We start from the raw sequence: 115007 nt of genomic DNA on the forward strand, positions 1-115007 counted from the left end.
ACCGGCGCCCAAGGCCCGCAGGGCGACGCGGGTGCTCAAGGCTTTCAAGGCGCGACCGGCGCTCAAGGCGCCACCGGCGCCCAAGGTCCGCAAGGCGACGCAGGTGCTCAAGGCGCTCAAGGCTTCCAAGGCGCCACGGGCGCCCAAGGCCCGCAGGGCGACGCAGGAGTTCAAGGCGCCACCGGCACCACCGGCGCCCAGGGTTTCCAAGGCACCCAAGGTGCGCAGGGCGCCACGGGTGCCCAGGGCCCGCAGGGCGTGGCGGGCAACGGAATCGAGGCCGCCTACATTCAGGGCCCTCTGACCGTGATCGCAGACACCCCTGTCGATTTCGGCTGCCAGGCCGGAGATATTGCTGTCGGAACCGGATACCAACTTTCGGGAGCAGGCGTCAACCCGGTGCTCATCCAGCCACTGTCGACCAGCGGCTATCAGTTCACCTTCACCGGCGGAGGCGCTGACATCTGGGTCTCGTGCATTTCACTCGCCACACCGCTGGCATTGACGGCTCGGTCCAGCACGTCAGGCCGGGCACCGTCAAACAGCAGCGATGCCAACGGGCCGAACAGCAGGTCGAACCGCCCCGTCACCGTCGAGGAGGAGTAATGGACATGCGTCAGATATTCGGGTCGCTCGCCTGCGGTGCGGTCCTGCTTACCGGAGTCACGGCATGCAGCGACAAGCCTGCCGAGAAGCCGCAGACGAACAACGCCGGCAACACCGACAAGTCGAACGGCGGCACCGAAACTAAACCGGAGGATCTGCTCAAGCTCGGTGTCGAGCAGGGCCAGGCCGGCAACTTCGACGCGGCGAAGGTCACCTTTGAGAAGCTTGTGGACGCCGAGGCCGACAACAAGTTCGCCTGGTTCAACCTCGGCTACATCGCCCAGTCGCGCAACCAGGCCGACGAGGCGATCAACAACTACGACAAGGCACTGGCGGCCGACGCCAACTACAAGCCGGCCCTTTACAACAAGGCCATAGTGCTGGAAGGCAAGGCGCCGACGACGGCGATTGACATCTACCGCAAGGTCGTGTCGATCGACGACAAGTCATCCACCGCCTACCTCCGACTGGGCATGTTGCTGTCGCAGTCCGGTGAGGACGCGGCAGCGCGGGACGCCTTCAAGACGGCGATCCGTCTGGACAAGGGGCTCACCTCAGCCGTTCCCGCGAAGTACCGCACAACTCCTGCCGCTCGGTCTTCGACTTCGGCGGGTCGGTGACTGGATCAATGCGCACACCTCGCGTAACGGTCTTCACGGGCAGCAACCGCACCCGCTTCATCGACGAATGCTTCGAATCACTCGTCGCGCAGACCTTCACCGACTGGGAATGGGTGGTCATCCTCAATCAGGGGTCGCGTTGGCGGCCCGAGAGGCATGACGATCGGATCCGGCTCATTGTCCAGGACAACCTGAACGGCGTCGGCGCAGTGAAGGGGTACGCCTGCGCCGAGGCTACCGGTGACATCCTGGTCGAGCTTGACGACGACGACCTGCTCAGCAGTGACTGCCTGCAAGAGATCGTCGACGCCTTCGACGCCAACCCGGAGGTGGGGTTCGTCTACAGCGACACCGCGCAGATCCAGGAGGACGGCGGCCGTTCTGAAGACCGTTTCGCGAGTTCGTTCGGCTGGCGGCACTACGACGACAAGGTGGACGGCCGCGAAGTGCTGGTCTGCCGGGCGTTGCCGCCGACTCCACACAATGTGAGCTACATCTGGTACGCACCGAACCATGTGCGGGCGTTCCGCCGGGACATCTACGAGAAGGTCGGCGGGTACGACGAGTCACTCGACGTTGCGGACGACGCCGATCTCATGGCTCGGATGTACCAGGTGAGCGAGTTCCATCACATTCAGAAATGCCTGTACCTGCAACGCATGCACGCCAAGAACACGCAGCGCATTCCAGAAGTCAACGCTCGCATCCAGCAGCGCACGGTGGAGATCTACGACCGGAACATTCAACATAATGTGCTGGCCTGGTCACGTCGCCAAGGGCTCCTGGCGCTCGACCTGGGCGCCGCGCACAACAAGCCGGAAGGCTACCTCGGCCTCGATTACCACGACGGGTCCGGTGTGGACATCGTCTGCGACATCACGAAAGGTGTCGACCTGCCGGACAACAGCGTCGGGGTCATTCGGGCGGTGGATTTCCTGGAACACATCCCGGACAAGATCGCACTGTTCAACGAGCTGTACCGACTGCTCGCGCCGAACGGGATGTTGTTGTCGCTGACGCCCAGCACCGACGGACGAGGCGCCTACCAGGACCCGACGCATGTGGCGTTCTACAACGAAAACTCGTTCTGGTACTTCACGGACGCCAAGTATTCCCGGTTCGTACCTGAAATCACCTGCCGGTTCCAGGCGTCGCGGTTGGTCACGTACTTCCCGAGCGAGTGGCACCAGGCGCACAACATCCCGTACGTCTCAGCGAATCTCATCGCGATCAAGGATGAAGCCCTGCGCAACGGCGGCCTGCTGAACATGTAGCAGCGATCCGACGCGGACCGCAGCTACGTGCGGAGGAAGTGCGTGAGGTCGCCGGCAAGGCGGGTCATCTCTTCCCCTGCTTCGAGGACGAAGACCGATCTGGCGGACCAGGCGGTGTCGTCCCAGTCGGGGCCGGGAGCCCGAAGAGTCACACCTAACGACACGCGACCTCGACCGTCGTGCCGAGCGTCGAGCACAAGCTCGCGTTCCATGGATGTCCAGGTACGGGTGCCGCCCCAACCTTCCCAATCGGCAGCGAGCCTCTCCAGGAACCCGGGCAGCGTCGTACCCAGGGAGGCGTGGAGATCATCAACCTTGGCGACCGTCGACGCTGCCATGCCCAGCTCGTGCAACTCCGTCGCGATCGTGTAGACGAAACCGTCCCCGTACGGATCTTGCGGAGGATGAACAAGCCACAGTTGGTCGCCTTGCCCTTGTAGGACGAAGGGTTCGCTCATAGTGGCTCGCAGTATGCCCCTTCGGCCGCGGCCCGTCCGACGGCCGGGCCGTCCCGCGATCGCTGCCGGGTCGCTTGGCTGCTCGCCCTGGCGAGGGCAGGCAAAAGGCCCAGGTCATGATCGGCGATCAAGCCGGTGACCTGGGCCTTTCAGTGGAGCCGCCTGACGGAATCGAACCGTCGACCTACGCATTACGAGTGCGTCGCTCTAGCCGACTGAGCTAAGGCGGCAACGATCAGCAAGTGTACGGCACCCTGGCGGCACCGACCGAACGGGATACCCCCGTCGCCCCGGCCAGCGCCAACCGGACATCGGCCGCCATCTGGACGTTTACCGGACAGCAGATCATCGGGGCCGGGACTACGCTGCGGCGGGTGAGCGACGAACGCGACCACCCCGAACGTCAGGACGAGCCCGCCGAACGCCCTGACCGTGCGCCGGCCGGTGAACGCGCCGCCCACCGGCCGCGCAGCACCGACCCGCTGGAGTTGGGCTTCACGCCGCGCAAGCCGGTGCCGTGGCTGGCGCCGTTTCTGTTGATCAGCACCGGCATCCGGACACTGCTGGCGGTGCTCTTCGGGGCGTACCTCGACAAGCGCGAGTTGCAGAACGCGTTCGGCGACGGCGTCTTCCGCCAGGTCGGGCCGGACGGCGGGCTGTGGCTCGACTACGTGGCCGACCTCGGCGACGGCTTCAACGCCACCTACTCGGTGGCGTACCTGCTGGCGCAGCCCGAGCTGACCGTCGACGGGCACCGCCTGCCCCGGGCGCAGACCCTGGTGATGGGCGGCGACCAGGTGTACCCGTCAGCGGCCTACGCCGCCTACGAGGACCGGTGCAAGGGCCCCTACCAGGCCGCCCTGCCGGTGGCGCCGGCCGAGAAGCCGACGCTCTTCGCGGTGCCGGGCAACCACGACTGGTACGACGGCCTCACGGCGTTCCTGCGGTTGTTCGTCCGCTCCCGGGACCGCAACTTCGCGGGCTGGGGCACCGGGCAGTCCCGGTCGTACTTCGCTGTGGAGTTGCCGGCCGGCTGGTGGTTGCTCGGCGTCGACGACCAGTCCGGCTCGTACCTGGACGACCCGCAGCTGGCCTACTTCGACGAGGTGGCCCGGCGGCTCGGGCCGGAGTCCAAGGTGATCATCGCGGCGCCGGCGCCGACCTGGGTCAAGGCCGCCGACAACCCCACGGCGTACGACTCGATCGACTACTTCATCCGTACGATCATCGATCCCACCGGGGCGCGGGTGCGGCTTCTCCTCTCCGGGGACCTGCACCACTACGCCCGCTACTCCGGGCCGGACCGTGAGCTGATCACCTGCGGTGGGGGCGGCGCTTACCTCTACCCCACGCACAAGCTGCCGGAGCGCATCGAGGTGCCACCGCGGGACACGCTGGCCCGCAAGGCCAGCTCCGCCCAGCCGTACGACCTGGTGGCCCGTTACCCGGACGCCGCGCGGTCCCGCCGCTACGGCTGGGGCATCTTCCCCCGGCTGCCGTTCCGCAATCCCGGCTTCACCACGTTGCTCGGCACGTTGCACACCCTGCTGATGCTGGCCATGGCGGGTGCGACGGCGAACTGGGCCGACAGCACCAACCAGCGGCTGTTCAGCGTCCCGCTGGTGCTGATGGTGCTCGTGACGGTGATCGCGGCGGCCCTGTTCGCCAAGCCACCGAGCGCGAGCGGCAAACGCCACGCGCGGCACTGGATCCTCGGCGTCGGCCACGGCGTGGCGCAGGTGGCCCTGGCGGCGGCGGGCACCTGGGTCTGGTTGGCGCTGCCGTTCTACGACTGGCCGTGGCCGCTGCCGGCGGTCGCCGCGGCGGTGCTCTACGGCCCGGTGATCGGTCTGGTCGCCAGCCAGCTGGTGGCGGTGTACCTGCTGGTGGCGGGCTCGTTCGGCGTGAACGTCAACGAACTCTTCGCCGGCCAGGGCATCGAGGACTCGAAGTCGTTCCTGCGACTGCGCATCGACCCGGACGGCACGTTGACGATTTACCCGCTGGGGGTGGACCGGGTCTCCCGCGACTGGCAGGTCAACCCCGATCAGTCCCCCACGCAGAGCTGGCTGATCCCCAAGTCCCCCCTGACCCCCCACCTAACCGAACCCCCCACAGTCCTGCACTAACCCCACCCCACCAACCCCGGTTGATCATGAAGTTATTGCCCCGACACGCCGCTCGGGATGGCAATAACTTCATGATCAACGCAGGACGGGGTGGGGGTTAGGGGGTGTAGTGCTGGTCGTGGGCTTGGCGGGGGGCGCAGACGGAGGCTCGGGAGCAGGAGCAGCGGGAGCCGTCGGCGTCCAGGCGTACGGTCACCGCGTCGCGGGGGACGCTGTGGCCGACGACCCGGCCGTCACCCTCGGGGGTGGAGACCCGACTGCCGACCGCCGGGGCGGTCTCCTGAAAACGCTGGTACAGCGGGTGCTCGTACTTGAGGCAGCACATCAGCCGACCGCACGCACCGGAGATGCGCAGCGGGTTGAGCGGCAGGTCCTGGTCCTTCGCCATCCGGATGGTCACCGGCTCGAAGTCGGTGAGGAACGTGGCGCAGCACAGGTCCCGACCGCAGGAGCCGATGCCGCCCTGCACCCGCGCGGAGTCGCGTGCGGAGAGCTGGCGCAGCTCCACCCGACAGTGCAGGGTGGCGCCCAGGTCGCGGACCAGGGAGCGGAAGTCCACCCGGTGCGGGGCGGTGAAGTACACGGTGCTGCGCTCACCGCCGCTCTCGGCGGAGCCGAGCACATGGTCGACCGCCACCACCTTCATCGGCAGGCCGTGCGAGCGGATCAGCCGTTTCGCGGCCACCTTCGCCTCGGCCTTGCGCCGACGCAACGCCTCGTCCCGGCGGAGGTCGTCGTCGCCGGCCAGCCCGACCAGTCGGGGGAAGCCGTCGGTCTCCTCGGTCACCCACTGCGCGGCCCACACGCACTCCGCCACCTCGGGCCCGTCGTCGGTGGGCACCAGCACCCGGTCGCCCACCTGCGGACGCAACTCGCCCGGGTCGAGGTAGTAGAGCCGCCCGTACCGGTTGAAGCTGACCGCGCAGAGCATGCCCATCCCCCCACCTTACGACGGGTCACGCCGCGAAGCGCAGCGGCCGACCACGCCCGGCTGCCATTCATGACCGTCGACTTGACCTATTGCCGGGCGTCCCGTCGTGCCGTTGCTGCTCGCCCGGACGGTTGAATCCGGGGCCGGGCAGGAGACAAGACGTGCCTCGGCGGCGTTGAGTGGAGGCAGACCTGCGGGGGGTGCAGGGGGAAGACCACGGCGTCGCCGTGGGCGGCGGCTCAGGCCAGGCGCCCGCGAGCGACGCCGTGGCCTGTCCGAGGCGAAGCGGCCAGGGCCGAAGACCGAGATTCGGAAGGCGGCCACGGCCAGAGGACCGAGGTCCGGGGCGGCCCGGCCATGGCCGCAGGGCCAGGCTCGGTTACCAGCCGACCCGGGTGGGCTGGTCGTAGCGGGGGCGCCCGTCCGTTGGCGGACGCCACGCGGTCTCGGCCAGGCTCGGCGCCCACTGACGCAGCAGCGTCTCCGCACCGTCGTACGCGACGCAGAGCACCGCCAGCACCCGTGCGGCGATCTCGGCGGCGTCGGCCACACCGGGGCCGACCGGCCCGGGGCGCGTCGACGCACCGGTGGCGGCGACAACGGCGACCGCTTCGGCCGAGCGGAGCACGTCGGCCAACGTGCGGGCCAGCGCGAGACGGCTGCCCTCCACCCAGTCGGCGAGGGCGTCGGCGTAACCGGCGGTGGATTCGAGTCGGCCGACCAGGCTGTCCGGCCCCTCGTCGAGGTGGCGTAGCAGCGCCGCCCGCTGCTGCCCGTACGCGGTGGCGGCCGGACCGGACCAGAGCACCGAGTCGGTGAGCGCGGCAGAGACGTCGTCGTACCCCCGGACGAGCCGGCGCACCGCGTGGCCGGCGCTGGCGAGCGGCACCGGGTGCAGGTCGAGGAAGCTGCGAACCGCGTCGCCCGGCAGCACCTGCATGCGGCGCAGCAGCGGCCAGACCCGGTGCCCCTCGGGGACGCCGGCCGCGATCAGCGTGTCCACCCGGCGGAGCAGGTCGAGGCCGGGTTCGGCGAGCCGGTCCAGTGCGTCCATCACGGTTCCCCAGTGAGCCGGCGGCGGGCCACCCGGTCGACCTCGGCGTAGCGGTCGGCGGCCTCCCGCACCGCCGCTGCGGCGGCGGCCAGTCGACCGGCGGCGGCGCGGGCCTCCCGGGCCCGGTCGTCGGTGGCGGTGGTCCACTGCCGGTGCAGCGCCCGACCGATCTCCCCCGGGCGGCCCGGCGCGTCGGCGCCGAACGCGGTCTGGGCCGGATCGCTGGCGGTGACGGTGTGCGAAACGACTGTGAGCGTGGCGCTCGCCTCGTCCAGTCGGGCGGAGAGCGCGCGCAGCGTGTCCATCTCAGGCCCCCGCGAGCGGTCGGTAGGCGGCGAACGTCTCGTTGTGCAGCTTTTCCCGGGCCCATTCGGCGGCGTCGGCCGCCGCGGTGACAGCGGCCTGCACCGAGCCGGCCACGTCACGCGGGCTGCGGGTGTGCAGCGGCCCGAGGAACCGGACGTCGGTGATCCGTCCACCGGCGGTGACCACCACCTCGACCAGGCCGTCCGGCGAGCGGACGGTCACCTCGACGGTCGACACCGCCTGGTCGAACTCGGCCTGGAGGGACTCGATCCGGCGGTAGCGTCGCACCGCCTCCTCGATCCAGGCTTCGTCGATCTCCCCCCGCGGCATCGGCCGACTCCTCCCGGGTGATCCATCACTCAGTGTGGTGCCACCGTCACCACGGCACAGGGACCGTACCGCACCGCAATCGGGCCTGTCGATGCCTGTGGACAACGGCCGGGAAGCGCGGGTCAGCCCTTCCAGAGGGCGAGCATCATCGCCTCGACCGCGATCCGCGGCTTGACGTTCGCCTCGATCGCCGCGCGGCAGGCGAGCACGGCCTCCAGCCGGCGCAGCGACCCCTCGGCGTCCCACTTCTGCGCGCCGGCGCCGGCCAGCGCGGCCGTGTCGGTGTGCACAGGGGTGACGGGTGCGCGCAGCGCCATGGTGAGCGCGTCCCGGTAGAAGCCCGCGAGGTCGACCAGCGCCCGGTCCAGTGCGTCCCGCTGGGCCCGGGTGGCCCGGGATTTCTGCCGCTTCTCCAGCTCCTTGAGCTGCCCGGCAGCGCCTCGCATGGCGCCGGCCGCGCCCCGGCCGGTGCCGCCCGCGCCGAGCGCGGTCTCCAGCGCCGCCCGCTCGGTCGTGTCGGCCTCGGTGACCGACGCCTCGGCCTCCGCCTCGGCCGCCTCGATCAGCGCGGACGCCGCGTCGAACGCCGCGCCGACACCCGTCAACCGGCGGGGCACCGCGAGCACCGCCTCGCGTCGTTTGCGGGCCTCCGGGTCGCGGGCCAGCCGGCGGGCCCGCCCCACGTGACCCTGCGCGGCCGCCGCCGCCCACTGCGCCACGTCGGGGGCGATGCCGTCCCGACCAACCAGCACCTCGGCCACCGCGGTGGCCGGCGGCTGCCGCAGGGGTACGACCCGACAGCGCGACCGGATGGTCACCGAGATGTCGTCCGGGTGGGTGGACGGGGTGCAGAGCAGGAAGACCGTCCTCGGCGGGGGTTCCTCGATCGCCTTGAGCAGGGCGTTGCCGGCGGCCTCGGTGAGCCGGTCGGCGTCCTCGATGACCACCACCTGCCAGCGCCCGCCGGACGGGGTGCTGGCCGCGCGGAGCACCAGCGCGCGCATCTCGCCGACGCCGATGGAGAGCCCTTCCGGCACCACCATCCGCACGTCGGCGTTGGTGCCGCCCATTGTGGTGTGGCAGCCGGGGCACTCACCGCAGCCGGTGCCGTGCACGCACTGGAGTGCGGCGGCGAACGCCCGTGCGGCGACCGAGCGGCCGGAGCCGGGTGGCCCGGTGAAGATCCACGCGTGCGTCATCCCGGTGGACGGGTCCACGGTGCTGGTCACGGCGTCGTCGGCCGCTGACGCGTCACGGCTGACCGGGCCGGCGGCGACCAACGCGGCCGCGCCAGCACGCAGCACGGCGGCAGCCGCGGCTGCGGCGCGCCGCAGCTCGACCACCGCCTCGTCCTGACCGACCAGGTCGGCGAAGACGTCCGGCATCAGGTTTTGTGCTCCATCGTCACCAGCTCCGCGTCGGATAACTCAGGCTGCACCGAGGTGTCCGGGCCCTGCGCCGGGCGCGGGTGCACGATGCCGCCCGGCTTGCCGAGCATCTCCTCGACCCGCCGGACCACCAGCCTGGTGATCTCGTCGACCGGCCGGGACGCGTCGAGCACCAGGTAGCGCTTCGGGTCGGCGGCGGCGAGGTCGAGGAACGCGTACCGGACGCGCTCGTGGAAGGCGACCGACTCGGCCTCCAGCCGGTCGGTGCCGGTGTTGCGCGAGGCCACCCGGGACAGGCCGGTGCGCGGTTCGACGTCCAGCAGCACCACCAGGTCGGGCTTGAGCCCACCGGTGGCCCAGGAGGAGAGCCAGGAGACCTCGTCGACGGGCAGAGTCCGGCCGGCGCCCTGGTACGCCAGGGACGAGTCGACATACCGGTCGCTGATCACCACGCCGCCCCGGACCAGCGCGGGCCGGACGATGGTGGCCACGTGGTGCGCCCGGTCGGCGGCGTAGAGCAGCGCCTCGGCCCGGGGGGAGGGCGCGTCGTCGCCGGAGGTGTCCAGCACCAGCGACCGGATTCGCCGGCCGACGCCGGTGGCCCCCGGCTCGCGGGTGACCACCACCTCTCGGCCGTGACCGCGCAGCCGCTCGGAGAGCGCTGTGAGCTGGGTGGACTTCCCCGCGCCCTCGCCGCCCTCGAAGACCACGAAGAGCCCGGCGGAGACGAACGGCTCGGCGGGCATCAGCGGACGGCCCCGGATGGAGCCCCACAGGTCGGCGAGGACCGGGACGCCCTTCTTGTCGTCCATCTGGCCGAACGCGCTGATCCCGGCGAAGATGCCGGCGGCACCGGCGGCGAGTAGCAGCAGTCGGGTGGAGGAGACGGAGATGCCGAGGTCGGCGATTGTCAGTTTGCGGGAGCCGCCGACACCTACCAACACGCTGCTCAGGCCGATGGCCAGGATCAGCACCAGCCGGGTGCCGATCTGCACCACAGCGAAGACCCGGCCGCGCACCTCGTCGGCTACCTCGCCGCCCAGCAGCGTGGTGCCGGCCAGGAATGCCATCCCGGCACCGGCGCCGACCAGCACCGCGCCGACGATCGCCATGGACAGGTGGATGGCGAAGGCGAGGGTCATCACCGCGGCGCTGGCCAGCACGATGCTCATGCCGAACCAGCGGCGCCGGGACATCTCCTTGACGACCATCGGGCCGAGCCCGATGCCGAGCGCCAGGCCGACGAAGATGGCACCGAAGAGCAGTGAGAATGCCGCGTCGCCAGCGCCCAGCGAATTGGCGAAGAACTTGGCAGTGCCGACCACGATGCCGCCGCCGGCGAACGCGCCGAAGATGCCCAGCACCAAGCCGCGGACGAGCGGGGTCTGGCCGATGTACTTCCAGCCCTCGGAGAACTGCCGGAACATGCTCTGCTCGGCACGTTCGGCCTCACCGCGTTGCGCCTCGCTGATCTCCTTGATCCCGAAGGCCACCACCAGTGCGGTGGCGAGTCGGGAGAAGGAGTTGATCCAGAGCGCTAGCTGGGCCGGCTCGGCCCAGGAGGGCAGGTCGCCGCCGACGGCGCCACGGACGCCTCGGTCGAGCACGGCAAGGCCGATGGCGGCGGCGACCGGGGTGAGGCCGTACGTGGTGATCAGGGTGAGCTGGTTGGCCGCTTCCAGCCGGGCCCGCGGGATCAGGTTCGGGACCGCGGCCTCCTTGGCCGGGATCCAGAGCAGGGTGAGCGACTCGATCAGGAAGGTGGCGATCAGCGCCCAGCCGACCACCAGGCCGCCTGGGGCGCCGCTGAGGGCGTAGAGCGGAATGGAGGCGAAGAGCACGAAGCGCAGCAGGTCGCAGATGACCATCGTCCAGCGCCTGTCGAACCGGTCGGCGAAGACGCCGGCCACCGGGCCGAGCACCAGCGCGGGCAGCAGCCGGATCGCGGTGACCCCGCCGAACGCCGCGCCCTGGGCGGTGCTGCCCTGCACCTGCGAGGCGGCGAAGAGGGCGGTGGCCAGCAGGCCGAGCCAGTCACCGAAGGAGGCCGCGCCGAGCACGATCCACAGCCGGCGGAAGGGCCGGATGCGCAGCACGGACCGGATTGCGGCATAACCGGACGGATCAACCTGACCGCCGTTGGGTTGCTTGGCGGCGTTGTCCGACTGGTCACCCGAGCGCGACACGCCGGGCGACTCGCCGCTGTTCTGGCTTTCGATGGCCGTACCTCCACGTGCCGGCCCATCGCTGGGCACCTCCGGTGCAACACTCTAGACCCGGCGGGGGTCACCCCCCGGGCGACATTCTCCTGCTCGCTGAGCCTAGGCCGCCGGAGGTACCGGCCGCAGCCCGGACGTACGCGAGGGTATTTCGCATTCGCCGTCAGACAGTTAGCGTGCACACGTGGCCATCGAAAGCGACAAACTTCGCGAGCGCCTGGATCGGGCGACTGCCCACCTCGACCCCCCGTACGCGGTGGTCGACCTCACCGCCTTCGACGCCAATTCGGCCGCCCTGGCCGATCGCGCCGCCGGAAAACCGGTCCGCCTCGCCAGCAAGTCGGTCCGCAGCCGGGAGCTGATCAGTCGAGCCCTCGCCCGGCCCGGCTGGCAGGGCGTGATGGCGTTCACAGTGCCCGAGGCGATCTGGCTGGTCCGCGCCGGCGTCAGCGACGACGTGCTGGTCGCGTACCCGAGCGCTGACCGGGCCGCCCTCGCCGAGCTGGGGGCCGACCCCACGCTCGCCGCCGCGATCACCCTGATGATCGACAGCACCGGCCAACTCGACCTCATCGACGCCATCGAGCCCCCGGGGCAACGCGCCGAGCTACGGCTCTGCCTGGATCTGGACGCCTCGTGGCGACCGCTGCGCGGCCGGGTGCACGTCGGCGTCCGCCGCTCACCGGTGCACAGCGCTAGGGCAGCCGGCGCGCTCGCCGCCGCCGTCGCCGGTCGGCAGGGCTTCCGGCTGGTCGGGCTGATGTCGTACGAGGCACAGATCGCCGGCCTGGGCGACGCGCCGCCGGGCAAGACACTGCTGGCGGGCGCGATCAGGCTGGCCCAGCGCGGGTCGTACCGCGAGTTGCTGGCCCGCCGGGGCGCGGCGGTCGCCGCGGTACGCGAGCACGCCGACCTGGAGTTCGTCAACGGCGGCGGCACCGGCAGCGTGGCCGCGACCAGCGCCGATCCCGCGGTCACCGAGATAACCGCGGGATCGGGCCTGTACGGGCCGACGCTGTTCGACGCGTACCGCGCCTGGCGGCCCACCCCGGCGGCGTTCTTCGCCTGCGCGGTGGTCCGCCGACCGACGCCGGAGCTGGCGACGGTGCTCGGCGGTGGCTGGATCGCCTCCGGCCCGGCCGCCGACAGTCGACTGCCCCGGCCGTGGCTACCGGCGGGGCTGAAGCTGGTCGGCACCGAGGGCGCCGGCGAGGTGCAGACACCGCTGTCCGGAGCGGCGGCGGCCGAGCTGCGCGTCGGCGACCGGGTGTGGTTCCGGCACGCCAAGGCAGGTGAGCTGTGTGAACGGGTCAACGAGCTGCACCTGATCGAGGGGGACGCGATAGTGGCGACCGTCCCCACCTACCGGGGTGAGGGGCAGGCCTTCCTCTGAAACCGGACAGCCGCCCCCACCGCCGGCCGAGGCCCGCCCGCCGTGCCGACTCAGGCGGGTTGGGGCGCCTCGGCCTGCTTGCCGACTGGGGACCGGCCGTTGTCCGGGCCGTCGACCTGGCGGTGCAGGTACTCCCGGATCAGCGCCTTCGCCTCGAGCAGCACCCGCTCGTCGCCCTCGGGCTTCCGACGGAACGCGAGCTTGATCAGCGCATCCGCCGCCTCGACCGCGATCTCCAGCACGAAGCGCAGCTTGGGTACGTCGGTGAGCCCGAAACGCTCGGTGAGCACCCGGGCCAACTGGTCGGCGATCACGCCGTTGTTGTCCCGCTGCTCGTCGAGCAGGTGCAGGTCGACCACGTCGCCGAAGTGCAGGGTACGGAAGCCGGGGACGGTGCGGTGCATCGTGATGTACTCGTCGATGCCCGCGTCGACGCCGTCCCACCAGTGGGTCATCTCGTCGGAGGCGAACCGCTCGTCGAGGCGCTGGAGGTAGGACTCCATGGTCCGCAGGGTCAGCGCCTGCACGATCGCCCGCTTGTCCGGAAAGAACTGGTAGACCGACCCGATCGCCACCTCGGCCCGCTCGGCGAGCAGGGTGGTGGTCAGCCCCTCGTACCCCACCTCGTCGACGAGTTCGGCGCAGGCATCCAACATGCGCTGTACCCGCGCGACACTTCGACCTTGCACCGGTACGCGGCGCAGCGGCCCGGTCGTGGCGGCTGGTGTGGACACTCTGCGCCACCCCCCTTCGACGGATGAACATATCTCCACGTCACGAGTCCGTGACTACCGGTACAACGAGCGGATCGCAATTGCGGTATTTACCAGCTAGAACGTTCCTGATATGAAGTCAGTTCATATTCATGAATGAGGAGCGCGCATGGTCCGCACCGCACCGCTCGGGGCTGGATGGTCCAACTGGGCCGGGAACCAGCGTGGCAGCGCCAGCGCGATCCTGCGCCCCGGCTCGCCGACCGATGTCGCAGAAGCCGTCCGATCTGTCGCCGCCGAGGGCGGTCGGATCCGGGTGACGGGCAGCGGTCACTCGTTCACCGCCGTCGCGCTCGCCGACGACCGTCGGATGGACCTGTCCGACCTGGACACCATCGTCAGCGTGGACGTCGCACACCGACTGGTCACCGTACCGGCGGGAATGACCCTACACGCGCTCAACGGCCTGCTCGCCCGGCACGGCCTCGCGCTGCCCAACCTCGGCGACATCGACGCGCAGACCGTCGCCGGGGCGATCTCCACCGGCACCCACGGCACCGGAGCCGGCTACGGGTGCCTCTCCACCTTCGTCGAGGCGATCACACTGGTCACCGGCACCGGCGAGGTGCTGCGTTGCTCCGCCGACGAGCACCCCGACGTCCTCGCCGCCGCCCGGGTGTCGCTCGGCGCGCTCGGCGTCCTGGTCGAGGTGACCCTGCGCTGCGTGGACGCGTTCGTCCTGCGCGCCCACGAACGCCCGGCCGAGCTGGCGGACGTGCTCGGCGAACTGCCCGAGCTGATCGGCCGGCACGACCACGTCGAGTTCTACTGGTTCCCGTACACGTCCCGGGTCCAGGTCAAGGCCAACGACCGGGTGCCGGCCAACGACCAGCCGCTGTCCCGCTGGCGCGGCTGGATGGACGACGACTTCCTGCCCAACCGGGTCTTCGCCGGCGCCTGCCGACTCGGCCGGGCCGTGCCCGCGCTGGCCCCGGGCATCAGCGCGGTCTCCGCCCGTGCCCTCACCGAACGCCAGTACACCGGCCGCTCCGACCGGGTCTTCTGCACCCCGCGCCGGGTCCGTTTCGTGGAGATGGAGTACGGCCTGCCCCGCGAGGCGCTGCCCGAGGCGCTCGCCGCGCTCCAGCGGATCGTGGACGGCCTGCCGTTCAAGGTGCTCTTCCCGGTGGAGGTGCGGTTCACCGCCGCCGACGACATCTGGCTGTCGCACGGCTACGGCCGGGACAACGCCTACATCGCCGTGCACCAGTACGTCGGCATGCCGTACGAGCCGTACTTCCGGGCCTTCGAGCAGGTGGCCGCCGGGCTGGGCGGTCGCCCACACTGGGGCAAGCTGCACTACCGCGACGCCGCCTCGCTGGCCACTGCGTACCCCCGCTTCGCGGACTTCCAGGCCGTCCGCGACCGGCTCGACCCCGATCGCGTCTTCACCAACGCCCACCTGAACCACGTCCTCGGGGTCTGACGACTCCCGTCGCTCCGGCGTGCGGTTGATCGACTCGACTTCCTGAAAACCGGGGTGTCGCCGGCAGCAGGACGCCCCGGTTTCAAGGAAACCGTGATGATCACGCGAGCAGGGCGAGGGCTACTCCGTGCTGGTCGCGGCCTTGCGCGGGGCGGCCTTCTTCGCCGGAGCCTTCTTCGCCGCCGTCGCCTTGGCCGTGGTGGTCTTCTTCGCGGCAGTGGACTTGCTGGCAGCGGCCGTCTTCTTGGTGGCCGTGGCCTTCTTCGCGGGCGCCTTCTTCGCCGCCGCCTTCTTCCGCGGCGCCGGACCCTTCGCCCGCTTCTCGGCCAACATCTCGGACGCTTCCTCGATGGTCAGCGCCTCCGGCGTCTGCCCGCGCCGCAGCGAGGCGTTGAACTCCCCGTCGGTCACGTACGGGCCGAACCGGCCGTCCTTGATCACCATCGGCTTCTCGGTCGCCGGGTCCACGCCCATCTCGCGCAACGGCGGTGCCGCGGCTCGCCGTCCACGGGCCTTCGGGGCGGCCAGCAGAGCGAGCGCCTCGTCCAGCGTGACGGTGAACATCTGGTCCTCGGACTCCAGCGAGCGGAACTCCTCACCCTGCTTGACGTACGGGCCGTAGCGACCGTTGTTCGCGAAGACCTCGACGCCGTCCGGCGCGACACCGATCAGCCGGGGGAGGCTGAGCAGCTTGAGCGCCTCCTCCAGGGTCAGCGAGTCCGGGGTCTGCGTACGCAGCAGCGACGACTTGCGCTCGCCGCTGGACACGTACGGCCCGAAGCGGCCGGACTTGAGCACGATCGGCTCGCCGGTGCCGGGGTCGTCGCCCAGCTTGCGCTCGCCGCTGCCGCCGAGGAACAGCTCGTGCACCTTCTCCGGGGTCAGCTCGTCCGGGGCCAGGCCCTCGGGGATCGGCGCCCGGTCACCCTGGGTGCCACCCTCCTCGCCCTCGCCCGAGGGCGGTGCCGGCTGCTCGCCGCCGGGCAGCTCCCGTTGCAGGTACGGCCCGTATCGGCCGACCCGCACGACGACCTCGCGGCCGTCGTCGTCGGTGAAGAGCGGGATGGAGTTGACGCTGCGGGCGTCGATGTCGCTGAGGTTCTCGGTGACCAGTTTCTTGAGCCCGCCGGAACGGGCGATGTCCTGGTCGCCGGCACCGTTGGAGCTGCCGAAGTAGAACGCCGTGAGGAAGTCGACCGCCGCGTGGTCACCGCCGGCGATCTCGTCCAGCTCGTTCTCCATGGTGGCCGTGAAGTCGTAGTCGATCAGGCGGGGGTAGTGCTGCTCCATCAGCCCGATCACCGCGAAGGCCAGGAACGTCGGGATCATCGCCTGCCCGCGCTTGGTGACGTACCCCCGGTCCTGGATCGTCTGCATGATCGACGCATAGGTGGACGGGCGGCCGATGCCCAGCTCTTCCAGGGCCTTGACCAGCGACGCTTCGGTGTAGCGCGACGGCGGCTGGGTGTGGTGGCCCTGCGCGGCCAGCTGGTCGGCGGTCAGCGGCTGGTCCTTGACCAGGGTGGGCAGCCGGCGCTCGGCGTCCTCGGCCTCGGCGTTCTCGTCGTCGCTGGACTCGACGTAGGCGCGCAGGAAGCCCGGGTCGGTGATGGTCTTGCCGGTAGCGCCGAAGTCGGCTTCCTCCTGCGAGGTGGAGACCGCCCGGATGCGCACCGACACGCTGGAGCCGACCGCGTCGGTCATCTGCGAGGCGATGGTGCGCCGCCAGATCAGCTCGTAGAGCTTGAACTCCTCGGCGGACAGCTCCTTGGCCACCTCGCCCGGGGTACGGAAGTTGTCCCCCGCCGGGCGGATCGCCTCGTGCGCCTCCTGCGCGTTCTTCACCTTGCCGGTGTAGCGGCGCGGCTCCGGCGGAACGCTGCGCTCGCCGTACAGCTCGACGATCTGTCGGCGGGCCGCCGAGATGGCGGTCTCCGACAGGTTGACCGAGTCGGTACGCATATAGGTGATGTAGCCGTTCTCGTACAGGCGCTGCGCGGTGCGCATCGTCTGCTGCGAGGACAGGCGCAGCTTGCGGGCCGCCTCCTGCTGGAGGGTCGAGGTGATGAACGGCGCGTACGGGCGACGGCGGTAGGGCTTCTCCTCCACCCGGGTGACGGTGAACGGCCGCCCCTCCAGCCGGGCCGCGAGACCCCGGGCGCCACTCTCGTCGAGGTGCACGACACCAGCGCCGGCCCGGACACGACCGGTGGTCGGCTCGAAGTCCTTACCGGTGGCGATCCGATCGCCGTTCAGAGCGATCAGGGTGGCGTTGAACGCACGCGGGCCCTCACCGGCGTTGGCCACCGCGAGGGTGGCCAGGATGTCCCAGTATTCGGCGGTGCGGAAGGCCATCCGCTGCCGCTCCCGCTCGACCACGATGCGGGTCGCCACGGACTGCACCCGGCCTGCCGAGAGCCGCGGCATGACCTTCTTCCACAGCACCGGGGAGACCTCGTAGCCGTACAGGCGGTCGAGGATCCGGCGCGCCTCCTGGGCGTCGACCAGATCGCGGTCGATCTCCCGGGGGTTGGCCACCGCCGCCTGGATCGCCGGCTTGGTGATCTCGTGGAAGACCATCCGCTTGACCGGGACCTTGGGCTTGAGCGTCTCGACCAGGTGCCAGGCGATCGCCTCGCCCTCGCGGTCCTCATCCGTCGCCAGGAAGATCTCGTCGACCTCCTTGGCCAGCTTCACCAGCTTGCTGATCTGCTGCTTACGGTCGGCGGAGACCACGTAGAGCGCCTGGAAGCCGTTGTCGACGTCCACCCCGAGCCGGGCCCAGGGCTCCTTCTTGTACTTGGCCGGCACGTCGGCGGCGTTGCGCGGCAGGTCGCGGACGTGACCGAAGCTGGCCTCCACGACGTACCCCGGGCCAAGGTAGCCCGAGATCGTCTTGGCCTTCGCCGGTGACTCGACGATGACCAGACGGGTGGTTCCAGCGTTGCTCGGCACGTCTCTCCCCGACCTCACTCCTGCTCGTGGTCTGCCGGCGCCCGGACAGCGACCGCTTTCGACCCCGCCGTCGCACCGGCGGTCCGGATGTCCAACGTAACGCGCCGCCCGCGTTTCGGGTTTCGCGGGCCGCAAACCGCTTCAAGGCGGCGGTCGACGCCGCCCCGCCGCGCTCGGCACTGCCGGACGGCGCCACCGTACACCGTGTGTAGGGCTCGAAGCGGGTCACTGTGACGATGGCGGGCCCACTAGCGAGGCGCGACCCGCCCGTTTTCCGCCTGGATCGACCCGCCGGCTGTCCGGCACCGGACAGCCGGCCGCCCCATCCCCGGGCCGTCGCCCAACCTCGTCGATCATGGACTTGTGGTGGGCGTTTTAAGCCCGGACAGGCAATACGTCCCCCACCACAACTCCATGATCGACCCGGTGAGGGTGGGGTGGGGTGGGGTGGGTCAGGTTGGCCAGGCGTCGGTTGGGGCTGCGGTTGGCGGTCCGCCGACCAACTCGGCGAGCCGCGCCAACCGGCGGCGGCCGGTGATCCGGAACGCCGGGCCGCCCTCACCCGGGCCGAGCAACGTCCCGGCCAGCCCCGCCGAGGCGAGCGCCACGCCGATCGACTCCCAACACTCCTGGTCGTCGGCGCCCAGCCGCAACAGGAAGCAGTCCGGAGGCTCCGGCGTCCCGGCGGCGGCGAGCCACAACCGCAACCGCCGGCCGGTCAGGTGGAAGGCGGCCGGCGGGCGTTTCGTCGTACCGTGCAGCCAGGCGGCAGCGAGCGGCTTCAAGACCCGCGTGTACGACGTACGAACGGCGTGTCGCGCGCCCTCGGTCGGCTCCCAGCTCGCCGCCAGTCCGCGCGACGCCAGTTCGGCGACGAGCACGTGCACCCGCCAGGCGGCGTCCACCTGCACCGAGAGCCGGGCGGTGCCGCCCATCCGGACCACCTCACCCGGCCCGGCGAGCAGCCCGGCCAGGTCGGCGACTGTCGGTTCGGCCGCGTCCGCGCCGAAGAAGACAAGTTGTCGGCCCGCGTCGTCAGTCTGGGTCGGGCCGTTCTGAACCGAGCCGTCCTGCGACGGGCGGTTCTGTGACGAGCGGTTCTGTGACGCGCCGCCGCGGCGTCGCCCGGGAGTGGGCGTGTCGGACTCGGGCGCGGGAAACAGCGCCGGGGCCGGCTCTGCCTTCCCGGTGTCACCGAGCCCGCTCAGCGACACTCCGGCACCTCGTCGAATGCCTGTTTCAACTCCTCGGAGTTGAGCTTGCTGGTGTCCAGCGCGCTGGCGTCGTACTCCTTGTTGAGGGTCGCCACGGCGGCCCGCACGCCGTCGTAGAAGGCGGTCGGCTCGCCGGTGCCCAGGCCGTCGATGGTGTCCCGGGCGCGACCGTACGCGTCCCGCATCTTCCCGAGGGAGCTGCGGAAACCCACGGAGATGGCCTCGCCGTTGTCGGCCTCCGGGATGCCCGCCTTTTCCACCTTGCGGCGCGCGGCCTCACTGGCCTGCTCCGCCCCATCGAAGAGCCGCACCAGGTTCTCCTTGGCCTGCGCCGGCGTGGTCTGCGCGGTCATCTGCTCGTCAGTGCTGCTGGTCAGCTTGGTGATCTCGGAGCGCCACGGGGTGAGGGCGCCGCAGACCGAGGCCGCCCAGGCCCGTGGGCTGGGGCCTCCGCCGCAGCCGGCCAGGACGACGATCGTGGCCAGGACCACCGTGAACTTTCCGGCGGCAGACGCCCGGCACGTACGCATGCGTTGCAGCGTACGGCCTTTGGCCAGGTGTGGCATCGGGCCGTTCCTGGATCAGGCGTTGACCGTCTCCGGGCGGTGATCGGTGCTGCCCGCGCCGGTGTTGCCATCGGCGTCCGAGTCGGACATCGCGATGCCCTTGCGCTTGCTGAACACCACCGACGCCACGATGATCAGCGTCGCGACCAGCGCGATGCCGACCCGCAGGCCGACGTTGCGCTCGTCGCCGACGCTCCAGGCCACCACGGCGGGCGCGATCAGCAGCGAGACCAGGTTCATCACCTTGATCAGCGGGTTGATCGCCGGGCCGGCGGTGTCCTTGAACGGGTCGCCGACGGTGTCGCCGATGACAGTGGCGGCGTGCGACTCGGAGCCCTTGCCGCCGTACGCGCCATCCTCGACCAGCTTCTTGGCGTTGTCCCAGGCCCCACCGGAGTTGGACAGGAACACCGCCATCAGGGTGCCGGCACCGATCGCACCGGCCAGGTACGCCGCCAGCGCGCCGGGCCCGAGGCCGAAGCCGACAGCGATCGGCGCCAGGATGGCGAGCAGGCCGGGGGTCATCAGCTCGCGCTGCGCGTCCCGGGTGCAGATGTCGACGACCTTGCCGTACTCCGGGCGCTGGGTGCCGTCCATGATGCCGGGCAGCTCACGGAACTGCCGGCGGACCTCCATCACCACGGCACCGGCCGAGCGGGACACCGCGTTGATGGCCAGCCCGGAGAAGAGGAAGACGACCGCCGCGCCGATGATCAGGCCGACCAGGTTGCGCGGGTTCGCCACGTTCAACGCGTTGAGGATCTCGTTGCCGACGTCGCCCACGCCAGCGGTCGCGTACGCGCTGCTGAGCGTGTCGGTGTACGAGCCGAACAGCGCGGTCGCGGCGAGCACCGCAGTGGCGATCGCGATGCCCTTGGTGATCGCCTTGGTGGTGTTGCCGACCGCGTCCAGCTCGGTCAGCGTGCGAGCGCCGTGCTCGTCGATGTCGCCGGACATCTCGGCAATGCCCTGGGCGTTGTCGGAGATCGGCCCGAAGGTGTCCATCGCGACGATCACGCCGACGGTGGTGAGCAGGCCGGTGCCGGCCAGTGCCACAGCGAACAGTGACAGCGTGATGGAGCTGCCGCCGAGGAGGAAGGCGCCGAAGACACCGGCGCCGATCAGCAGCGCCGAGTAGACAGCCGACTCCAGACCGATGCTGATGCCGGCCAGGATCACTGTCGCCGCACCGGTCTGCGAGCTCTTGCCGATGTCCTGCACCGGTCGCCGTTTGGTCTCGGTGAAGTAGCCGGTCAGCGCCTGGATCGCGGCGGCCAGCACGATGCCGATCACGACAGCGCCGATGGCCACCAGCCGCGGGTTGCCGGTGGCGTCGGTGAGGCCACTGTCGAACTCGCCGAAGGTCGCCGGCAGGTACGCGTAGGCGGCGATCGCCACCAGCACCGCGGAGAGCACCGCCGACAGGTAGAAGGCCCTGTTGATAGCGGTCAGGGCGTTACGGTCGGACGCGCGCAGCCGGGTGATGAAGACGCCGACGATCGCGATCAGCACGCCGATGGTGGAGATGATCAGCGGGAAGACCAGCCCCTGCTCGCCGAACGCGGCGCGGCCGAGGATCAGCGCGGCGACAAGCGTCACGGCGTACGACTCGAACAGGTCGGCGGCCATGCCGGCGCAGTCACCGACGTTGTCGCCCACGTTGTCGGCGATGGTGGCGGCGTTGCGCGGGTCATCCTCGGGGATGCCCTGCTCGACCTTGCCGACCAGGTCGGCGCCGACGTCGGCGGCCTTGGTGAAGATGCCGCCGCCGACCCGCATGAACATCGCGAGCAGCGCGGCGCCGAAGCCGAAGCCCTCCAGCACTGTGGGCGCGTCACCCCGGTAGACGAGGACGACCAGCGCCGCACCGAAGAGGCCGAGGCCGACGGTGAAGAAGCCGACGACGCCGCCGGTCTGGAAGGCGATCTTCATGGCCGCCTCGCGGCCGCCTACTCGCTCCCGTGCGGCTGCGGCCACGCGCAGGTTGGCGCGGGTGGCCAGCCACATGCCGGCACCGCCGATGAACGCGCTGAACAGGGCGCCCACCACGAAGAAGAGCGAGCGGCCGATCTTCACAGCCAGCTCACTGCCATCGGTGTCATGCACCGGAAGCAGGAAGAGCAGCACGACGGCGACGACGACGAAGATCGCCAGGGTGCGGAATTGACGGAGCAGGTAGGCCGAGGCGCCCTCCTGGACCGCCCCCGAGATCTCCTGCATTTTCTCGGTGCCCTTACCAGCGGCCAGCACCGTTTTTGTCAGGGCGGCAGCGAAACCGAGTGCCACCAGCGCGACAACCGCGGCGATGACGACGTAGGTGACATTGCTTCCGGTAAGGGAAAGCCCGCCGCCGTCGGCGGCCAAGGTCTCGGACATCTGTGTCCTCCTGTTACCGAACAATCGCGCCGGTGAGTGGAGACGCACTGACCGACGCCTGGATGCGGACTCGCAAGCGCGCGCCAACCCACCAGCGGACCAGCGATGAACACCCATACCCGCTGGCTGCGGGATAGGTCACTTGCTGACAACCCGGGTACTGTAGCCCTCCGCAGTGTTGGAGGTCACACCCAGGTGGCACCGTGTCGCGATGATCTTCGTCGCTGTGTTATGAAACGAAATCTGATATAGGGCCCGATCCATACGAAGAAGGCCGCATCCCCAGCAGGGGACGCGGCCTACGCAGCGGAACTGGGTCAGCGGCCGACCGGCCACACCATCCGTACCTCGGTGCCGATGCCCTCGTCGACCGGGCGTACCTGGAGGTCCTCGACGAAACCGGCGAGCAGCGCGAAGCCGACGCCGGTGGTCAGCGCCTCATCGGTCAGCGACTCGTTGGCCAGCTCGTCCGGCGGCAGCGCGGTCAGACCGATACCCGCCTCGATCGGCGCCCGGTCCACCACCCGCACGGCGTACGAGCCACCGTCGGACATCTCCACCAGCACCGGGTCGGCAAGGCCGTACTGCCGGTGCAGGGCCACCGCGCGCGTGCACGCCTCACCGATGGCCAGGCGCACCTCGTCCAGCAGGTCCTCCCGCACGCCGGCCCGTCGGGCGACGGCGACGCCGACCAGGCGGGCGGTGCGCACGTGCACCGGGGCGGGCGAGAACGAGAGCTTGACTGTCGCCATCACGCGCCGGCGCCCGCCGAGTCGGCGCTGATCGCCGCGTCGACCGTCGGGTGCAGCGGAAACACCTGGTCCAGCGCGGTGATCCGGAAGATCTTGAGCAACGGCTCCTTGTCGCAGACCAGCGCGAACGAACCGCTCGCCGAGCGGAGCCGCTTGAGCGCGCCGACCAGCACGCCCAGCCCGGTGGAGTCGAGGAAATCCACCCGGCCGAGGTCGACCACCACGTGGCGGGCGCCACCGTCGATCAGTTCGAGGAGTCGTTCACGGAGCCGGGGCGCGGTGTAGACGTCCACCTCACCACCGACCTCGAGCACCGTGTGCTCGCCCACGGTGCGGGTCGCCAGTGACAGCTCCATCGGTCCTCCTCGCCAGAGCCGTAAACTCTCGTGGGCATCTAACCACTACCGCCGGGGCGGCCTGCGGACGCCAGCGGAGGCTTTCCCTTACCCCGGTGTCCGACTTTTCATCTCCGAACACCAGTGCGAGAGTGCAGGGCGTGACCTCCGACGACTTCAGCTCCGCGCGCCACACGCCGCGCCGCGACCTGGAGTCGTCGTCCGCGGCCACCGTATCCGCTGGTCCCGGCCCCGGGCCAGCGCCGGCCGACCTGCTGCGCCGACTACGCGCCCGGGGCGCCGCCGATCCGGTCACCCACGTCGAGCGGGTGCCGGCCCGCGCCGGGGTGCCCGCGCCGTGGCCGTCGTGGGCGTCGGCGGAGTTGCGCGCGGCGTTCAGCCGGCGTGGCGTGGTCGCGCCCTGGCAGCACCAGGCCGAGGCGGCCAACCTGGCGTACGAGGGCCAGCACGTGATCGTCGCCACCGGCACCGCGTCCGGCAAGTCACTGGCGTACCAGCTGCCCGCCCTGGCCACACTGCTCGCCGACCCCCGGGCCACAGTGCTCTACCTGGCGCCGACCAAGGCGCTCGCCGCGGACCAGTTGCGCGCCGTCGCCGCGCTGGAGCTGGAGGGGGTACGCCCCGCCTGCTACGACGGGGACACTCCGCGCACCGAGCGGGAGTGGATCCGCCGGCACTCCCGGTTCGTGCTGACCAACCCGGACATGCTGCACCACGGCATCCTGCCCGGCCACGCCCAGTGGTCCGGCTTCCTGCGCCGACTCGCGTACGTGGTGATCGACGAGTGCCACACCTACCGAGGCGTGTTCGGCTCGCACGTCGCGCACGTGCTGCGTCGGCTGCGTCGGCAGTGCGCCCGGTTCGGGGCCACCCCGGTGTTCGTGCTCGCCTCGGCCACCTCCGGCGACCCGGCCACCGCGGCCGGACGGCTGACCGGCCTGCCGGTGACAGCTGTCACCGAGGACGCCTCCCCCCGGGGCGGAGTGACCTTCGCGCTCTGGGAACCGCCGCTGCTGCCACCCGACTCCTCGGCCTCCTCCCCGGTGCCGCCGCAGGCGACCGGCGACCACGACGAACTTCACCAGGTTCGCCGGTCGGCGCTGCGCGAGACCGCGGACCTGCTCGCCGACACTGTCGCCGAGGGAGTACGCACCCTCGCGTTCGTCCGCTCCCGTAAGGGCGCCGAGGTGGTCGCTGCCAACGCGCGTCGAGCGCTCGACGACGCCGTTCCGGGGCTCGGCGACCGGGTGGCCGCCTACCGGGGCGGCTACCTGCGGGAGGAGCGGCGCGAGCTGGAACGGGCCCTGCTGCACGGTGACCTGCTCGGCCTGGCCTCCACCAACGCGCTGGAGCTGGGCGTGGACCTGGTCGGGCTCGACGCGGTGCTGATCTGCGGCTACCCGGGCACCCGGGCGTCGCTGTGGCAGCAGGCGGGCCGCGCCGGGCGTTCCGGGCAGGAAGCCCTCGCTGTGCTGGTGGCCCGGGACGACCCCCTGGACACCTACCTCGTGCACCACCCGGAGGCGATCTTCGGCGCGCCGGTGGAGGCGACTGTCCTCGACCCGGCCAACCCGTACGTGCTGGCACCGCAGCTCGCCTGCGCCGCTGTGGAGGCGCCGCTCACCCCGGCTGACCTGGCACTCTTCGGCGAGGGAGCGAAGGAGGCGGTCGACGAGCTGGTCGCGGCGGGGGCGCTGCGGCAGCGGCCCACCGGTTGGTACTGGCGGCACCGGGAGCGGCCCGAGGTGGACCTGCGCGGCGAGGGCGGCGCCCCGGTCGCAGTGGTGGAGTCCTCGACCGGCCGGCTGCTCGGCACCGTCGACGGCGGTTCCTCGCACTTCCTTCTGCACTCAGGTGCGGTCTATCTGCACCAGGGCGTCTCGTACGTGGTCGACCAGCTGGACCTGGCCGACGGTTGCGCGCTGGTACGCGCCGAGGAGCCGGACTGGTCCACCAACGCCCGTGACGTCACCGACCTGTCCGTGGTGTCGGTGCGCTCCTACGTGGACGCCGGGCCGGTCGGCATGTTCCTCGGCGAGGTGGACGTGACCAGCCAGGTGGTGTCGTACCAACGGCGGCGGATCGCCACCGGCGAGGTGATCGACACCCGGCCGCTCGACCTGCCCAGCCGGGAGCTGCGCACGGTGGCGGTCTGGTTCACCCTGTCACCGCAGTCGTTGGCCCTCGCCGGGGTCCAGCCGGCCGATGTGCCGGGTGCGCTGCACGCCGCCGAACACGCCGCGATCGGCCTGCTGCCGCTGATGGCCACCTGCGACAGGTGGGACATCGGCGGGCTCTCCACGGCGATGCACCCAGACACCGAGGCGCCGACCGTCTTCGTCTACGACGGGCATCCGGGTGGCGCCGGGTTCGCCGAGCGGGCGTACGGGACGGCCGCGGCGTGGCTGCGGGCCACCCGGGACGCGATCGCGGAGTGCGGTTGCGAGGCCGGCTGCCCGTCCTGCGTGCAGTCACCGAAATGCGGCAACGGCAACAACCCCCTCTCCAAGCCGGACGCGATCCGGGTGCTCGACGTGGTGCTGACGAACCTGCCGCACTGAGCGGCTTGCATGAATCGGCATGCCACGGGGCACAATGGTGTGGGAGCGCTTCCATCGATGTCTATATTGCCGATCGACACCCGTGCCCGAGGAGAAGCTGTGGCCGACACCATCGCCGAGACCGTCGACCTGCTCTACACCATCGACCAGGACAATCTCACCCTCGACCAGCAGATCGCGCTGGGGTCGGCACTGGCCGCCCTGGCCCAGGCGGAACGGCTGGAACAGATCAACGAACGGCTCCGTGGCATCCACCAGGTTTTGAACACCTGGGCGCTGCGGGCCGCGACCTCCGTCGACAGTCACTGAGGTCTCCCGGAGTGATCCTGCAAGGGCACCAGTGGTCACTCCGTGCTGGGTAGTCGTCCGGCGGCCTCGACGACTACCCAGCAGCAACTGATCATGGACAGCGGGGGGCGCGACGGTTGTCGGGCTGTGCGAGACTCCGGCGCACCAATCCCCGGAGGAGTTCACATGCAGCCCGACAACTTGCAGGGTCAGCACCAGTTCCACATCCGCCAGCGTTTGCGCATGATGGTCAACCAGTACGAGGTCCGGGCGGTCTCCCCGGACGGCACCGAGGGTGAGCTGCTGGCGTTCGCGCAGCAGAAGCGGCTCGCCTTCAAGGAGCAGGTGACCATCTACACGGATGACTCCAAGCAGCAACCTCTGCTCGGCTTCAAGGCCCGCCAGCGCATCGACCTCGGCGCCACGTACGACGTCACCGACGCGGCCGGCAACCCGATCGGCCTGTTCCGCAAGGACTTCGCCCAGTCGCTGCTGCGGTCCACCTGGCACGTCGAGCAGGGCGGCCTGCCGCAGGTGACGGGCCAGGAGCGGAGCATGCCGGTGGCACTGCTGCGTCGATTCGTCGACTCGCTGTCCTGGCTGCCGTACCACTTCGACTTCACCGCGGGCGGCCAGCCGGTCTTCACCGTGGTCAAGAAGTGGGGCCTGCGCGACAAGTACGTAGTCGAGGTGCAGAACCCCCAGATCGACCGCCGCCTCGTCATCGCGATGGCCGTCGCCCTCGACGCGCTCCAGGCCCGCTGACACACCCGGCCCGGACCAGGGCTGCGCGGCGACCCTCGGCGGTCGCCGTCGCGCCACCCAATCCTCGGCTGCCGGCCGGGACCTGGATCTCGACCAGTCCCGGCCGGCAGGCCGCAGGCGCCCCGACTTCCGGACGGCAGGCCGTCGGACCGCACGTTCGGGCGGCAGGCCGCCGGCCCTGTTTTCGAGCGGCAGGCCGTTGGACCGTCTGTGGGGGCGGCAGGCCGCTGGTGAGTCGGCCCCCAGACGGCGTCCGCTCCCCCTGTGGAGCTGATGTCGTAGACGCATCACGCTCGATGTCATAAACGATTCAGCTCCACAGCGCCCACCAATCCCACGAGGGCCTGGCTCGTTCAGCCACGCACCGGGCCGGCACGGGCGCTCGCCGCGGCCACCCGGCTCAGGCCGGGTAGTGGTGTGAACGCCACCTCGACCGTCACCAGCAGGTCCAGCCCGTCGAGGTGACAACCGACCAGCCGGCCATCGTTGCGACCGACGAGGTCCGCGGCGGACGCGCAGGCCACCACGTCGCCGTCGAGTGCCCGGGTTGCCCCGGCGAGCGCGCCGAGGTCTGCTGCTACCGCCGCCCGTTGGCTCGCCATCCAGGCGGCGACGATGGCGGCGCCGAACGTTCCGAACACCACGAAGACGAGCCCCATCGCCAGCAGCAGGACTGTCGCTCCACCTCGCTCCGGGCCCGGCTGACCGTCACACGACCCTCCAACAGCGGGTTCGCGACCGGAGCGGGGTGATGGATCTCCAGCTTGTCGCACTACCAACTCCCCTCGTGAGCGCCCGGCTCGACGGCGGCGACGGCGGTGGCGACCACTGTGATTCGCGGTAGCCGGCCGCCCAATGTCCGGACGGGTGCCCGTACCGTCGCCTGCACCCGGTCGCCGTCGACGGACACCGACACCTCTGCCCCCGGCGGCGCCGCGCGACCACCCTCCGCGCTGCCGTCGGCGCCCCGGGCGGCGGCGAGCGCCGCCTCCCGGGCCGCGTGCAGACAGGCCGCCTGTGCGCTGACGGCGTTGACAGCGGTCAGGCCGGCCAGCAGGAGCAGGAGCAGCGCCGGCAGGCCGGCCGCCAGTTCGGCGGTGAAGGACCCCCGGTCCCCGCCAACCGCCCGCGCGAGCCTGGCCCGGCCAACGGCCCGCGCGAGGACGCGAAGTCTCCGCCCGACGCGGGCCGCCGGCTCGGGAACGCTCGACCCTGAATCGCGGCCGACCTGCCGGCGCTCGATCACTTCAGTGCCCGGTCGATGACGGCGGTCAGCGCCGACTGGACGTTGCCGGAGGTCAGCACCTTCAGCAGGATGCCGGCGAAGGCGACCGCGGCGAGGGTGCCCACGGCGTACTCGGCCGTGTTCATTCCGGCATCGCCACGCAGGCGAGCGATGAGTTTGCGCATGACTGTTTCCCTTCTCGATGGGTCAGAGCACATCGCCGAGAACGGCGACGATCACCGGCACGAGTCCGGCGAGAATGAACGCCGGCAGGAAGCAGAGCCCCAGCGGCAGGACGATGAGCACACCCGCCCGGCGGGCCGATGCCTCAGCAGCGGTGGCCCGGTCGGCGCGCAGGTCGTCGGCGAGCCGGGTCAGTGCGCCGGCCAGGGCGGCCCCACTGTTGGCCGAGCGCAACGCCGCCGCGGCCAGCCGCTCGGCGCCGGGCACTCCGTGTAACGCGGACCAGGCCTCCGCTGGGCCACCACCTAGCAGCAGCGTGCGGCCGACCCTGGCCAACCGGCCGGCGAGCGGCCCGTCCAGCGCCTCGGCGACGGCCAACACCGAACGATCCACCGGGGCGCCCGCGCGCATCGCAGCGGCCAGCAGGTCGGCGGCGAGCGGCAGGTCGGCGGCCTCCTGCTGCCGCCGCTTACGCACAGCGGGCGACTCGATCCGCCGCAGGAGGACATCGAGCAGGAACGCGGCCGGAAGAGCCCCGAGCAGCCCGAGCCAGCCCCCGACGACGATCGCCACGGCAAGCCCACCCAGAACCGCCGCGAGCCGGATCGCGTCGGGCCGCCGGCGCCTGGGTGAGCTGGGCCGGCCGGCTGAGCTGCGTTGGCCGGCTGGGCTGCGATGGCCGGCGGCGCTGGGCTGGCCGGCGGCGCTGGGCTGGCCGGCGGCGCTGGGCTGGCCGGCTGAGCCCCGGGCCGTCATCCGGCCCGCCCCGGTGTCGCGCTCAGCCGTTCTGCCCAGAGGAGGCCGACGGTCTGAAGGGCGACCGCAGCGACAGCGCAGGCACCGCCGACAGTGCTGCGCAGGAGCACAGCCATGGGGTCGACGCCGATGCCGTACCCGAGCCCGATCCCGCCAATCGGCAGCGCCGCCAGGAGCCAGGCCGTGGCCCGGGCACCGGCCGCCTGGGCCGCCGCTGCGGCCAGACCCCGGTCGGTCGCCCGAGCGTCCGCTTCGATCCGCTCCACGAGCTCCGCCAGCGGCGCGCCGGTCCGGTCGGCCAACCGCACGGCCGCCGAGGTCAGCTGGCGTAGGCGGTTCGCCCCGTCACTCTCGACGGCCGTGACGTCGAGCGCGTGCGGGACGGGCAGGCCAGCCCGCAGATCCGCCGCGAGGCCGCAGAGCTGGTCAAGCCCACGTCGTCGGTCCCGCTCGGCGCTCCGGTTCACTCGCCACCGCAGCGCGGCGCGCACGGCCAGCGTGCCGTAACCGGCCATCGCGACCGCGGCCACCGGACCGCCGAGCACGGCACCCACACCGCCACCGAGCAGACCGACCACTGGCAGCACGAGGGCCGGCGATCGCTTGGTGCGCACAGACGGAGGCCTACCCGGCGTTCTGCCGGTCGAGCCGACGCCCCCGTGGTAACGGCAATCGGCGATCGTGCACCCGTCGGCAGGCGCCAGGGCGGACGCGTCGCCCCGACAGCCAGCGTCCAGGTCGCCGTGCCCATCGGCGGTTGCCGGGCCGGAGACGTCGTTGCGACCGGCCGTGTCCACGCTGCTGACACCGATCGTGATCGTGGCCGCCGATGTGCCCGGTCGTTGTTCGGCGTCGAGCAGGGTGGGGGCCACCTCCGGGCGGGCGGTGCCGGTCGGGCGTCGGGGATCCCGACGGGCCGGCGGGCGCGTCGGGCCCTCCGGACGCGTGAATCCACCCGCCACTCCCGGCCACCTCGGGCTACCTGTCACGTCCCGGTCGGGCCAACCGAGTGCCGTCCGCCTACCGCGGGGACCCGCTGTGGTCTCCGACTCGAATGCGATGCCGACCGGATGACCCGAGGTCGGGACAGCGCCGGTGCCGCCGACCGGCCCGTCCGGCGTGCGACCGAGTTCCCTGATCCACTGGACCAGGGCGTCATCCGGATCGGCACTGCCGCCCCTTCGTCCCGGAGCAAGCACGCGGCGTCGACGGGCCCGAATGCTCCGCACGGGCCACGCCACCAGGGCAGCGGCGACCAGGAGCAGCGCCGCCGCCACCATCGTCTCGGCGGTCATGCCGGACCCGCCGATCCGGGCCAGGGCTCGCTGAGGATGGGCGGCACCGCCACCCCACGTTCCCGCAGCAGCGCCCCGAGGGCGCGCGCGGCGAGCCCGAGCCCACTGCCGCGCACCCAGGCGGGCACCACTGTCACCATCCGTTCGGGCCCCTCGGGCAGCAGCAGGCAGACCGACTCCAGGACGCGACCCCGGTCGCTCCGTCGCACCTGGAACAGCACCTGCAACGCGGCGGCCACCTGGGCGTGCAGCGCGGCGCGAGGCAGCCCACCCAACATGCCCAGGGCCTCCAACCGGGCCGGCACGTCCGACGGTGTGTTGGCGTGCAGCGTGCCGGCGCCCCCGTCATGGCCGGTGTTGAGCGCGGCCAGCAGGTCGACCACCTCACCGCCCCGGCACTCCCCGACCACCAGCCGGTCCGGGCGCATCCGCAACGCCTGTCGGACCAGGTCCGCCAGGCTGACCACGCCCGTTCCCTCCACATTGGCCGTACGCGCCTGGAGCCCCACCACGTGTGGATGCCCCGGGCGCAGCTCGGCGGCGTCCTCCACCAGCACGATCCGTTCGGTGGCCGGCACCATCCCCAGCAGGGTGTTGAGCAGTGTCGTCTTGCCCGACCCGGTGCCCCCGGTCACCAGGTACGCCAGCCGGGCCGCGACGACTGCGGCGAGCAGTGGTGCCAGCGGGCGCGGCACGGTGCCGTGGCGCACCAACTCGTCGAGGGTGAACGGCCGGTGTCGGAAGGTCCGCAGGGACAGGTAGGGACCGTCGGTCGCCACCGGCGGCAGCACGGCGTGCAGTCGGGTGCCGTCGGGAAGCCGCGCGTCCGCGTACGGGGAGCCGTCGTCGAGCCGCCGCCCCGCGCTGGCGATCAGGCGCTGCGCCAGCCGGCGGACGTCCTCCACCGAACCCAGCGGCACGGCGACCTGGTGCAGCCCCGATCCGCGGTCGACCCAGACCCGCGCGCCGTTGACGAGAACGTCGGTGACCTCCGGATCGGCGAGCAGCGGCGCCAGTGGCCCGGCGCCGACGAGGTCGTCGCGCACCCGGTCGGCGATCCGCAGCATGGCCGTGTCACCGAGCACCGCGGCGGTGGGCTCGGCCCGTACCGCGGAGACGATCGCCGCCGCGGTGACCGGGGTGGTGGCGGCGGCGATCCGCTGGCGTACCCGGGCGGCGAGCGTGCCGTCCTCCGGCCCGGCGGTCATGCCGCACCCGTGGCCGGCACGCCGGTCAGGTCGGTGACGATCCGTTGGCAGAGCACGGCCAGTGGGCCCTTGCCCCCGGCGGCCGGCGCCTCGCCCCGCTCCAGCCCACGGCAGAGCCCCGGCTCGGGACGCAGTGTGCCGGCCAGCGGGAGGCCCAGCGCGCGTGCCACCTCGGTCGCCCGCAGCCGCCCCGGGGCGGGCCCGCGCACCACGACCGAGAGCGCTGCGCAGTGCGGGGCCGCTGCGGCCACCACCCGTGTGGCCGCCGCGGTGGCGCGCAACTCGGCCGGCACGACGACGAACGCCTGGTCGGCGGCTTGCAGCGCCACCACTGCCGCGTCGTCCAACTGTCGGGGCAGGTCGATCACCACGAAGTCCCGCCCACGCCGGGCCGCGTCGACGGTCGCCGCCATCGCCGTCGCTGGCAACGTCAGCATCTCGCCGCGGTCCCAGGAGAGCACCACGAGGTCACCCCGGCTTGGCAGGGCCTGCACCAGCGCCGGGGCGTCCACCCGCCCGTCGGCGCTGGTGAGCGACGGCCAGCGCAGGCCCTCCAGCTGCTCCCAGCCCAGCACGAGGTCGAGACCACCACCGAGCGGGTCGGCGTCGACCAGGAGGGTGCGCAGCCGGGCCCGGGCGGCGGTCACCGCAAGACCACCGGCGAGCACACTCGCGCCCGCGCCGCCCCGCCCACCAAGGACCGCGACGACGCGGGCGCCGACGCCGGCCGGACGGTCCGGGTCATGCTCGGCGAACCGATCCACCAACCACGGCTCCGCGGCCGGCAGCGTGGCGACGTGCTCGGCCCCGATCAGCTCGGCGATCTGCCAGCCCGGGTCGAGCTGACCGGCCCGGCCGAGCAGCACCAGCCGGGGCCGCTGCGGCAACCGGGCGCGCAGACACGCCTGCGCCTGATCGGCGCCGAGCAGCACCAGGGGCGCGGGAAGCCAACGGGTACGGGCAGCCGCTGGGTCGCGGGCAAGCTCCACCTCGGTCCCGCCAACGGCGGCGAGCCGAAGCACATCATCGAGCAGTTCGTCGTCGCCGGTGACGACCAGCGGGAGCCGGCGGATCGGCGGAACCGTGGTACGGGGTGGCATCGCGGCCTCCAGCGGTCGGGCTCTGGTATGCCGCCGACCCTGCTCGGAATCCGCCCCACGGGCCGCCCAGATGTCGTCGCCTGTGGACAACCTGGTGGCCTGTGGAAAATCCCCGCCGAGACAGTTGATCTGCTAGGGGCACGGGCAAATCCGCAGCTAGCGCCGCTGAGCCAAAAGCAGCGGGGCCGCTCCCGAAAGGAGCGGCCCCGCGAGTCGGTGGTCAGCCGGGCTGATTTGTCCAAGCGGCATCGAGGATCACCTTGTACGAGCTGATCCGCACTGGCGACAGCGTCAACAGCTCATCGGCGAGCAATTCGCCCGTCTTCGGATCGAAGATCAGAAGACATTGCTGGTCGTGTTCGCGGTCGTCGAAGGTGACGGCGACTCCATTGCGGCCGGCACGGTCCGTGACCTGCCCCCGCCAGCGGAAGCCGGGCACGTCGGCGAGAACCCGCAGGACCGCCGCTCGGGTCGCACGCGGCACGACGTACTGCGCGTAGAGCGTGCCGACCCACTTGCTCGCCGCCCCCGCGCCGTACTCGACCTTCAGCCGCTCCCGGAGCTCCGACGGGTCGGCCGACAGCGGCCTGAGATCCTCGGGCGACAGCGGCCTGACGCTCGGTGCGGGGGTGCCGGTGGCTGCTGGCCGCGCAGCGCTCTCGCGCTGCCAGTAGTCCCGGGACTCCTGGTCCGGGTACTGCGGCTCCAGTTGGATCCTGATCTGGTTACCGGTCCCGTCGAGGGCCTGCCAGATCTTCGTCTCGCTGGCAAAGGCCACGTGGTGGCGACCGTCGGCAGACGTCATCACCGGACTGCCCCACACCTTGGTGTGGTGATACATGTAGCGCCCGCTCTGGTGGTCGTACCCCGCGTCTTTGATCTTGTCGGCCAGCATGCGCAGCTGCGGACCGGCGGCCGGCGGATCCGCGTCGAACTGGTACGCGACCGGCACGAGCACCAACCCCGCTGCCGCCGGCGGCCCGACCGGCGTGTCCGGTGCGTCCTCGCCGAACGGCTGGAGCACCGCCACGGCACCGACCGCGACCGCCAGCGTCCCGGCCGTCAGGACCAGCCGGCGGGTCGGGCGTACGTGACGATGCTCGGCGACCGTGTCGGTAGCGCTGGCGCGTTCGATCAGCTCGCGCGCCGAGACCAGCGGCGGCCCGACAGCGGCGTTCCGGACCGGGTCGGCCGGGCCCAGAAGAGTACGGGTGCGCTCTGCTCCGAACATCACAGATCCTCTCGAATGGTCACCAACACCGGTCGACGCCGGGTCGGTGCGGGCCGGTCCGACATTGCTTCGGCAAGACGACGGCGGGCGCGATGCAGGCGCACTGCGGCGGTCGCCCCTGTGCAGCCGAGAACCTTGGCCGCCTCGGACACCGTCAGCTCCTCCCAGCCGACCAGCCGGAGGATTTCCTGGTCGAGGTCGTTGAGGGTGGCCAGAGCGGCCCAGATGTCAGCGACCCCGACTGTCGTGTCGGCACCCGACGATCCGGCCAGTCGCTCAAGGTCGACATCGGTGATCGAGAGGAGGTCCGGGGCGGCACGTCGCGACCGCCACTGGTTCGCCAGCAGGCGCCGAGCCACCCCGTACAGCCAGGGCAGGCTGCGGTCCGGCACCTCGGCGCGGCGACGCCAGGCGACGACGAAGACCTCCTGGGCAAGCTCCGCCGAGGCATCCCGGTCAGCGAGCCGGCGCAGGCCGTACCGGACCATGTGCTCGTACTCGGCGGCGTAGAGCCTGGTGAACCAGCCCTCGTCCCGCTTCTTCGGTGGACCCACCCGAACCCCCATTGCCTCGGCGACTCTCACAGTGGCTTGTGTCGCTGAGGGCCCCAGGATTACCGCGCGGGCGGGAAGCGAACGCTGCGCTCAGTCGTCGATTGCCTGGTAGACGGTGGTCCAGAAGTCGTGCCACATCGGCAGCCGCTGGTCGCCAGCGTGCGCCCGCTGCAGGAACACGATCGTCGTCAGGTCCTCGGCGGGGTCGTTGTACCAGGCGGTGCCGTAGAAGCCGGGCCATCCGTAACTGCCGACCGAGGGCCCGAGGTGCGTACGCCGGGTCCGGACCGACATTCCGAAACCCCAGCTGATGGCGTCGAAGTAGCCGGGCCAGAAGCCGGAGATGGCTCTCTGCGTCGGGGTCAGGTGGTCGCTCGTCATCAGCGTCACCGTCGGCCGCGACAGCACACGCTCGCCGCCGTGGGCGCCGCCCGCAAGTAGAGCCGACGCGAAAGCGAGGTAGTCCTGGGCGGTCGACACCAGCCCACCGCCACCGGACTGGAACAGCCGCGGTCGACTGAACCGCCCGTCGGGGGCGTCCTCGACGGCCGGCCCGCCGGTCGCGGCGTTGTCCTGCTCGTACGCCGTCGCGAACCGGCCGACGCTCTCGCTACCCACGCTGAAGCCGGTGTCGGTCATTCCCAGCGGCTTGCACACCCGCTCACGCACGACATCCCCGAAGGACATGCCGGTGGCTCGGGAGATCAGCACACCTGTCACGTTGGCGGCGGTGTCGTACATCCATCGCTCACCCGGCTGGTGGACGAGCGGAAGGTCACCGAGCTGGCGGATCCACTCATCCGGCGACGGATATTCGAGCGCGTTCAGCGCGTCGGCGATCGGCACCGTTCCCGGCTCCGCGGGGACCATGCCGGTGCCGAGGGTCCCGTCCAGGACATCCCGCAGCGTTATCGGGCGTTCCGCCGGGACACTGTCGTCCAGTGGACCTTGGGGATCGGCGAGCACTGTCATGTCCGCCAACTCCGGGAGGAGATCGTCGACCGGGTCGTCGAGGCGGAGAGTGCAGTCCTCGACGAGGGTCATCGCACACGCGGCGACGATCGGCTTCGACATCGAGCCCAGGCGACAGATCGAGTCGACCGCCATCGGCGTCTGCGACCCGGGACCCTCGAACGCGAGCTGACCCGTCGCCTCGACGTGCACCTCGCCGTGCCGGGCGAGGACGACCACCATGCCCGGGACGAAGCCGGACTCGACGTGGCGCTCCAGCAACCCTTGCAGCCGAGCCAGGCGTTTCGACGAGAAGCCACCAGCAGCCACCTGTTACCTCCTCAGCTCGCCCCGTTCGGCAAATTACACGGCAGGCGGCGGTCGCACCGTCCGCGACGAGGTGGGAAGGAAAACCCTCCGAGGAGTACGTGCCCCTCGATCGACCAGCTACTGGCACGGGGCAGGCTGGAGGCAAGACCAACTGGTAGCAGCGGTCTAGATCGCGATCCCGTGTTCCGCATACGCGGACATGCCGTTACTGCGCGCAGCGATCGCAGTGCGGATCCTGCGGGCGAGCCGGGGTGGGCCGTACTGCTCCAAGGACTCTGCGCTCACGTAGCGCCACTCGGTCAGTTCACCATCTGCGAAGCGGATGTCGCTCTCCTGTTCTGGGCTGAGTGTTCCGCCGTCGAAGATGAAGAGGAGCTTGTCGCCCTCGTGTTCGGCCGGCGCCCAGTCCACGACGAGCATCGGCCCGAGCGCCGGGGTCAGATCAAGCTCTTCTTGAATCTCGCGCCTACACGCAGCGCGTGGCGATTCGCCGGGTTCGACGTAGCCGCCGGGGATGTCCCAGTGCGTCTTGTAGCTGGGGCGTACGAGGAGCACGCGACCTTGGTCGTCGAAGAAGAGGGCGCCGGCGGCGACGCGTGGGGTCGCCACGGGTGGCATCTCGTGGGCCGTCACCAGGGCAGCCTAGTTGGACTGGGTTCAGCCGAGCGAACCTTGAGCCACCGGGCCAGTCCGACCAGTTCGGCTGAAGGCTTGCCGCGCTGTCGGCGTATCCAGGTCAGGGCGATTGGCGGCTGAGGAAGTGGTGGCGACCTGCTCGGGTGCCATCTGTTCGGCGTCGAGGAGGACGGCTTCGGCGTCGTCGACGCGGTTCCATGAGCTGTAGGCGCGGGCGACTTCGAGGGCGTGCCGCACTCGGCGCTCCATCGGTAGCCCGGCGGTGTCGACGCGCGGTCCGAGATCGATGGCGACTTGCATCACCGGCCGGAAGCGCTCCCGGGGAAAGGGACGACCCCCGTCGGGGGGAGACGGGGGTCGTCGTAGGTTCGGCTCCGGGGGGGTCGAGCCGAACCACTCAGCGGTCACGGGGGGTGCAACCGCTGAGGGTCTGCCTGTTTCGAGGATGTGAAAGCTCGTCGTACGGACAAGTCTGCCTGAGCGGGCCCGTCACGTCGAGTGGTGCCGCCTCCACTCACTGCGAAAATCTCCTCGCAGAGTGTGAGCGTGATCACGCGGAGCGGAGATGGTGCTGCCAGCCCGCAGGTCTGAGGGGTGGCATGACCCCGGGCACCCGCCGACGATAGACCATCCGGCTAGACTTTCGCGCCGTGGGCCGAAGTGCCGCTTTCTTCGATCTGGACAAGACCGTCATCGCCAAGTCGAGCGCCCTGGCGTTCGGTCGGCCGTTCTACCGGGATGGGCTGATCACCCGGCGTGACGTGGTCAAGTCGGCGTACGCGCAGCTGATGTTCCGGCTGGGCGGCACCGACGAGCAGACCATGGCCCGAACACGGGACTACCTGGCTGCGCTCTGCAAGGGCTGGCAGGTGGAGCAGGTCCGCCAGATCGTCGCGGAGACGCTGCACGAGCTGATCAACCCCTACGTGTACGCCGAAGCCGCCGCCCTGATCGAGGAGCACCAGGCGGCCGGGCGGGACGTGGTGCTGGTGTCGGCGTCCGGCGAGGAGATGGTCCGGCCGATCGGCGAGTTGCTCGGGGTGACCGACGTGATCGCCACCCGGATGACTGTGCGGGACGGCCGGTACAGCGGCGAGGTCGAGTTCTACGCGGCTGGCCCGAGCAAGGTCGAGGCGGTCAGCGAGTTGGCCGCTGCCCGGGACTACGACCTGGCTGATTCGTACGCCTACTCCGACTCGTACAGCGATCGTCCGCTTCTGGAGTGCGTGGGCCACCCGAGTGTGGTCAACCCGGACCGGCAGCTGCGCAAGCTGGCTTCGGAGAACGCGTGGCCGGTGTTGGAGTTCCGGCACCCGATCCCGCTGGGCCGGCGCCTGCGGGAACGGCCCGCGGTTCCGGTGGCCGCGGCGGCCCTGGGGGTCGGGGTGGGCGTGGCCATCGGCATCGCCTGGTACGGCCGGCACCGCCGCACCCGAGCCGCCACCACCACCGCCTAACCACCCACCCCGCGCCGCCCCGGCCTGAGTCAGGTCGGGTCGATCATGGAGTTGTGGTGGGCGCCTTAAATCGGTTAGCGGCTTTTGCGGGGCACCACAACTGCATGATCGACGCCGCGAAGCCCGGGGCGGGCAGGGGCTCGCTCAGGCGGCGGCGAGGATCTCGTCTCCGATGGCGGTGAGCTGGTCGGCGCCGACCTCGACGGCGGCCATGTAGTGGCGTAGCCAGGACCGCAGCCCGTCCGGGGTGCCGGTGGCGAAGGCACCGGCTGCGCCGACGTACTCGGGCTCCCGCTCGCGGTGCCCGACATCGACGGCGAGCAGGCCACGCGGGTCGAGGCCGCTGGCGAGCAGCACCAGCCGGGCGGCACCGCGGGCCACCACGCCGGACGGCCCGGCGAACGGGCGCAGGTTCAGCAACTCCCCGTGTACGACAGCGGCGAGCACCAGCGGCGAGACCTTCGTGCCGCCGGCGACGAGGCCGGCCAGCCCGTCCAGTCGGGTGGCGACGACGGGGTCGGGGACCGGGCGGCCCAGCTCGGCTTCCGACACCATGTCCCGGGCGGCGAGCACGTGCAGTTTCGCGAGCGCCTGGCGGGGCGCCTTCGGCCACAGCTCACTCAGGCCGGGTAGCGCTCCGGCGACCCGCAGCGCCCCCTGGAGCACCGGGTCGGTGACGGTGCCGGCCCGGACCGCCTCACGCTCGTGTCCGGCCCCCTCAAGGGCCGCGCTGGCCACCGCGGAGCGGAGGCTGACCTCGGCGGCGACCTGTCCACCGTGCCGGCGCAGCGCCCGGTGCCCGAGTGCCTGGTCGAACCGCTCGCGGGCCTGCTCGACGGCGGCGGCGATGTCGGCGAGCGCGAGCAGTGGGGCGAGCGGGTCGGTGGTCACCCCGCCACGCTAACGACCCGACCCGACGCGGCGGGCCGCACCCGCCCGCAACGCGACCCGGACCACCCGACCCGACCCGGCACGGGCAAGGTCAACACGGGTTCAGTGACGTCGGGGTGTCCGCCTGGCCTGGACACCGCGATTTTCATGAACCCGTGTCGATCAAGGCACTTCGCGCGGCGACCCCGACGGGGACGGGCCGCCGGGCGCGCGGCGGGGGCCACTCGGCGCGACGCAGTGGGCAGCCGTGGCCGGTCGCAGGCCCCGCGACTACCCTCGTGCCATCGAGACCCAGGTCACCCCGAGGATGAGGAGTCACGGCATGAGCGAGGCATTGGCCAATCTGCTGAACGAGACGCGCCAGTTCCCCCCGCCGGCCGAACTCGCCGCGCACGCCAACGTCACAGTCGACGCGTACGCCGAGGCTGAGGCCGACCGGCTGGCCTTCTGGGCGAAGCAGGCCGACCGGCTGGCCTGGTCGAAGAAGTGGGATGAGGTGCTCGACTGGTCGAACCCGCCGTTCGCGAAGTGGTTCGTGGGTGGGCAGCTCAACGTCGCGTACAACTGCCTGGACCGGCACGTCGAGGCGGGCCGGGGCGACAAGGTGGCGATCCACTGGGAGGGCGAGCCGGGTGACACCCGCACCATCACGTACGCGGACCTGCACGAGCTGACCTGCCGGGCGGCGAACGCGCTCACCGACCTGGGGGTGACCGCCGGCGACCGGGTGGCGATCTACCTGCCGATGATCCCGGAGGCGGCGGTGGCCATGTTGGCGTGCGCCCGGATCGGCGCCGCGCATAGTGTGGTCTTCGGTGGCTTCTCCGCGGACTCGTTGAGCAACCGGATCCAGGACGCCAGCGCCAAGGTGGTGATCACCGCGGATGGTGGTTACCGGCGAGGCAAGCCCTCGGCGTTGAAGCCCACTGTGGACGAGGCGGTGGCGAACTCCCCGTCGGTGGAGCACGTGCTCGTGGTCCGCCGCACCGGCGAGGACGTGGCGTGGACGGAGAAGGACCACTGGTGGCACGAGACGGTGGAGACCGCGTCGGCCGAGCACACCGCGCAGCCGTTCGACGCCGAGCACCCGCTGTTCATCCTGTACACCAGTGGCACCACGGCCCGCCCGAAGGGCATCCTGCACACCACCGGCGGTTACCTCACCCAGGCGTCGTACACGACGCACGCGGTGTTCGACCTGAAGCCGGAGACGGACGTCTACTGGTGCACTGCCGACATCGGCTGGGTCACCGGGCACTCCTACATCGTGTACGGCCCGCTCTCCAACGGCGCCACCCAGGTGATGTACGAGGGCACCCCCGACACGCCGAACAAGGGCCGGTTCTGGGAGATCATCGACAGGTACGGGGTGAGCATCCTGTACACCGCTCCCACCCTGATCCGGACGATGATGAAGTGGGGCGACGACATTCCGGCCGGCTTCGACCTGTCCTCGCTGCGCCTGCTCGGCAGCGTCGGTGAGCCGATCAACCCGGAAGCCTGGATGTGGTACCGGAAGCACATCGGCCGGGGCGAGCTGCCGGTGGTGGACACCTGGTGGCAGACCGAGACGGGCGCCATCATGATCTCGCCGTTGCCTGGCGTGACCGCTGCCAAGCCGGGTTCGGCGATGACGCCGCTGCCGGGCATCGTGGCCGACGTGGTGGACGACCAGGGCCAGTCGGTGCCGAACGGCGGTGGCGGCTACCTGGTGCTGCGCGAGCCGTGGCCGTCGATGCTGCGCACCATCTGGGGTGACGACGACCGGTTCATCGACACGTACTGGTCGCGTTTCCAGGGCATGTACTTCGCCGGCGACGGTGCGAAGAAGGACGACGACGGGCACATCTGGCTGCTCGGCCGGGTGGACGACGTGATGCTGGTGTCCGGGCACAACATCTCGACGACCGAGGTGGAGTCGGCGTTGGTGTCGCACCCGTCGGTGGCCGAGGCCGCGGTGGTCGGCGCGACCGACCCGACCACCGGTCAGGCGATCGTCGCGTTCGCCATTCCGCGGGGCAGCACTGACATCGCGGGTGAGGCGGGCGAGCAGCTCATCGCCGACCTGCGCAACCACGTGTCGAAGACGCTCGGCCCGATCGCCAAGCCGCGGCAGATCATGCTGGTGCCGGAGCTGCCGAAGACCCGCTCCGGCAAGATCATGCGCCGGTTGCTGCGGGACGTGGCGGAGAACCGGTCGCTGGGCGACGTGACCACGTTGCAGGACTCCTCGGTGATGGACCTGATCTCCTCGGGGATGAGCGGTACGAAGTCCGACGAGGACTGACGGTAGGCGTACCCATTGGAGGGTGGCGGTCCGTGCGGACCGCCACCCTCCGTCATGTCTTACGGCTTTGGTGCGCGCCGCAACGCCACTGTCACATCGGTCGGTCGGGGGAGTCAGGAGAAGCTGAACGGGCACAGGCGTAGATCACCTCTGTCCTTTCGGCCGGTTGTGCTTTAGGTTCACGCAGGTTGGAAGAGTTCGACACACATCACATCGATGGTCGGCCACGCCAACGTCCTCCTCCCCATGCCCGAGAAACGGAGCGGCATGAACCACAAACCGCAGTCCAGGGCGCGGCGACGACTACTCGTCGCGCTGCCCGCCATCGCCCTCGCGGCCACGTCACTGACCGTGAGTGGCAGCGCGGCGGCCCAGTCGCCGTCCGGCACCCCTCTGGCGGTGATCGGGGCCGACGAGCACTACATCAACTACGCCGAGCCCGAGGTGCAGCCGGACACCACCGGCCGTGAGGTGAAGGGCAAGGGTGGCATCTACACCCCTGCCGCGGAGTCCGCGCGCGCGTTCGACCAGAAGCACGCCCGGGGCAACCCGGTGACCGCTCGGCAGCTGGCCAAGGACGAGGCCAAGTCGCTGAAGACCGGCCAGAACCCCCGCAAGTTCAAGAAGGCGCCGACCACCCAGACGGCGAAGCTGCTGACGCTGCTGGTGGAGTTCAACGACAAGGCCAACGACGACTTCACCGGCGTGATGGTCCCCAAGACCGTGTTCGAGGACCGCACCTGCGTCCCCGGCACGGTCCAGAACGGCCCGAAGCACAACAAGATCCCCGACCCGGCGCGGCTGCCCCACGAGGACAACAACTCGATGTGGGTGCCGAACTTCTCGCCGCAGCACTACAACAAGATGCTCTACAGCAAGAAGGGCATCACCGAGCGGGTCCGCACGGACCTGAAGGGCCCGGACGGCAAGAAGGGCATCGACCTGTCCGGTCGCACCATGCACAACATGTACCTGGAGATGTCCAAGAACGCGTACACGGTGGACGGGCAGTCCAGCCCGTGGATCACAGTGCCGCACTCGGAGGGCTGGTACGCGGCCAACCGCTGCTTCCAGGACGAGACCGGCGCGTGGGTTCCCGGCCGTGAGCAGTCGATGAACGGCCACCCGGACAACCCGGCCGGCGCGGGTCGCCTCGCTACCGACGCGATCGACGCGCTCGTCGCGAAGGACCCGACCTTCCCGTGGGCCGACTACGACATCGAGGACCAGGCCGACCGCGACGGTGACGGCAACGTCTTCGAGCCGGACGGCGTGATCGACCACCTCGTGCTGGTGCACGCCGGCCAGGGCAAGTCCCGCGGCGGCGGCGCCGAGGGCGTGTACGCCGTGTGGGCGCACTCCTCCACGGTCGCCGGTGGCTACACCATCCCGGGCACCAACCTGAAGGCGTCGAACTACATCGTGCAGCCGGAGGACGCCGGGGTCGGCGTGTTCGCGCACGAGTTCGGCCACGACCTGGGCCTGCCGGACCTCTACGACACGTCCGGCAACGCCGACTCCGATGTGGACTTCTGGGACCTGATGGCCTCGGGCTCGCACTCGGGTGAGATCTTCCAGGCGCTGCCGACGCACATGGGCATCTGGGACAAGTGGGTGCTCGGTTGGGCTGACCCGCTGACCATCCGCCCCGGGTCGAACCCGCGCGAGGTGAAGCTCGGCCAGACGTCACGCACCCCGATCGACTCCGAGGACGGCATCAAGGTCGACCTGCCGGACAAGGTGACGACGCTGGCCACCCCGCACAGCGGCACCAAGATGTGGCACAGCAACAACGACCAGGAGTGGGCCGACGTCAAGCTGAGCCGCTCGGTCGACGTGCCGGCGGCCGCCGACTCGAAGTTCTGGATGTGGAACAACTACATCATCGAGGAGGACTGGGACTACGGCTTCGTCGAGCTCTCCACCGACGGCGGTACGACCTGGACCGAGCAGAAGGTGTACGACGAGGGCGGCACGGTGGTCACCACGCCGGACGGCTACCCGGACCCGAACGGCCGCATGAACGACTTCGGCGGCAAGAAGTACGGCCTGACCGGCAGCACCGACGGCTGGCGGCACGACTACGTCGACCTGTCGGCGTACGCCGGGACGACGGTGCAGCTGCGGTTGCGTCAGGCCACCGACGAGGCGTTCGAGGAGCGCAACTGGTTCGTCGACGACTTCTCGGTCACCGGCGGCGGCGCCACCACGTGGAGTGACGACGTCGAGGGCGGCGCCAACGGCTGGACGGCCACCGGCGGCACCTTCGTCGACACCACCGGTGGAGGCTGGAAGGTCTCCAGCGGCACCGAGGTGCACGCCCAGTTCTACCTGGCGGAGTGGCGCAACTTCGACGGCTTCGACAAGGGCCTGAAGTACGCCTACGACACCATCTACTCGCACGAGGCGTGGAAGGTCGACCGGATCTCCTACAACGCCCCGGGCATGCTGGTCTGGTACCGGGACACCGCGCTCGGCGACGTCAACCACGTCACCGGGCAGATGACCGCGCTGCCCAGCTACGGCGCGAAGGGCGGGCTGCTCATCGTCGACTCGCACTTCGACCCGCTCCGTCGCACTGGCGAGGCGGCAGTGAAGGACCCGTCGGTGACGGACAACCTGCCGAGCCGCCCGCAGTCCTCGAACGCGGCCTTCACGTTGAACCGGACGTACCCGTTCACGGAGTGCCTGGAGGCAGCGGACGAGCCGTACAGCGCCTACTGCACGAAGTTCAAGGGGCAGGCGCCGGTGAAGGCGTTCACCGACGCCAAGGGCTGGTACCCGGGCATCGAGATGCGCGATGGTGCTGCCTACGCTCGGGACAACGACGCGTCGGTGGTCCTGCCGTCGCGTGACAACGCGCCGTACACCACCCGGGTCACCCACCCGGACGGTAGCCCGGCGCCGGAGTTCTACGGCGTGACCCTGGGCGGTGGCGCGATCGTGCTGGGCACCGGAAACCCCGGCGACCAGGGCGTGAACTACGGCGTCTCGCTGACGATCAAGAAGGCTGCCGGGGACAACTCGTCGGCCATGATCTACGTGACGCCGGCGAAGAAGTAACGGTTTCAGGGATCGAGAACTGATGGTGGGGCCGGTGGCGGAGACGCTGCCGGCCCCACTGTCGTAAGTGCGATCAGATTGATCGAAAAATGTCGTTGTATACGTTCGCGTCCGGGTCCGGGCTGGTCAGCGTGGCTGATGAACCGGCGGGGTGTGACGGTGAAAAGCATTCCCAACAAAATCTTGCAACAAATCGACGCGTTCGTCTTCCCACCTGTCCCGCCAGTAACTATGTTCACCAATGGTCCCACTAGTGGGATCGATCTCCCACCGGCCCGTACCCCCGTTGGGCCGGTTCCCTCACACCGGAGGTACCACGTGCGCAAAGTCGCAGTGGGTCTGCTCGGGCTCTCACTGACGGCGACAGGCCTGGCTTTCGGCCCGTCCGCCTCGGCGGCGCCTCAGCCCAAACTGCCGGCCGCAGCACCGGCCGCTGCCGAACCACAGGCGCTGAAGGATGAACTCCCCGACAAGCTCGAGGAGAAGCGCCGCGCACTGCGTGAGCAGGGGCTCAGCGACGTGCTGAGCGGTCGGAGCAAGCCGATCGAGCGCAACGGAAGCACTGTCGTCAAGGTCGGCGAGGTCGGCAAGGCGGCCGGAGCGGGCGCCAACGCCCGCAGCACCGCTGGCGCGAAGCAGACCAAGGACCAGTACGTCGAGCTCAAGCGCGAGCGGACCGACAAGATCTTCGTGATCCTGGCCGAGTTCGGGGACGAGCGGCACCCGTCCTACCCGGACAAGGACATGAACCCGGACATCGCCGGACCGACGACGTTCCAGGGTCCGCTGCACAACAAGATCCCCGAGCCCAACCGGGCCGTGGACAACTCCACCATCTGGCAGCCGGACTTCAGCCCGGAGCACTTCCGCCAGATCTACTTCGGCACCAACCCGGGCGACGAGTCGCTCAAGCAGTACTACGAGGCCCAGTCCTCCGGTCGCTACACCGTCGACGGTGAGGTAACCGACTGGGTCAAGGTCCGGTACAACGAGGCCCGTTACGGCCGCTCCGACGACCCGATCCCGGACCCGGAGCCCGGCCAGCCTGCGGACCCGCGCGATGACCGGGCCGTCTGCGCCGACAACGTCTGCCCGAACACCTGGAACCTGATCGCCGACGCCGCCAACCAGTGGGTCGCCGACCAGAAGGCCAAGGGTCGGACGGACGCCCAGATCGCCACCGAGATGAAGTCCTTCGACCAGTGGGACCGGTTCGACTTCGACGGTGACGGCGACTTCAACGAGTCGGACGGCTACATCGACCACTTCCAGATCGTCCACTCCGGCGGTGACCAGGCCGACGGTGACCCGCAGCAGGGTGAGGACGCGATCTGGAGCCACCGCTGGTCGGCCTTCAACAGCTCGCCCGTCGGCCCGCCGAACTTCCCGATCGGCGGCACCCAGATCGGCAACACCGGCGTCTGGATCCGCGACTACACGATCCAGCCGGAAAACGGCGGTCGCAGCGTCTTCTACCACGAGTACGGCCACGACCTGGGCCTGCCGGACGACTACGGCCCGGCGGACAACAACAACGAGCACTGGACCCTGATGGCCCAGAGCCGGCTCGGCGCCAAGAACGACGCCGGCATCGGCGACCGCGGCGGCGACCTCGGCGCGTGGAACAAGCTCCAGCTCGGTTGGCTCGACTACGAGGTGATCGTGGCCGGGCAGAAGCGCTCCCTGGAGCTCGGTCCGCAGGAGTACAACTCGGACAAGGCGCAGGCCGCAGTGGTCGTGCTTCCGCAGCGGGAGTACACCTTCAACTACGGTGCGCCGTTCGAGGGTGCCAAGCAGTACTTCTCCGGTAACGAGGACAACCTCGACAGCAAGATGACGAGGACGTTCGACCTCACCGGCAAGTCCGCGGCGGCGCTGTCGCTCAAGGGCAAGTACAGCATCGAAGCCGGTTACGACTACCTCTACTTCGAGGCGTCCACTGACGGCGGCAAGACCTGGACCGACCTGGACGGCACGGCAAACGGCACGCCGATCGGCGTCGACGGCGCGGGGCGTCCGGCCCTCTCCGGCACCAGCAAGGGCGCCTGGGCGGACATCAACATCCCGCTGACCTCGGTCGCCGGGAAGGTGGCGCAGGTTCGCCTGCACTACGTCACCGACGGTGGGGTCTCCGACGGCGGCTTCTTCGGTGACGCGATCACCGTGACCGCCGACGGTCAGACCGTGTTCAGCGACGGCGCCGAGACCGACGCCGGCTGGGCGTTGGAGAAGTTCCAGGTGGTCGGGGCGACCTACACCCGGCTGTTCGACAACTTCTACATCGCCGGCAACCGGTCGTACGTCTCGTACGACAAGTACCTGAAGACCGGCCCGTACTTCTTCGGCTACGCGAACACCCGCCCGGACTGGGTGGACCACTACGCGTACCAGGAGGGCCTGCTCATCTCGTACTGGAACACCCGCTGGTCGGACAACAACACCGCCCCGGCGTCGGCGTCCAACCCGGGTGGTCACCCGGGTGAGGGCCGCAACCTGTACATCGACGCGCACCCGCGCCCGATCTACAACCTGACCGGCGCTCCGTGGCGGGCCCGCGTCCAGGTGTACGACGCACCGTTCAGCCTGAACAAGGCGGACTCGTTCACCCTGCACCTCAACAGCCAGCCGCAGTACATCCGTGGCCAGGCCGCTGAGCCGCTGTTCGACGACACCAAGAAGTACTTCTACGAGGAGCTGCCGAACCACGGCGTCAAGCTCCCCGCAGCCGGTGTCAAGATCAAGGTTCTGGAGCAGGACGGCACCTCGATGAAGATCCGGGTCAGCTGACCACTGATCCCGCACCAACCAGCGACGCCCGGGCAGGTCATCTGCCCGGGCGTCGCCCTTTGTCGCACCCGGGTGTCCCCGGTCCCGGTCCGGGACAACCCGGGGCTTTCCCCTGTTCAACGCGACCACCAGGGTCGCCTGCGGCAACCGGGTCCTAGGCTGTCTGCCATGACCGACCAGCGCGGCGGGGCCGTCGACGAGTCCTGTGTCCTCACCGAGGGGCCATGGACGCACCGTTTCGTCGGCGCCAACGGCAGCCGGTTCCACGTGGTCGAGGCCGGCACCGGGCCGATGGTGCTCTTCCTGCACGGCTTCCCGGAGCACTGGTGGGCCTGGCACCAGATGCTGCCGGCGATCGCCGACGCCGGCTTCCGGGCGGTCGCCGTCGACCTGCGCGGCTACGGCGCCAGCGACAAACCACCCCGGGGGTACGACGGCTACACCCTCGCCGCCGACGTCGCCGGGCTGATCCGCGCGCTCGGCGAACGATCCACGACGATCGTCGGCAGCGGCCTCGGTGGCATGGTGGCCTGGACGGTCGCCTCGTTCCACCCGTCCCTGGTCCGCCGCCTCGTCGTGCTCGGGGCACCGCACCCGCTGCGACTGCGCGCTGCCATCTTCGCCGACCCGCGCGGGCAGTTCACCGCCTCCACTCCGGCGCTGAAGTTCCAGCTCCCCCGCTACGAGCACGTGCTGACCCGCGACGGCGCGGCGGCCGTCGGCGAGATCATGCGCCGCTGGGGCGGCCCACAGTGGGTGGCCGGGCCGGACTTCGAGGCGTACGCCGAGCGGTGCCGCGAGGCGATGTGCATCCCGCAGGCCGCGTTCTGCGCGCTGGAGGGTTACCGCTGGGCGTTCCGCTCGCTGCTGCGGCTGCACGGCTACCGGTTCGTCCGCCTGATGCAGAAGCCGCTGTCCACCCCGACGCTGCAACTGCACGGTGCCCTGGACACCGCCTCCCTGCCCCGCACCGCGCTGGGTTCCGGCCGGTACGTCGTCGCCCCGTACGAGTGGCGACTACTGGACGGGGTGGGGCACTTCCCGCACCTGGAGGCACCGGAGCTGGTGCTCGGCGAAATCCTGCGGTGGGCGAAGACCTGACCGGTCAGACCCGCTGCTCCCGCAGGTCGGTGACCTCGGCGGCCGGCGCCCAACCCTGGTAGACACCGAAGTCGAAGACCTCCAACCGCATCGCCTCGGCGACCGGCCAGCGACCACCGGTGTACTCCACCCGCAGCCAGGCGTCGTGCTTGCCGAGCACGATGAACGGCTGCCCCTGCCAGGTGCAGGTGGTCCGCACGTACGCCAGATCCTCGATCTCGCTCGCCGGCAGCACCCGGACGTAGCGGCCCGCGCGGACCTCGTCGAAGCCCTCGCCCGGCTCGGGCTGGTAGAGGCGGATGTCGTCGCCGTCCGGGCTGGCCTGGTATTCCCGGCCCTGCCAGCGGGCCACGTAGCCGTCGCGCATCACGCCTCCCCGACCCGTCGCCAGGTGACCGAGTCGGTGTCCAGTTCCGCGACCACCCGCTCGCTGCCGTCCGCGCCGATGCGCCAGAGTTGGGCGCCGTGCGGCAGCCGTGCGCTGTCCACCTTGAACTCGGCGACCACGTCGCTGCTCTCGCCCGGGGCGAAGCCGTTGCCCCGGAACGGCGGGCGTTCGATGACCCAGCCCTCCATGGCTCGCATCGCCGGCTCGTTCTGACCGCCGTAGGGGATGCGGTAGAGGCTCGGCCGGTGGGCCGGCCAGCGCAGCACGTAGATCTCCTCGGCGTCCGGGGCGAAGGGCGAGCCGGGGTAGCTGAGGCCCAGCGCCTCGTGCAGCTGGGTCGGCGTGGTCAGGTGGGACAGCTCACCGGCGCGGTGCACGAACCCGGACACCCGGTCGTACCCACGATCCAGGTAGTAGGCGAGTTGGCTGGGCGCTATCGCCTTCTGCATGACCGTCGGCCGGGTCGGGTCGACGGCAGCGGGGGCGTACCGGGGGCGGGCGGCTGGTTCGGCCACGGCCGGCGCTTCCACCTGGTCCACTTCCAGGTCGTCCCCGAGCCCCACCTCGGCGGCCCAGTTGGCCAACGCGACGATCTGCTCGCCGGGCAACTTGGCGCCGACGGGCGTGCCCGGGTTGACGGCGAAGGACCAGTCCTCGTCGGGCCAGCGCCGGATCAGTTGGGCGAACTTCACCCGGACCGTGTCGACGTCCCCCTCGACATGGTCGGCGAGGCGCTCCGGCGACGTGTAGACCACCACGTACGTCTCGCCGTCCAGCTGCCCGGTACGCCAGATGAAACCGGGATCCCCGGGGCGGCTTCCGCGCACCGAGTCCGGTGCCGCCGGCAGTAACACCCGGGCCAGCAGCAGGGTGGACAGGAACGTGTCGGTGCTGCCGGAGCCTGCGGCGTTGAGCAGGTCCTCCTCGACCGTGTTGGCCGGCTCGAACTCGACCGGCGCAGGCTCGTTGGCCGGTGGGTGCGGAACCTCGCCCGCGATCGTGCTCTCGCCGCCGAGCGGGGCCGTACCGGCCGGGCCGGCCGGGCCGGCCGACGAACCAGCACTGTCGGTGCTGTCGACAACCGGGTCGCCCAGGCCGGCGCCGGCCTCTGCCGGAGTTACCGGGTGCGGGACGGACGGACTCGCAGCGGGCTGAACGGGGCTGAACGACGCGGGCCCGGATGGGTTGGGACTGAAGGACGACGGACCGAACAGGCCCGGGTCGGAGGGCGTCGAGCCGAACGGCGGAGGGGCGGACTCGGCGGAGCTGGGCCGCCGGGGAGTTTCGACCGGCGCGCTGCTCTCGACCGGGTCGGTGAGGTCGCGGGACTCGATGATGGTGCCCTCGATGACGATGGGCGTGAAGCCGCGGCGCGGCGCGGGCGGCCCGGAGACCGGTTCCGCGACGGACGCCGGCAGGTCCTCCGCCGGCTCGAACCGGCCCAGCCGGTCCTGGGGAATCGCCTGCGTCTCCTCCGCCGACGGCCGTCCAGGCGCACCGGCCAGGGGAGGCTCACCGGTCAGCCGGAACGCGCGGGTGGGCTCCTCGGCCAGCGGGTTGTGCCGGCGCGGCGGCAACGGCTGGGTGATCTCCTCGCCGGATGGTGGTGCGCCCATCCCTCGGGACGCGCCGAGGCCGCTTCCCTCCGGCCGTCGTATCGGCTGGGTGGCTGCCGGGTCCGCCGCCATCGGAAAAGCCCGCGTCGCGGTCTCGTCGACCGGCGCCTCGGCTGGGCGGCGGCGAGGAAAGGGCTGGCTGCCTCGCCCGAACCGGGTCGGCGGGGCCGCCCGGTCACCGGGGCGTCCCCCGCTCGGGGCCGGGTCGCGGGCCGGGCTCGGGTCGAAGAAGGAGCGCCGAGGCGCGCCCTGGGGGCCACCGTTGCCGTTGTTCGGGGCCGGGCCGTCGACGTCGCCCGGCCGGGTCGCTGCCGGCCAGCCCACGCTCGGCCCGGGCTGATCGGTGGTGGGGCCGGCGGTCGCCAACGGGGTGAACCGGGACGGCCGCCCGGTGCGGGGCAGGGCTCCGTTGCCGGGCAGGGCTCCGTTGCCCGGCGCGGGCCGGGGCGGTTCGCTGGGGTGCCGCTGACCGGCCGCGGGCAGGTCATCCTCGCCGGGTCGGCGCGGCGGCTCGGCGGGGACGGGTGGTCGCGGCGTCGGACCCGGCACCGGCGGGGCACCCACCCGAGGAGCCGCGCTCCGCGCGGGCCTACGCGGCGCGAGCGGAACAGCCGCGGGCCCGGACGAAGCCGCCCCCGTTGCCGGAGGCGATCCAGCGGCTGGCGCGGCGTCCTGCGGTGGCGCGCCGGGCCGGGTGCGGGCCAACGTCTCCGCCCGCTCCAGTCGAGCGCGGGCACCCATGGCACGGCCGGGCAGTCGCACGTCGCCTCGGGACAGCTGCGATACGAACCAGGCCGGCAGGTAACCCTCGACCGGCAGACCCGGATTGACGGCGAGCCACCACTCGTGGTTGGGCCAGCTGGCCGCGAGGTCGGCGAAGGGGATGCGTCGGTTGCTGCCGGCGTGATCGCCGAGGCAGGCCCGCAGGGCGGCGGCGGAGGTGAAGGCCAGGACGTGGGTCCGGCCGCCGGTGGTCCAGGTGCCCCATCCGGCGGGTGGCTGGCCGGGCTGCGTCGGCGCGGAGACCGGCAGCAGCACATCGGTGCGGGACAGGAGCCGGAAATAGAGCTCCTGGTCGTTGGCGCGCAGCGCGTCGCGCATCGCCACCTCGGCCTCCGTGGCCGGCTCCCATGCGGTCACGGCCACCTCCCCTTCCGAGAACAGGCCACAGGTATCGCGTACAACCTACAAGGTGGTACCAAGATCACAATGGCTGGCCGGCGGGGGCCTGCCAGGGCTCGGAGGAGGGGATAACATCCCGTTCCGGAGCCGACACGATACGGAGGGTGTCGATGTCCCGATCGATCACGCGCCCGGTCCTCGCAGGTCTGGCAGCCAGCCTGTTGACCGTACCGGCCCTTCCGACCGTCGCCGCCACCGCCGGGCTCCGGGCGGCACCGGCCTGCGCGACCCCGCTCGCCCCCGTCCGGCCGGTAGCGGCCAGACCCTGGCCACAGCAACGGTACGACCCGGCGCGGCTCGCGCCGCTGGCCACCGGCGCCGGGGTGACCGTCGCGGTGGTCGACTCCGGGGTGGACCGGGTGCACCCGCAGTTGGCTGGCCGGGTGCTGGCCGGCGCCGACCTGCTCGACCCGGGCGGGGACGGTGGTCGGGACTGCGCCGGGCACGGCACCGGTGTGGCGAGCATCATCGCCGCGGCACCCCGCCCCGACGTCGCCTTCCGCGGTCTGGCCCCGGGTGCCCGAATCCTGCCGGTACGGGTGAGTGAGCAGCAGGTGGTGCAGGGGCGGGAGTCGGGGCGTACGGTCAGCGCCGACGAGTTCGCCCAGGCCATCCGGTGGGCCGTCGACCATGACGCCGACGTGGTGAACCTGTCCGTGGTGCTGTACGCGGACGACCCGGAGGTCCGTTCGGCAGTGCGGTACGCGGTCGACCGGGACGTGGTGCTGGTGGCCGCCGCCGGCAACCTGCACGACAGCGGGGACCCCCGACCGTTCCCCGCCGGCTACGACGGGGTGCTCGGCGTGGGCGCGATCGGGGCGGACGGCGGGCGGGCGACGTTCTCGCAGACCGGCCCGTACGTCGACCTGGTGGCGCCGGGCAGTGAGGTGCTGACCGCCGCACCCGGTGCCGGCCACCATCGGGTCGAAGGCACCAGTTACGCGGCGCCCTTCGTGGCCGCCACCGCCGCGTTGCTGCGCGAATACCGGCCGGAGCTGACCGCCGCCCAGGTGGCGGAGCGGATCATCGCCACCGCCGATCCAGCTCCGGGCGCGGGCCGGGGCGGCGGGTACGGCGCCGGCGTGTTGAACCCCTACCGGGCGGTCACCGAGACCAGCGGCGGCCGGGCTGCCGGCGCACTGCCGGTCGCCGCGCTCGCCGACGATCGGACCGACCCGGCGCAGCTCGCCCGCCAGGCCCGCCGGGCCGCCGCACGGGACCGGGCCCTGCTGGTCGGCGCGGTGGCCGGCATCACGGCGGTCACCGTGGCGCTGCTCGCCCTGGTGGTGCCCCGGGGCGCCCGTCGACGCTGGCGCCCGGCCGGCCCGGCCTGAGCCCGCCCACCCACGGTCTGAGCCCGGCCACACACGGCCTGAGCCCGCCCGTGCGCCGCCCTGGTCGCCGACCGGCTGCGGGCGGGGCGCTGACCCGGACACGGTCAGCGCTCCCGGCCCACATCGCTCACTGGAACAGCCCGGTGTTCTTCTTTTCGGTGTCCAGGTAGTCGGTGGCGGAGTCGTTCACCGCCAACCTGATGTCACGCAGCATCCCCTGGAGGTCCTGCGAGGCCGAGCGCCACTTCGCCTGCCGCTGCTCGTAGGCCTGCCGCGCCTCGCCCGTCCAGGTCTCCACCAGCGGGGCGGCGTCGCGTTCGAGTTGGCCGAGTTGCGCGTCGAGGGTGTTCAACGCCTTCTGAATGTCAGCGCCGGCCTGCTGCAGCGCGGCGAAGTTGACGACCAGCACACCATGGTCCATCGGATTCCCTCCCCAGCGGGATCAGAGCGGCAGTTGGATGCCGCCGCGGTTGGTGCCGGCCACCCGGCTGGCCACCTCGTCGTCGGACGCGTGGTAGTGCCGACCTGCGGTGCGGATCGCACCGGCCGTCTCGCGTAGCGCGCGGTGCAGCGCCGTCTGGTCCTGAGACCACTGCTGCTTGACCTGCTCGAACGACCGGCCACCAGCGCCACGCCAGGCCTGCTGCAAAACCTCCAGCTCGGCCAGCAGGCCGGTCAGCATGGACTGCAACGACTGGTCCACCTGCTCGAACTTCGCGGCGGTCTGCTGCATCACCGCTGCTTCTGCCTTGGTTTGGGACATCCGGACGTCACCTCGTCTCTCGGATCGCACCTGGCCGTCGACGCGCCCACAGTGGCCGACGCGTCGTCGCTTGGCCCGGTCGTCGAGCACTGAGACACGGGTCAGCGAAGGACTTCGTGGCTGACGGTAGCGACCTCGTAGCGGTTCTGCTACCCCACCGGCTTCCCCTGTGGACAACCGAGGCGGCCATCGGTCGCTTACGATGTGCCGCAGCCACGTCGCGGCGCGTGACGGGCCGCCGGAGGGCGGCCGGCCGCCCGACCCGGTCCCCACTGGTCGAGGAGGCACGGTGCCGGCGATCACCACCGGAGGGCCGCACCCGCCGACCCCGGTCGAGTCCGAGGCAGGTGCCTCCCCACGGGTGGGCGGGCCGGGCCGACCCACCGACAGTGGCCCTCTGTCGGTGGGTCAGCGCACCCCCCGCCGCCGGTCGCCCGTGGCCCGGTGGGTCGCGCTCGGCCGTCGGGTGGGCGCCGGAACGCGAGCCGGCCAACTGGTCACCGCACAGGTCGCGGCGGCGCTCGTCCTCGTCACCCTCGGCCGACCCGCACCGGTCGTCGCGGCGGCCGTACTGGTGGCCGTGCTGCTGGTGGCCGCCGCCTGGGTGCCGGTACGGGGGCGGTGGCTCTTCGAGTGGCTGGGCACCGCCATCGGGCACCTCACCCGCCGGCGGGCGTTGACCGGGCCGGCCGACGCGGCCGAACTGCTCGACCTGGTCGCCCCGGGCACCGTGGTCCGCTCGACCGAGTTGACCGGCGGGCCGGCAGCCGTCCTGGAGGACACCACCGGCATGGTCGCGCTCCTGGAGCTGGGCGACCCCGGCGACCTGCTGGGCGACGTGTCCCAGGCGATCCCCGCCCCGGCCGCGTTGCTCCCCCCGACCGGCCCGGACCAGCCCCCGCTGCTGGTCCAACTGCTGCTCGCCGGCGCACCGGCGCCGGTGCCGAGCGCCGGCGGCACTGTCGGCACGTCGTACCGGCAGCTCACCGACGGACGGCTCGCCGGGCGCGAACGGGCGGTGGTGGCGGTCCGGGTGCTGCGGGTGAACGGTTGGTCCGAGGAGGACCTGCGCCGGGTTCTCGCTGGCACGGTCCGCCGGATCGTCCGCCGGCTCGGGCCGTTGGCCGCGCGGCCGCTCGGGGTGCCGGCGGCGCTGCGCGTCCTGGGCGAGCTGGCCCACCACGACGGCGAACCGGTCCGGGAGTCCTGGCCGGCGATCCGGTCCGGCACCCTGGTCCAGGCCACCTTCCGACTGGTCCAATGGCCCGACGGGGGCGCTGTGGCTGGACGCCGGCTGGTGCCCCGCCTGCTCGCGCTGCCGGCGACGGCCACGACGGTGTCGATCTGCTCAGGCCCGTCGCCGACGTCAATGCCGTCGGGTCCACCGGCTGCCGGCGGAGTGCCGACCGAGCTGACCGTACGCCTGGCCGCCGCGACGGCGACCGAGTTGGCGGCGGCCACCGAGGCACTGGTCCGACTGGTGACCGACCTGGGGGGAAAGCTGCGACGGCTCGACGGCGCCCACCTGAGCGGGCTGGCCGCCACGCTGCCGTTGGCGCTGACGGCACCCGGGGCGCAGCCCCGCCCACCGGCGCCCGGGGCGCGACAGGGCCCAACCGTGGACGACTGGGAGCTGTCAGTGGGCGACGCGGGATTGATGGTCGGCACCAACCGGCACGGCCGAGCCGTCACCGTGCGACTGTTCCGGCCGGAGAGCACCCGCGTGCTGCTGGTCGGCGGGGTGCGGGCAGCCCAGCTGGTGGCCCTGCGCGCCCTGGCACTCGGTGCCCTGGTGGTGGTGCAGACCGCCCGGCCACGCGCCTGGGAGCCGTTCATCCGAGGGGTTGGCGCGCCGGGCGGCACGATCCCGTTGCTCCCGCCCGGTCGGGCGGTCGCCGACGGGGTGGGCACCGCGCTGCGTCCGTTGCTCCTGATCGTCGACGCCGTGGCGGCCGAGGCCGCGCCGGGCCCGCCGTGGCGGGCCACCCTGGTGGTACGCGACGAGCTGACCCCGGCCGATGTGGACGCGTTGAGCCGCGCCGACCTGGCGTTGCTCCAGCCGCTGACCCCGACCGAGGCCACCCTGGCCGGCGCCGCGCTGGGGCTGGGCGGCTCGGCCGAGTGGCTGACCCGGATCCGGGAGGACATGGTGGCCGTGGTCAACCGTCGGGCGCTGCGCTGGGCGCTGCTCTCCCCCACTCCGATCGAGGCGCAACTGATCGGGCCACCGACGCGCGGCTGAATCCACCGGGGCGGCCGGCTGCCGGGTTACGCCGGTGCGGTGTCCGTGGCACGATCCCCGCCATGGGTTTTCTGAAAGGTCTGCTGATTCGGCTGGCCAGCACAGCTCTGGCTTTCTGGCTGGCCACGCTCCTCATTCCAGGCATCTCCCTGGACTCGAACTCGGCCACCGAGACGGTGACCACGCTGCTCCTGGTGGCGGTGATCTTCGGTGTGGTCAACGCCGTTCTCCAGCCGATCATCAAGACCGTCGGCTGTGGCTTCTACCTGCTGACCCTGGGTCTCATCGCCCTGGTGGTGAACGGGCTGCTCTTCCTGTTCACCAGTTGGATCGCGGACCAGGCCGGGCTGCCGTTCTCGGTGGACGGTTTCTGGCCGGCGGCCGTGCTCGGCGCCCTCTTCGTGAGCATCGTGACCTGGATCCTCGGCGCCGTCCTCGACCGGGACTGACCGGCGACCAGCCAGCACCGACCCGGTTCGCCGGGGCTCCGACCTCGGTTGGGGCTCCGGCGGGCCGATGACCAGAGTTCGGGAATTGGCCGGCCGGAGTGCCCTTCTCGACGGTTAGCGTCGCGGCATGTTCTCGCTGACCTACCCCGACGGGCACCTGCTCAGCACCGATCCGGCGCGGATCGATCTGGACCTGGTGCACCACTGGTTGTCCACCGACGCGTACTGGGCTCTCGGACGAGACCGGGAGACCACCGAGCGGTCGTTCGCCGGCTCGCTGCCGTTCGGCATCTACCGGCCGGAGGACGGCCGCCAGGTGGCGGTGGCCCGGGTCGTCACGGACCGCGTCACCTTCGCCTGGCTCTGCGACGTGTACGTCGACCGGGCCGCCCGGGGTCGCGGGCTGGGCGGGTGGCTGGCCGGCGCGGTCCGCGACCACCTGGCCGAGCTGGGCGTACGCCGGATCCTGCTCTGCACCAGCGACGCGCACCAGGTGTACGAGCGGGTGGGCTTCACCCCGCTGGACGTGCCGCAACGCTGGATGCAGCTCGACCGACGGCCCCCGGTGACCCCGATCACCGGAAAGGAACAAAGCAGCGCTACGCCCCTTACGGTTGAGGCGTGACGCCACTCCGTCTGGGATACCTCTACGGCCTCGGCGCGTACCTGCTCTGGGGTTTCTTTCCGCTCTACCTGAAGCTGCTGCGGCCCGCCGGCCCGCTGGAGATCCTGGCCCACCGGATCGTCTGGTCGGTGGTCTTCGTGGCCCTGCTGCTGGGGGCGCTGCGCAACGTCGGCTTCCTGCGGGCGCTGCTGCGCCGCCCGTGGGCGGTGGCGGGGATCGTCGTCGCCGCCGCGCTGATCGCTGTCAACTGGGGCACCTACATCTACGGGGTCAACTCCGACCGGGTGGTGGAGACCGCGCTCGGCTACTTCATCAACCCGCTGGTAGTGGTGCTGCTCGGGGTGACGGTGCTGCGGGAGCGGCTACGCCCGGCGCAGTGGGTGGCGCTGGGGATCGGCGCGTCGGCGGTAGCGGTGCTGACAGTGGACTACGGCCGGCTGCCCTGGCTGGCGTTGACCCTGGCGTTCAGCTTCGCCGGCTACGGCCTGGTCAAGAAGCGGCTCGGGCTGCCGGCGGCCGAGGGGCTCTTCGTCGAGTCGGCCGTGCTGGCGTTGCCGGCGCTGGGCTACCTGGCCTGGCTGACGGCGAAGGCCGACCTGACCTTCGGGCACGTCTCGGCCGGGCACACCGCGCTGCTGGTGCTGGCCGGCGCGGCCACGGCGATCCCGCTGCTGTTGTTCGCCGGGGCGGCCAACCGCCTGCCCCTGAGCAGCCTCGGCATGGTCCAGTATCTGGCGCCGATCCTTCAGCTCGGTTGCGGGGTGCTGATCTTCCACGAGCCGATGCCGCCGGCCCGGCTGGCCGGCTTCGCGTTGGTCTGGCTGGCCCTGATCGTCTTCACCATCGACGCCGTCCGAACCTCCCGCCGCACCCGCCAGTCCCGCCAACCGACCCCCGTCCCCACCCCCGTTCCCACCCCTTGACCCCGCGATCTTGCGGTTTCGGTCGTCGATATGCCCTCGATGTCCCCTATGGGAGGGCAGAAAGTGCAAGATCGCGGAGGACGAAGGGGTTAGGGGACGGCGTAGGTCAGGAGGGGTGTTCCGTCGGCTTTTTGTAGCTCCACGCTGACCAGCTCGGCGTCGGTGAACCTCGTCGCGCCGGTGAAGCTGAGGTCGTCGCCGGGAGCCGCCAACCAGGAGCCGATCTGCTCGGTGGCGCCATTCGGACCACGCGCCACCAACCGGAACGGGTACGCCTTGCCGTAGCTCGTCCGCGCGTCGTACCCGCACCGCATTGTCACCTCGGTGCCCCACTTGGTGCCGGTGAGCCCGAGGTCGGCGTGCACCGGCCCGGCGGCCACCGGTCGCATGGCCACCATCGACACCTGCGGGGCCGGCTTGCCCTGCGGCACGGACGGGTCGACCGGTCGAGGCAGCGCCACTGCGGTGCCCACACCGACCACCAGCGCCAGCCCGGCCGCGGCCAGTGTGGTCAGTGCGTACCGTCGCCGGTCCGCGGCGCGTTCCCGACGACGGCGCTGGCGGGCCTCGTCGAGCAGCGCGGGCACCCGGGGCGGGGCCGGCGGCGGCAGGATCTGCTCCAACCCCGCCGGGTCGAGGCGCCCGAGCAACCCGGGCAGGACGGCGATCTCGGCGACCGCCTCCCGACACGAGGCGCAGCCGCCGAGGTGCCGCTCGTAGGCCGCCCGTTCGGCGGGGGCCAGGGCGCCCAGCACGTACGCGCCGTCGTCGTACGCGAACTCGCACCGGGTCATCCCGTCACCCCCATCTCGGCCAGGACCAACCGTAGAGACCGCAGCGCGTAGTGGGTGCGGGATTTCACGGTCCCTGGCGGTACGCCTAGGCGGGACGCCGCCTCGGCCACCGACCGCCCCTGGTAGAAGCACTCGACCAGCACTTCCCGGTGGGTCGGGCTGAGCCTGTTCAGCGCCTCGGCGACGGTCCACGCCTCCACCGCCCGTTCGGCCTCGTCGATCACCTCGGGCGGTTCGGGCAGATCGTCGGTGAACACCTCGCCGACCCGGGTGGATCGCCGCCGCCAGGCGTCGATGGCCAGGTTGCGGGCGGTGGTGAACAGCCAGGACCGCACCGATCCCCGCCTCGGGTCGAGTGACTCCGGATGTCGCCAGGCCCGCAGCAGCGTCTCCTGCACCAGGTCCTCGGCCCGCTGCCGGTCCCCGTTGACCAGCCGCAGGGCATGGGCGTACAGCGCCTCCGCGTGCTCGTCGTGCAGCGCGCGCAGCAGTTGGGCGTCGTGGTCGCTGATGGCGGTCTCCTCGCTTCCGGCGCGCGTCCGGCGGTGCGTTCGCTCGGGAATACGTGCTGTCACGCCGATCGGTTCAGCCCGAGGTCAGACCGGTCGCGTGGTGGTTGCCGCCGACGAAGGTGTTCATGCCCGGTTCACATCGCGGCTGACGTGCGCTCACCACGTCCTCCTAGCGTCCGGCTGGTACGCCGCCTGTCGCGTCACCGACTTCTCTGGAGGCTTCCCCCATGAGCGACCGTCCCCGGCTGCTCCCCCTGTTGAACGGCACCCGCCATGGCACCCGTGATGCCATGACCTGTCTGTACCGGTGCGGAAACGCGTGTGACCACCCGGTCCCGAACACCTCCGACAACGCGTACTTCGGTGACGTGGTGAACGCCGAGGTGTCGCGGCGTGGCGTGGTCCGGGCCGGCGCGGTCGGCGCGCTGGTGCTCGGTTTCGGCGGCGCGGCAGCCGGAGCGCTCGCCGGGGCGGCCCCGGCCATGGCGGCCCCGACCGCCGCCCCGGACGTGCCGGAGAACTTCGGGTTCGGTCGTCCGGGCACCGGGGTCGGCAGCGGCGCGCTGACCTTCAAGCCGATCCCACCGAACAAGCTGGACACCCTTGTCGTGCCGAACGGCTACGACCACGCCGTGGTGATCAAGTGGGGTGACCCGGTGCTGCCGGGCGCGCCGGATTTCAACCTTCACCACCAGACCGCCGCAGCGCAGTCCAAGCAGTTCGGTTACAACAACGACTTCGTGGGCGTGCTGCCCCTGGACAAGCAGGGCAAGCGAGCGCTGCTCGTGGTCAACCACGAGTACACGAACGAGGACCTGATGTTCCCGGGCTTTCCCGGCCTGGACGGGCTCTCCGTGGAGCAGCTGCGCACCGCCATGGCCGCACACGGTATGTCAGTGGTGGAGCTTGAGCGGGTAGCGGGCACCGGGCAGTGGCAGCCGGTCGGCAAGGGCCCGCGGCCGTACAACCGGCGGGTCACCGCCCTGAGCACCAAGTTCGACCTGACCGGCCCGGCCGCAGGCTCGGCCTGGCTGAAGACCGCCGCCGACCCCAGGGGCCGCACCGTCGTCGGCACGCTGAACAACTGCGCCGGTGGCGTGACCCCGTGGGGCACAGTGCTCTCCGGCGAGGAGAACTTCAACCAGTACTTCGTGGGCGCCGACGCCGCCCCGGCCGAGCTGAAGCCGAAGCTGGACCGCTACGGCATCAGCACCGCCAGCCGTTACCCCAGCGGCAGCCGCAAGTGGGAGCGCGCGGACGAGCGCTTCGACCTGGCGAAGCACCCCAACGAGGCACACCGGTTCGGCTGGGTCGTCGAGATCGACCCGTTCGACCCGGAGAGCCGCCCGCGCAAGCACACAGCGATGGGCCGGTTCAAGCACGAGGGCGCCAACGTGATCGTCGCGAAGGACGGCCACGTGGTCGCGTACATGGGCGACGACGAGCGGTTCGACTACCTCTACAAGTTCGTCTCGGACAAGAAGTTCATGAAGGGCAACTCCTGGGCTGCCCGCAAGCACAACCTGACGCTGCTGGAAACCGGCACGCTCTACGTGGCGAAGCTCGACCAGACCAGCGCCGCCGAGATCGACGGCTCGGGCAAGCTCCCCACCGACGGCGCGTTCAACGGTCGGGGTCGCTGGATCAAGCTGGTCAGCGGCAACCGGTCGTTCGTCGACGGGATGACCGCCGCGGACGTGCTCACCTTCACCCGGCTCGCCGGTGACAAGGTCGGCGCGACCAAGATGGACCGCCCCGAGGACGTCGAGCCGAGCCTGCTCACCGGCAAGGTGTACGTGGCGCTGACCAACAACACCAACCGGGGCGTCGGCAGCAACCCGAAGGCGGACGAGGCCAACCCGCGCAACGCCAACAAGCACGGGCAGATCCTGGAGCTGGTCGAGGACCGCAACGACAACACCTCGGAGACCTTCGCCTGGTCGCTGCCGATCGTCTGCGGCGACCCAACCGACCCGTCGACCTTCTTCGCCGGGTACGACAAGACCAAGGTCTCCCCGATCTCCTGCCCGGACAACGTCGCCTTCGACGCCACCGGCAACCTCTGGATCTCCACCGACGGCAACGCGCTGGGCAGCAACGACGGCCTGTTCGCCACCGCCGTGGAGGGCCCGGAGCGGGGTCACCTCAAGCAGTTCCTGACAGTGCCGCTCGGAGCGGAGACCTGCGGCCCGTTCATCACCGGCGACAACCGCTCGGTCTTCGTCGCCGTGCAGCACCCGGGTGAGATCACCGGGGCCTCGGTGGAGAACCCGGCCTCGAACTGGCCGGACGGTGACTACGCCAAGCCGGGCGTGGTGGTCACCTGGCGCCTCGACGGCGGCCCGGTGGGCAGCTGACGTCGTACCCACGGCCGAGCGGCCGCTGACGTTGCTCCGGCGGTCCGGCGCTGGACCGCCCCGAGAGGCCCTCTCCCAGCCCGGGAGAGGGCCTCTCGGCGGTCAGTTGTCGGAGGCGATGCCGTCGGCCACGCTGCGGGCCACTGTGAGCAGCTTGGCGCGTACCACCCGGGCGGAGGTCATCATCTCGCTGGCCGGCAACGCGCAGGCCAACACGACGCGGCGCTCCATGTCCTTGTCCGGCGCGACGAGCACCGCGGCGCACGCCACGCCCTGCCGGAACTGCCCCATCTCCAGTTGCATGCCGCGCCGGTCGCCTGCGGCGAGGTCGGCCTCGAAGGTCTCGGTGGTGGTCAGCGTGGCGGTGGTGAACGGGCGCATGCCGTACTCGCGCAGATAGCGGTAGCGCTGGTCGGTCGTGAGGGTGGCGAGCAGCGACTTGCCGAGAGCTGTCGCGTGCGCCCCCTCGTCGAAGCCGGGGACCAGATCCTCCAGGTAGGGCGAGCGGTGCCCCTCGGCGACCGCCGTGAGGGCCACCTGACCGCCGACGAACCGGCCGAGGTAGTGGCTGTAGCCGGTGTCCAGGGCGGCCCGCCGCAGCGTCTCACCGACCGCCGGCGGGCCCCGGAACGCCGTCACCAGCTCCCGGTACCGGTCGGCCACCTCCAACCCCACGATGTACGTGCCGTCCTCGCGACGGATCACGTAGCCCTCGTAGGCGAGGGTGCGAACCAGGTGGTACGTGGTGGCCACTGTCAGCTCGCAGCGCCGGGCGATCTGCTTGACGGTCAGGCCCTTCGGGGCGCGACCGACCGACTCCAGCACCCGTAGCGCTCGGGACACGCTGCGAATCAGGTCCGAAGGTTCTGCCAAGGGGTCGCGCACAACCACCTCCGCCGCCGGGGACTTACACCATATGAAAAACAGGCCCGGTGCGAAATGCCTGTTCGGGTCGAGGATGCCAGATCGTCATCCACAGCTTGTGCCCCGCCAGTCACCAGGAGTGCTGTGAGCGGGGCTCGCGTAGGTTTGCCGAACGATGACCGACACCTCCAATACCCCCGATCCGGCCGCTGCCCAACGCCACCCGGTCCGGGCCAGCGCCGGCGCAGTCGTCACCACAGTGGCCTGCGTGCTCCCCGTCTTCCTGCTCGGCGGGCTCGCCGTGCAGATGGGCACCGACCTCGGCTTCTCGCCGGCCGGGCTGGGCCTGGCCGTCTCCGTCTACTTCGGGGTCAGCGCGCTGGCCTCGGTGCCCTCCGGGCGGTTGGTCGAGCGGTACGGGCCGGCAGTGGTGGCCCGCTGCGGCATCCTGCTGGCCGCCGGGTCGATGCTGGCAGTGGCCGCCTTCGCCCGGTCGTACCCGGTGCTGGTCGGCCTGCTGGCACTCAGCGCCGCCGCTAACGCGCTCGGCCAGTTGGCCAGCAACACCGCGCTGGCCCAGCACGTGCCGGCCCGGCGGCAGGGGCTGTCGTTCGGTGTCAAGCAGGCCGCCATCCCGGTCTCCACACTGCTCGCCGGGGTGGCGGTGCCCACCATCGCGCTCACCGCCGGCTGGCGCTGGGCGTTCGTGGCCGCTGCCGTGGCCGCGCTGACGACGCTGGCCGCCGTTCCCCGGCAGTTGCCCGGCCTGGCCCGGCGGGCCGGGGCCGCGCGCGCCGGTCGGGCGACGGCGGCGCTGGTGGTGATCGGCGCGGCGGCGACGTTGGCCTCGGGCGCGGCCAACTCGCTGGGCACCTTCCTGGTGGACTCCGCCGCCGCCCGGGGTCTGTCGCCGGGCCTCGCCGGCCTCACCCTGACCCTGGGCAGCGCGGTCTGCGTGGTGTCCCGGGTGGGCGCCGGCTGGCTGGCCGATCGCCGCGAGACCGGTCACGTCGCCCTCATCGCCGCGATGCTGCTCGTCGGCGCGGCCGGGTTGGGCCTGCTCGCGTTGACCGGGTCGGTGCCGTTGGTGGTCGGCGTGGTGCTCGGCTTCGGCCTGGGCTGGGCCTGGCCCGGCCTGATGAACTTCGCTGTGGTCCGGCTCCACCCACAGTCACCGGCCGCCGCCACCTCGATCACCCAGACCGGGGTGTACGCGGGTGGCTGTCTCGGCCCGCTGAGCCTGGGCCCGTTCGCCGCCCACCTCGGCTACCCGGCCATGTGGAGCATCGCGGCCGTGGCGATGCTGCTCGCCGCCGCCCTCATGCTCGTCGGTAGCCGGCTGTTGACCCGCGCCGCCGCAGCGGCCCGGGGCGTGGATCAGCTGGTGCGGTCGGCGATGTAGTCGCAGAGCGACTCGAGCGCGCTGCGGGACGGGCCGTGCGGCAGCGGGGCGAGCTGCGCGCGGGCCTCCTCGGCGTAGCTGCGCACGGTCTCCCGGGCCCGCTTGAGCGCCGGGCTCTCCCGGAGCAGCCCCAACGCCTCGGCGTGCAGCGCGTCGTCTGTCAACGGGCCGGTCGCCAGGATCTCCCGCAGCCGCACCGACGACGCGTCGGAGTCGTCCGCCTCGCGGGCGTAGAGCACCGGCAGTGTGGGGACACCCTCACGCAGGTCAGTGCCGGGGGTCTTGCCCGACTGCACCGACTCGGAGGCGATGTCCAGCAGGTCGTCGGAGAGCTGGAAGGCGACACCGATCGTCTCGCCGTATCCGGCGAGGGCCTCCACGTGCTCCGGGGCGGCACCACCGAACATCCCGCCGAAGCGGGCGGACGTGGCGATCAGCGAGCCGGTCTTCTCGGCGATCACGTTCAGGTAGTGGGCCACCGGGTCGTCGTCGGCGCGCGGCCCCACGGTCTCCGCGATCTGGCCGTGCACCAGCCGGGCGAAGGTGCGCGCCTGCAACCGGACCGCCTCGGGGCCCAGGTCGGCGGCGATGTCCGCCGCGCGGGCGAAGAGGTAGTCACCGACCAGGATGGCGACCGAGTTGGTCCACCGGGAGTTCGCGCTCGGCGCGCCCCGACGGACGGCAGCCTCGTCCATCACGTCGTCGTGGTAGAGGGTGGCGAGGTGAGTGAGCTCCATCACCACGGCGGCCGGGACCACCTGCGCACCGGTCGGATCACCGAACTGGGCGCCGAGCGCCACCAGCAACGGCCGGAACCGCTTCCCGCCGGCCTCGACGAGGTGCCGCGCCGCCTCGGTGACGAACGGGTCGGCACTGGCCACGCTGGCCCGCAACTCGACCTCGACCGTGTCCAGCAGACCCAGCACGGACGCCTCGACACGGGGATCGGACAGATTGAGGCCAAGCGCGCCGAACTGACTCGTGCTCGCCCGACCCCGTCGACCGCCGGAGCCGGAGGCACCTGAACGCTCGCCCGCCGGTTTCACCACGCTATCAACCATGCCACACCCGTTCGACCTGCTCCGGCCCGGGGATACGCACCGGGGGCCGGCACGTGAACACGCGCCGACCCCCGGTGATCGATCCTTCGGTCATCGAACGAATTCGGCGGCTCCGGTAGCCAGGTCGAGCAGCGGCGCCGGGGCGACGCCCAACACCAGGGTCGCCAGCACACCGATCGTCAGCGCGGCGGCGGTGAGCCCACCGGGCACTGTGACGGTCGGGGTGGACTCGCCCGGCTCGGAGAGCCACATCATCACCACGACCCGCAGGTACGGGAACGCGAGCACCATGCTGGTCAGCACACCGGCGATCACCAGCCAGGCCTGGCCACCCTCCAGCGCCGGCCCGAAGATGGCGAACTTGCTGGTGAAGCCGCTGGTCAGCGGGATACCGGCGAAGGCCAGCAGGATGAACGTGAACAGCGCGGCGAAGAACGGCGACCGCCGGCCCAGCCCGGCCCAGCGGGACAGGTGGGTGGCCTCGCCGTCCTCGTCGCGGACCAGCGTCACCACGGCGAACGCGGCCAGCACCGAGAAGCCGTACGCGACCAGGTAGAACATCGTGCCGGCGAGCCCGTCACGGCTCGGCGCCAACACACCGACCAGCAGGTAGCCGGCGTTGGCGATCGAGGAGTACGCGAGCAGCCGCTTGATGTCGGTCTGGGTGACCGCGAGCACCGCGCCCACCAGCATGGTCAGCACCGCCACCGCGCCGAGGACCGGGGTGAAGTCCCAGTTGGCGTCGGCGAACGCGACCTGGAAGACGCGCAGCAGGGCACCGAACGCGGCGACCTTCGTGCAGGCCGCCATGAAACCGGTGACCGGGGTCGGAGCGCCCTGGTAGACGTCCGGGGTCCAGACGTGGAACGGGGCCGCCGCGGCCTTGAAGAGCAGACCGATGGCGAGCAGCGCCATGCCGGCGAAGAGCAGCACCGGGCTGGCCGGCGACTCGCCCACCGCCGCGTGGATGGTGGCGAAGTCGACGCCGGCCGTCCGGCCCGGGATGCCGGAGGTGAAGCCGTAGATCAGGGCCACGCCGAACAGGAAGAACGCCGAGGCGTACGCGCCGAGCAGGAAGTACTTCATCGCCGCCTCCTGGCTCAGCAGACGCCGGCGACGGGCCAGCGCGCAGAGCAGGTAGAGCGGCAGGGAGAAGACCTCCAGCGCGATGAACATGGTCAGCAGGTCGTTCGCCGCCACGAAGATCAGCATGCCGCCGATCGCGAACGTGGTCAGCGGGTAGACCTCGGTCAGACCGTTGCGCCCCTCGGCCTGCCGCCGGTCGTCGGCCGACTCGGCGGTCACCGCGGCCTGGGCGACGAAGGCCCCGCCCCGCTCGACCGAGCGGTCACCGATCAGCAGCAGCGCCATCGCGGCCAGCACCAGGATCGCGCCCTGGAGGAAGAGCGTCGGCCCGTCGATCGCGAGGGCCTGGCCGGCGGTGATGATCCGCTCGTCGGCGCTGAGGACCACCATGGTCAACGCCGCGAGCACCGCGAGCAGCGCCAGCGTCAACTGCACCACGTGCCGCCAGCGACGAGGCACCAGCGCCTCGACCAGCACGCCGAGCAACGCCGTGCCCAGCATGATCAGGATCGGAGAGATCGCCGCGTAGTCGATCGACGGCAGCTTCAACTCGGTCACTTTGCCGCCTCCTGGACGGTGCCGCCCACGGACGGCGCCGGGTCGGTTCTGCCGATGTCGTCCATGGTCGCCTGGACGGCGGGGTTGATCACGTCAGTGACCGGCTTGGGGAAGAAGCCGAGCAGCACGATCAGCGCGATCAGCGGGGCGACCACTACCTTCTCGCGCAGGTTGAGGTCCCGGCGCATGCCGTCGACCTCGCTCAGCGCCGGGTTGAGGGTGCCCTGGGTGGTGCGCTGCACCATCCACAGCACGTACGCGGCGGCCAGGATGATGCCGAGCGTGGCGATGACAGCGACCGGCTTGTTCACGGTGAAGGTCCCGATCAGCACCAGGAACTCGGAGATGAACGGCGCCGTGCCGGGCAGCGCGAGCGAGGCGAGACCGGCGAAGAAGAGCACCCCGGCGAGCACCGGGACGAGCTTGCCGGCGCCACCGAAGTCGCTGATCAGTGACGAACCACGCCGGGAGATCAACATGCCCACCACCAGGAAGAGCAGGCCGGTGGCCAGCCCGTGGTTGAGCATGTAGAGCACCGCGCCGGTGCCGGCCTGGGTGGTGAAGGCGAAGATGCCCACCCCGATGAAGCCGAAGTGCGCGATCGAGGTGTACGACACCAGCCGCTTGAGGTCGTTCTGGCCGACCGCCAGCAGCGCGGCGTAGACGATGCCGATCACGCCCAGGGCCAGCGCCCACGGCGCGAACCACTTCGACGCCTCGGGGAACAGCGGCAGGCAGTAGCGCAGGATGCCGAAGGTGCCGACCTTGTCCAGCACGCCGACGAGCAGCGCCGCCGCGCCCGCCGGGGCGGCGCCACCGGCATCGGGCAGCCAGGTGTGGAACGGGAAGAACGGCGCCTTGATGGCGAACGCGAGGAAGAAGCCGAGGAACAGCCACCGCTCGGTGCCGGTGCTGATGTCGACCTGCGAGAGCGCCTGCCAGTCGAAGGTCTTCCCGCCGACCACCCAGAGGCCGATCACCGCGGCCAGCATGAACAGACCGCCGACGAGCGAGTAGAGGAAGAACTTCACCGCCGCGTACTGCCGCTGGTGGCCGCCGTAGCTGCCGATGAGGAAGTACATCGGCACCAGCATGACCTCGAAGAACACGTAGAACAGGAAGACGTCGGCGGCCGCGAAGACGCCGATCATCGTGCATTCGAGGACCAGCAGCAGCGCGAAATAGACGGGCACCGACCGCTTCGACGACTCGGCGTCGTGCCAGGACGCCAGGATCACCAACGGCACCAGCACCGCGATCAGCATCAGCATCACCAGCGCGATGCCGTCGGCGGCGAACGTGAAGCTGACCCCCCAGTTCGGAATCCACGAGTACGACTCGCGGAACTGGAACCGGTCACCACCGGCGTTGAAGCTGACCCACATCACCACCGACAGCACCAGCACGAGCAGCGACCAGGCGAACGCCACCTGCTTGGCCAGCTCCGGGCGGTGGCGCGGCAGGAAGGCCACCACCAGGGCGCCCACCAGCGGCGCCACGGTGAGCACCGAGAGGAACGGGAAGTTGGACATTATGCGGCCTTACCTCCGTCGTGGATGCGTGGTCCGCCGGCGGGGGCGGGCGTATTGAGGTCGATCACGCCAACCACCCCGCCTGCACCGCCAGGAACGCCGCCATCACCAGCAGCGCACCTGCCAGGATCGAGGTGGCGTACGAGCGGACAAAGCCGGTCTGCATCCGGCGGAGGCGACCCGAGCCCCCGCCGACAGCGGCGGCGAGCCCGTTGACGAGCCCGTCGATGCCCCGGTTGTCGAGGTACACCAGCGCCCGGGTGAGGAAGATGCCCGGCTTCTCGAAGACCGCCTCGTTGACCGTGTCGGTGTAGAGGTTGCGCCGGGCGGCGGTGACCAGCACCCCGGCCGGCTGCGGCGCGGTGGCCGTGCCGGCCCGGAACAGGAACCAGGCGAGCCCGGCGCCGAGCACCGTGACCAACAGCGACAGGATGGTGATCACGGTGTGCGAGAGGACCGCCGCGTGCTCCGCGTGCTCGCCGCCCAGCCCGGCGGTCTCCGTGAGCCAGTCCGGAACGGACGTGGCGAGCAGGAAGCCGGCGCCGACCGACCCGACCGCCAGGAGGATCAGCGGGATGGTCATCAGCTTCGGCGACTCGTGCGGGTGCTCGATGTCCTCGGTCCACCGCTTCGGACCGTGGAAGGTGAGCACGAACAGCCGCGTCATGTAGAACGCGGTCAGCCCGGCGCCGAGCAGCGCCGCACCACCGAAGAGCCAGGCGGTCCAGTCCTCCCGCTCGAAGGCGGCCACGATGATCGGCTCCTTGGAGAAGAAGCCGGAGAACGGGAACATGCCGATGATGGCCAGCCAGCCCATCATGAAGGTCAGCCAGGTGATCTTCATGTACTTGGACAGCCCACCGAAGCGGCGGATGTCGACCTGGTCCTTCATTCCGTGCATGACCGAGCCGGCGCCCAGGAACATGTTGGCCTTGAAGAAGCCGTGCGCCAGCAGGTGCACGATGGCCAGCGCGTACGCCGCGCCGCCGAGGCCCACACCGAGGAACATGTAGCCGATCTGGCTCACCGTCGACCAGGCGAGGACCCGCTTGATGTCGTCCTTGGCGGCACCGATGATGCAGCCGATCAGCAGGGTGAGCGCGCCGACGCTGACCACCACGAGTTGCAGCGTCGAGTTGGCGGAGAAGATCGGGTTGGACCGGGCGATCAGGTAGACGCCCGCGGTGACCATTGTGGCGGCGTGGATGAGCGCCGACACCGGCGTCGGGCCCTCCATCGCGTCGGGCAACCACGCCTGGAGCGGGAACTGGCCGGACTTACCGGCGGCGCCGAGGAGCAGCAACAGGCCGAGGACCAGCACCGTGGTGCCGGTCAGCGCGCCGACACCGTTGAACACCTCGTCGTACTGGGTGGTGCCCAGTGTGGCGAACATGATGAAGATGCCGATGGCCAGGCCGGCGTCGCCGACCCGGTTCATCAGGAACGCCTTCTTGCCGGCGGTGGCCGCGCTCGGCCGCTCGGTCCAGAAGGAGATCAGCAGGTACGACGCCAGACCGACGCCCTCCCAGCCGAAGTACAGCATCACGTAGTTGTTGCCGAGCACCAGCAGCAGCATCGCCGCGACGAACAGGTTGAAGTACGCGAAGAACCGACGACGGCCCGCGTCGTGCGACATGTACTCCACCGCGTACAGGTGGATCAGGAAACCCACCCCGGTGATCAGCAGTACGAAGACCGCGGCCAGCGGGTCGAAGAGCAGGCCGAAGTCGACGCGCAGGTCACCGACAGCGATGAAGTCCCAGAGGCTCAGCTCGACCGACTTGTTCTCCAGGCCCCGCAGCTGGAAGAAGAAGCTCAGGCCGAGCACGAACGCGGCGCCGATGGCGGCGACGCCCAACCAGTGCCCCCAGCGGTCGGCCCGGCGGCCGAGCAGCAGCAGGATGGCCGCGCTGACCAGCGGGATCGCCACCAGCAGCCAGACGCCCCCAAGCAGCCCCGTGGCCTGGGCGTATTCGACAGTCTCTTCCACCGGTGGACCCCTCTAGTACTTGAGCAGGTTGGCGTCGTCGACACTCGCCGAGCGTCGCGTCCGGAAGATGGACATGATGATCGCGAGCCCGACCACGACCTCGGCCGCCGCCACCACCATCACGAAGAACGCCATGATCTGGCCGTTGAGGTCACCGTTGATCCGGCTGAAGGTGACCAGCGTCAGGTTGGCGGCGTTGAGCATCAGCTCCACGCACATGAACAGCACGATCGCGTTGCGCCGGATCAGCACCCCGGCGGCGCCGATGGTGAACAGCACCGCGGCGAGGACGAGGTAGTAGGTCGGCTCGACCGAGAAGAACGTTCCCATTACTTGGTTTGCCTTCCGTTCGCGACTGCGAGGCTCCGCTTCGCTGCACTCCTCGCGCTCACCGGTCCGTACCCTTCAGGGCCGTCTCCTCGGCGGTCAGCTCGCGCTGCGGAAGGATCGCCGGGGTGCTGCGGTCGGTCAGGCGGCCGTCGGGCAGCCGGGCCGGGGTGGCCACCGAGGAGGAGGTCGCGAAGACGCCGGGGCCCGGCTTCGGGCCGGGGTAGTTGCCCGGGGCGAAGCGCGCCTTCATTGTCGACACCTGATCGACCTTGTCCTGCTTCCGTCGCTCGACGTGGGCCAGCACCATGGCACCGACCGCTGCGGTGATCAGCAGCGCCGAGGTCAGCTCGAACGCGAAGACGTACTTGGTGAACAGCAGCCGGGCGATGCCCTGCACGTTCCCCTCGGCGTTGACCTGCTCCAGACCGGCAGTGGTGGTCCGGTCCAGTGCCTGGTAGAGGCCGGTGCCGACCAGGCCGGCGAAGCCCAGGCCGAGCACGATCGCAGCGACCCGCTGGCCGCGCAGCGTCTCGATCAGCGAGTCGGTGGAGTCCCGACCGACCAGCATCAGCACGAAGAGGAAGAGCATCATGATCGCGCCGGTGTAGACGATGATCTGCACCATGCCGATGAACGGACCGGCCTGGAGCACGTAGAACACGCCCAGGCAGAGCATGGTGAGCACCAGCCACAGCGCCGAGTGCACGGCGTTGCGAGCGGCCACCATCCCGATCCCGCCGATCAGCGCGAGCGGGGCGAGGATCCAGAAGGTGACCGCCTCGCCGGTGGAGACCGAATTCGCCGCGGCGAGCACCGTAGACGTGGTCATGCTTCCTCTCCCTTGCCGGCCGCCACGCGCTGGGCGGCCTGCTCGGCGCCCGGGAACGTCACGCCGGGGTGCTCCTCGACCTGGTAGCGGCCGGGGCCCATCGGGGACGTCTCCGCACCGGCGGAGGTGCCCGGGTTGTCCAGCGCGCCGACGTAGTAGTCCTTCTCGCTGTCACCCAGCCGCATCGGGTGCGGAGGCTGCTCCATGCCCTCCAGCAACGGCGCGAGCAACTGCTCCTTGGTGAAGATCAGGTCCTGCCGGTTGTCCCGGGCCAGCTCGTACTCGTTGCTCATGGTGAGCGACCGGGTCGGGCAGGCCTCGATGCACAGCCCGCAGAAGATGCAGCGGGCGTAGTTGATCTGGTAGACGCTGGCGTACCGCTCACCCGGCGAGAAGCGCTGCTCGTCGGTGTTGTCGCCACCCTCGACGTAGATCGCGTCCGCCGGGCAGGCCCAGGCGCACAGCTCGCAGCCGATGCACTTCTCCAGGCCGTCCGGGTGCCGGTTGAGGATGTGCCGCCCGTGGTAGCGCGGCGCCGACACCGGCGGCTTGAACGGGTAGTCGGTGGTGACGACCTTCCTGAACATGTGCGAGAAGGTGACACCGAATCCCTTGAACGTTCCGGTGATCGCGCCCACGTCACACCTCCCTGGAGTCCGAGCCGGCAACGATGTTGGCCGGCTCCCGCTCGGCGACCACGCGCGTGATACGCGGGCTCGGTGGTACCTGAAGATCCATCGGTGGCAGCGGGAAGCTCCCGTGCGGCCGGTTGTCGACCTGTTCCTGCGTCGTCGGCGTCGGCTTCGGCTTCCGGCTGGGCCAGAAGATCGTGGCGATCAGCAGGATGCCGGCCGGAATGCCGACGGCGATCACCTTGCCGCGGGTGTCCCAGTCCTCGATGGAGCGCAGGCCCGACAGGACCAGGATCCAGACCAGGTTGATAGGCAGCAGCACCTTCCAGCCGAGCCGCATGAACTGGTCGTACCGCAGCCGGGGCAGCGTGCCACGCAGCCACACGAAGACGAAGACCAGCGCGATCACCTTGCCGAAGAACCAGAGCATCGGCCACCAACCGGAGTTGGCGCCCTCCCAGATGGTGATCGGCCAGGGTGCTCGCCAACCGCCCAGGAACAGCGTGGTGGTGACCGCGGACATGGTCACCATCGCGACGTACTCGCTGAGCATGAAGAGCGCGAACTTCAGCGAGCTGTACTCGGTCATGAAGCCGGCGACCAGCTCGGACTCGGCCTCGGGCAGGTCGAACGGCGCCCGGTTGGTCTCACCCACAGTGGCGATGAAGAAGATGATGAAGCTCGGCAGCAGCAGGATCGCGTACCATCCCGGCGCCGGGATGGTCTGGCCCCAGATGGTCAGCTGGGTGCCGTCGCCCTGAGCGGCGACGATCCCGCTGGTGCTCATCGTGCCGGCGGTCATGAAGACCGCCACGATGCTGAGCCCCATGGCGACCTCGTAGGAGATCATCTGGGCGCTCGACCGGAGACCGCCCAGCAGCGGGTACGTCGAGCCGGAGGCCCAGCCACCCAGCACGATGCCGTAGACGCCCATCGAAGAGCAGGCGAGCAGCAGCAGCACCGCCACCGGCACATCGGTGACCTGCAACGGCGTGTGGTGACCGAAGATGCTCACCATCGGGCCGAAGGGCACCACCGACAGGGCGGTGACCGCGCAGATCACCGAGATGGTCGGGGCGAAGAAGTAGACGACCTTGTCGGCAGCCTTCGGGAGGATGTCCTCCTTGAAGGCCATCTTCAGGCCGTCGGCGAGGGTCTGCAGCAGGCCGAACGGGCCGACCTGGTTGGGGCCGGGCCGCACCTGCATGTAACCGACCACGCGCCGTTCGAACCAGACGCCGAGCAGGGTGGCCAGCAGACCGAAGGCGAACGCGAAGACAACCTTGCCGAGAACCAGCCACCACGGATCCCGGCCGAAGTCGGCCAGCGTCGGATCCTGGGCGAGGAAGGACGGACTCACTGTGCCCACCTTTCGTTCGCGACTGCGAGGCTCACTGGTTACCCCCGGAGTTGAGGAGCGGACCCGGGAGACCGGTCTCGTCGGCCGCCACGCGTCCGGCCGGGATGGCCGTACTCGGTGCGGGGACGGATATCCGGACGACAGCGCCGGACGTCGCCCCGAGGCTGCGCCGCACTGTCGAGCCGGGTGAGTTGGTCGGCAGCCAGACCACGCCGTCCGGCATCTCGGTGAGTTCCGCCGGCAGGGTCAGCGCCCCCCGGTCGGTGCCGACAGTGACCGCGTCACCGTCGACCACACCGAGCGCCTCGGCGGTGCCCTTGCCCAGCCGGACCACCGGCGGGCGGGCGGTCCCGGCGAGGTTCTCGTCGCCCTCGGTCAGGGTGCCGAGGTCCACCAGCTGGTGCCAGGTGGCCAGCACGGCCTCACCGGCGTTCGGCTGCGGCACCCGGCCCGGTGCGACCGACGGCGCGGCCGGCCGGGACATCCGCGTCGCCGGCAGCATGCCCAGCTCGCGACGCACGCTCGGCACGTCGGCAGTGCCGAGTTGCACGTCGAGCAGCGCGGCCAGCGCGTCGAGCACCCGGCCGTCGGTCATCGCGGCGGTGTTCAGCACCGCCTCGAACGGGCGAAGCCGACCCTCCCAGTCCAGGAAGCTGCCGGCCTTCTCGGCCACCGGGGCAACCGGCAGCACCACGTTCGCCCGCCGGGTCACCGCGCTGGCGCGCAGCTCAAGGCTGACCAGGAACGGCACCGCGTCCAGCGCGGACTCGGCCAGTCGCGGGTCGGCCAGGTCGGCCGGGTCGACACCGCCGACGACCAGCGCGCCGAGCTGCCCGTTGGCGGCGGCGGTCAGGATGCCGTCGGTGTCCCGACCGGCCTGGCTCGGGATCACTCCGGCCGGAATGTCCCACGCCTCACCCAGCTCGGCCCGGGCAGCCGGCTCGGTGACCAGGCGTCCACCGGGGAGCAGGTTGGGCAGGCAGCCCGCGTCGACAGCGCCGCGGTCACCCGCGCGCCGCGGCACCCAGGCCAGCTTCGCGCCGGTACGCCGGGCCACGTCCGCTGCGGCGGAAAGCCCACCCGGCACGCTGGCCAGACGCTCACCGACGATCAGGATCGCGCCCGGTGCGCTCAGCGCCTCGCTGACAGTGGCGTGCTCGGCGAGCACGCTGGCCTCCTCGCCCGGCACGACCCGGGCCAGCTTGGCACCGAGCTTCTCCAGGCCGCGGGTGGCGAAGGGCGCCAGCGCGTACACCGTCAGGGTCTTCTTCAGGTACGCCTTGCGCAGCCGCAGGAAGAGGATCGGGCACTCCTCCTCAGGCTCCAGGCCGACCAGCACCACCGCCGGCGCGTTCTCCACGTCGGTGTAGGTGACGTCGGTGACCCCGGCGACCGAGCTGGCCAGGAAGTCGGCCTCCTCGCGGGAGACCGGGCGGGCCCGGAAGTCGATGTCGTTGGTGTTCAACGCGACCCGGGCGAACTTGGCGTACGCGTACGCGTCCTCGACGGTCAGCCGGCCGCCGGTGAGCACCGCGGTGCCCTGCCCGCTCTCCCGGGCGATGTGCAGCCCCTCGGCGGCGACGGTGAGCGCCTCGCTCCAGGACGCCTCGCGCAGCTCACCGGTGTGCTCGTCGCGGACCAGCGGAGTGGTCAGCCGGTCGGCGGCCCGGGTGTACTGGAAGCCCCAGCGACCCTTGTCGCAGTTCCACTCCTCGTTGACCTGCGGCTCGTCGCCGGCCAGCCGGCGCAGCACCTTGCCGCGCCGCCAGTCGGTGCGCTGCCCGCAGCCGGCCGAGCAGTGCTCGCAGACGCTCGGGCTGGAGACCAGGTCGAACGGGCGGGCGCGGAAGCGGTACTGGGCACCGGTCAGCGCGCCCACCGGGCAGATCTGCACCGTGTTGCCGGAGAAGTAGGAGTTGAACGGGACGTCCCCGGCGTCGCCCTCCTCGCCGTACGCGTCGTCCCGGTAGATGTTGATCTCCTCGGCGGACGACCGGCCCATCAGGTCGATGAACTTGTCGCCGGCGATCTCCTCGGAGAACCGGGTACAGCGCTGGCAGAGCACGCACCGCTCGCGATCCAGCAGCACCTGGCTGCTGATCGCCATCGGCTTCTCGTACTCCCGCTTGTGCTCGTGGAAGCGCGAGTCGGTGCGGCCGGTGGACATCGCCTGGTTCTGGAGCGGGCACTCGCCGCCCTTGTCACACATCGGGCAGTCCAGCGGGTGGTTGAGCAGCAGCAGCTCCATCACCCCCTCCTGCGCCTTCTTGGCCACCGGGGAGGTGATCTGCGTACGCACGACCATGCCGTCGGCGACGGCCTGGGTGCAGGAGGCGACCGGCTTGCGCTGCCCCTCCACCTCGACCAGGCACTGCCGGCACGCGCCGGCCGGAGCCAGCAGCGGGTGGTCGCAGAACCGGGGGATCTCGGTGCCCATCTGCTCGGCGACCCGGATCAGCAGCGTCCCCTTGGGAGCGGTGACCTCGACGCCGTCGATGGTGAGGGTGACGGTCTCGGTCTGCTTGGCTACGTCGGTCATCAGTGCGCCCCTACCAGGGTCTTCTCCGACAGCTTGGGTGCGGTCCGACCCTCGATGTAGTCGAGGTAGTCCTGCTTGAAGTACTGCAGCGAGGAGGTCACCGAGCTGGTCGCGCCGTCACCCAGACCGCAGAACGAGCGGCCGAGGATGTTGTCGCAGGTGTCCAGCAGGGTGTCCAGGTCTTCGTGGGTGCCCTGACCGGCGAGGATCCGCCGGTAGACCCGGACCATCCAGTAGTTGCCCTCACGGCACGGGGTGCACTTGCCGCACGACTCGTGGTGGTAGAACTCCAGCCACCGGTACGTCGCATAGACCGGGCAGTCCTGGTCGGAGAAGATCTGGGTGGCAGTGGTGCCCAGGATCGAGCCGGCCGCCGCCACCCCCTCGAAGTCCAGTGGCACGTCCAGGTGCTCGGCGGCGAGCAGCGGGGTGGACGAGCCGCCCGGGGTCCAGAACCGCAGGTTGTGGCCGGGCTGCATGCCACCGGCCAGCTCCAGCAACTCGCGCAGCGTGACACCCATCGAGCACTCGTACTGGCCCGGGTTGACGACCCGACCGGAGAGCGAATAGATCATCGGCCCGGAGGACTTCTCGGTGCCCATGCTCTTCCACCAGTCGGCCCCACCGAGCACGATCGGCGGCACGCTGGCGATGGTGCCGACGTTGTTCACCACCGTCGGGCTCGCGTACAGGCCGTGGGTGGCCGGGAACGGCGGGCGCAGCCGGGGCTGACCCCGGAACCCCTCCAGCGAGTCCAGCAGCGCCGTCTCCTCGCCGCAGATGTACGCCCCGGCGCCGGAGTGCACCACCAACTCCAGGTCGTAGCCGCTGCGCAGGATGTTCCGGCCCAGGTAACCCTTGTCGTACGCCTCCTGGACGGCGTTGCGCAGCCGACGCGCGGCGTGCACCGCCTCGCCCCGGATGTAGATGTAGGCGCGGGCGGCCCGGATCGCGTACGACGCGATGATGACGCCCTCGACCAGCGCGTGCGGGTCGTGGGTCATCAGCGGCAGGTCCTTGCAGGTGCCCGGCTCGCCCTCGTCGGCGTTGACCACCAGGTAGTGCGGCTTACCGTCGCCCTGCGGAATGAAGCCCCACTTGAGGCCGGTGGGGAAGCCGGCGCCGCCCCGACCGCGCAGCCCGGAGTCCTTGATCAGCTGGATCAGGTCGTCCGGGTGGGCCTTGAGCGCCTTGCGCAGTGCGGCGTAGCCGTCCAGCTGCTCGTACGTGCCGATGCGCCAGGCGTCCGGCGACAGCCAGCGCTTGGTCAGCACCGGCGTCAGCTTGGCCAGCGTCTCCGGGCGGGGAGTGGTCACTTCTGGGCCCCCGTTTCGTTCGCGTCCGCCGGTCCGGCGCCGTCGGCGTCCGTGCCAGCCTTCGCTTCGGTGAGGTTGCGCTCCTGCGCCCCGGCTTCGTCGCCGGCGGGCTTGCCGTCGCCGGCCGGCGCGTTGGCCGCCACACCGGCGGCCTCGGCCGCCCGTGCGTCGCCAGCTTCGGGCGCGGTGCCGGTGCCGTCCGTGGGGACCTTGGTGCCGGGGGCATCCGGCACCGCGGTGCCCGCGTCCGGCTGCCGGGTCTCGGCGGTACGCACCTGCGGCGACTTGTCGTCCGGTGCCTTGACGTCCCGCGTGGTGCTGCCACTCGCGTCTGCCGGCTTCGCCGTCTCGGTGGCAGTTGCCGGCTTCGCCGTCTCGGCGACCCCGGCCGCACCCGTCGGGGCGGACGCCCCGTCGCCACCCTTGACCGGCGCCGCGCTGGCCTCGACGGGCGCCGGCCTGGCGGCCTCCGCCTTCGCCTTCGCCTCGGCGGCGGCCTTGTCGGCCTCGGCCTTGCTGCGGATCGGGGTGTTCGGGTCGAAGCCCGGCACCGAGACGCCGTGCTGCTGGGCCAGCCGCAGCCCGCGCAGGGTGGGCTCGCCCGGCCCGCCGTCGGCGACCGCACCGTCGCGCTCGTCGGCGAAACCGGCGAGCTGCACCGCCATTTCCTTGAGGGTGCAGAGCCGGGCGCCCCGGGTCGGCATCGGCCGACCGCCGGAGCGCAGCTCGTCGACGACACCGACAGCTGTGGAGGCGTCCACGCCGTCGAAGAAGTCGTAGTTGACGGTCATCACCGGGCCGTAGTCGCACGCCGCCAGGCACTCGGCGTGCTCCAGCGTGATCGTGCCGTCCGCTGTGGTCTCGTCGTGCCCGACGCCCAGGTGCTCGGCGAGGGTGTCGTAGACCTCCTGGCCACCGAGCACATTGCACATGGTGTTGGTGCAGACGCTGACCAGGAAGTCACCGGTCGGCTTGCGCTTGTACATCGTGTAGAAGGTGGCCACCGCGCCGACCTGGGCCTTGTTCAGCCCCAGCACCTCGGCGCAGAACGTGACCCCGGCCGGGGAGACGTACCCCTCTTCGGCCTGGACCAGGTGCAGCAGCGGCAGCAACGCCGAGCGGGACCGGTCCGCCGGGTAACGGGCGATGATCTCGCGCGCCCGCTCCCGGGTCTCGTCAGTGAAAACAGTCATCGGTCACAACCACCCATCACCGGGTCCAACGAGGCGCCGCCGGCGATCACGTCGGCGATCAGACCGCCCTCGGCCATCGCCGGGAGGGCCTGGAGGTTGACGAAGCTCGGCTCCCGGTAGTGCACCCGGTAGGGCCGGGTGCCACCGTCGGAGACCGCGTGGACGCCCAGCTCGCCGCGGGGCGCCTCGATGGCGACGTACACCTGGCCGGGCGGAACCCGGAAGCCCTCGGTCACCAGCTTGAAGTGGTGGATCAGCGACTCCATCGACTGACCCATGATCTTCGCGACGTGCTCCAGCGAGTTGCCCATGCCGTCCACGCCGATGGCCAGTTGCGCCGGCCAGGCGATCTTGCGGTCGGCGACCATCACCGGGCCCGGACGGAGCCGGTCCAGCGCCTGCTCGACCAGCTTCATCGACTCTCGGATCTCGGCGAGCCGGACCTGGTAGCGACCCCACACGTCACCGTCGGGGTGGGTCGGCACGTCGAACTCGTACGTCTCGTAGCCGCAGTACGGCATGGTCTTGCGCAGGTCCCAGGCGAGGCCGGCGGAGCGCAGCACCGGGCCGGTGATGCCGAGCGCCACGCAGCCGGTGACGTCCAGCACCGCGACGTTCTTCGTCCGCTCGGTCCAGATCGGCTGGCCGGAGAGAAGGTCCTCGTACTCCTTGAGCTTCTTCGGCATCATCTTGAGGAACTCGCGGATCTTGACGATCGCGTCGTCCGGCACGTCCTGCGCCACACCGCCCGGCCGCACGTACGCGTGGTTCATCCGCAGGCCGGTGATGGTCTCGAAGATGTCGAGGATGTACTCCCGCTCACGGAAGCCGTACAGCATGATCGAGATCGCGCCCAGCTCCATGCCGGTGGTGGCCAGCCAGACCAGGTGCGACGAGATCCGGTTGAGCTCCATCATCAGCACGCGGATAGTGGTGGCCCGCTCGGTGATGTCGTCGGTGATGCCGAGCAGCTTCTCGACGGCGAGGGCGTACGCCGTCTCGTTGAAGATCGGGGCGAGGTAGTCCATCCGGGTCACGAACGTCGAGCCCTGAACCCAGTTGCGGTATTCGAGGTTCTTCTCGATGCCGGTGTGCAGGTAGCCGATGACCGAGCGGGCCTCGCGGACCGTCTCGCCCTCCAGCTCCAGGATCAGCCGCAGCACCCCGTGCGTGGACGGGTGCTGCGGACCCATGTTGACCACGATCCGCTCATCGTTGATCGGGTCGGTGCCCGCGACGATCGTGTCCCAGTCCCCACCGGTGACGGTGAAGACCCGGCCCTCGTCGGTCTCGCGCTCGCTGGCGTAGTTCGACGTCGTCACTGGTACGACCTCCGCTCGTTCGGCGGTTGGATCTCCGCGCCCTTGTACTCGACGGGGACGCCGCCGAGCGGGTAGTCCTTGCGCTGCGGGTGGCCCTCCCAGTCGTCCGGCATGAGGATCCGGGTCAGGCTCGGGTGGCCGTCGAAGACGATGCCGAACATGTCGTACGCCTCGCGCTCCTGCCAGTCCGCCGTCGGGTAGATGGCGGTCACGCTGGGCAGGTGCGGGGCTTCGACGGAGACGGCGGCCTCCAGCCGGACCCGCCGCCGGTACGTCATCGAGGTGAGCAGGTAGATCACGTGCAGCCGGCGTTCGTCGGCGCCCAGGTAGTCCGCACCGGACACCGAGGAGCACAGCTCGAACCGCAGCGCCAGGTCGTCCCGCATCACCTGGCAGACCTCGGCGATCCGCTCCGGGCGTACGTGCAGGGTCAGCTCACCCCGGTCGACGACCACCTTCTCGATCGCGTCGTTGAAGGCCGGGTACGCCTCTTCCAGCGCGTCGCGGACCTCGTCGAAGTAGCCCCCGTACGGCCGGGACGCCTCCTCGATGGGCTGGCGCTGGCGGACCAGACCGCCGTAGCCGGACACGTCGCCGCTGCCCTGGTTGCCGAACATCCCGCGACCCGCCGGGCTGGCCGGCGGGAACTCGGCGGGGGCACCACTGGTGGCGCCGGCCGGCACCACCGGCAGCGGCACGCCGCCGTCGTTTGGCTTGTCCGTGGGTGACGTCATTTCGGGCCTGCCTGCGGGTGGAGGTGGTTCTGAGCGTTCATCCAGTTCTCGATGCGCAGCTGCTCCTCGCGGCCCTCACGGACCGCCCGGGTCCACTCGGCGCGCCGGGCCTTGTCGCTGCGGTACGAGGAGGGCATCGAGCCGTAGGGCACTACCGGGACGTCGCCGCGCTCCTGGCGGGCCGCGAGCATCTTGCGACCGTTCGGGCCGAGCGGCTCATACATGATCTTCTCGCGGAGCTTGAGGATCGCGTCGATGAGCATCTCTGGCCGGGGCGGGCAGCCGGGCAGGTACATGTCGACCGGCACCACGTGGTCGACGCCCTGCACGATGGCGTAGTTGTTGAACATGCCGCCGCTGCTGGCGCAGACGCCCATCGAGAGCACCCAGCGTGGCTCGGCCATCTGGTCGTAGATCTGGCGCAGCACCGGGGCCATCTTCTGACTCACCCGGCCGGCCACGATCATCAGGTCGGCCTGCCGGGGCGACGCCCGGAAGACCTCCATGCCCCAGCGGCCCATGTCGTAGTGCGGACCACCGGCGGCCATCATCTCGATGGCGCAGCAGGCCAGGCCGAAGGTGGCGCCCCACACGGACGACTTCCGAGACCAGTTGACCAGCTTCTCCACCGAGGTGAGCAGGACGCCGGCGGGAAGCTTCTCCTCGATGCCCATCTGACGTTCCTTCCTCAGTCCCAGTCCAGGCCGCCGCGCCGCCACACGTAGGCGTACGCAACGAAGACCGCGACGATGAACAGGACCATCTCCACGAAGCCGAAGATCGGCAGAGCGTCGAACGAGACCGCCCAGGGGTAGAGGAAGATGATCTCGATGTCGAAGACGATGAAGAGCATCGCCGTCAGGTAGAACTTGATCGGGAACCGCCCGCCGCCGACCGGCTGCGGGCTGGGCTCGATGCCGCACTCGTAAGCCTCGAGTTTGGCCTTGTTGTAGCGACGGGGACCGGCGAAGCGGGCGGCGCCAACGGAAAACAGCGAGAACGCCGCGGCGAGGGCGAACAGCCCGATGATCGGTGCGTAAGGCGAGAGCGACATCGTTTTCTCCTGCTCGTCCTTCCCTGCCCTCGGTGCTTGACGAAAATCACACTATTCACGTCCCTCGCAGTGGCAGTCGGCGGGGGTCGATCTTTGTCAGCGTCGGGGCTGTGACCAGCGCCGATGCCGTCCTACTTATACGGCTGGGGCGGCCTTCGTCATCGCGTTGATGACCCGATCCATCGCGTCCCCGCCACGCGGGTCGGTCAGGTTGGCCAACAGCTTGAGCACGAAACGCATCAGCGTCGGGTGCGGCATGCCGTGTTTGGTGGCGATCCGCATGATCTCGGGGCGACCGATGAGTTTCACGAAGATGCCGCCCAACCGGTAGTAACCACCGAGCCGGGCCTTCAGTTCGTTCGGGTACGCCAGCAGAGCGCGCTCCCGTTCCGGGCCGGCCGGCCGGGCGAGTGCCTGGACCATGACCTCGGCGGCCAGTTCGCCGGACTCCATCGCGTACGCGATGCCCTCACCGTTGAACGGGTTGACCATGCCGCCCGAGTCGCCGACCAGGAGCACGCCCCGGGTGTAGTGGGGCACCCGGTTGAAGCCCATCGGCAGCGCGGCGCCGAGGATCGGGCCGTCGGCGTTGGTCTCGTCGGTCATTCCCCAGTCTTCCGGGGTGTTGGCGAGCCAGTCGGTGAGCAGCCGGCGGTAGTTGGTCTTGCCGAACGCCGAGGACGAGTTGAGCACGCCGAGCCCGACGTTGACCCGTCCGTCACCGAGGCCGAAGATCCAGCCGTACCCGGGCAGCAGGTTGTCGCCGCTGTCCTTGCTGCGTAGCTCCAGCCAGGACTCCAGGTAGTTGTCCTCGTGCTTGGCCGGCGAGTTGTAGTAGCGGCGGACGGCCACACCGATCGGCCGGTCCTCCCGCTTGGCCAGCCCGAGCGCGAGCGGGAACCGGCCGGAGACGCCGTCCGCCGCGACGACCAGCGGGGCGTGGAAGGTGGTGGGCTCCTTGCCCGGCCCGACCTCCGCCTCGACTCCGGTGACGCGGCCATCGCCGTCGAGCACCGGGCCCAGCACGTTGACGCTGGTCCGCAGCTTCGCGCCGGCGGCCACCGCCCGCTGGGCGAGCAGGTCGTCGAAGTCCAGACGCGTACGCACCAGACCGTAGTTCGGGAAGCTGGCCAGCTCCGGCCAGTCCAGTTCGAGGCGCACCCCGCCGCCGATGACCCGCAGGCCGCGGTTGTGCAGCCAGCCGGCCTCGGGCGAGGTGTCCACACCCATCCGGATGAGCTGGCGCACCGCGCGCGGGGTCAACCCGTCGCCGCAGACCTTCTCCCGGGGGAACTCGGTCTTCTCCAACAACAGCACCCGTACGCCGTGCCGGGCCAGGTGGTACGCAGTCGCTGATCCACCGGGACCGGCGCCCACGACAATGACGTCGGCGTCATGTTCCACCGCGGTCATTCGCGCCTCCTCCCGCACGCTCGTGAAATGCTTCACAAGCCAGACGGGACGAGTGTATGACCGGCGTCATACCAGCGCAGGATCAGGGGTACCTAACTCGCCGATGTGACAGCTCATCACCGTCCACAGCAGTCAGGTGTCAGGCCGAGCTGGCGGCGTCCAGGCCCGCGTCGACCCGAATTGTCTCCGGTAGATGCTCGCGGAGCGCCCCGCCCGCCGCCCGGTCCAGTGCCGCCAACACCTCGGCGACCACCTGCCGGACCTCCACCGGGTCGGCCCCGGCCAACTCGCGCAACTGGGCGATGAGTTCGGCCGCGTCGTCGTCGGTGGCGGCCACCGGGTCCGCCGGGTCTGCTCCGGTCATGCGATCGAGCGTACCGGGCAAAGTGGACTAAAGCCTGATATTAACGGAACCTGAATAATGTCCGTACCGGCTGGGCGTGGCCCGTCCGCTACTCGCGGATCCCCCGGTGCAGGGCCACCACACCACCGGTCAGGTTGCGCCATGCCACGCGCCCCCACCCGGCCGCGGCCACCCGGCCGGCCAGCGCGGACTGCGCCGGCCAGGCCCGGACCGACTCGGCGAGATAGACGTACGCCTCGGGGTTGCTCGACACCGTGCGGGCCACCACCGGCAACGACCGCATCAGGTACGACAGGTAGACAGTCCGGAAGACCGGGTTGACCGGGGTGCTGAACTCGCAGACCACCAGCCGGCCACCCGGCCGGGTCACCCGCGCCAGCTCACGCAGCGCCGCGTCGGTGTCGTTGACGTTGCGCAGCGCGAAGGAGATGGTGACCGCGTCGAAGCTGGCGTCGGCGAACGGCAACCGCAGCGCGTCCCCGGCCAGCAGCGGCACCTCGGGCCGGGCCCGCTTGCCGGTGTGCAGCATGCCCAGCGACAGGTCCACCCCGACCGCGTACGCCCCGGACTGGGCCAGCTCGCGCGTCGAGACGCCGGTGCCCGCCCCCACGTCCAGCACCCGCTCGCCCGGCCGCAGCCCGAGCGCCGCCCGGGTGGCCCGCCGCCAGGAGCGGTCCTGGCCCAGCGAGATCACCGTGTTGGTCAGGTCGTAACGCTCTGCCACGCCGTCGAACATCGCGGCGACCTCGTGCGGCTGCTTGTCCAGACTGGCGCGCTGGCCCTGCGGGGTACGGCTCACCCCTCCACTCTGCCAGCCGCCCGCCAACCGACGCGCGCTGGGTGGGGCGGCACGCACCCCGTACGCGAAGGGGCGGGGTGGTCGCCCACCCCGCCCTCGCGTCGTGCCCGCGTCCATGACACCTCGGTCAGGACGCCTGTCGCATCGCACCCGTCACGGTCGCGCCGCTCGTGCGCACCGCTGGTCAGGACACCGGTGTCAGTCGGTCGACTTCTCGTCGGTCGGCGAGACCAGGACCACCTTGCGACGACGCGTGAGCACCAACAGCGCCCCGCCCACCAGCAGGATGATGACACCAATGCCGCCGATCAGGCCGACCTGCACACCGGTCACCGGCAGGCCGCCACCACCCGAGCCGCCACCGGTGGAGCCACCACCGGCACCCGGCGAGACGGTCGTGCCCGGCGTCGTCGTACCGCTCGGGATCGGCGTCGGAGTGGCCGTGGCGGTCGGCGTGACAGTCGCGGTCGGCGTGACAGTCGGCGTCGCGGTCGCGGTCGGCGTCGCCGTCGGGGTGACCGTCGGCGCCTGCGTCGGAGTGACCGTCGGCGTCGGAGTCGTCGACTCGGTCGGAGTGACCGTCGGCGTCGGGGTCGGCGTCTCCGTCGGCGTCGGGGTCGGCGTCTCCGTCGGGGTAACCGTCGGCGTCGGGGTCGGCGTCTCCGTCGGCGTCGGGGTCGGCGTCTCCGTCGGGGTAACCGTCGGCGTCGGGGTCGGCGTCTCCGTCGGGGTGACCGTCGGCGTCGGGGTCGGCGTCTCCGTCGGAGTGACCGTCGGCGTCGGGGTCGGCGTCTCCGTCGGGCTCGGCGTCTCCGTCGGAGTGACCGTCGGCGTCGGCGTCGGCGATTCCGTCGGGGTGACCGTCGGCGTGGGCGTCGGCGTCGGGTCGTCGGCCAGGTCGACGAAGACGTCGAAGATCGCCTGGTTGTCACCCTCGTCGATCTCGGTGAAGGCCTTCCGCTGAGCGGCGCTGGCCCGCCGCGGCTGCTCCTCGGGCTTTCCGGCTGCCGCGTCCAGACCGTGTGCCACCAGCTCGCCGACCCGCAGCACCGGCTCGGTGACGTCGGTGCCGACGGTCACCTTGATGTCCGCCGTGTAGTAGTCACCGGGCCGGATGACAGCGCCGTCGTCCTGACAGAGCGCCTGAGTGACGCCGAAGGTCTGCGTGGTGCACGTGTCCGGCAGGGTGTCGAAGGTGACGCCCGCCGGGAGGGTGAGCACGTAGGCGAGGCCGGTGGCCTTGCGGCTGCCGTCGTTGTAGACAGCCCAGTCGACCGGCACCGTCTCGCCCGGCCGCACCGGCCGAAGGTCGGGGTCGTCGCCGTTGACACCGTTCACCACGACGTTCGCGTTGACGTCCTGCACCCAACTGGTCAGGTCGTACCCGGGCTCGGTGACGGTGATGTCGTGCTCGACCTTGTTGTCTTCCTCGTTGGGGTCCTCGGTCGCCGAGCGGAGGGTGACCACCAGGGTGCCGGCGGCGCCCCTACCACCGGTGGAGAAGATCGGGATACCGAAGTCCTCGCTGGTGCCGGCGGCCAGGTCGCCGAGACGGCAGGTGAACTTCTTGCCGTTCACCCGGCAGCCGTCGGGCACCACGACCCGGACCTTGTTCGTCTTCAGCTTGCTGGTGTCCACCGTGTAACTGACACCCTTGGCGTCTTCCTTGCTCCGGGTGTTGTCGACCGAGAACTTGAACGGCTTGCTCTTGGCCTCCGTGACACCCTTGGCCAGGTTGTAGCTGAGTGGCACCAGGGCCAGGTCGGCCTCCTCGGCCGCCAGCACTGGGGCGGCCACGGCGGCGATGCCGCCGGCCGCGAGCAGCGCCACGACACTGGCGCGCACCAGCGTCGAGCGGTGGAACGCTGTCATCAGTCCCCCGGGGGTAGGGAAGAAAGAATGGTTGCGGAACGAGCGGACGCTATCGGAGGCTGATCTTCCCCGCCAGCAGGCGGAGCCGTTTTTCATCCGTCCGGTCCGAGCTGGGCAGACAGTACGGGCGGGATGGTCACCCATCCCGCCCGTACTGCCGTGCGTTATATGAACGACCCGCAGCGGGCCGATGGAGGACAGCCCCGTCGGTCGACGGTGGTGACGGATATGAGCCGGGACGCTAGCCGCCGACGATCATCTCCACCAGCCCCGCACCGGACAGGCTGACGCTGCGGCGGCGGGGACCACCCGTACCGCCGGGGGGTGATCCGGCGGGAGCATGAGCGTCGATCAGCCGAACGGCCGGGTGTCGACAGTCAGCTGACGTCCACCAGGGGCAGGGTACGGGCGGGATGGTCACCCATCCCGCCCGTACCGCCGTGCATCTATGTGAACGACCCTCGCGGGTCGCTGGAGGACATCTCTCAGGCCGTTGGCGTCTCGTCGCCCGGCGCCACCAGGACGACCCGCCGTCGCCGCGCTACCAGGAACATCAGACCACCGGCGAGCAGCACCGCGGCGCCGATCCCGCCGATGAGGCCCGCCTTGGCGCCGGTCACCGGGAGGCCGCCGCCGTCGCCACCGCCGTCGCCACCGTCTTCGCCACCGCCGCCAGAGCCGCCCTTGGCTGCCACGACAACCGCGTACGCGTCGGTGTTGTCTGTGTCGTCGATGTCGCGCACCTCGGCGGCCTGCTCCGTCGTAGCGGCCTTGAGGAACGACGGGAGAGCCGTCTTCCTGGCGGCGAGGTTGGCGTTGGTGGCCGGCAGTTGGCCGAGCGCGGCAACGGTGCCGCTGCCGCCCTGAAGGGTGACCGGCGCCTTGACGTCCGCGGCGACCTTCACCGGGAAGACGCCCGCGAGAATTTCTTCCGGCGCTACCTGCAGCAGAGGTGTGGGGCAGTCGGCGATCCGCCGGTCCTGCGAGTAGGTGCACTCCCGCACCTGCTCGGTGAAGGTCACGCCCTTCGGCAGGGCGAGGTTGAGTTTGATGCCGTCGGCGATCACGTCGCCCTGGTTGATGATCTCGACAATCACCTGGGTCTCGGTGCCGGGCATCAGCAGCGGCGGCTGCTCCGACGGCGAGACCTGGAACTTGACGTCCGGTACGACGATGCCCATGTCGACGCCGCTCTCGTCGGTCAGCGTCAGATCGGCGGACGCGGTGTTGTTGTTCGGCGTGCTGTCATCCTCGGATTCGAGCGAGAACCTGAGCGGAGCCGTGTAGGGCAGCTCAACGCCCTCCTCCGCCTTCATCACGACGATCGGAACCTCGATGGTCTCACCGGGACCGGGAACCTCGTCGTCCTGGACGCGGCAGGTGACATTCTCCGGCCGCTCGAGGCCGTCGAGTGTGCACGGCGTGGGGGTCACCGGCGCCACCTCGACGCGGTCGAAATCGACCTTCGAGATGTCGAGCTTGATCAGGAAGTTGGTCGGAGTGCCGGGTCCGTTGTTCTTGATCTTGGCGAACGCCACCTTGGCCTCGGCGCCCGCCGCGACCCTGGTGCCTGCCATCTCGACTGACAGGTCGGTGGGGGTGCCGGTGGCGTGCGCCGGGGCGCCGAAGGCGGCGAGGGCGCCGGAGGCGAGGAGCGCCACCGCGCCGAGCCGCGCCAGCGGCCGGTTACGGAAGATCATGAAAGGGTCCCCCCGCAGGGTAGAGGAAAGGTACGGGCGGGGACGTTAGCCGGCCTCGATCACTCCCGCAGCCCGGAACTGGGCCAAGTCGGCAGTGACGCCACGAGTGACCCGAGGATTGTCCGGATTGATGGCGGTTGTTGTGCCGAATCGACGATGGCCGTCGGCACAAGATTCACCGTATCGACACCCGTGGGTGACCGTTCACCTGGTGGACCGCCCGACGTCGCGGGGTCGAGCGGTCAGCTGACGTCCACCAGGGGCAGGGACTTCCCCGCGCCACCGCCGGGCAGCGCGATCGAGGAGAAGTGCGAGACCACCCGCTCGTCGGTAGGGTCGTCGGCCGGCGTGTGGTGCACGGCGAGCCGGTTGTAGAGGGTGTCGCGCTGCGCGGGGATCCGGTCCGCCGAGCGGATCATGCCGATCAGCTCGTGCAGGTTGGAACGGTGCCGGGCACCGGCGGAGGAGATGACGTTCTCCTCCAGCATGATCGAGCCGAGGTCGTCCACGCCCATGTGCAACGAGAGCTGCCCGACGTCCTTGCCGGTGGTCAACCAGGACGCCTGGAGGTGCGGCACCGTCTCGAAGAAGAGGCGGGCCACCGCGACCAGACGCAGGTATTCCAAGGTGGTCGCCTGGGTGCGGCCCTTCAGGTGGTTGTTCTCCGGCTGGTACGTCCACGGGATGAACGACCGGAAACCGCGGGTGCGGTCCTGCACGTCGCGGATCATGCGCAGGTGCTCGATCCGCTCGGCGTGCGTCTCGCCGGTGCCCATCATCATGGTGGCGGTCGACTCGATGCCCTGCCGGTGGGCCAGCTCCATGACCTCCAGCCAGCGCTCGCCCGACTCCTTCAGGGGCGCGATGGCCTTGCGGGGCCGCTCGGGAAGCATCTCCGCGCCGGCGCCGGCGATCGAGTCCAGGCCGGCGGTCTTGATCCGGGCAATGGCCTCGTCCAGGCTCACCCCGGAGACCTTGGCCATGTGCAGGATCTCGCTGGGGCCGATCGAGTGGATGACCAACTGCGGGTACGCCTGCTTGACCGAGGAGAACAGCTCCTCGTAGTACTCCACGCCGTAGTCCGGGTGGTGCCCGCCCTGGAGCATCACCTGGGTGGCGCCCAGCTCGACCGCCTCGCCGCACCGGCGAAGGATCTCCTCGGTCGGGTGGGTCCACCCTTCCTTGTGCTTGGGCGCCCGGTAGAACGCGCAGAACTTGCACGCCGTCACGCAGACGTTCGTGTAGTTGATGTTGCGATCGATCAGGTAGGTGACGACGTTGTCCGGGTAGCGTCGCCGACGCACCGCGTCCGCCGCCTCGCCCAACGCGTGGAAGGGCGCCTCGGTGTAGAGCAGCAGCGCCTCCTCGGGCGTGATCCGCCCGCCGTCCGCGCCGCGCTGCAGGATGTCGTCGATCTCCCGGCTCACCGTCACACCCCGAGCCTACGCCGGCCACCCGCCTTGCCCCTGAGGGGTGCTTGAGGCTGTGATTCGCTCCGCACAGGGCCGGATCGCGCTGGAGGCAGCACCGAAACGGGGCCACCCCCATACCCCTCCGCGATCTTGCATTTACTGTCGCGACACACGGGGCATTCCGTGCATATCGGCGACCGAAACTGCAAGATCGCGGAAAGGTATTGGCGGACGGTCAGGCGTCGTAGTCGACAGTGAGCTTGTCGGTGGTCGGGCTGGACTGGCAGGTCAGCACGTAGCCGGCCGCCAACTCGTCGGGCTCCAGCGCGTAGTTGCGAGCCATCGTGACGGCGCCGTCGACGACCTTCGCCTTGCAGGTCGAACAGACGCCACCCTTGCAGGCGTACGGCAGCTCGCCCCGCACCTTCAGCGCGGCGTCCAGCACCCGTTCCTCGCGACCCATCGTGAAGCTCGACGACCGGCCGTCCAGCACGATTGTCACCTCGGCCCCGATGCCCACCTGGTCGACGGGTCGGCGCACCGGCTCCGGCGGGGTGTCGACGTGGAACAGCTCGGTGTGCACCGCCGACTCGGGCAGCCCGCGCGCGGTCAGCACGTCCCGGACGTCGACCACCATGCCGTACGGGCCGCAGAGGAACCACTCCTCGATCAGGTCGCCCGGCACGATGGTGCCCAGCAACCGGCCCAGCCGCTCGGCGTCGATCCGACCGGAGAGCAGCGGCGACTCGCCCTGCTCCCGGGAGAGGACGTGCACCAGGTGCAGCCGGGTGGGGTACCTGTCCTTCAGGTCGGCCAACTCCTCGGCGAACATCACAGTGTTCGCCGTGCGGTTGCCGTACACCAGTGTGAAGGTGCTGGCCGGCTCGACGGCCAGGGCGGTCGCGACCAGCCCGAGCACCGGGGTGATGCCGGAGCCGGCGACGACCGCGCCGTAGTGCCGCACCCGGTTCGGGGCGAAAGCCGTCGTGAAGGTGCCCAGCGGCGGCAGCACCTCGACGGTGTCGCCACCGCGCAGCGCCCCACAGGCGAACGCCGAGAAGGCGCCGCCGGGGATCTCCCGCACCCCGATCCGCAACCGGCCGTGCCGCGCCAGGTCGTCGGGGGTGGAGCAGATCGAGTACGACCGGCGCACGTCCGCGCCGTCCTCGGCGACTCGCCGGACCGTGAGGTGCTGACCGGCGCGGAACGCGAAGGTCTCCCGCAGTTCCTCGGGTACGGCGAAGGTCACCGCCACGGAGTCGTCGGTGAGCCGGTCGACGGCGGCGACGGACAACGGGTGGAAGACCGGCCGGCGGCGAACCGGGCGGGTGATGGTGACAGTCACAGCGCCTTCAGGTGGTCGAAGGGTTCGGAGCAGGAACGGCACCGCCACAACGCCTTGCACGCGGTGGAGCCGAACCGGCTGACCTGCTCGGTCTCCGGCGAGCCGCACTGCGGGCAGCGGACCGCGAGCGTCAGCGACACGACGCCGGCGGCGGGCACCGGGGCCGGCGGGGCGATCCCGGCGGCGGCGAGCTTGACCCGCCCACCCTCGGAGATCCAGTCGGTGCTCCACGGTGGGCTGTAGACGGTCTGGACGTCTGCGTCCGGGTGGCCGGCGGCGGTGAGCGCGCTGCGGATGTCGGCCCGGATCACGTCCATCGCCGGGCAGCCGGTGTAGGTCGGGGTGATGGTGACTGTGACCCGGCCGCTGGCCGGATCCTCCTCGACCGCCCGCAGGATGCCCAGCTCGTCGATGGTGATGACCCGGATCTCCGGGTCCACGACGCTGGCCGCGGCCGTCCTCGCGTCTGTCACCAGGCCGTCTTCGTTCGCGACTGCGGGGCTCCGCTGCGCTGCACTCCTCGCGCTCACCACTTCGCTCCGGGGTGGGCGCGGTGCAGCACCTGCATCTCGGCGAGCAGGAAGGCCAGGTGCTCGGTGTGCACACCGGCCCGCCCACCGGCGGGGGCCCAGGCGCTGTCCGGCTGGGTGAGCGTCGCCTCGGCCAGCACCGGGCCGACGACCTCGTCGAACGCCGTCCGCACCGTGGCCGGGTCGACCGGCGCCGCCGGGTCCGCGGCGAACAGCTCGTGGGTGTACGGCCACACCTGGTCGACGGCCGCCTGCATCCGGCGGTGCGACTCCTCGGTGCCGTCACCGAGCCGCTTCACCCACAGCGCGCCATGGTCCAGGTGGTACGCCGACTCCTTGCGCGCCTTCGCGCCGATCGCGGCCAACCGCTCGTCCGCGCAGCCGGCCAGCGCCGAGTACAGCGGCAGTTGGTACGCCGCCAGGAAGAACAGCTTCGCCATCGTCACCGCGAAGTCGTCGTTGGGCAGCTCGACCAGTAGCGCGTTGCGGAACTCGCGGTCGTCGCGCAGGTATGCCAGTGCGTCCTCGTCGCGGCCGGCGCTCTCCAGTTCGCCCGCGTACGACAGCAGCAGGCGGGCCGCGCCGAGCTGGTCGAGGGCGATGTTGGCCAGCGCGATGTCCTCCTCCATCTCCGGCGCGCGGGTGGTCCACTCGGCCAGCCGCTGGGCCGCGATCAACGCGTCGTCGCCGAGAGCGAGTGTGAAGTCGAAGGGGCCGTTCACGCCGTCACCTCGCTGCGCTCGGCGGCGGCGCGAAGCGCCCCGCTGCTGTGCTGGCTGGTTCGCTCGCTCCGCTCGCTTCCCGCCACCACCTCGCTGCGCTCGGCGGCGGCGCGAAGCGCCCCGCTGCTGTGCTGGCTGGTTCGCTCGCTCCGCTCGCTCACAGGTGGGCCACCCCGTCCGGCACCTCGTAGAAGGTGGGGTGGCGGTAGACCTTGTCGGCGGCCGGGTCGAAGAAGGAGTCCTTCTCGTCCGGGCTGGACGCGGTGATCGCGCCGGCCGGCACCACCCAGATCGACACGCCCTCCTGGCGGCGGGTGTAGAGGTCGCGGGCGTTGCGCAGGGCAAGCTCGGCGTCGGGGGCGTGCAGGCTGCCGACGTGGGTGTGCGACAGCCCGCGCCGGGCCCGCACGAAGACCTCCCACAAAGGCGAATGACTCGTCATGCCAGGTTGCTCGGCTTGCTCGCTACGCTCGCTCACGCGGCCACCGTCTCCTTCTGTCCCGCCCGCTTCGCGGCGTACGCCGCGGCGGCCTCGCGTACCCAGTTGCCGTCGGCGTGCGCGGCCCGGCGGTGGGCCATCCGCTCCCGGTTGCACGGCCCGTTGCCGGAGATCACCTGCATCAGCTCGTCATAGTCCGGCTGGGTGTAGTCGTACGCCTGCCGCTCGTCGTTCCAGCGCAGGTCCTCGTCGGGGATGCGCAGCCCGAGGATCCCGGCCTGCTGGACGCACATGTCGACGAAGCGTTGACGCAGGTCATCGTTCGAGAAGCGCTTGATCTTCCAGGCCATCGACTGGGCGGAGTGCGTGGAGTCGCCGTCCGGCGGGCCGAACATGGCCAGCGACGGGTACCACCAGCGGTCCACAGCGTCCTGGGCCATCGCCTGCTGCGCGGGGGTGCCGTGCGCCAGGGTGTGCAGGATCTCGTAGCCCTGCCGCTGGTGGAACGACTCCTCCTTGCAGACCCGGATCATCGCGCGGGCGTACGGGCCGTAGGAGCAGCGGCAGAGCGGCACCTGGTTGACGATCGCCGCGCCGTCCACCAGCCAGCCGATGGCGCCAACGTCGGCCCAGCTCAGGGTGGGGTAGTTGAAGATGGAGCTGTACTTCTGGCGGCCGTCGAGCAGCAGTTGGACCAGCTCGTCGCGGCTGATGCCGAGGGTCTCGGCGGCGGCGTAGAGGTAGAGGCCGTGACCCGCCTCGTCCTGCACCTTGGCCAGCAGGATCGCCTTGCGCTTGAGCGACGGTGCCCGACTGATCCAGTTGCCCTCCGGCTGCATGCCGATGATCTCGGAGTGGGCGTGCTGGGCGATCTGCCGGATCAGCGTCCGCCGGTACGCGTCAGGCATCCAGTCGCGGGGCTCGATCTTCTGCTCGGCGTCGACCACCTCGGTGAAGTACGCCGCCAGGTCCTCGTCCGGCGCGGGGCCGACACACCGGCCGCGCGCCGCCGCTGCCCGCAGCTCGGCCTCGGCGGCCTCGACCTCGCCCAGCAAACCGCCGGACGCGTCGTCGGGGGCGCCGTTCGGGGCGGAGAAGTCGTTGCCATACATGAGGCTAAGTGTTACAGCTTGCGCCACGTTGCACCAGGGGGTGTAACAGGAATCCGAGCATCCCATCTGTGAGCGGATGAGCGCTTTGCGCTACCTGAGGGGCGTTATATCGCCGTGACTTAGGCCACGAAACAAAGGTGAATCACTGCAAAAAACTCATACCGGCCCCATATCCCGCCTTTATCGCAGGTTGCCTAGTGTCGAACCCTGGCGGTCTGCCGGTCCGGACGTAGACTTCTGCCGGACAACCGATCGGCTGCCGACATCGACATCTCCACAGAGGCCACCTCCCCCGGCCTCGGCGATCGCACCCGATTCGTCCCGACGACAAGCCGGTCCCCCCGGCCCTGACACCTGGAGTTCACCCACTCATGCGATCTCGCGTGACCCTGGTGCTCGCCATCACGGCGGTCGTGCTCGGCGGCGTCCTACTGGTCCCCACCGCGTACGCCCGTCTCGCCAGCGACGACAGCGGCGGAGGTGGCGGAGCAGGTACGTCGAGCGTTGCCGCTCCCGCGCCCACCCCACCACCGCCGCCCACCCTGGCGGCCGGCCCGGTGTCGGTGAGCTTCCAAGGTGAGTTCTTCTCGTGGGCCCTGCTGGACCGGAAGACGGGCAAGATCTCCGGGTCGCCGAACATGACAGCGACCAGCTCCACCGAATCGATGATCAAGGCGTGGATCGTTTCCGACTACCTGCGACAGCTCGGCGCCAAGGAGCCGTCCGCAGCAATGAAGGAGATGGCTCGACTCGCCATCGTCGACAGCAACGACGGGGCTGCCAACAAGGTCTACGCCGCCGCGGGTGGCTCCTACAAAGCCTCGACCAGCAGCGTCCCCGACCCGGTGATCCAGCGGGCGATCAAGATCTGCGGGCTGACCGACACCAAGCGCGGCAACGTCAAGCCGTACACCGGCTTCTGGAGCTTCACCCGGATGTCCCCCCGCGACGCGGTTCGGGTCGGCGACTGCATCGCCGACGGTAAGGCCGCCGGTCAGAAGTGGACCAAGTGGGTGCTGGACCAGATGAGCAAGGTCAAGGGCACCACCGCGGCCAAGGACCAGCGGCCCTCGTCCGGCGGCGGCCGCTGGGGGATCATCGACGGCCTACCGAAGTCGATCACCGCTCAGGGCCCGGTCAGCATCAAGAACGGCTGGACCCCCATCTACGGCGACGGCGACTGGCACGTCAACTGCCTCGCCGTCACCAGCAAGTGGAGTCTCGCGGTGATGCTGCGCTACCCGATCAGGGCCGGTCTGGACTACGGCGCGAAGGTCTGCGCCAGTGTGGCCACCCAACTGGTCACCCCGCAGCCGGGCGCCGCACTGAAGGTGCCGCAGCAGCCGGTCGGAAAACTCTGATGGCCGGCAACCGTCGGGTCGACCGGCGCAACGGCGGCGAGGCCTCCCCGGTTCGGCTGATCGCCGTCGCGGTCATCCTCATCGGGTTGGTCCTGGTGTCGCTGCGGCTGCTGCCCGGGTCGCCATTCGAGTCGTCCGCGGCGGCCAAGTGGGGTGACGCGGGCTCCAGCGCCAGCGACCGCCCCACCGGCTCCGGCACCGACCGCAGCGCCCGCCAGCCGTCCTCGCCGTCACCGAGCCCCAGCCCGTCACTGGAGCCGCTGCCCTTCGTGGCCAGGAACCTCGATCTGAACATCGAGGGCTGGTACTCCTGGAGCGTCCTCGACCGCCGAACCGGAAAGATCATCGGTTCGAAGAACATGGGCGAGACCAGCACGACCGCCTCGATGATCAAGGCCTGGATCGTCGCCGACTACCTGCGTCGCGCGGCCGACGCCGGCCAGACCCCGAGTGACGCGAAGCTCGCCGACGCGACGCGGATCATCCGGGACAGCGACAACACCCGGGCCGAACAGTTCTACAACCAGGTCGACCGGGACGCCTCGATCAAGCGGCTCATCTCCATGTGCAAGCTGACCGACAGCAGCGTCGCCCCCGACGGCGGCTGGAGCCGGACGGCGCTCTCCCCCCGGGACACCGCCCGGATGGGCAACTGCATCGTCACCGGCACCGCCGCCGGGCCGAAGTGGACCAAGTGGCTGCTCAACGAGATGAAGCAGGTTCGCGGTGCCGGCGACTTCGGCATCCGCAAGGCCTTCCCGGCCAGCGAGCAGAAGACGATCGCCATCAAGAACGGGTGGATCGACCGGACCAGGGAGCAGGAGATGCACATCAACTGCCTGGCCATCGGTGACACCTGGACGATGGGCGTGATGGTCAAGTACCCGATCAACATGGGCTACGACTACGGCATGAAGAACTGCGAGAAGATCACCGAGGCGCTGCTCCGCCCCGGCACCTGAGCCGGTCAGCCGGCGAAGAACTCCGGGCCGCCGTCCGGCAGCGCCGGGGCCTCGCCGATGGCGGCAGCCCGCCGGGCCCACTCGCGGAGCCCGGCGACCTGCCGGTCGCCAAGGGAGAAGTCGAGGGTCCGGAAGTACGTGGCCAGCGTCGCCGCGTCGAAGGTCTCCCAGCGGGCCGCCGCCTCGGCGACCTGATCCAGCTCCGCCAGGCAGAGGTCCCGCGAGCGCAGGAAAGCCTCGTGCACCTCCTTGACCAGGCCCGGGTGGGCGGCGGCGAAGTCGCGGCGGACCGCCCAGACGGCGAAGACCATCGGCAGCCCGGTCCACTCCCGCCACGCCTGCCCGAGGTCGGTGACGGTGAGGCCCTTCTGCGGCGCCTCGTAGTACGCCCGCAGCGCCACGTCGCCGATCAGCACGGCGGCGTCGGCCTCCAGCAGCATCTGGGTCAGATCCGGCGGGCAGCGGAAGTATTCGGGCCGCACGTTGTACTGCTCGGCGAGCAGCAGCTGCGCCAGCATGACCCCGGTCCGCGAGGTCGAGCCGAGCGCCACCCGAGCGCCATCCAGCTCGGCGAGCGGCCGGGTGGAGACCATGTTGACCGAGAGCACCGGCCCGTCGCTGCCCACCGCCAGGTCCGGCAGGAGCAGCAGCTCGTCGGCGTGCTTCAGGTATTCCAACAGCGTGATCGGGCCGATGTCGAGGTCGCCGGCGACCAGCGCCGCGCTCAACCGGTCCGGCGAGTCCTTGTGCAGGTCGACGTCGAGCAGGGCCCCGGAGCGCATCAGACCCCAGTAGATCGGCAGACAGTTCAGGAACTGGATGTGCCCGACCCGCGGGCGTGCGATGCGCTCAGCCATGGCCCGACCGTATCCCCGGCGGTTGGCTCGGGCTCGGCGGGCCGCCCCGGAGTGGCCAAGCCCGCATTTGACGACAGTCGTACCGCGCGGGTCACGACCGGCACGAAGGCCAGCACCACCAGCAGCCCGACCACACCCGCACCGGCGATCAGCGGCCGAGGTGGGACGACAGCGAGCAACGCCCCGCCGATCAGGAAGCCCGCCATCGAGCCACCCTGCACCGCCGCGCCATAACTGGCGTACGCCCGGGCGCGCATCGCCTCCGGCACCCGCCGAGCAGTGAGCAGGTTGGCGAAGACGTTCTCGCCACCATTGGCCGCACCACCCACCAGCCAGAGCGGCACCAACACGCCTGCCGCCGGCACCGACGCCGCCAGCAACACCATCAGGCTGCACACGGCCAGAGTGGCCAGCACCCCACGTACCAACGCGCCGTCGTCGTCGAGCCGCCTGGCGAGTCGTACGGCGAGCCAGGTCCCCGGCAGCATGCCGGCCATCCATGCGGCACTGACCAGGCCGTACGTGGTCGCCGAGCCCCCCAACGTCTCGCGGATGAAGAAGACCTCGATCACGTTGATGCCGCCGATCGCCGCGATCACCACGGCGGTGCTGACCACCATGACGAGCATCAGCGGATCGCGGCGCAGCCGCCAGCTGATCTCCGTACCCCCGGGGGTTGGCACGCCGCCCGAGACGGCCGGGCTGCTCGGGGCGGGTGCCTGACTGGCGGCGGCCTCGTTGCTCACGGCGGCCTCGTTGGCGGCGGGCCGCCGGCCGCCGCGTCGGGTCCGCAGCAGCAGGCCCGCGACCACGAGCGCCAGGTAGGTCGCGGCATCGAGGAGCAGCGGTACGCGGGTGCCGAACTGCCCCACCAACAGGCCGGCCAGCACCGGGCCGCCGAGCGCACCGAGCGAGACGGCCGTCTGACTGATCGCGCTGGCTCGCGGCAGGTCGGCCGGGCGGACCATCGTCGGCAGCAGCGCGGCGAGGCAGGGTTGGGTCACCGCGAGCCCGCAGGCCAGCAGGGTGACGAGCCCGATCACCAGGACTGGTTGCTCGACGACGGCGAGCAGCACGCAGATCGCGGCCTGCGCGAACCCGACGGTCACCAGCAGGGTACGACTGTCCGTCCGGTCGGCGAGTCGGCCCGCGAGTGGGGCGAGCACCACCAGGGGCAGGGTTGCGGCCAGCAGCAGCCCTGACACGGCCAGCCCGCCGGCACCGGCACCCTGAAGGGCCAGCGCCAGCGCTGTCGCGGCGAGGAAGTCGCCGCAGATCGTGGTGCCCCGAGCGGCCGCAACGAGCCAGACGTCCGACCAGCGCGATTCATCAATTGTGAAGGACATGCTTCGAAAATAATCCTTCACAACTGATTCATGCAAGCCTGACTATGCCAACGGCACCGTCCGGTACTGCACAGCGACAGTGCGCGCCCCCGCCGGTGGATCACCTTGGCGCCGCCGCGGGTGATACGGCCGGAGCAGCGCCAGCACCGCCTCGTTCAACTCGGCCAACTCGTCGGCGGTGAGCAGCAACAGGGTGTCGGTGAACAGGGCCTTGTCGTACCACTCGGCCGGCTCGTCCCCGGCGCGCCGCAACCAGTCCCGGGTCCGCTCCATGGCCCGGACCGCATGGGCCTCCACCAGCGCCTGCTCGGCCGCACGCGCCTCAGGCCCGGCATCACGACCCGCCTCGACCAGCACGCTCACACTCGGCACGCGCCACAGCCGCTCACGCGCGTCCCCCCGGCTCGGCGCCTGCTCGACCAGGCCGAACTTCGCCAGCGCGCGCAGGTGGTAACTGGTGGCGCTCGGCGACAGCCCGACGATCTCGGCGCACTCGGTGGCGGTACCACCGCTCGTGCGACTGTTCAGGTACTCCATGATCGCGATTCGGGCCGGATGGGCCATCGCCCGCATCACCTGGGGGTCGCTGATCGTCATCCGGCGCGAATCGGAGCGGGCCTCGGTCATAGGTCCATGATCCCGGCAGGCCCCCCAACCTGCCATCACCCCCGCGTTCCGGCGATCGACTCGGTTTCCTGGAAACCGCGGCGTCGCGCCGGCCTGGACACCGCGACTTCGTGAAAACCGAGTCGATCAAACGCACCTGACCGGGCAACACGCCGTCTCGGATGGGTGGTCGCGTCGGTAATTCGCTGGATGCGTCGGGTAGGGGAGCGTAGGGTTGCAGCCCGCTTGACGGCCGAGGTGAGCTGCACCGGAACGGACGTCTTCGCGCCGGGCGGGCGGCCATCCGCCCCCGGACACGCGAGCGCGCAGCAGATGTGAACGATGGGACGTCAGCATGCCCGCACTTGACCTCGACACCCAGCCTGGCGCCGACCTCGACGCGGACCTGGCCGCCGAACGCGCACACCTCACCACCTCGCGGGCGGCGCTCGGTCGGATGCGGGAGCGGGCCGAGTCTCTCTTCGCCACCGGTGACCAGGTGGCCGGCGACGCGTACGCGGCCGAGACGCTCGGCCGCACCCTGGCCCGCAGGGTCGCCGAACTCGCCGACGACCCGATCACTCCGCTCTTCTTCGGCCGCCTCGACTTCGGCGGCGCCCCGAACACCAGCGCCACCGACAGCGGCACCACGAACGACCCGACCGCACCCGACGGCAGCGGTGATCATTACGGGCGGCGGTATCACGTGGGGCGGCGGCACGTCACCGACGAGCGTGGCGAGCCGTTGGTGCTGGACTGGCGGGCGCCGGTCTCCCGCTCGTTCTACCGGGCCAGTGTGCGGGATCCGCAGGGGGTGGCGGTTCGGCGGCGGTTCGGGTTCAGCAATGGTGTGCTGACCAGCTTCGAGGATGAGCGGCTGGATCGGGGCGAAGAGCTCGGTACCACCAGTCGGATCCTCACCGCCGAGATCGAGCGTCCACGCGTCGGGCCGATGCGGGACATCGTCGCCACGATCCAGCCGGAGCAGGACGAGCTGGTCCGGGCTGACCTCGCCGACTCGATCTGTGTGCAGGGAGCACCGGGCACGGGAAAGACGGCGGTGGGTCTGCACCGGGCCGCGTACCTGCTCTACCTGCATCGGGAGCGGTTGCGGCGGGCGGGTGTGCTGATCGTCGGGCCGAACCGGGCGTTCCTGTCGTACATCGCGGCGGTGCTGCCGGCGCTCGGTGAGGTCGAGGTCGAACAGGCCACGGTGGAGGAGTTGATCTCCCGGGTGGCGGTCCGGGCTGTCGAGGCGCCGGCGGTGGCCGCGCTCAAACACGACGTACGGATGGCGAGCGTGTTGCGGCGCGCTGTGCAGACGCAGATCGGCGCCCCGACCGAGTCGATCACCGTGTCGGACGGTTCGTTCCGCTGGCGCATCGGGGTGGAGCCGCTGCACCGGATCGTCGAGGAGACCCGCCGGGAGGGGCTGCCGTACGGCACGGGTCGGGAACGCGTCCAGGCGCGGGTGGTGAGTCTGCTGCAACGGCAGGCCGAGGCGCGGCGCGCGGAGTCGCCCAGCGATGCCTGGCTGCGTCGGATGAGCCGCTGCCGGCCGGTGCTCGACTTCCTGGACGCGGTCTGGCCGGCGCTCACCCCGGAAGGGCTGGTGCACGGCCTCTTCTCCGGTCCGGACCGGCTCGCCGCCGCGGCGGACGGGCTGCTCAGCGACGCCGAGCAGGCGCAACTCGTCTGGGCCAAACCAGCCCGCACGCCGAAGGCGACCCGTTGGACCGCCGCCGACGCGGTGCTGATCGACGAGGCGACCGGGCTGCTGGAACGGCTTCCCGGGTTCGGGCACGTGGTGGTGGACGAGGCGCAGGACCTCTCCCCGATGCAGTGTCGGGCCATCGCCCGGCGCAGCGAGCACGGCTCGGTCACGCTCCTCGGTGACCTCGCCCAGGGCACCGCGCCGTGGGCGGCGACGGACTGGAAGGAATCCCTCGCCCACCTGGGCAAGCCGGACGCGGTGGTGGTGCCGTTGACAGTCGGTTTCCGGGTGCCCGCCGCAGTCGTCGCATTCGCGAACCTGCTGCTCCCGGTGCTGGCGGTGGACGTACCACCGGCCGAGTCGCTGCGCCACGACGGCGGCTTGGACGTGCGTACGGTGACCGACCTGACCTCGGCGACGGTGGCCGAGGTACGCGCGGCGCTCGCGCACGACGGCTCGGTCGGTGTGATCGCCGCGGACGACGCTGTCGACGGCCTGCGCGCGGCCCTGGCCGAGGCCGGTGTCCAGACCGCGACCGCCGACGACGTGGCGACCGCGGAGCGGGTCACTGTGGTGCCGGCGACGCTGGTCAAGGGCCTTGAGTACGACCACGTGGTGGTGGTCGAGCCGGCCGCGATCGTCGCGGCCGAGCCGCGCGGGCTGCACCGGTTGTACGTGGTGCTTACCCGGGCGGTGTCCCGGCTGGCGGTGCTGCACGTTGCGCCGCTGCCCGCCCCGCTCGTCGGCGGGTCAGCCGGCTGACAGGGCCGCCGCGACCTCCCGCAGCGGGCGGCTGGAGTCGGCGAGCGGCACGTGGAACGACAGCCATGACCCGTCGGCGAAGTCGATCCGCAGCCGCTTCCAGTTCAACCGGTACCTGCCGACCCAGGCGGCGACTGTCGTTCGCGGCACGGACCCGAGCAGTTCGATGTCGGCCTGCGCCCGTTCGTCCGCCGTCGAGCCGGAGAGCAGCCCGACGGGTGCTGTCGCGCCGAACAGCAGCCGCTGGTCGGTGACCCCCAGCACGAGGTTTCGGAGGCCGGGGCCCTTCGCCGCCACGATCAGGGCATGGTGCAGCACGGATGCCGAGGATCCCGGTTCACCTCGACCCCCGACGCCGAAGACGAGCCAGTCGACGGCGTTGTCCGCTCGACCGAAGGTGATGTTCGGTGACAGCACGTTGAGCAGGACACCCAGGAAGCCCGGCCCAGCCGTGACCTGTGGGACCGACGGCTGCGGGGGCGGTGCCGGCGTCAGCCCGCCGCCCGCTCGGACCTGGGCCACCGCGCGCACCTGCTCCCCGGCGGCCAGCAGCCGGGTGATCCCCTCGACGTACCGTGCCCGACTCTCATCGGCAGTCATCGGCGCCCCTCGTGGTCGGTGGGCAAGGACCCTCCCCTGTGGCCTGCGCGGCGGATCAGCCGCCACGACTGACCACCATAGGCACTGCTCGCCGCGATCAGGGGCCTGCCGCAGCCGGTGACGACGGGGTCACTCCCCTGGACTTTGTGCCGTAAAGTAGTTTGCGTGGACCCCGACGATGACTCACCACCCACCGACGCCGCAGCGGCGCTCCGGCTGATCCAGGACCAACGATCGGCGACGGCACGCCGGCTCGATCCCGACGCCCGCCTGGTCTACTGGCCGTGGGGTGTCGCCTGGCTGGTCGGCTTCGGGCTGTTCTTCCTGCGGTTCCCCCCGGGTGACCGGGCGCTGGTCCACCTGCCGAGCTGGCTGCCGCTGACCGTCCTCTTCGTCCTGCTCGCGGCCGCCGGAGCGACCCAGGCGGTGGTCAGCACGCGGGCCTACGGCCAGGTGACCGGCGACTCCGCCCGGCGCGGGCAGTGGTACGGCTACGCCTGGGCCCTCGGTTCGGTCAGCGTCTACGCGGGGCTCGGCCGGATCTCCGAGCACCTGCCGCACGACCTGGCGGCGCTGCTCTGGTCGGCGACCGCCGTCGGGTTGACCGGTGCGCTGCACATGGCCGGCGGGGCGGTCTGGCTCGATCGGGACCTGTTCCGGCTGGGCGTCTGGGTCAGCGTGATCAACCTGATCGGCGCGATCGCCGGGCCGGGCTGGCACGCGCTCGTCGTCGCGGTGGCCGGCGGCGGCGGGATCCTGGTGGTCGGCATGCTCGCCCGGCGGCGACAGCGACAGCGACAGCAGCCGTGACCGAACTGGATCCGGTCATCCACGCACAGGCCCGGCTGCGGGTGATCGCCAGCCTCTCCGCTCTCAACGTCGGCGACAAGATCGCGTTCCCCCGCCTGCAGGAGCTGCTCGCGATGACCGCCGGCAACCTCTCGGTGCACCTGCGCAAGCTTGAGGACGCCGGCTACGTGGAGATCAGCAAGACCCATCGTGGACGCACCCCGGCGACCCTGGTCGGGCTCAGCCGGCGAGGCCGGCTGGCGTTCGAGGAGTACACCGAAGCTATCCGCGCCCTGCTCGACCCCACCCCGTCGAAGGAGCAGTAATGACCCTCGCCCGCGCCGACCAGGCCAGCCGCCGGTACGGCGACGTCCTCGCCCTCGACCGCGTCGACCTGGAAGTGCAGGCCGGTGAGCTGGTCGGCCTGCTCGGGCCGAACGGCGCCGGCAAGAGCACCCTGATGAACCTGCTGGTGGGCCTGCGCCGCCCCAGCTCCGGGCGGGTCGAGCTGTTCGGCCGCGACCCCCGCGACCCGGCGAGCCGGCGGCAGATCGGGGTCACCCCGCAGGAGACCGGCCTACCCGGCACGCTGCGCGTCGGCGAGGTCGTCGACTTCGTCTCCGCGCACTACCCGGACCCGGTGCCCCGGGCGGAGCTGCTCGACCGCTTCGGCCTCGCCGACCTCGTCCGACGGCAGACCGGTGGGCTCTCCGGCGGGCAGCGCCGCCGGTTGGCGGTGGCGTTGGCGTTCGTCGGCCGGCCCCGGTTGGTGCTGCTCGACGAGCCGACCACGGGCCTGGACGTGGCCGCCCGGCACACCCTGTGGGAGGCGATCCGGGCATTCCACGAGGACGGCGGCACCGTGCTGTTGAGCAGCCACTACCTGGAGGAGGTGGAGGCGCTCGCCCACCGGGTGGTGGTCATCGGGCAGGGCCGGGTGCTCGCCGACGACACAGTGGACGCGGTGCGCGGCATCGTGGGCGTACGCCGGGTCAGCCTGGTCGCCGACAACCTGCCCGACCTGCCCGGGGTGGTTCGCACCGAACGGGTCGACGGTCGGCTGCACCTGCTCACCACCGACGCCGACGAGTTGGTCCGAGCGCTGGTCACGGCCCAGACCCCGTTCACCGACCTGGAGGTGCGGCCGACCTCGCTGGAGGAGGCGTTCCTCGCCATCACCAGCGGAGAAGCGCCCGGCGGCGACACCGCCAGCGGGGACACGCCCGCCGGCACCGGCCGACCCACCACCGCCGCTGCCGGCGGCCTACCCACCACCGTCTGAGGAGGCCACCATGCAGCTCGCCCTGGTCCACGCCCGCTACCAACTCCTGGAGATCATCCGGATTCCGGTGGCCGTCTTCGGCAGCGCCTTCTTCCCGGCCGCCGCAATGATCTTCTTCGTGGTGCCCTTCGCCGGTGACGATCCGGTCGGCGCCACCTACGCCACCGCGTCGATGGTCACCTTCTCGGTGATGAGCGCCAACATCTTCCAGTACGGCGTCGGCGTCGCCGAGGACCGCGACCAGCCCTGGAACCCGTACACCCGGACCCTGCCGGCCGGGCCGGCCCCGCGGTTCGCCGGCCGGGTGCTGGCCGGCCTGGCGCTGACCTACCTCTCGCTGATCCCGGTCGTCGTGATCGGCGCGACGCTGACCGCGGCCCAGGTCACCCCGGCGGCGTTCCTGCTGGCCCTCGGCACAGTGGCCGTCATCTCGGTGCCGTTCACGCTGATGGGGCTCGCCATCGGCTACTCGCTGCCGAGCAAAGCCGCGATCGTGGTGGCGCAGGTGCTCTTCCTGCCGCTGGCCTTCGGCGGCGGCCTGCTCTCCGCGCCGGGTGACGCGCCCGGGTTCATCGAGACGATCGCGCCGTACCTGCCCACCCGGGGCGCTGCCGAACTGATGTGGGCGGCGGCGGCCGACTACGACGTGGAGCCGCTGGCAGTGATCATGCTCGGCGTCTGGGTGGTGCTGCTCGCCGCGCTCGCCGGCTGGGCGTACCGGCGGGACGAGGGTCGCCGGTTCAGCTGACGATTCGTCCGTTTCCGCCCCGGGCCGCAGCGGGACGGTGCCAGGATTCCGGCAGGGGGCCGCCGTGGCCGCCCGGGCCGAGAGGGGTCTTGACGTGAGCACCGTCCCGCCGGGTACGCCCTGCTGGGCCGACCTGGCCACCCCGGACCTGACCGACGCGCGGCGCTTCTACCCGGAGCTGTTCGGGTGGACCGGCCAGGTCACCCCGGAGCCCGAGGCGGGCGGCTACACGGTCTTCCTGCTCGACGGTAAGCCGGTGGCCGGCGCCGGCCCGCCCGCGATCCCGGACCAGGTCCCGATCTGGTCGACGTACCTCGCCACCGACGACGCCGAACTGGTCGCCGGCCGGGTCGAACGGGCCGGTGGGCAGGTCGTCGTACCACCGTTCGAGGTCTTCGACAGGGGTTGGATGGCGGTCTTCGCCGACCCGGCCGGCGCCACCTTCAGCGTCTGGCAGCCGCTGGCCATGGCCGGTGCCGAGGTGTTCAACGTGCCGGGCGCGATGAGCTGGAACGAGCTGGTCACCCCCGACCCCGAGGGCGCGAAGGTCTTCTACGAGCTGGTGTTCGGCTGGCAGCCCGACGACCAGGCGGTGGGCGCGATGACGTACACCGGGTGGCGGCTCGGGACGCAGATCGTCGCCGGCATGATGCCGCCGCTGGCCGACGACTTCCCGGCCGACCTGCCCGCGTACTGGACCGTGTACTTCGCGGTGCCCGACGCGGACGCCGCCGCGGCCCGCGCCGCCGAGCTGGGCGGAACGATCCTGGTCCCGCCCCGCGACATCCCGGCGGGCCGCTTCGCCGCCCTGCGCGACCCCCAGGGCGCCCTCTTCTCCGTCATCGACCTGGGCTCCTGACCCAGCGCCTGCGTGCGTCAGGGACGGGTGGGGCGGACGGGCACCACCAACGGGCCGTGAGCGCCGGGGACCACCCGGACGCTGGCCCGGTAGTGGGTGGCGAGCAGCTCCTCGGTCAGCACCTCGGACGGGGTCCCGGCGGCCACCACCCGACCGGCGGCGAGCATCACCATCCGGTCGGCGTACTCACCGGCCAGGGAGAGGTCGTGCATCGTGGCCAGGACGGTCAGGCCATGCTCGCGGCGTAGCTGGTCGACGACTTCGAGCACGTCCTGCTGGTGGCCGATGTCGAGCGCGCTGGTCGGCTCGTCGAGCAGCAGCAGCGTCGCGCCCTGGGCGAGCGCGCGGGCGAGGAACACCCTCTGCCGTTCGCCGCCGGAGAGGGTGGCCAGTTCGCGGCGGTGGAAGCCGGCGAGGTCCAACCGCCCCAGCACCTCGTGCACGGCGTCGACGTCGGCTGTCGACTCCCGGCCCAGGGTCGGGATGTACGGGGTGCGGCCGAGCAGCACGTAGTCCAGCACCGACATGCCGGGCGGCACCACCGGGGACTGTGCCACGGTGGCCACTGTCCGGGCGCGGTCCCGACGGCGCAGCGCGGCACTCGGCGTACCGAAGAGGGTGATCGTCTTCGGCGCGGGCAGCAGGCCGCCGACGGCGCGCAACAGTGTGGATTTGCCGGCGCCGTTCGGGCCGATCACCGTGACCCACTCGCCGACGGCGACGGTGAGGTCGACGCCGGTCAGGATCGGCGTGCCACCGAGGGCGACGTGCAGCCCGCGCACCTCGACGGCCGGCGTGCCGGCGGGTTCGCGGCTCACGTGAGCACTCGCCGCGCGGTCCGCAGCACGAGGACGAAGAACGGGCCGCCCAGCAGGGCGGTCACCACGCCGATCGGCAGCTCGGACGGAGCGGCGACGGTGCGGGCCACCACATCGGTGAGCGCCAGGAACGCGCCGCCGAACAGCAGTGACATCGGCAGGATCACCCGGTAGCTGGACCCGGCGAGCAGCCGGACGGTGTGCGGCACGATGATGCCGACGAAGCCGATCAGCCCGGTCGCGGAGACCGCCGCGGCGGTGCCCAGCGAGGCGGCGGCGATCAGCAGGTAGCGGGTGCGCTGCGGGTGCAGGCCCAGACTCCTCGCCTCGTCGTCGCCGACCGCGAGGACGTCCAGTTCGCGGCGGTGCAGCAGCACGACGACAGTGGTCAACGCGGCGTACGGCAGCACCAGCAGCACGTCGTGCCAACCCGCGGTGGCCAGCCGGCCGAGCAGCCAGGAGTAGACCGGCTGGATGCTGTCGGCGTGTCGTTGCAGGAGGTACGTCTGCCCGGCGGAGAGGAACGCGGAGACCGCCACGCCGGCCAGGATCAGCATCGCCGGTGACCCACGTCGCCCACCGGCCGCGCCGAGCACGTAGGTCATCGTGACGGCGAGCAGCGAACCGGCGAACGCGGCCAGCGGGATGGTCATCGGCAACCCGGAGAGCGTGCCCTGCCGGCCGGCGCCGCCGAGGGCGATCGCCGCGGTGACCGCGAGGCCGGCGCCGGCGGCCACACCGAGCAGGTACGGGTCGGCCAGCGGGTTGCGGAACACGCCCTGGTAGCAACCGCCGGCGAGGGCGAGCAGACCGCCGACGAGCAGGCCCAGCACCACCCGGGGCAGGCGCAGCTCGGTGACGATCGCGATCTCACGCTCGGTCAGCCCGCTGTCCAGGTGCACCCCGGGGAACAGGTTGAGCAGCTCGGCGGCGACGCTGCCCGGGGGCAGGCTCACCGGACCGAGCGACACCCCGACGACGAGCGCGACGAGCACCGCGACCAACCCCGCGACCAACCACCGCAGGCGCAGCCCGGCGGGCCGGGCCCCGGACGGCAGCCCGGCGGGCCGGGCCGGGGTACGTGGCTCGGCCCGTGGGGACGACGGCGGCGTGCCGGCCGGACGACCGGTTGGTGCCGGATCGGACACCTGTCGCGACCCGGTCACCGACGGACGACGGTCACGCGGGCACCTTGGCGACCGCGTCGATGATGACCCGGAGCAGGTCCACGACCCGCGGGCCCCAGCGGGAGGCGATGTCGTCGTCGAGGGCGACGACCTGGTTGTTCTTCACAGCGGTGAGGCCGGCCCAGCCACTGCGTGCCTTGACGGTGTCGGCGTTCTGCTGGCAGCACTTGGCATCGGCCAGGAAGACGAAGTCCGGATCGGCCTTGACGATGAACTCCTGGGACAGCTGCGGGTAGCCGAAGTTCTTGTTGTCCGCGTCGGCCGGGTCGGCGATGTTGGTGAGGCCGGCCTGGCTGTAGAGCGAGCCGATGAAGGTCTTGCTGGTGGCGCTGTACAGCTCCGGGCCCAGCTCGTGGAAGTAGGTGAGCTTCTCGGCGCGCTGCGGCAGGTCCTTGACCAGCTTGGCGATGTCGTCCTTCATCCGGGTGGCGACGTCGGTGGCCTGGTCGGCGTGCCCGGTCAGCGTGCCCAGCTCGGTGATCTGCCGGTACGAGTCGTCGAGCGTGACCGCCGCCGGGGTCTGGTACACCGGAATCTTCAGCTTGCCGAGCTGCTCGACGATCTTGTTGCGGTCGTCGGAGAGCACCACGAGGTCGGGGTTCTTGCCGGCGATCGCCTCGGCGTTCGGCTGGAAGGCCGAGAGGTCGGTCTTGGGCACGTCGGCCGGGTAGTTCGACTGGTCGTCGACGGCGGTGACCTGCGGGCCGGCACCGATCGCGAAGAGCATCTCGGTGGCGGTGGGCGACAGCACGACGATCTTCTCGGGGCGCTTGTCGAGGGTGAGCGCGCCGACGGTGACCGGGTAGGCGGCGGCAGCGGTGCCGGCGCTCGGCTGGTCGTCTGCCTTCTCGGCGCAGGCGCCGAGGGCGAGCGCGGTGACCGCGAGGGTCGCCGCGAAGAGCCGAGAGGTGTGTCTGAACATGGGGGCCTCCTGTCGGTCGAGGAGTGTGGTGCTTCGCCGACAGGGACTTTCGTACGCCCGCCCACGAGGCGCCCTTCCTCGAGAGCGCGTTTCGCGACCGATCCGTAGGCGACCTGGCTCGTCCCCACCGAGTGGTGGGGCATCACAGTTGCGGGACAGCGCCGGGATGAGCACCGGCTTCGCTGCGGACTGGTCGCTAAGACGGTAGCGCACCGCCACGACGTGCCGGATCGATCAAGGGCCGGTCGGCAGCCGTCGATACCTCGGACACCGGCACAGTGCGGGGCGGGGAGGCATATGTCCGGGATCCTGGGGTTTCGGAGCGGGTGGTGGGGCCCCGCCGGGGCGGGACGGGGCCCCACCCGATCAGGAGGACGTGATGGTGACGTTGTCCACAGCCGCCTCTACCAGGCTGGCTCCGGACGCATCCGCCGCCTCGACGAGCACGCGGACCGACTGGCCGGCGTACGGGGTGAGGTTGAGGTTGGCGACCGCCCAACTCCCGTTGCGGTTGCTGGCCGCGCCGGCCTGGGTGAGCAGCGCTGTGGTGCCGCCGTTGTGCACGACGCTCACCCGCAGGTAGTCAGCCGACGAGGCGTTCGAACCGTGCGCCAGGTACCAGGCGAGCGAGAGGGTCAGCGTGCCGGACGACGGCAGGGTCACCGCCGGGGACCGGGCGCTGGTCACGCCGCCGTCGACGTCGTAGTCACCGGCCGCCGAGCCGGCGAGCCGGCCGGTGACCAGATCGTTGGACCCGGCGTACGGGGTGAGCTGCTTGGCTCCGGAGGACGTGGTCGCCTGGGCGGCGCCGCGCTCGAACGCCCCGAGGGTGGCGGTGTCGGTGCCGGCCGGGTTGATGGTCCAGCCGGTGGCGGTCTCGAAGGTGTCCGACCAGACAGTGGTGCCGCCACCGCCGCCGCAGTACTGCGCCTGCTTGCCGATGGCCCGGTACGGGCAGTCGGCGTACTCGCTGAGGATCAGCACCGCCTCCCGGTTGCGCGAGGTCTGCGCCGGGATCACCTCGTCGGGCGGGTAGAAGCCGCCGCCGCCGGACGAGCCCGGGTACATCTCGAAGGTGTACGCCCAGATGTTGTGGGTGGCCCACATCCAGTCGAGGCTGTCTCCGTCGGTGATGTAGAGGTCGCTGGACTGTTCCGGGGTGTAGCCGTTGGTGGCCGCCATCTGCTGACCGATGGTGGCGAAGGTGCTGTACTGGTCCGCGTTCATCCCGGTCGCGGTGTTCGCTGTGGTGTAGCCGTACGGCCAGAGCACCAGCTGCGAGTAGGTGTGGAAGTCGATGTTGGCCTTGATCTGCTGCACGCCGCCGACCACCCGGCCGTTGACGAAGTTGCGCAGCGCCTGCGTCTCGGGCGCGGAGAACGCCGACGGCCCTCGGTAGGTCTCCGACGAGGTGGTGCCGGACGAGCCGCCGCAGCATCCCCAGTTGTAGGACCAGTTGCGGTTCAGGTCGGTGCCGACGTTGGACGAGCCGCTGTTGGGCTGCCGGTTCTTGCGCCAGGACCGGTACGAGCCGGTGGCGATGTCGTACTCGCTGCCGTCCGGGTTGACCGTCGGCACGATCCAGAGCTCCCGGCCGTTGACGATGTTGGTGATCCGGGAGTCGCTGCCGTAGCTGTCGGTGAAGAGGTTGAGCAGGTAGATCGCCATCTCGACGGTCAGGTGCTCACGAGCGTGCTGCTGGGAGTTGAACAGGATCTCCGGCTCGTTCTCGTCGGTGCCGACGTTGTCGGAGATCTTCACAGCCATCAGGTCGCGGCCCTCGTACGACGAACCGATGCTGATCTTGCGGGCGATCGCCGGATGGTCGGCGACGACCTGGTTCACGACGGCGGTCAGTTCCGCGTAGTCGTGGTAGTTCGAGTCGGCCGGCGGGAAGGCCAGCGCGCCGAAGTCGCCGGCGCCGCGCTCGGCGTTGGGTGGCGGGGCGAGCGGTTCCAGCCGGAAGCCGAGCTTGCCGATCGCGGTGGCCTCGGCCGCGGTGGCCGAGATGTGCAGCACGCCGTGTTCGGAGTAGTCGATGGCGGCTCCGGTGCGGGCCACCGCGTTGCGGTCGGCGAGGGTCCGGGGCCCGAGTACCCGGTAGCCAGCGGCGGCGGCCGGCTCGGCGGTGCGGTCCGGTGCCGGTCGGGCGGCGACCGGGCCGGCGGCGACGGTGACGATGCCCAGCCCGGTGACGACAGCGAGCACCAGGACACGGCGGAGGGGGATGGGCGTGCGGAGGGCCATGGACTACCTCCTCGATGGGCGGGAGATCCCGCTCGGTGAAGGACACTTCACCACCTGTCACATGGTCATATCAATATTGATCGCTGCGTTAGCCATCCCAGGCGGATCATCATGGCGGCAATGATTTTCCACCTATCAACATCTGGCGAAACTTCCCTCCAAGCGGAAAACTGACCAGCGACGATGCCCCCTCGACACCGCGGAGCACCCATGGCCAGATCCCGCCTGCGCGCGGCCGCCCTCGCCGGCGTCACCACGCTCACACTGCTCACCAGCGCCACGCCCGCGCTGGCGGCCCACCCGCCCGCACCCGCCCACGACGAGCAGATCACCTACCAGGACTGGTCCGGGCCCGCCGACTGGCACCGGGGCAGCCGGGCCGGCACCCGCGTCGTGCCCGGCGCCCGAGCGGGCGTCACCCTGGCCCGCCCGGCCGGCACCATCGAGTACGCGGACCCGCACACCGGCGCCACCCGCACCTGGGAGTACGGCACCTGGACCTCACCGGTGACCCGTGTCGGGTTCGACGCCACCGAGCTGATCGCCTCGTGGAACGCGGAGACCCCCGCCGGCACCTGGATCCAGGTGGAGATGCAGGGCAGCTACACCAGCGGCGACCAGACCCCGTGGTACGTCCTGGGTCGCTGGGCGTCCGGCGACACCGACATCAAGCGGACCAGCGTCGACCGGCAGGGCGACCCCTGGTCGACGATCTGGACCGACACCTTCAGCATCGACGACGCCGCCGCCGGGGTGCTGCTGCGGTCGTACCAGCTCAAGCTGACCCTCTATCGCGCACCCGGGCAGAGCGCCGCCCCGGTGGTCCGGATGTTGGGCGCGATGAGTTCCACAGTGCCGGACCGGTTCACAGTGCCCCCGAGCGCCGGGCACATCGCCTGGGGCCGGGAGCTGCCGGTGCCGCGCTACTCGCAGAACGTGCACTCCGGGCACTACCCCGAGTACGACGGCGGCGGCGAGGCGTGGTGCTCACCAACCTCGACGGAGATGGTGGTCGAGTACTGGGGTCGCAAACCGTCGGCGGCCGACACCTCCTGGGTGGACCCGACCTACCCCGACCCGACGGTCAACCACGCCGCCCGGATGACCTACGACTACGCGTACGACGGCGCGGGCAACTGGCCGTTCAACACCGCGTACGCGGCCAGTTTCCCCGGGCTGGAGGGCCGGGTGACCCGGCTGCACTCGCTGGACGAGCTGGAGCGTTTCATCGCCGCCGGGATCCCCGTCGTAACCAGCCAGTCCTTCCTCGCCAGTGAGCTGGACGGGGCGAACTACGGCACCTCCGGGCACCTGTTCGTGGTGGTCGGCTTCACCGCCGACGGCGACGTGATCGTCAACGACCCGGCCTCGTCCAGCAACGACGTGGTGCGCAACGTCTACAAGCGTGCGCAGTTCGAGCAGATCTGGCTGCGGACCAAGCGCACCAACGCCAGCGGCGGCGTGTCCGGCGGCTCAGGCGGCATCGCGTACCTGATCAAGCCCACCACAAAGCCCTGGCCCAAGGTCCCCGGCTCCACCAACTGGTAACCCCAACCCCCGCGTCAGCACAGGTTGATCAAGAGGTTTGCGTCACCGGAGGTTGTCCTGGTGACGCAAACCTCTTGATCAACGCTGGGAGTCGGGGGCCTGGGTGGGGTCGGTGGGGGTCTCGTCTTCGCCGGCCAGGGCGGAGCGGAGGCGTTCCTTCTCGGTGCGGCGGCGCTCAGCTGCTTCGGCGATCTCCCCGGCCATCTCGTCCCGCCAACCACGCAGCAGGAAGAAGGAGAGCGCGGCGGAGAACACCAACGCCAGCATCAGCTTCAGAAACACGTTCATGTCGACCAGCCAGAGGCCGGCCAGCACGGCGACGAACAGCCCGATCCGGCCCAGCGTGTACTTGAGCGCGGCGCTCACCTGCACCACTCCGTTCTCTCCGTCGCCAGCCACTGCCGGCGGAAGGGTCGAGCCGCCCGACGGGCGGTCGTGCTCAGCCGGTCCGGCGAGCCAGCCAGCGGACACCCGGGAACCAGAGGGCCGCGTACGCCACTGTGAACGCCCCCGCCGCCAACGCGCCGGAGAGCAGCGGCGGCAACCCCGCGCCCAGACCGGCGATCAGCAGCCCGGCGAACACCCCGACGGCAGCGGCGACAACAGCCGCCACCACCCGTGCCGCGCCGAACTCCCAGGCCCGGAAGTCGTCCCAGAACAGCCAGGCCGGCAGGATCACCGCCAGCCAACCGTTCGTGTGCCCGAAGTCGCCGGCGCCGATCGAGGCGAAAGCCCACTCGAACAGCACCAACGCGAGCACGCCGATGACCAGCCCGGCAAGGCACACCCCGAGCAGATCGCCCAGGGTACGGATGCGGCCCTCGGCGTCCCGGCGGGGAAACCCGCTCTGCTGCTCAGGTCCTCGTTGCTCGGTCATCGACTGCGAGGGTACGTGGTGGCTCAGGCCCAGACCTGCTGCGGCTCGGCGCGCCGCTCGGCCAGCGACGGGGCCTTGTCGTACTCCCGGACCACGTTGTAGCGGGTGTCCCGCTCGACGGGCTGGAAGCCGGCGTCCCAGATCAGGTGCAGCAGGTCGTCCCGGTGCATGGTGTTCGGGGTGCCGTACGAGTCGGCATCGTGGGTGATCTTGTATTCGACGACGGAGCCGTCCAGGTCGTCCACGCCGAAGTTCAGCGAGAGCTGAGCCACCGACAGCCCGTGCATCACCCAGAAGTTCTTCAGGTGCGGCACGTTGTCGAAGAGCAGCCGGGAGACGGCGAACGTCTTCAGCGACTCGGCCGGCGAGGCCATCGTGGTACGCGCCTGGATCCGGTTACGGATCTTGCCGTCCGCCGAGTCGACGAAGTCGTGCTGGTAGCGCAGCGGGATGAAGACCGCGAAGCCGCCGGTCTCGTCCTGCAACTCGCGCAGCCGCAGCACGTGGTCGACGCGGTGCCGGGGCTCCTCGATGTGGCCGTACAGCATCGTCGCCGGGGTCTTCATGCCCTTGCTGTGCGCCAGGGCGTGGATGCGCGACCAGTCTTCCCAGTGGCAGGCGTGGTCGACGATGTGCTGCCGGACCTCCCAGTCGAAGATCTCCGCGCCACCACCGGTCAGCGACTCCAGGCCGGCGTCCATCAGTTCGTCGAGGATCTCGTCGGCGCTCAGGCCGCTGATCTTCTCGAACCACTGCACCTCGGTCGCCGTGAAGCACTTGAGCTTGACGTTCGGCAGCGCCGCCTTCAGCTCGCGCAGGACCTTCGGGTAGTAACGCCAGGGCAGCGTCGGGTGCAGGCCGTTGACGATGTGCAACTCGGTGAGCTGCTCGTCCTCCATCTCCTTGGCCTTGCGGACCGCCTCGTCGATGCGCATCGTGTACGCGTCCTTCTCGCCCGGCTTGCGCTGGAACGAGCAGTACGCACACGACGCCGAACAGACGTTCGTCAGGTTGAGGTGCCGGTTGACGTTGAACATCACCCGGTCGCCGTTCAGCTCGGTGCGCTTGTGGTGCGCCAGCCGCCCCAGCCAGGTCAGGTCGTCGCTCTCGTAGAGGGCGACCCCGTCCTCCCGGGTCAGCCGCTCACCGGCGTACACCTTCGCTTCGAGCTCACGCTTGAGTCCGGCGTCCATGGCACGTCCCTTCCACCTGCGGTCCGGATCGAGCGTACGTCGCGGCGCCGAGGGGCCCGGCGGCACGGTCGCCGGCAGCGACCCACTTCACCAGACTCTCAGCCTCCCGTAACCCGCCAACGCATCGACATGAGTGGCGAGGTGCGGTAGTAACAAGGTGGGGCGGAACACACACACTGGTACCGTCCCGGCGGTCGCGCCCACCGAGCGCGGCGACGAGTGGTTGGACGGGGAGCGGCATGGTCTACAGCGGGCGCGGGCGACGGCAGCGACGACGGAGCCCGGTGATCTCGCCGGTCCTGCGTCCGAAGCTCTGGGCCGCCCTGCTCGGCGCGATCGCCGCAGCCGTGCTCGCCACTCCCGCGTACGCGGAGCCCGGCGTGCCGACCACAGCGCCGGACACCGGCTCGCGCCCTGCGGTCACCGGCTCGCTTCAGCTGCCCGGCGGCGCACCGGTCGCCGGCGTGCCCGTCCCGCCGGTGGTCAACGTCGGCAACGGCCCACTGGCCACCGCGATCTCCGCCGGCGAGGTCCAGGTCGGCGCGCTCGGCGAGGCGTTGCTGGTGAGCCGACAGAAACGCGTCGACGCGCAGGCGCAGCTCGACACGGCCGGCAAGGCGCTGGCGACAGCGCAGGACGCCCTGCTCCGGGCCCAGCAGACGGCCGACACCGCCGCCGCCGAGGCCGTCAAGGAAGCCGCCGCGCTGCCGCCGGGCGACTTCGCCGAGGACATCCGTGGGCTCAGCCGCCTCCAGGCGATCACCCGTGGCGAGAAGGTCGACGGCGGCACCACAGGGGTGGCCGGGGAGCTGTCCCGGGCCCGCGCCGGCGAGCAGGCCGCCTACCAGAAGCACGCCGAGGCCAAGGTTCTGCTCACCGCCGCCGAGACGGAGTTCACCACCGGTCAGACGGCGCTCCGCACCGCCGAGGCGAGCCTGCTCAAGCTGCGCCGGGACAACGCCGCCGCGCTGATCGAGATCGAACGTCAGCAGGAAGCCACCGAGCAGCAGATCGGCGCCGGCTACGTCTCCAACCAGAGCATCAGCGGCATGGCCGCGCACCCCCGGGCACTGGCCGCGGTCCGGTACGCGCTCGCCCAGCTCGGCGACCCGTACAAGTGGTCCGAGGAGGGGCCGAACCAGTTCGACTGCTCCGGCCTGATGTGGGCGGCGTACCGGTCCCCCGGCGCCGACTACTTCGACCTGCCCCGGGTTTCCCGCGACCAGTACGCCGCCACCCGGGGCCGTACCGTCCCGCAGAGCGCGCTGCTCCCCGGCGACCTGCTCTTCTTCGCGTCGGGCAGCAGCTGGACGACGATCCACCACGTCGGCATGTACATCGGCAACGGCAAGATGGTGCAGGCGCCCACCACTGGCGACGTCGTCAAGATCTCGGTCGTCCGCTGGTCCCGGCTGTACGCGGCCACCCGGGTGATCGGCGCGGTGCCGGCACCGGTCGTGACCAACCCGACCCCGCCCGTCTCGACTCCGAAGCCGACGCCCACCCCGTCGCCCACGAAGACCACAAAGCCGACGCCGACGCCGTCGCCCACGAAGACCACCAAGCCGACGCCCACGCCGACGCCCACGACGCCGACGCCGACGCCGACTCTGACGACCACCCCGACGCCCACCCCGACCGGCAGCACCACGCCGACGCCGTCGAAGACCCCGAGCAACACTCCGACGGCCCGGCCCTCGGCACCGACCAACGCGCCGACCAGCTCGTCTCCGGCGACCACGCCGAAGGCCAGCACGAGCGCGACGGGCAGTGGCAGCGCGACGGGCAGCCCCAGCGCCACGGGCTGATCCGCCACGACCCGCTCCGGCTGTCCGCTCG

At 70.8% G+C, this 115007-nt stretch carries 101 protein-coding genes, 1 tRNA gene and 2 pseudogenes; 31 read left to right on the forward strand and 73 right to left on the reverse strand.

Annotation, left to right across the window (positions count from 1 at the left end):
* From NIE79_RS19040 to NIE79_RS19050, 3 genes and pseudogenes are all read left to right on the forward strand, one after another.
* Positions 1–606 (forward strand): annotated as a pseudogene (locus NIE79_RS19040) (hypothetical protein); the annotation flags it as partial.
* Complete coding sequence (locus tag NIE79_RS19045; protein WP_238679847.1) at positions 606–1226, forward strand: tetratricopeptide repeat protein; 621 nt, start codon at positions 606–608, stop codon at positions 1224–1226. The pseudogene NIE79_RS19040 and the gene NIE79_RS19045, both read left to right, overlap by 1 nt.
* 8 nt (positions 1227–1234) lie before the next feature.
* Entirely contained in the window at positions 1235–2500 is a 1266-nt protein-coding gene (locus tag NIE79_RS19050) for a glycosyltransferase (RefSeq protein WP_238679848.1), read from the forward strand.
* 23 nt (positions 2501–2523) lie between these two features.
* On the opposite strand, the gene NIE79_RS19055 is transcribed toward NIE79_RS19050, so the two are convergent.
* Together NIE79_RS19055 and NIE79_RS19060 are read right to left on the reverse strand one after the other, a co-directional pair.
* A complete protein-coding gene (locus NIE79_RS19055; RefSeq protein ID WP_238679849.1) occupies positions 2524–2958 on the reverse strand; it encodes a DUF6228 family protein in 435 nt (144 codons plus the stop codon).
* A gap of 153 nt (positions 2959–3111) precedes the next feature.
* Positions 3112–3188 (reverse strand) — tRNA-Thr (locus NIE79_RS19060).
* Positions 3189–3332: 144 nt separating this feature from the next.
* On the opposite strand from NIE79_RS19060, the gene NIE79_RS19065 reads away from it, so the two are divergent.
* On the forward strand, positions 3333–5087 hold the full coding sequence (locus NIE79_RS19065) for a metallophosphoesterase family protein (RefSeq protein ID WP_372471661.1): 1755 nt from the start codon (positions 3333–3335) through the stop codon (positions 5085–5087).
* A 97-nt stretch (positions 5088–5184) separates the two neighbouring features.
* On the opposite strand, the gene NIE79_RS19070 is transcribed toward NIE79_RS19065, so the two are convergent.
* The 6 genes from NIE79_RS19070 to tmk form a co-directional block, all read right to left on the reverse strand.
* Positions 5185–6024, reverse strand: coding sequence for a PSP1 domain-containing protein (locus NIE79_RS19070; protein ID WP_112585777.1), 840 nt, complete (start codon positions 6022–6024; stop codon positions 5185–5187).
* A gap of 373 nt (positions 6025–6397) precedes the next feature.
* Entirely contained in the window at positions 6398–7072 is a 675-nt protein-coding gene (locus NIE79_RS19075) for a hypothetical protein (RefSeq protein ID WP_238679850.1), read from the reverse strand.
* Positions 7072–7377: a hypothetical protein gene (locus tag NIE79_RS19080; RefSeq protein WP_238679851.1), complete on the reverse strand. Its 306-nt coding sequence runs from the start codon at positions 7375–7377 to the stop codon at positions 7072–7074. Before NIE79_RS19080 ends, NIE79_RS19075 begins: the two co-directional genes overlap by 1 nt.
* A 1-nt stretch (position 7378) precedes the next feature.
* Positions 7379–7708 (reverse strand): YbaB/EbfC family nucleoid-associated protein, encoded by a 330-nt coding sequence (locus NIE79_RS19085; protein ID WP_007454690.1) that lies wholly within the window; start codon positions 7706–7708, stop codon positions 7379–7381.
* Positions 7709–7830: 122 nt separating this feature from the next.
* Positions 7831–9093: a DNA polymerase III subunit delta' gene (locus NIE79_RS19090; protein ID WP_238679852.1), complete on the reverse strand. Its 1263-nt coding sequence runs from the start codon at positions 9091–9093 to the stop codon at positions 7831–7833.
* On the reverse strand, positions 9093–11192 hold the full coding sequence (gene tmk / locus NIE79_RS19095) for a dTMP kinase (RefSeq protein WP_308193192.1): 2100 nt from the start codon (positions 11190–11192) through the stop codon (positions 9093–9095). Before tmk ends, NIE79_RS19090 begins: the two co-directional genes overlap by 1 nt.
* Before the next feature lie 307 nt (positions 11193–11499).
* On the opposite strand from tmk, the gene NIE79_RS19100 reads away from it, so the two are divergent.
* Positions 11500–12708 carry an amino acid deaminase/aldolase gene (locus NIE79_RS19100; protein ID WP_238679853.1) on the forward strand — a complete coding sequence of 403 codons (1209 nt, stop codon included), beginning with the start codon at positions 11500–11502 and terminating at the stop codon, positions 12706–12708.
* A 50-nt stretch (positions 12709–12758) separates the two neighbouring features.
* Here the strand turns inward: NIE79_RS19100 and NIE79_RS19105 are convergent, their stop codons facing one another.
* The gene (locus tag NIE79_RS19105) at positions 12759–13364 is read right to left on the reverse strand and encodes a TetR/AcrR family transcriptional regulator (protein ID WP_238679854.1); all 606 of its coding nucleotides are present in this window, start codon (positions 13362–13364) and stop codon (positions 12759–12761) included.
* 226 nt (positions 13365–13590) lie between these two features.
* On the opposite strand from NIE79_RS19105, the gene NIE79_RS19110 reads away from it, so the two are divergent.
* The gene (locus tag NIE79_RS19110) at positions 13591–14907 is read left to right on the forward strand and encodes a D-arabinono-1,4-lactone oxidase (protein ID WP_238679855.1); all 1317 of its coding nucleotides are present in this window, start codon (positions 13591–13593) and stop codon (positions 14905–14907) included.
* Positions 14908–15027: 120 nt separating this feature from the next.
* Here the strand turns inward: NIE79_RS19110 and topA are convergent, their stop codons facing one another.
* From topA to NIE79_RS19140, 6 genes are all read right to left on the reverse strand, one after another.
* Positions 15028–17862: a type I DNA topoisomerase gene (topA, locus tag NIE79_RS19115; RefSeq protein ID WP_238679856.1), complete on the reverse strand. Its 2835-nt coding sequence runs from the start codon at positions 17860–17862 to the stop codon at positions 15028–15030.
* 452 nt (positions 17863–18314) lie between these two features.
* The gene (locus NIE79_RS19120) at positions 18315–19076 is read right to left on the reverse strand and encodes a hypothetical protein (protein WP_238679857.1); all 762 of its coding nucleotides are present in this window, start codon (positions 19074–19076) and stop codon (positions 18315–18317) included.
* Entirely contained in the window at positions 19067–19606 is a 540-nt protein-coding gene (locus NIE79_RS19125; RefSeq protein WP_238679858.1) for a hypothetical protein, read from the reverse strand. Before NIE79_RS19125 ends, NIE79_RS19120 begins: the two co-directional genes overlap by 10 nt.
* Before the next feature lie 51 nt (positions 19607–19657).
* Positions 19658–22018, reverse strand: coding sequence for a sodium-translocating pyrophosphatase (locus NIE79_RS19130; RefSeq protein WP_238679859.1), 2361 nt, complete (start codon positions 22016–22018; stop codon positions 19658–19660).
* Positions 22019–22335: 317 nt separating this feature from the next.
* Positions 22336–22773: an ATP-binding protein gene (locus NIE79_RS19135; protein WP_030334228.1), complete on the reverse strand. Its 438-nt coding sequence runs from the start codon at positions 22771–22773 to the stop codon at positions 22336–22338.
* Positions 22770–23126 carry an STAS domain-containing protein gene (locus tag NIE79_RS19140; protein ID WP_091395433.1) on the reverse strand — a complete coding sequence of 119 codons (357 nt, stop codon included), beginning with the start codon at positions 23124–23126 and terminating at the stop codon, positions 22770–22772. Before NIE79_RS19140 ends, NIE79_RS19135 begins: the two co-directional genes overlap by 4 nt.
* A gap of 140 nt (positions 23127–23266) precedes the next feature.
* Between NIE79_RS19140 and sftH the strand changes: the two genes are divergently transcribed.
* From sftH to NIE79_RS19155, 3 genes are all read left to right on the forward strand, one after another.
* Complete coding sequence (sftH, locus tag NIE79_RS19145; RefSeq protein WP_372471662.1) at positions 23267–25687, forward strand: DEAD/DEAH box helicase; 2421 nt, start codon at positions 23267–23269, stop codon at positions 25685–25687.
* 99 nt (positions 25688–25786) lie between these two features.
* Positions 25787–25996, forward strand: coding sequence for a hypothetical protein (locus NIE79_RS19150; protein WP_124819716.1), 210 nt, complete (start codon positions 25787–25789; stop codon positions 25994–25996).
* A gap of 165 nt (positions 25997–26161) precedes the next feature.
* Complete coding sequence (locus tag NIE79_RS19155) at positions 26162–26740, forward strand: LURP-one-related family protein (protein ID WP_124819714.1); 579 nt, start codon at positions 26162–26164, stop codon at positions 26738–26740.
* 353 nt (positions 26741–27093) lie between these two features.
* Here the strand turns inward: NIE79_RS19155 and NIE79_RS19160 are convergent, their stop codons facing one another.
* The 12 genes from NIE79_RS19160 to NIE79_RS19215 all read right to left on the reverse strand — a co-directional run bounded on the left by NIE79_RS19160 (position 27094) and on the right by NIE79_RS19215 (position 36512).
* Positions 27094–27519: an Rv3654c family TadE-like protein gene (locus NIE79_RS19160; protein WP_372471663.1), complete on the reverse strand. Its 426-nt coding sequence runs from the start codon at positions 27517–27519 to the stop codon at positions 27094–27096.
* Positions 27513–27830, reverse strand: coding sequence for a TadE family type IV pilus minor pilin (locus NIE79_RS19165; RefSeq protein WP_238679928.1), 318 nt, complete (start codon positions 27828–27830; stop codon positions 27513–27515). Before NIE79_RS19165 ends, NIE79_RS19160 begins: the two co-directional genes overlap by 7 nt.
* Before the next feature lie 152 nt (positions 27831–27982).
* Positions 27983–28150 carry a DUF4244 domain-containing protein gene (locus NIE79_RS19170; protein WP_081883916.1) on the reverse strand — a complete coding sequence of 56 codons (168 nt, stop codon included), beginning with the start codon at positions 28148–28150 and terminating at the stop codon, positions 27983–27985.
* Positions 28151–28172: 22 nt separating this feature from the next.
* On the reverse strand, positions 28173–28904 hold the full coding sequence (locus tag NIE79_RS19175) for a type II secretion system F family protein (RefSeq protein WP_238679861.1): 732 nt from the start codon (positions 28902–28904) through the stop codon (positions 28173–28175).
* Complete coding sequence (locus NIE79_RS19180) at positions 28901–29518, reverse strand: hypothetical protein (protein WP_372471664.1); 618 nt, start codon at positions 29516–29518, stop codon at positions 28901–28903. The genes NIE79_RS19175 and NIE79_RS19180 overlap by 4 nt, the downstream gene beginning before the upstream one ends.
* Before the next feature lie 677 nt (positions 29519–30195).
* Positions 30196–31407, reverse strand: a complete 1212-nt coding sequence (locus NIE79_RS19185; protein ID WP_238679862.1) for a TadA family conjugal transfer-associated ATPase — start codon at positions 31405–31407, stop codon at positions 30196–30198.
* Complete coding sequence (ssd, locus tag NIE79_RS19190) at positions 31404–32507, reverse strand: septum site-determining protein Ssd (RefSeq protein WP_238679863.1); 1104 nt, start codon at positions 32505–32507, stop codon at positions 31404–31406. Before ssd ends, NIE79_RS19185 begins: the two co-directional genes overlap by 4 nt.
* Positions 32508–32727: 220 nt before the next feature.
* The gene (locus NIE79_RS19195; RefSeq protein WP_238679864.1) at positions 32728–33738 is read right to left on the reverse strand and encodes a CU044_5270 family protein; all 1011 of its coding nucleotides are present in this window, start codon (positions 33736–33738) and stop codon (positions 32728–32730) included.
* On the reverse strand, positions 33738–34292 hold the full coding sequence (locus NIE79_RS19200) for an RNA polymerase sigma factor (RefSeq protein ID WP_238679865.1): 555 nt from the start codon (positions 34290–34292) through the stop codon (positions 33738–33740). The genes NIE79_RS19195 and NIE79_RS19200 overlap by 1 nt, the downstream gene beginning before the upstream one ends.
* A gap of 90 nt (positions 34293–34382) precedes the next feature.
* Positions 34383–35573, reverse strand: a complete 1191-nt coding sequence (locus NIE79_RS19205; protein WP_238679866.1) for a serine hydrolase domain-containing protein — start codon at positions 35571–35573, stop codon at positions 34383–34385.
* A 165-nt stretch (positions 35574–35738) separates the two neighbouring features.
* The gene (locus tag NIE79_RS19210; RefSeq protein ID WP_238679867.1) at positions 35739–36206 is read right to left on the reverse strand and encodes an NUDIX domain-containing protein; all 468 of its coding nucleotides are present in this window, start codon (positions 36204–36206) and stop codon (positions 35739–35741) included.
* Between the two features lie 24 nt (positions 36207–36230).
* A complete protein-coding gene (locus tag NIE79_RS19215) occupies positions 36231–36512 on the reverse strand; it encodes a hypothetical protein (protein WP_238679868.1) in 282 nt (93 codons plus the stop codon).
* Between the two features lie 347 nt (positions 36513–36859).
* Here NIE79_RS19215 and NIE79_RS19220 point away from each other — a divergent pair, with 347 nt between their 5' ends.
* Positions 36860–37666: an HAD family hydrolase gene (locus tag NIE79_RS19220; protein WP_238679869.1), complete on the forward strand. Its 807-nt coding sequence runs from the start codon at positions 36860–36862 to the stop codon at positions 37664–37666.
* 144 nt (positions 37667–37810) lie between these two features.
* Here the strand turns inward: NIE79_RS19220 and NIE79_RS19225 are convergent, their stop codons facing one another.
* Positions 37811–38557, reverse strand: coding sequence for a Fic family protein (locus tag NIE79_RS19225; RefSeq protein ID WP_238679870.1), 747 nt, complete (start codon positions 38555–38557; stop codon positions 37811–37813).
* Positions 38558–38879: 322 nt separating this feature from the next.
* Here NIE79_RS19225 and acs point away from each other — a divergent pair, with 322 nt between their 5' ends.
* The 4 genes from acs to NIE79_RS19245 all read left to right on the forward strand — a co-directional run bounded on the left by acs (position 38880) and on the right by NIE79_RS19245 (position 47795).
* A complete protein-coding gene (gene acs, locus NIE79_RS19230) occupies positions 38880–40844 on the forward strand; it encodes an acetate--CoA ligase (RefSeq protein WP_238679871.1) in 1965 nt (654 codons plus the stop codon).
* A gap of 267 nt (positions 40845–41111) precedes the next feature.
* A complete protein-coding gene (locus tag NIE79_RS19235) occupies positions 41112–43907 on the forward strand; it encodes an immune inhibitor A domain-containing protein (RefSeq protein WP_238679872.1) in 2796 nt (931 codons plus the stop codon).
* A 333-nt stretch (positions 43908–44240) separates the two neighbouring features.
* The gene (locus tag NIE79_RS19240; protein ID WP_238679929.1) at positions 44241–46694 is read left to right on the forward strand and encodes an immune inhibitor A domain-containing protein; all 2454 of its coding nucleotides are present in this window, start codon (positions 44241–44243) and stop codon (positions 46692–46694) included.
* A 168-nt stretch (positions 46695–46862) separates the two neighbouring features.
* Entirely contained in the window at positions 46863–47795 is a 933-nt protein-coding gene (locus tag NIE79_RS19245) for an alpha/beta fold hydrolase (protein WP_238679873.1), read from the forward strand.
* Positions 47796–47799: 4 nt separating this feature from the next.
* Here NIE79_RS19245 and NIE79_RS19250 read toward each other — a convergent pair whose 3' ends face one another.
* Both NIE79_RS19250 and NIE79_RS19255 read right to left on the reverse strand, forming a co-directional pair.
* Positions 47800–48165, reverse strand: coding sequence for a UCP033725 family protein (locus NIE79_RS19250; RefSeq protein ID WP_238679874.1), 366 nt, complete (start codon positions 48163–48165; stop codon positions 47800–47802).
* Positions 48162–50939 (reverse strand): SseB family protein, encoded by a 2778-nt coding sequence (locus NIE79_RS19255; RefSeq protein WP_238679875.1) that lies wholly within the window; start codon positions 50937–50939, stop codon positions 48162–48164. Before NIE79_RS19255 ends, NIE79_RS19250 begins: the two co-directional genes overlap by 4 nt.
* Positions 50940–51091: 152 nt before the next feature.
* On the opposite strand from NIE79_RS19255, the gene mycP reads away from it, so the two are divergent.
* On the forward strand, positions 51092–52315 hold the full coding sequence (gene mycP / locus NIE79_RS19260) for a type VII secretion-associated serine protease mycosin (RefSeq protein WP_238679876.1): 1224 nt from the start codon (positions 51092–51094) through the stop codon (positions 52313–52315).
* Positions 52316–52442: 127 nt separating this feature from the next.
* Here the strand turns inward: mycP and NIE79_RS19265 are convergent, their stop codons facing one another.
* The gene (locus NIE79_RS19265; RefSeq protein ID WP_238679877.1) at positions 52443–52736 is read right to left on the reverse strand and encodes a WXG100 family type VII secretion target; all 294 of its coding nucleotides are present in this window, start codon (positions 52734–52736) and stop codon (positions 52443–52445) included.
* A gap of 21 nt (positions 52737–52757) precedes the next feature.
* The gene (locus NIE79_RS19270; RefSeq protein ID WP_238679878.1) at positions 52758–53078 is read right to left on the reverse strand and encodes a WXG100 family type VII secretion target; all 321 of its coding nucleotides are present in this window, start codon (positions 53076–53078) and stop codon (positions 52758–52760) included.
* 289 nt (positions 53079–53367) lie between these two features.
* On the opposite strand from NIE79_RS19270, the gene eccE reads away from it, so the two are divergent.
* From eccE to rarD, 4 genes are all read left to right on the forward strand, one after another.
* The gene (gene eccE / locus NIE79_RS19275; RefSeq protein WP_238679879.1) at positions 53368–55320 is read left to right on the forward strand and encodes a type VII secretion protein EccE; all 1953 of its coding nucleotides are present in this window, start codon (positions 53368–53370) and stop codon (positions 55318–55320) included.
* Between the two features lie 62 nt (positions 55321–55382).
* Entirely contained in the window at positions 55383–55769 is a 387-nt protein-coding gene (locus NIE79_RS19280) for a phage holin family protein (RefSeq protein ID WP_238679880.1), read from the forward strand.
* Between the two features lie 127 nt (positions 55770–55896).
* Positions 55897–56394, forward strand: coding sequence for a GNAT family N-acetyltransferase (locus NIE79_RS19285; RefSeq protein WP_238679881.1), 498 nt, complete (start codon positions 55897–55899; stop codon positions 56392–56394).
* On the forward strand, positions 56391–57317 hold the full coding sequence (gene rarD / locus NIE79_RS19290) for an EamA family transporter RarD (RefSeq protein WP_238679882.1): 927 nt from the start codon (positions 56391–56393) through the stop codon (positions 57315–57317). The genes NIE79_RS19285 and rarD overlap by 4 nt, the downstream gene beginning before the upstream one ends.
* 89 nt (positions 57318–57406) lie before the next feature.
* Here rarD and NIE79_RS19295 read toward each other — a convergent pair whose 3' ends face one another.
* Complete coding sequence (locus NIE79_RS19295; RefSeq protein WP_238679883.1) at positions 57407–58111, reverse strand: anti-sigma factor family protein; 705 nt, start codon at positions 58109–58111, stop codon at positions 57407–57409.
* A complete protein-coding gene (locus NIE79_RS19300; protein WP_051708644.1) occupies positions 58108–58623 on the reverse strand; it encodes a sigma-70 family RNA polymerase sigma factor in 516 nt (171 codons plus the stop codon). Before NIE79_RS19300 ends, NIE79_RS19295 begins: the two co-directional genes overlap by 4 nt.
* A 227-nt stretch (positions 58624–58850) precedes the next feature.
* Between NIE79_RS19300 and NIE79_RS19305 the strand changes: the two genes are divergently transcribed.
* Positions 58851–60980, forward strand: a complete 2130-nt coding sequence (locus tag NIE79_RS19305; protein WP_238679884.1) for a PhoX family protein — start codon at positions 58851–58853, stop codon at positions 60978–60980.
* 102 nt (positions 60981–61082) lie between these two features.
* Here the strand turns inward: NIE79_RS19305 and NIE79_RS19310 are convergent, their stop codons facing one another.
* Entirely contained in the window at positions 61083–61865 is a 783-nt protein-coding gene (locus NIE79_RS19310; protein WP_238679885.1) for an IclR family transcriptional regulator, read from the reverse strand.
* Positions 61866–62019: 154 nt separating this feature from the next.
* Here NIE79_RS19310 and NIE79_RS19315 point away from each other — a divergent pair, with 154 nt between their 5' ends.
* Positions 62020–63246 carry an MFS transporter gene (locus tag NIE79_RS19315; protein ID WP_238679886.1) on the forward strand — a complete coding sequence of 409 codons (1227 nt, stop codon included), beginning with the start codon at positions 62020–62022 and terminating at the stop codon, positions 63244–63246.
* On the opposite strand, the gene NIE79_RS19320 is transcribed toward NIE79_RS19315, so the two are convergent.
* The 27 genes and pseudogenes from NIE79_RS19320 to paaA all read right to left on the reverse strand — a co-directional run bounded on the left by NIE79_RS19320 (position 63222) and on the right by paaA (position 92490).
* Positions 63222–64307 (reverse strand): polyprenyl synthetase family protein, encoded by a 1086-nt coding sequence (locus NIE79_RS19320; protein ID WP_238679887.1) that lies wholly within the window; start codon positions 64305–64307, stop codon positions 63222–63224. The two genes, NIE79_RS19315 and NIE79_RS19320, sit on opposite strands and share 25 nt — an antisense overlap.
* Positions 64308–64397: 90 nt before the next feature.
* Positions 64398–65951: an NADH-quinone oxidoreductase subunit NuoN gene (nuoN, locus tag NIE79_RS19325; RefSeq protein ID WP_238679888.1), complete on the reverse strand. Its 1554-nt coding sequence runs from the start codon at positions 65949–65951 to the stop codon at positions 64398–64400.
* Positions 65948–67483, reverse strand: a complete 1536-nt coding sequence (locus NIE79_RS19330; protein ID WP_238679889.1) for an NADH-quinone oxidoreductase subunit M — start codon at positions 67481–67483, stop codon at positions 65948–65950. Before NIE79_RS19330 ends, nuoN begins: the two co-directional genes overlap by 4 nt.
* Positions 67484–67547: 64 nt before the next feature.
* The gene (gene nuoL, locus NIE79_RS19335; RefSeq protein ID WP_238679890.1) at positions 67548–69473 is read right to left on the reverse strand and encodes an NADH-quinone oxidoreductase subunit L; all 1926 of its coding nucleotides are present in this window, start codon (positions 69471–69473) and stop codon (positions 67548–67550) included.
* A 12-nt stretch (positions 69474–69485) separates the two neighbouring features.
* Entirely contained in the window at positions 69486–69803 is a 318-nt protein-coding gene (gene nuoK / locus NIE79_RS19340; protein WP_088951135.1) for an NADH-quinone oxidoreductase subunit NuoK, read from the reverse strand.
* Positions 69804–69861: 58 nt separating this feature from the next.
* On the reverse strand, positions 69862–70632 hold the full coding sequence (locus NIE79_RS19345) for an NADH-quinone oxidoreductase subunit J (protein WP_238679891.1): 771 nt from the start codon (positions 70630–70632) through the stop codon (positions 69862–69864).
* The gene (gene nuoI, locus NIE79_RS19350) at positions 70629–71270 is read right to left on the reverse strand and encodes an NADH-quinone oxidoreductase subunit NuoI (RefSeq protein ID WP_238679892.1); all 642 of its coding nucleotides are present in this window, start codon (positions 71268–71270) and stop codon (positions 70629–70631) included. The genes NIE79_RS19345 and nuoI overlap by 4 nt, the downstream gene beginning before the upstream one ends.
* Position 71271: 1 nt before the next feature.
* The gene (gene nuoH / locus NIE79_RS19355) at positions 71272–72624 is read right to left on the reverse strand and encodes an NADH-quinone oxidoreductase subunit NuoH (RefSeq protein WP_238679893.1); all 1353 of its coding nucleotides are present in this window, start codon (positions 72622–72624) and stop codon (positions 71272–71274) included.
* Positions 72625–72655: 31 nt separating this feature from the next.
* On the reverse strand, positions 72656–75163 hold the full coding sequence (locus tag NIE79_RS19360; protein WP_238679894.1) for an NADH-quinone oxidoreductase subunit G: 2508 nt from the start codon (positions 75161–75163) through the stop codon (positions 72656–72658).
* Entirely contained in the window at positions 75163–76479 is a 1317-nt protein-coding gene (gene nuoF, locus NIE79_RS19365; protein WP_238668747.1) for an NADH-quinone oxidoreductase subunit NuoF, read from the reverse strand. The genes NIE79_RS19360 and nuoF overlap by 1 nt, the downstream gene beginning before the upstream one ends.
* Positions 76476–77672: an NADH-quinone oxidoreductase subunit NuoE gene (nuoE, locus tag NIE79_RS19370; RefSeq protein ID WP_238679895.1), complete on the reverse strand. Its 1197-nt coding sequence runs from the start codon at positions 77670–77672 to the stop codon at positions 76476–76478. The genes nuoF and nuoE overlap by 4 nt, the downstream gene beginning before the upstream one ends.
* Positions 77669–78994, reverse strand: a complete 1326-nt coding sequence (locus tag NIE79_RS19375; protein WP_238679896.1) for an NADH-quinone oxidoreductase subunit D — start codon at positions 78992–78994, stop codon at positions 77669–77671. Before NIE79_RS19375 ends, nuoE begins: the two co-directional genes overlap by 4 nt.
* Positions 78991–79728 carry an NADH-quinone oxidoreductase subunit C gene (locus tag NIE79_RS19380; protein WP_238679897.1) on the reverse strand — a complete coding sequence of 246 codons (738 nt, stop codon included), beginning with the start codon at positions 79726–79728 and terminating at the stop codon, positions 78991–78993. The genes NIE79_RS19375 and NIE79_RS19380 overlap by 4 nt, the downstream gene beginning before the upstream one ends.
* On the reverse strand, positions 79725–80402 hold the full coding sequence (locus tag NIE79_RS19385) for a NuoB/complex I 20 kDa subunit family protein (protein WP_030486262.1): 678 nt from the start codon (positions 80400–80402) through the stop codon (positions 79725–79727). Before NIE79_RS19385 ends, NIE79_RS19380 begins: the two co-directional genes overlap by 4 nt.
* A 14-nt stretch (positions 80403–80416) precedes the next feature.
* A complete protein-coding gene (locus NIE79_RS19390; protein ID WP_007454588.1) occupies positions 80417–80782 on the reverse strand; it encodes an NADH-quinone oxidoreductase subunit A in 366 nt (121 codons plus the stop codon).
* Between the two features lie 135 nt (positions 80783–80917).
* Positions 80918–82195 (reverse strand): geranylgeranyl reductase family protein, encoded by a 1278-nt coding sequence (locus NIE79_RS19395; RefSeq protein ID WP_238679898.1) that lies wholly within the window; start codon positions 82193–82195, stop codon positions 80918–80920.
* Positions 82196–82334: 139 nt separating this feature from the next.
* Positions 82335–82559, reverse strand: a complete 225-nt coding sequence (locus tag NIE79_RS19400; protein ID WP_238679899.1) for a hypothetical protein — start codon at positions 82557–82559, stop codon at positions 82335–82337.
* Positions 82560–82647: 88 nt separating this feature from the next.
* Positions 82648–83358: a demethylmenaquinone methyltransferase gene (locus tag NIE79_RS19405; RefSeq protein ID WP_308193194.1), complete on the reverse strand. Its 711-nt coding sequence runs from the start codon at positions 83356–83358 to the stop codon at positions 82648–82650.
* A gap of 816 nt (positions 83359–84174) precedes the next feature.
* Positions 84175–85230: pseudogene (locus NIE79_RS34225) on the reverse strand (cell wall anchor protein); the annotation flags it as partial.
* 485 nt (positions 85231–85715) lie between these two features.
* Positions 85716–86930: a COG1361 family protein gene (locus tag NIE79_RS19415; RefSeq protein ID WP_238679901.1), complete on the reverse strand. Its 1215-nt coding sequence runs from the start codon at positions 86928–86930 to the stop codon at positions 85716–85718.
* A gap of 242 nt (positions 86931–87172) precedes the next feature.
* Entirely contained in the window at positions 87173–88363 is a 1191-nt protein-coding gene (mqnC, locus tag NIE79_RS19420; protein WP_112585678.1) for a cyclic dehypoxanthinyl futalosine synthase, read from the reverse strand.
* 214 nt (positions 88364–88577) lie between these two features.
* Positions 88578–89687, reverse strand: a complete 1110-nt coding sequence (paaE, locus tag NIE79_RS19425; RefSeq protein ID WP_238679902.1) for a 1,2-phenylacetyl-CoA epoxidase subunit PaaE — start codon at positions 89685–89687, stop codon at positions 88578–88580.
* Positions 89684–90160 carry a 1,2-phenylacetyl-CoA epoxidase subunit PaaD gene (gene paaD, locus NIE79_RS19430; RefSeq protein WP_238679903.1) on the reverse strand — a complete coding sequence of 159 codons (477 nt, stop codon included), beginning with the start codon at positions 90158–90160 and terminating at the stop codon, positions 89684–89686. The genes paaE and paaD overlap by 4 nt, the downstream gene beginning before the upstream one ends.
* A gap of 53 nt (positions 90161–90213) precedes the next feature.
* Positions 90214–90939, reverse strand: coding sequence for a 1,2-phenylacetyl-CoA epoxidase subunit PaaC (gene paaC, locus NIE79_RS19435; protein ID WP_238679904.1), 726 nt, complete (start codon positions 90937–90939; stop codon positions 90214–90216).
* Positions 90936–91100, reverse strand: coding sequence for a hypothetical protein (locus NIE79_RS19440; RefSeq protein ID WP_238679905.1), 165 nt, complete (start codon positions 91098–91100; stop codon positions 90936–90938). Before NIE79_RS19440 ends, paaC begins: the two co-directional genes overlap by 4 nt.
* Positions 91097–91417 (reverse strand): 1,2-phenylacetyl-CoA epoxidase subunit PaaB, encoded by a 321-nt coding sequence (gene paaB / locus NIE79_RS19445; RefSeq protein ID WP_372471667.1) that lies wholly within the window; start codon positions 91415–91417, stop codon positions 91097–91099. Before paaB ends, NIE79_RS19440 begins: the two co-directional genes overlap by 4 nt.
* Positions 91414–92490 (reverse strand): 1,2-phenylacetyl-CoA epoxidase subunit PaaA, encoded by a 1077-nt coding sequence (gene paaA / locus NIE79_RS19450; protein ID WP_238679906.1) that lies wholly within the window; start codon positions 92488–92490, stop codon positions 91414–91416. Before paaA ends, paaB begins: the two co-directional genes overlap by 4 nt.
* Before the next feature lie 371 nt (positions 92491–92861).
* Here paaA and NIE79_RS19455 point away from each other — a divergent pair, with 371 nt between their 5' ends.
* Positions 92862–93851: a hypothetical protein gene (locus NIE79_RS19455; protein ID WP_238679907.1), complete on the forward strand. Its 990-nt coding sequence runs from the start codon at positions 92862–92864 to the stop codon at positions 93849–93851.
* Entirely contained in the window at positions 93851–94813 is a 963-nt protein-coding gene (locus tag NIE79_RS19460; protein WP_238679908.1) for a serine hydrolase, read from the forward strand. Before NIE79_RS19455 ends, NIE79_RS19460 begins: the two co-directional genes overlap by 1 nt.
* A 5-nt stretch (positions 94814–94818) precedes the next feature.
* Here the strand turns inward: NIE79_RS19460 and NIE79_RS19465 are convergent, their stop codons facing one another.
* From NIE79_RS19465 to NIE79_RS19475, 3 genes are read right to left on the reverse strand one after another with little or no spacing between them, the layout of a single operon-like run.
* On the reverse strand, positions 94819–95670 hold the full coding sequence (locus tag NIE79_RS19465) for a menaquinone biosynthetic enzyme MqnA/MqnD family protein (protein ID WP_238679909.1): 852 nt from the start codon (positions 95668–95670) through the stop codon (positions 94819–94821).
* Positions 95622–97016, reverse strand: coding sequence for an MFS transporter (locus tag NIE79_RS19470; RefSeq protein ID WP_238679910.1), 1395 nt, complete (start codon positions 97014–97016; stop codon positions 95622–95624). The genes NIE79_RS19465 and NIE79_RS19470 overlap by 49 nt, the downstream gene beginning before the upstream one ends.
* Positions 97017–97058: 42 nt before the next feature.
* Positions 97059–97643 carry a winged helix-turn-helix domain-containing protein gene (locus NIE79_RS19475; protein WP_238679911.1) on the reverse strand — a complete coding sequence of 195 codons (585 nt, stop codon included), beginning with the start codon at positions 97641–97643 and terminating at the stop codon, positions 97059–97061.
* A 334-nt stretch (positions 97644–97977) separates the two neighbouring features.
* Between NIE79_RS19475 and NIE79_RS19480 the strand changes: the two genes are divergently transcribed.
* Positions 97978–100098: a HelD family protein gene (locus NIE79_RS19480; RefSeq protein ID WP_238679912.1), complete on the forward strand. Its 2121-nt coding sequence runs from the start codon at positions 97978–97980 to the stop codon at positions 100096–100098.
* Here NIE79_RS19480 and NIE79_RS19485 read toward each other — a convergent pair.
* The gene (locus NIE79_RS19485; RefSeq protein WP_238679913.1) at positions 100087–100698 is read right to left on the reverse strand and encodes a hypothetical protein; all 612 of its coding nucleotides are present in this window, start codon (positions 100696–100698) and stop codon (positions 100087–100089) included. The two genes, NIE79_RS19480 and NIE79_RS19485, sit on opposite strands and share 12 nt — an antisense overlap.
* Before the next feature lie 165 nt (positions 100699–100863).
* Here NIE79_RS19485 and NIE79_RS19490 point away from each other — a divergent pair, with 165 nt between their 5' ends.
* From NIE79_RS19490 to NIE79_RS19510, 5 genes are all read left to right on the forward strand, one after another.
* Entirely contained in the window at positions 100864–101508 is a 645-nt protein-coding gene (locus tag NIE79_RS19490; protein WP_238679914.1) for a transporter, read from the forward strand.
* A complete protein-coding gene (locus tag NIE79_RS19495) occupies positions 101505–101813 on the forward strand; it encodes a transcriptional regulator (RefSeq protein ID WP_238679915.1) in 309 nt (102 codons plus the stop codon). The genes NIE79_RS19490 and NIE79_RS19495 overlap by 4 nt, the downstream gene beginning before the upstream one ends.
* Positions 101813–102769 (forward strand): ABC transporter ATP-binding protein, encoded by a 957-nt coding sequence (locus tag NIE79_RS19500; RefSeq protein ID WP_238679916.1) that lies wholly within the window; start codon positions 101813–101815, stop codon positions 102767–102769. Before NIE79_RS19495 ends, NIE79_RS19500 begins: the two co-directional genes overlap by 1 nt.
* A 10-nt stretch (positions 102770–102779) precedes the next feature.
* Positions 102780–103517 carry an ABC transporter permease gene (locus NIE79_RS19505; RefSeq protein WP_238679917.1) on the forward strand — a complete coding sequence of 246 codons (738 nt, stop codon included), beginning with the start codon at positions 102780–102782 and terminating at the stop codon, positions 103515–103517.
* A 94-nt stretch (positions 103518–103611) separates the two neighbouring features.
* Positions 103612–104376, forward strand: a complete 765-nt coding sequence (locus tag NIE79_RS19510) for a VOC family protein (protein WP_238679918.1) — start codon at positions 103612–103614, stop codon at positions 104374–104376.
* Positions 104377–104393: 17 nt separating this feature from the next.
* Here NIE79_RS19510 and NIE79_RS19515 read toward each other — a convergent pair whose 3' ends face one another.
* From NIE79_RS19515 to NIE79_RS19530, 4 genes are all read right to left on the reverse strand, one after another.
* Positions 104394–105194, reverse strand: coding sequence for an ABC transporter ATP-binding protein (locus NIE79_RS19515; protein WP_238679919.1), 801 nt, complete (start codon positions 105192–105194; stop codon positions 104394–104396).
* Complete coding sequence (locus tag NIE79_RS19520) at positions 105191–106252, reverse strand: FecCD family ABC transporter permease (RefSeq protein WP_238679932.1); 1062 nt, start codon at positions 106250–106252, stop codon at positions 105191–105193. The genes NIE79_RS19515 and NIE79_RS19520 overlap by 4 nt, the downstream gene beginning before the upstream one ends.
* A gap of 121 nt (positions 106253–106373) precedes the next feature.
* Positions 106374–107303 (reverse strand): ABC transporter substrate-binding protein, encoded by a 930-nt coding sequence (locus NIE79_RS19525; RefSeq protein WP_238679920.1) that lies wholly within the window; start codon positions 107301–107303, stop codon positions 106374–106376.
* Between the two features lie 366 nt (positions 107304–107669).
* A complete protein-coding gene (locus NIE79_RS19530; RefSeq protein WP_238679921.1) occupies positions 107670–109550 on the reverse strand; it encodes a M14 family metallopeptidase in 1881 nt (626 codons plus the stop codon).
* Between the two features lie 210 nt (positions 109551–109760).
* Between NIE79_RS19530 and NIE79_RS19535 the strand changes: the two genes are divergently transcribed.
* Complete coding sequence (locus NIE79_RS19535; RefSeq protein WP_238679922.1) at positions 109761–111098, forward strand: C39 family peptidase; 1338 nt, start codon at positions 109761–109763, stop codon at positions 111096–111098.
* A 78-nt stretch (positions 111099–111176) separates the two neighbouring features.
* Here the strand turns inward: NIE79_RS19535 and NIE79_RS19540 are convergent, their stop codons facing one another.
* The 3 genes from NIE79_RS19540 to mqnE all read right to left on the reverse strand — a co-directional run bounded on the left by NIE79_RS19540 (position 111177) and on the right by mqnE (position 113168).
* Positions 111177–111464, reverse strand: a complete 288-nt coding sequence (locus NIE79_RS19540; RefSeq protein ID WP_238679933.1) for a DUF4229 domain-containing protein — start codon at positions 111462–111464, stop codon at positions 111177–111179.
* Between the two features lie 73 nt (positions 111465–111537).
* A complete protein-coding gene (locus NIE79_RS19545) occupies positions 111538–111975 on the reverse strand; it encodes a hypothetical protein (RefSeq protein WP_238679923.1) in 438 nt (145 codons plus the stop codon).
* Between the two features lie 23 nt (positions 111976–111998).
* Positions 111999–113168 carry an aminofutalosine synthase MqnE gene (gene mqnE / locus NIE79_RS19550; RefSeq protein WP_124815231.1) on the reverse strand — a complete coding sequence of 390 codons (1170 nt, stop codon included), beginning with the start codon at positions 113166–113168 and terminating at the stop codon, positions 111999–112001.
* 239 nt (positions 113169–113407) lie between these two features.
* On the opposite strand from mqnE, the gene NIE79_RS19555 reads away from it, so the two are divergent.
* Positions 113408–114976, forward strand: coding sequence for a C40 family peptidase (locus tag NIE79_RS19555; RefSeq protein WP_238679924.1), 1569 nt, complete (start codon positions 113408–113410; stop codon positions 114974–114976).
* Positions 114977–115007: the final 31 nt, after the last annotated feature.

It is taken from the genome of Micromonospora trifolii (assembly GCF_022229005.1).
Lineage (GTDB): Bacteria > Actinomycetota > Actinomycetes > Mycobacteriales > Micromonosporaceae > Micromonospora > Micromonospora trifolii.

What these genes read in the sequence shown, in the direction of transcription:
- NIE79_RS19045 (WP_238679847.1), top strand. Translation starts at nt 606, where the DNA reads ATGGACATGCGTCAGATATTCGGGTCGCTCGCCTGCGGTGCGGTCCTG.
- NIE79_RS19050 (WP_238679848.1), top strand. Translation starts at nt 1,235, where the DNA reads ATGCGCACACCTCGCGTAACGGTCTTCACGGGCAGCAACCGCACCCGC.
- NIE79_RS19055 (WP_238679849.1), bottom strand. Translation starts at nt 2,958, where the DNA reads ATGAGCGAACCCTTCGTCCTACAAGGGCAAGGCGACCAACTGTGGCTT.
- NIE79_RS19070 (WP_112585777.1), bottom strand. Translation starts at nt 6,024, where the DNA reads ATGGGCATGCTCTGCGCGGTCAGCTTCAACCGGTACGGGCGGCTCTAC.
- NIE79_RS19075 (WP_238679850.1), bottom strand. Translation starts at nt 7,072, where the DNA reads ATGGACGCACTGGACCGGCTCGCCGAACCCGGCCTCGACCTGCTCCGC.
- NIE79_RS19080 (WP_238679851.1), bottom strand. Translation starts at nt 7,377, where the DNA reads ATGGACACGCTGCGCGCGCTCTCCGCCCGACTGGACGAGGCGAGCGCC.
- NIE79_RS19085 (WP_007454690.1), bottom strand. Translation starts at nt 7,708, where the DNA reads ATGCCGCGGGGGGAGATCGACGAAGCCTGGATCGAGGAGGCGGTGCGA.
- NIE79_RS19090 (WP_238679852.1), bottom strand. Translation starts at nt 9,093, where the DNA reads ATGCCGGACGTCTTCGCCGACCTGGTCGGTCAGGACGAGGCGGTGGTC.
- NIE79_RS19105 (WP_238679854.1), bottom strand. Translation starts at nt 13,364, where the DNA reads ATGTTGGATGCCTGCGCCGAACTCGTCGACGAGGTGGGGTACGAGGGG.
- NIE79_RS19110 (WP_238679855.1), top strand. Translation starts at nt 13,591, where the DNA reads ATGGTCCGCACCGCACCGCTCGGGGCTGGATGGTCCAACTGGGCCGGG.
- NIE79_RS19125 (WP_238679858.1), bottom strand. Translation starts at nt 19,606, where the DNA reads ATGCGTACGTGCCGGGCGTCTGCCGCCGGAAAGTTCACGGTGGTCCTG.
- NIE79_RS19130 (WP_238679859.1), bottom strand. Translation starts at nt 22,018, where the DNA reads ATGTCCGAGACCTTGGCCGCCGACGGCGGCGGGCTTTCCCTTACCGGA.
- NIE79_RS19140 (WP_091395433.1), bottom strand. Translation starts at nt 23,126, where the DNA reads ATGGAGCTGTCACTGGCGACCCGCACCGTGGGCGAGCACACGGTGCTC.
- NIE79_RS19155 (WP_124819714.1), top strand. Translation starts at nt 26,162, where the DNA reads ATGCAGCCCGACAACTTGCAGGGTCAGCACCAGTTCCACATCCGCCAG.
- NIE79_RS19170 (WP_081883916.1), bottom strand. Translation starts at nt 28,150, where the DNA reads ATGCGCAAACTCATCGCTCGCCTGCGTGGCGATGCCGGAATGAACACG.
- NIE79_RS19175 (WP_238679861.1), bottom strand. Translation starts at nt 28,904, where the DNA reads ATGACGGCCCGGGGCTCAGCCGGCCAGCCCAGCGCCGCCGGCCAGCCC.
- NIE79_RS19185 (WP_238679862.1), bottom strand. Translation starts at nt 31,407, where the DNA reads ATGACCGCCGGGCCGGAGGACGGCACGCTCGCCGCCCGGGTACGCCAG.
- ssd (WP_238679863.1), bottom strand. Translation starts at nt 32,507, where the DNA reads ATGCCACCCCGTACCACGGTTCCGCCGATCCGCCGGCTCCCGCTGGTC.
- NIE79_RS19195 (WP_238679864.1), bottom strand. Translation starts at nt 33,738, where the DNA reads ATGTTCGGAGCAGAGCGCACCCGTACTCTTCTGGGCCCGGCCGACCCG.
- acs (WP_238679871.1), top strand. Translation starts at nt 38,880, where the DNA reads ATGAGCGAGGCATTGGCCAATCTGCTGAACGAGACGCGCCAGTTCCCC.
- NIE79_RS19235 (WP_238679872.1), top strand. Translation starts at nt 41,112, where the DNA reads ATGAACCACAAACCGCAGTCCAGGGCGCGGCGACGACTACTCGTCGCG.
- NIE79_RS19245 (WP_238679873.1), top strand. Translation starts at nt 46,863, where the DNA reads ATGACCGACCAGCGCGGCGGGGCCGTCGACGAGTCCTGTGTCCTCACC.
- mycP (WP_238679876.1), top strand. Translation starts at nt 51,092, where the DNA reads ATGTCCCGATCGATCACGCGCCCGGTCCTCGCAGGTCTGGCAGCCAGC.
- NIE79_RS19265 (WP_238679877.1), bottom strand. Translation starts at nt 52,736, where the DNA reads ATGGACCATGGTGTGCTGGTCGTCAACTTCGCCGCGCTGCAGCAGGCC.
- NIE79_RS19270 (WP_238679878.1), bottom strand. Translation starts at nt 53,078, where the DNA reads ATGTCCCAAACCAAGGCAGAAGCAGCGGTGATGCAGCAGACCGCCGCG.
- NIE79_RS19280 (WP_238679880.1), top strand. Translation starts at nt 55,383, where the DNA reads ATGGGTTTTCTGAAAGGTCTGCTGATTCGGCTGGCCAGCACAGCTCTG.
- NIE79_RS19285 (WP_238679881.1), top strand. Translation starts at nt 55,897, where the DNA reads ATGTTCTCGCTGACCTACCCCGACGGGCACCTGCTCAGCACCGATCCG.
- NIE79_RS19295 (WP_238679883.1), bottom strand. Translation starts at nt 58,111, where the DNA reads ATGACCCGGTGCGAGTTCGCGTACGACGACGGCGCGTACGTGCTGGGC.
- NIE79_RS19305 (WP_238679884.1), top strand. Translation starts at nt 58,851, where the DNA reads ATGAGCGACCGTCCCCGGCTGCTCCCCCTGTTGAACGGCACCCGCCAT.
- NIE79_RS19315 (WP_238679886.1), top strand. Translation starts at nt 62,020, where the DNA reads ATGACCGACACCTCCAATACCCCCGATCCGGCCGCTGCCCAACGCCAC.
- NIE79_RS19320 (WP_238679887.1), bottom strand. Translation starts at nt 64,307, where the DNA reads ATGGTTGATAGCGTGGTGAAACCGGCGGGCGAGCGTTCAGGTGCCTCC.
- NIE79_RS19330 (WP_238679889.1), bottom strand. Translation starts at nt 67,483, where the DNA reads ATGTCCAACTTCCCGTTCCTCTCGGTGCTCACCGTGGCGCCGCTGGTG.
- nuoK (WP_088951135.1), bottom strand. Translation starts at nt 69,803, where the DNA reads ATGGGAACGTTCTTCTCGGTCGAGCCGACCTACTACCTCGTCCTCGCC.
- NIE79_RS19345 (WP_238679891.1), bottom strand. Translation starts at nt 70,632, where the DNA reads ATGACCACGTCTACGGTGCTCGCCGCGGCGAATTCGGTCTCCACCGGC.
- NIE79_RS19360 (WP_238679894.1), bottom strand. Translation starts at nt 75,163, where the DNA reads ATGACCGACGTAGCCAAGCAGACCGAGACCGTCACCCTCACCATCGAC.
- nuoE (WP_238679895.1), bottom strand. Translation starts at nt 77,672, where the DNA reads ATGACTGTTTTCACTGACGAGACCCGGGAGCGGGCGCGCGAGATCATC.
- NIE79_RS19380 (WP_238679897.1), bottom strand. Translation starts at nt 79,728, where the DNA reads ATGACGTCACCCACGGACAAGCCAAACGACGGCGGCGTGCCGCTGCCG.
- NIE79_RS19385 (WP_030486262.1), bottom strand. Translation starts at nt 80,402, where the DNA reads ATGGGCATCGAGGAGAAGCTTCCCGCCGGCGTCCTGCTCACCTCGGTG.
- NIE79_RS19390 (WP_007454588.1), bottom strand. Translation starts at nt 80,782, where the DNA reads ATGTCGCTCTCGCCTTACGCACCGATCATCGGGCTGTTCGCCCTCGCC.
- NIE79_RS19395 (WP_238679898.1), bottom strand. Translation starts at nt 82,195, where the DNA reads ATGACCGCGGTGGAACATGACGCCGACGTCATTGTCGTGGGCGCCGGT.
- NIE79_RS19400 (WP_238679899.1), bottom strand. Translation starts at nt 82,559, where the DNA reads ATGACCGGAGCAGACCCGGCGGACCCGGTGGCCGCCACCGACGACGAC.
- NIE79_RS19415 (WP_238679901.1), bottom strand. Translation starts at nt 86,930, where the DNA reads ATGATCTTCCGTAACCGGCCGCTGGCGCGGCTCGGCGCGGTGGCGCTC.
- paaA (WP_238679906.1), bottom strand. Translation starts at nt 92,490, where the DNA reads ATGTATGGCAACGACTTCTCCGCCCCGAACGGCGCCCCCGACGACGCG.
- NIE79_RS19455 (WP_238679907.1), top strand. Translation starts at nt 92,862, where the DNA reads ATGCGATCTCGCGTGACCCTGGTGCTCGCCATCACGGCGGTCGTGCTC.
- NIE79_RS19460 (WP_238679908.1), top strand. Translation starts at nt 93,851, where the DNA reads ATGGCCGGCAACCGTCGGGTCGACCGGCGCAACGGCGGCGAGGCCTCC.
- NIE79_RS19465 (WP_238679909.1), bottom strand. Translation starts at nt 95,670, where the DNA reads ATGGCTGAGCGCATCGCACGCCCGCGGGTCGGGCACATCCAGTTCCTG.
- NIE79_RS19470 (WP_238679910.1), bottom strand. Translation starts at nt 97,016, where the DNA reads ATGTCCTTCACAATTGATGAATCGCGCTGGTCGGACGTCTGGCTCGTT.
- NIE79_RS19475 (WP_238679911.1), bottom strand. Translation starts at nt 97,643, where the DNA reads ATGACCGAGGCCCGCTCCGATTCGCGCCGGATGACGATCAGCGACCCC.
- NIE79_RS19480 (WP_238679912.1), top strand. Translation starts at nt 97,978, where the DNA reads ATGCCCGCACTTGACCTCGACACCCAGCCTGGCGCCGACCTCGACGCG.
- NIE79_RS19485 (WP_238679913.1), bottom strand. Translation starts at nt 100,698, where the DNA reads ATGACTGCCGATGAGAGTCGGGCACGGTACGTCGAGGGGATCACCCGG.
- NIE79_RS19500 (WP_238679916.1), top strand. Translation starts at nt 101,813, where the DNA reads ATGACCCTCGCCCGCGCCGACCAGGCCAGCCGCCGGTACGGCGACGTC.
- NIE79_RS19505 (WP_238679917.1), top strand. Translation starts at nt 102,780, where the DNA reads ATGCAGCTCGCCCTGGTCCACGCCCGCTACCAACTCCTGGAGATCATC.
- NIE79_RS19525 (WP_238679920.1), bottom strand. Translation starts at nt 107,303, where the DNA reads ATGTTCAGACACACCTCTCGGCTCTTCGCGGCGACCCTCGCGGTCACC.
- NIE79_RS19530 (WP_238679921.1), bottom strand. Translation starts at nt 109,550, where the DNA reads ATGGCCCTCCGCACGCCCATCCCCCTCCGCCGTGTCCTGGTGCTCGCT.
- NIE79_RS19535 (WP_238679922.1), top strand. Translation starts at nt 109,761, where the DNA reads ATGGCCAGATCCCGCCTGCGCGCGGCCGCCCTCGCCGGCGTCACCACG.
- NIE79_RS19545 (WP_238679923.1), bottom strand. Translation starts at nt 111,975, where the DNA reads ATGACCGAGCAACGAGGACCTGAGCAGCAGAGCGGGTTTCCCCGCCGG.
- mqnE (WP_124815231.1), bottom strand. Translation starts at nt 113,168, where the DNA reads ATGGACGCCGGACTCAAGCGTGAGCTCGAAGCGAAGGTGTACGCCGGT.
- NIE79_RS19555 (WP_238679924.1), top strand. Translation starts at nt 113,408, where the DNA reads ATGGTCTACAGCGGGCGCGGGCGACGGCAGCGACGACGGAGCCCGGTG.